Source organism: Corallococcus macrosporus, assembly GCF_017302985.1.
Taxonomy (GTDB): Bacteria; Myxococcota; Myxococcia; order Myxococcales; family Myxococcaceae; genus Corallococcus; species Corallococcus macrosporus_A.
In genome coordinates this window covers 571,555-653,223 of the sequence record NZ_JAFIMU010000009.1, presented here as the reverse complement: position 1 = coordinate 653,223, position 81,669 = coordinate 571,555, and the positions used below count along the sequence as shown (strand labels likewise).

Sequence of the window (81,669 nt, the reverse complement as noted above, 5' to 3'; positions counted from 1 at the left end):
TGCGGCGGCGTGTGCGGCCCGAAGACGTTCAGCGACTGATCGTACATATACGCGAGCAGCTCCGCGGCCCCCGCCTCCAGCTTCGCGCCCTTGGGCCCCTTCACCGTCACGCGGAAGGTCTCCTTCGCGCCGGGCCGCAGCGTGTCGCGGAACGTGGCGAACTCCAGGCTGAGCTCCTTGTCGTCGAAGGGCACGGACACCGTCTGCTGGACGGTCAGCGACTGCCAGTCGCGCACCAGCGAGAGCACCACCGTGAAGCCGCCGCGCAGGGACTCCGTCACCGGGAGCTCCACCACCGCGCGCCCCTGCCCCGCCTTCAGCTGGCGGTGCTCGATGCGCTGGCGTCCCTGGTACACGTCCATCACCAGCGGCTGTCCCTCGAAGCCGGACGCCACCAGCAGCCGCGCCACCTCGCCCACGCGCACGGAGGCGCGCTCCGCCTCCAACACCACCGGCAACCCCGCCGGAGCCCTGCCCCCCGCCACCAGGAAGTCCCGCTGCGCGGTGGCCTTCTGGCCGAACGCGTCCGTCGTCTCGTAGCGCAGGCGGTACGCCCCCGCGCGCAGCGCCGGCAGCTTCACGGAGGCGACGCCGTCCGCGCCATGCGTCACCGTGGCCTGCGCCACCTCCGCGCCGTCGTCCCAGCGCTGCAGCGTCGAGTCCACGTCGAAGCTCGACTCCCAGCGCGGCTTGAGCGCGTCACCCGGCGAGGGGGACAGCTCCTTGCGCTCCTGCGCTTCCGCGTCCAGGGGCCTGGGCTTTTCGACCGGCACCTCCGACGGCATCAGCGGGACGCCCGGCGCCTTCAAGGCGATGAGCCGCCAGCGGCCCGGGCCGGCCTGCGGCGCACCATCCAGGTTGGAGCGGATGAGCCGCACCTCCGACGGAAGGTCCTCGCGCACGAAGCCCGCGTCGGCCTCCACGCGGCCCTCCACCGCCACGAAGCCCAGGCGGAACGCACGGCTCGCGGAGCGCGTCTCGCCGCCCTCGTCCGTCAGGTCCGCCTCCACGCGGTAGCGCCACGACATGCCCTGCGCCTTCGCGAGCCGCTCGTCCGCCTCCGGGGTGAACGCCACCGTGAAGCCGCCGTCCTCGCCCACCGTGGCGGTGCCGGAGGCCACCAGGTCCGTGGTGGCGGGGATGCGCTCCCAGAACCACCAGCGCGGCAGCACCGGCTCGCGCGACACGCGCCACTTCACCGCGCCGCGCGTCACCGGCAGGCCGAAGTAGTAGCGAGCCTCGCCCTTGAACGTCGCGCGCCGGTTGAGCCGCAGCGCCTCCGGCGCGTCCTTCAGCGTGACCTCGAAGGTGGGCCGCTTGTACTCCTCCACGCGCACGCCCGCGTAGCCGTTGGGGCTGGTCCGCACGGTCCACTGGCCCAGGGGCCGGCCGGAGGGGATGTCGAACTCACCGGCCACCGACCCGAACGTGTTGGTGCGCACCTCACGCTTCGCCACCTCCTGGCCGTTGGAGTCGACGAGCGACACCGTCACGGGCGTCTCCGGAAGGACGCGGTACCGCTTGGACATCTCCTCCGCGCGGTAGGCCACCACCTTCCAGAGCAGCTTCTGCTGCGGGCGATAGACGGCGCGGTCCGTGTAGATGAGCGTCTGCGCCTGCGGAGACGACTCGTACAGCGGCGCCAGGTACACCGAGCCCGGGAACACCATCGCGCCCTTCCCCTGCCCCACCACCAGCGACATCGTCTCGTAGCGGTTGGCCTCCGTGCCCTCCAGCATCAGGTCGCCGTTGGCGGTGGTGCGGCGGCTGACGACGCTGAACTTGCGCGTGCGGTAGTCCGGCGTCACCAGCCGCACCTCCACGTTCGCGGCGCCCGCCCCCGTGGCCCCGTCCACCACGCGGACTTCCGCCTGGTTCGGATTGGCCTTGTGCACCGTCACCGCCCAGGGCGACACGGACATCGGCAGCGAGAGGAGCTTGCTCTTCTTCTTCGCGAAGTCCTCGCGCGTGGACAGGACGAGGATGTACGTGCCCGGCTTGAGCGCGGGCGGAGTCACATAGGTCTGGTGCCGCCGGAAGTCGGACGTGGGCGCCAGCTCCGCGCTCCACGCGGCGTCGGGCTTGCGCGACGCCACCAGGCGCAGCGCCTCGTTGTCGGAGGCGAACAGCGACAGGTCCACGTTGGGCTTCGCGAGCCGCGCCTCCACGTCCATCGCGAACGCGCGGAAGTACAGCCTGCCCACGTTGCGGTGCTGCACGGAGATGGAGCGCTTGCCCGGCCCGTCCACCTGCATCACCGAGGCGTACACCTCCGGCGCCTCCAGGGCGGCCACCAGCGCCGCGCACTGCAGGCCGCCCACCGACTTCGGCCACGCCTCCGCGCCCGCCTTCGCCAGCGCGTGCGCCGTGATGCCGCGCCCCGCGCCCTGCTCCAGCTCCGCCAACTGGTGCTGCCCCTTGGACCACCACGGCACGTCCCGGAAGCCCTTCAGGTGCGCGGCCAGGTGCTCCCGGATGCGCCGCTGATCCGCCGCGTCGGTGAACGACGCCTTCAGCACCTCGTAGCGCCGCAGCCGCGCCTCCAGCGCCGCCTCACGCCGGCCCGCCGCCAGGTGCCAGGCCTCCAGGTCCCCCAGCACCGCCGCCACCTTCGTCAGCGGATGCGCGGACGGGTCCTTCAGCTCCACCTTCGGCGTGCCCTCCAGGAGCGCGCCCAGGTCCAGCCGGTACACGCCCTGCTCCTGCTCCGGGCGCCACAGGTCCGTGGCCTCCAGCGACTGCACCCACAGGTACGTCACCGCGTCGCGGACCGTGGAGCGGATGCCCTCCGGGTACGTGTTGGGGGTGACGTACTCGGACAGCACCTTCACGGGCTCCGTGCCGAACTTCTGGCGCAGCTCCCAGACAGCCGCGTACTCGCGTTGGATCTCCGCCGACAGCTGATCCTTCGTCCACGCCTTCAGGTCCACCGGCCCGGAGGACACCACCTGCTCGCGCTGGCCAATCTCATAGCTGTACTGCCGCACGTAGTTCGCGAGCACGGCCGCGTAGAACAGATGGAGCGTCGCCTGCTGGCGCAGCCCCTCCGGCCAGGGCTGCTCCTTCAGGAAGCGCACCGTCGTCTCGTAGCCGTGCAGCCGCGTGCGCAGCTGCACCGTGCGGATGAGCGCGCGCGTCCACTCGTCCGCGTCTCCCTGGGCCTTCGCCGCGGCCAGCCGGGCCTCGGCCCCCTGCGCGGCGGACTCCACCTTCTCCTCCTGGACGAGCGCGTCGATGGCCTTCCACGTCGGAGGCGGCGCCTTCGCGGGGGCCGCCACGGACACAGCGGACACGAGGAGACACAACAGGCACGACACGACGGCGGAGGCACGCGGGCGCGGAGGAGAAGACATAGGGGCGGCACTCTAGACGCCGCCCGCGTCCCTGGCGTTCCCTTCGCTGTTTCAGGTCGCCGCGGGGGCCGGGGCCCGGCGGCGCAGCCCCACCACGTAGACCTCCATGCTGGCGCCGCGCGTGGCCTCCGGCCGGACGATCTTCACTTCCTCGAAGTACTTGCGCACCTCGTCACGGAAGGCCTCGAAGTCGCCGCCCATGAAGACCTTGGCCACGAACGTGCCCCCGGGCCTGCCGCGCGTGGCGGCCACCTCCAGCGCCTTGCCCGCGAGCCGCAGGCTGCGCGCCTCGTCCGTGCCCTTGATGCCGGACGTCTTGGGCGCCATGTCGGAGATGACCGCGTCGTAGGGGCCGTCGTACATCGCGGCCAGCTTCGCGTCGAAGTCGTCCGCGAGCACGTCCAGCACCGCCGTCGTCACCCACTTCTGGGAGAACGGCCGGATGGCGACGATGTCCACGCCGATGACGCGCCCGTGCATCCCCACCGCGTCCGCCAGAATCTGGAGGAAGCCGCCCGGCGCCGCGCCCAGGTCCAGCACCGCCGCGCCCTTCTTCACGGACGAAGGAAAGCGCTTGAGGATCTCGTCGACCTTGAAGGCCGAGCGCGCCCGCAATCCCTCTTGCTTGGCTTTCTGGAAATAGTGGTCTTTAGGACGGTAGGGCTTGCCCATGTCAGAAGCCGTCCCTAGCATCCGCTACTGTCTTCGGAAAGCCGGAGCAGTCGCGGCCTGTTCATTGACCGCGCCATCGGATATCCGGAGGGTTGGTGGCATGGGCACCCGGAGCGTGACAGCAGCCTTGTGCATCTCCCTGTTCTTCGCGGGCGGGGCTGCGTTCTGCTACGCGCGTGCGGAGGCCCTCCAGGCGGAAGGCCGCTGGCTGATGGCCCGGGGCAGCGCCCAGGCCACCGACTTCGCCCAGAAGCTGGACGGCACCTCCGTGGACGCCCAGTTGAAGACCTTCAAGGAACGCCGCGGCGTGATGGAGCAGGCCCACCGCTGGCAGCGCGGGATGCTGCTGGGCATCATGGCCGCCGTCCTGTCCGCCCTGTCCGCCTACGTCCTCTTCCTGCTCAAGCGGCTGGACGACCAGCTCCTGGACGCCACCGGCGAGCTGCGCCGGCCCCAGGAAGCCTCCTCCCTGCCCGCCCCGGCGTTCGCGCCCAGCGTCCAGCGCTAGGAGTCTGGCAGGATGCGCCCCGTTGTTGTCTGACGGGGAGGACCGCCATGCCCGGCTGCGCGCACTGCGGACGCAAGCTCGACATCATCGCGAATCAAGTCGGCCGGCGCGACACGTGCCCCGGCTGCGAGGAGGACCTGCGCTCGTGCCGCAACTGCCGGCACTTCGACGAGTCCGTGGCCAAGGCCTGCAAGGAGCCCTTCGCGGAGGTGCCCCGCGACAAGGACGAGGCCAACTTCTGCGAGCTCTTCCAGTTGGGCGAAGGCGGCCTGCACCAGAAGGACTCCCGCGACGCGATGCTCAGCGCCGCGGAGGCCCTCTTCGGCAGGAAGTAGCTAGAAGCCGTACAGCTTGGAGATGATCTCCTTCATCACCTCGGAGGTGCCGCCGCCGATGGTGATGAGCCGCACGTCGCGCCACATGCGCGCGATGGGCGTCTCCTCGATGTAGCCCATGCCGCCGAAGAACTGCTGGCAGTCGTAGGCCACGCGCTGGGCCAGGTCTCCGGCGAAGAGCTTCGCCATGGAGATCTCCTTCACCGGGTTCTCCTTCCGGTCGTAGAGGTCCACCGCGTAGTAGTTGAGCCGCCGCGCCGCCTCCACCGCCGTCAGGTGCTCCACGAACTTGTGGCGCCACACCTGGAACTTGATCAGCGGCCGGCCGAAGGCCTCGCGCTCGTTGCCGTACTGGAGCGCGTCCTCCAGCATCCGGTCCATGCCGCCCACCGTGGTGATGGCGCCCACCAGGCGCTCACCCTGGAAGTTGGTCATGATGTGGTAGAAGCCCTGGTTCTCCTCGCCCAGCACGTAGCGCGCGGGGATGCGGCAGTCCTCGAAGTAGAGGATGGCCGTGTCCGAGGACAGGTTGCCCACCTTGTCCAGCTTCTTGGAGACGCCAAACCCCTTCACGTCCGTGGGGAACGTCACCAGCGAGATGCCGCCGTAGCCCTCCTCACCCGTGCGCACCGCCAGCGTGATGAAGTCCGCGCGCGTGCCGTTGGTGATCCACATCTTGGAGCCGTTGATGACGTAGTCGTCACCGTCGCGGCGCGCCGTCGTCTTGATGCTCGCCACGTCCGAGCCGCAGCCCGGCTCGCTCACGCCCAGCGCCGCGATGCGCTCGCCCTTGAGCGCGGGCTCCAGGAACTCGCGCTTCTGCTCGTCCGTACCGATTTCGTTGATGATGGGCGTGGCCATCTGGCTCTGCACCAGGAGCGCCATGTTCACGCCCGCGTTGCGGCTGCGCGACAGCTCCTCCGCGAACGCCGTCACGTACCAGTAGTCCAGGCCGCTGCCGCCGTACTTCGGGTCGTGGTTGATGCCCAGGAAGCCCAGCTCGCCGCACTTCTTGAACAGCTCCCGGGGGAAGATGCCCGCCCGGTCCCAGTCCAGACCATGGGGCGCCATCTCCTTCTCCACGAAGGCGCGGACCGACCTGCGAAACGCCTCGTGCTCCTCGGTGAACGGGTTGAGCATCGCGAGTCCTTGGGGGTTGTCCCGGTGCGGGTTGATTCGCGAGTCAATAGCAGGCGCCCGCCGTCAGCCACAAGCAACGCCCTCCGTCCCAGCCCCGCGCCGAGCCTGCCTCCCTGGTGACGCAGCGCGCCGGTAACGGTGTTGTGAAGAAGTCTGAAGCCCCGGGGGGCAGGCAGCCAAGCCCGCAGGATGACTGGTGAGTGGATAGTCCGCACTCCGGAGTATCCTCTTGACAGATAATCGAGTGTCGGTAATTTCTAGCCCACAAAGAATTAGCCGGAGCAGGTGCCAGGGCGGGTGTCCCGCCGGCGAACCGGCAGGAGTTCGGACGCGTGAATCAGCGAATCTTGGCTGCCGTGGTGGCCGTGGCGGTGTCGACGGCGGGGTGCTCGAAGGCGGGCGCGGAGAAGGCGCAGCTTCCGGCTCAGCAGGAAGGCTCCACCGCACTGGGCGTGAAGGCCATCACCCCGGCCACGGAGCTGGAGCAGAACGTGACGCGCGTCACCGGCCAGGTGCGCTCCAAGCAGGAGGCCGTCCTGGGTCCCCAGGCGACCGGCACGCTCGCGAAGGTGAACGTCCGGGTGGGCGACAAGGTGAAGAAGGGCGACGTGCTGGCGCAGTTGGACACGTCCAACGTGAGCATCGCGGTGGATCAGGCGAAGGCGGCCAAGGACATGGCGGAGGCCGCCCTGCAGCTGGCCTCCAGCAACCTGGAGCGCATGCGCAAGGTGGCCGAGTCCGGCGGCGTCGCGGCGAACACCCTGGAGCAGGCGGAGATCGGCCAGAAGCAGGCGGCGGCCCAGGCGGCCCAGGCCGGCGCGGCGTACCGGCTGGCGGTGGAGAACCTGAGGGACCACTCCATCGTGGCGCCCTTCAACGGCATCATCACCGCGCGCAACAAGAACGTGGGTGACTCCGTGGCGATGACGCCCTCCACCCCGGTCTTCGGCATCGTGGACACGGACGGGCTGGAGATCCGGATGCTGGTGCCGGAGTCCGTCATCGACAACGTGACGCCGGGCACCGTGACGCCGGGCACCGTGAACCCCAGCGGCATGCGCTTCGAGGCGAAGGTGGCCAACGTGGGCGCCGTCATCGACGCGCAGAGCCGCACCGTGGAGGTGCTGGCGGACGTGACGGGCAAGACGGAGCACCCGCTGCGCCCCGGCGCGCTGGTGGAGATGGACTTCTCCAAGGCGGCGGGTGACGCGGGCAACGGCCTGTTCCTGCCGGCGCAGGCCGTCAGCAGCAAGGGCCAGGACGGCTTCGTGTGGGTGGTGCAGGACGGCACCGTGCGCAAGCGCGACGTGCGCGTGCAGCGCGTGCTGCCCGGCTACGTGAAGGTGCTGCAGGGCCTGACGGCGGAAGAGCGCGTGCTCGCCGACGCCTCGCTGAACGTCAAGGAAGGGACCGCCGTGCGCGTCGCGCAGTAGCGGTCCTCCCTCCCCTCTTCTTTCCTGGGTATCTGAATGCTCAAGACCTTCATTTCACGGCCCATCTTCACCGCCATGCTGATGCTGGCGGTGGTGGTGTTCGGCCTGTTCGCCTATCCGAAGATCGGCGTGGACCAGTTCCCCGACGTCGACTTCCCCGTCGTCACCGTGACGACCGTCCTCCCGGGCGCGGACCCGGAGTCCATGGAGAAGAACGTCTCCGACCCGCTGGAGGAGGCGCTCAACACGCTCAACGGCGTGGACACGCTCAAGTCCATCAACCTGGAGAGCGTTTCGCAGATCGTCGTGCAGTTCAAGCTGTCCACCAAGGTGGACATCGCGGCGCAGGACGTGCGCGACCGCGTCCAGGCCACGCTCTCCAAGCTGCCGGATGAGGTGGAGACGCCCGTCGTCGAGAAGTTCGACATCGGCGCCGCCCCCATCATCACGCTGGCGCTCGCGGGCGCCCTGCCCGTGGAGGAGCTGACGCGCGTCGCGGACGACATCGTGAAGCCGGCGCTCCAGCGCAACCCGGGCGTGGGCAGCATCGACATCGTCGGTGGCCGTGAGCGGGAGATCCAGCTGGTGGTGGATCCGAACCGCCTGCGCGGCTTCGGTCTGGCCATCAGCGACGTCAGCCAGGCGCTCAAGGCCCAGAGCCTGGACGTCCCCGGCGGCCGCAGCATGGACAGCGGCCGTGAGCGCGTGGTGCGCCTGACCTCCGAAGCCAAGAGCGTGGAGGACATCCGCAACATCATCATCACCAGCTCTGGCGGCGCGCCGGTGCGCGTGCGCGACATCGCGGAGGTGGTGGACGGTCCCGCCGAGCAGCGCTCCGGCGCGAAGAGCGGCGAGCGCAGCGCGGTGGCGCTGGTGGTGCGCAAGCAGTCCGGCTCCAACACGGTGCAGGTGGCGGACCTGGTGCAGGAGTCGCTGGCGGAGATCAACAAGACGCTGCCCGCCGGCGTGCAGGTGGAGACGGTCACGGACAACGCGCGGTTCATCCGCTCGTCCATCCACGCGGTGCAGGAGGACCTCATCCTGGGCGGCGTGCTCGCGGTCCTCATCGTGCTCGTGTTCCTGCGCAACCTGCGCTCCACCATCGTGGCGGCCATCGCGCTGCCGGTGTCCGTGGTCGGTACGTTCGCGGTGATGGCGGCGCTGGGCTTCACGTTCAACATGATCACGATGCTCGCGCTGACCCTGTCCATCGGTCTGCTCATCGACGACGCCATCGTGGTCATCGAGAACATCGTGCGTCACATGGAAGAGGGCGCCACGCCCATGCAGGCCGCGCTGGAGGGCGCCGGACAGATTGCCCTCGCGGTGCTCGCGGTGACGCTGGCCATCGTGGCGGTGTTCATCCCGGTGGCCTTCATGGACGGCATGATCGGCAAGTTCTTCTACCAGTTCGGCGTCACGGTGGCGGTGGCCACGCTCATCTCCTACGTGGTGTCCATGACGCTCACGCCCATGCTGTCCTCGCGCCTGCTGCGTGAGCACGGGCACCCGACGGGCATCTCCGCCAAGGTGGAGAAGGTGCTGGTGGGCATGGAGTCGGGCTACCGGAAGATCCTGGGCAGCATCCTGCGTCACCGCCTCATCACGATGATCGTCGCCGTGGGCGTGCTCTTCCTCACCTTCGGCATGATGCGGTTCCTCAAGTTCACGTTCATCCCCGAGCAGGACAACGGCAACATCAAGCTCACGGTGGAGCTGCCCATCGGGTCCACCATCCAGGAGACCCAGGCGCAGCTGGACACCTTCGCGACCCAGGTCCAGGCGCTGCCGGGCATCGCGTCCACGTTCACCACGGCGGGCGGTGGCGTGCAGGAGGAGGTCCACAAGGGCGAGGTGCTCATCAACCTGAAGCCGGTGCACGACCGCGCCTTCAAGCAGAGCGAGCTGAAGGCGTACCTGCGCCAGACCATCAAGGCGCCCCCGGGTGTCGTGGTGGCCGTGCAGGACGTGGCCGCGGTGTCCGGCGGTGGCGCGCGTTCGCAGCAGGTGCAGTTCAACCTGCGCGGTGACAACTGGAAGGAGCTCACGGAGTCCGCGGAGAAGATGCGCCAGGCGATGCTCAAGAACCCGGGCCTCACCGACGTGGACATGACGTACCGCTCCGGCAAGCCGCAGTACGACGTGCAGGTGGACCGCGACCGCGCGGCCACGCTGGGCGTGCCGGCCGCGTCCCTGGGCCAGACGCTGCGCGCCTACCTGGGCCGGGACAAGGTGCTGGACTACCGCGAGGGCGGTGAGACGTACGAGGTGAAGCTGCGCCTGCCGCCGGAGACGCTGGCCTCCGCGGACGCGCTCGGCCAGCTGGCCGTGCGCGCGCCGTCCGGGCAGTTGGTGGAGCTGCGCAACCTGGGCCGCATCGTCCCCGCGGAAGGCCCGGTGCAGATCGACCGTCAGGCCCAGCGGCGGCAGATCACCATGCTGGCGAACCTCAAGGAGGGCTACGCGCTCTCCGACGCCATCACCTACATGCAGGGCTACGCTTCCACGGAGCTGCCCAAGAGCGTCGTGGGCGAGCTGGAAGGCAACGCGAAGGAGCTGGGCAAGTCGGTGGCCGCCTTCGGCACGGCGCTGCTCCTGGGCATCATCCTCATCTACATGATCCTCGCGGCGCAGTTCGAAAGCCTCATCCACCCGTTCACGATCATGCTGTCGCTGCCCTTCGCCTTCATCGGGGCCATTGGCGGCCTGCTCATCACCGGCCAGTACATGTCCATGTTCGCCCTCATCGGCGTCATCATGCTCATGGGTCTGGTGGTGAAGAACGGCATCCTCCTGGTGGACTTCACGCTGCAGGTCCGTGAGAAGGGCCGCACGGCGCACGAGGCGCTCCTCGAGGCCGCCCCGGTCCGCCTGCGCCCCATCCTCATGACGACCATCGCGATGATCGCCGGCATGATCCCGGTGGCCATCGCGAAGGGCGACGGCGCGGAGACGCGCGCGCCCATGGCCATCACCATCATCGGCGGCCTCATCACCTCCACGTTCCTCACGCTGGGCGTGGTGCCGGTGGTGTACTCGCTGATGGATCAGCTGGCCGCGCGCTTCAAGCGCAACAAGGGCAGCGACGCGGGCTTCGCGGGTGGCTCTGGCACGGCGCACGGTCCGGGCAACGAGGACCGCGAGCGGGAAGCCGCCGCGGCCGCCGCGGCGCGGGTGGAGACGGCCTGATGCGCCGCCCCACCTCCATCACGCCCCCCTCGGAGCCCGACACCCGCTCCGAGGGGAAGGATGAGGCCGCCGAAACCAAGGCCGCGATGGAGCGCCTTCTCCAGGAGGGGGACCAGTCCACCCCGGACTCACGCCGCTTCATGGGGCTCATCCGGGAGCTGGCCCACTTCCGCTCCCTGAGGGACCCGCTGGCGAGCCTCTGCGACGACATGCGGCTGACCCCCACCCAGGTGCACGCGCTTGGGTGGCTGGGCATGGACGGGCCCATCCAGGTCGGGGTGCTGGCACAGCGCATCGGCATCACCAAGAAGACCATCACCGGCGTGGTGGATCGCCTGGAGGACATGGGCATGGTGGAGCGCGGGCGGGACGCGGAGGACCGCCGCGCCGTCACCGCGAAGCTCACCGACCGGGGCTGTGAGATCTACAAGGTCATCCAGCTGATGACGGACGCCGGCATCCGCCGCCTGATGGGCCTCTTGCCGGAGGACGACCGCGAGGCGCTCTTCGGCATCATCGAGCGGATGCTCGCCCGAATGAAGGCCGGCGCCCCGCCGCGCTGAAGAGGGCACGGCAGGTGCGTGGAGGGGCGCGGGCTGCGACACTGCCCGCGCCCATGCTCCCCTCCTTCGTGGCCCTGCTCGGGCTTGGCCTGAGCGCCGCTCCCCCACCCTCCCCCGCCGCTCCTTCCGCGTCCGCGGTGCTCCACGCGCAGTGCCGCACGCACGCGGCGGATCCGTCCCATCCCTGGGCGCTCGCGCACGGCATGGACCTGGACGGGAAGGCCTTCCGCGCACGGGACGGCCGCCCGGCCTCGGACGCCATCGTCATGGGCTTCCTGCACCGCGACGTGCCCGACGCGGGGGCCACTCCGGCCCGCTACTTCTTCGACGCCTTCACCCCGGACGGCATACCCGTGGAGCCGCACCCGGCGCTCCAGGTGAAGACCTTCGTGCTCGCGGGATATCCGCTCTCGCACACGTTCCGCACGGCGTGGGGCAAGGTGACGCTGCGCGAGTTGGTGGCGTCGCTCCAGCGTGACTTCCGTCCCACGCTCGCCACCTCACCGGACGGGGCGTGGGCGCTGGACGCGCTGTCGCACGTGCTGGAGCCCGGGGGCTCGTTCGTCAACGGCGCGGGAGAGACGGTGCGCATCGACGCGGTGATGGACGCCGCGCTCGCCACGCTGGAGTCCGCGAACGCGGAGCTGACCCGGGGCATGAAGGCGGGCCTTCCGCAGGTGCCCAAGAACAAGCAGGGCATCTACGCGCACCCGTGTGGCGGGCTCCATTTCTTCCAGGCCGTCGCGGGCTGGGCGCGCTTCCCCGCCGTGCGCAAGGCGTGGGGCTCGCGGCTGGACGCGCAGGTGGACGTGCTGGCGTACCGGCTGGGTTCGGAGGCGCGGCAGTACGAGGCCGCGCTCACCGCCGCGCCCGCGTACCGCGTCCCCGTGCTGGTGCAGATGGTGAAGTTCCATGGCCACTTCCTGGAGGCGCTGGGGCGCTACCGGGATGAGACGGGCTGGAAGCCCACGCCCGCGCAGGCCCGCGCGGTGGAAGCGGCGAAGGCCGCGCTGGAGAGCGCCACGCTCCGGCTGGAGGCCACGGGCGCCTTCCGCGACACGGAAGGCCTGGCCAGGACGCAGCCCCAGCTCGCCCTGGACCTGGTGGGCGATGCGTGCCACGCGGCGCGCGGCTGGGACCTGTGGGCCCCCGCCGCGAAGCCCCGGTGAGCAACAGTCGTCAGGGCCCGTCCTGACGCTGGCCGCCGGGCCGCAGGCGCTGGAGCCCCGCGGAGAGCGCGGCCTTGCCGGACGCCATCCACCGGCGGCCCCGCTGCCGCGCGACCATCACCGACCCCAGCACCAGCCGCTGGGCGCGCATCTGGAGCAGGTCCGCGCGCAGCTCCATGGGCGTCACGGTGCGGATGCGGCCCTGCTCGTAGGCCTCCGTGATGGCGCGGCGCTGGAGCTTGCCGCTGCTCGTCTTCTGGAGCTGGCCGTAGCGGATGAAGAGGACGTCCTGTGGCGCCAGCGTCACGCCCACCGTCTCCAGCACGGACTGGCAGACCTGCTTGCGGCTGTCCTCCAGGCGCTCCAGCGCGGACGGGTGGTTCACCTCCGCCAGCACGACGAGGCGGCCCTTCACCTGGATGACGGCGGTGCGGCCCGGGCGGATGAAGGTCAGCCGCTCCACGGCCTGCTCGAAGTCCGCGGAGAAGAAGCTCTGGCCGTTGACCTTGATGCGGTCGTTGATGCGCCCGGTGATGAAAAGCTCGCCGCCCTGCTGGAAGCCCAGGTCACCCGTGGCGTAGAAGCCCTCCGCGCCACGCAGGGGCCGGTCGTCCAGGTAGTACGACGGCGCCAGGCTGCCGCCGCGCAGCTCGATTTCGCCCATCTCGCCCTCGCCGCACACGCGGCCGTCCTCGGCGCGCAGCCGCACCTCGAACTCCGTCAGCGGCTGGCCCACGGAGATGGCGGGCTGACCGTTGGGCGCGGTGATGACGCGCACGGTGCGGCCCGGCGGCACGCTCGCGACCAAGAGCACCGTCTCCGCCATGCCGTAGCAGGGCATGAACACGTCGCGCCGCAGGCCGCACGGCGCGAGGATCTCCAGGAACTGCTCCAGGTTGGGGATGTTGATGGGCTCGCTGCCCAGGTAGATGCTGCGCACGCGCGACAGGTCCAACCGCTTGAGGTCGTCCGCGTCCGCCGACTTGAGCGACTTGAGCGCGTAGTCGATGGCGAAGTTGGGGATGACGGAGCCCATCACCTTCTCGGTGGAGATGAGCTCCAGCCAGCCCATCGGATCCATCAGGAAGGCGGCGGGCTGGGACAGCAGCAGGTCGTTGCCCACCGCGATGCAGGTGAGCAGCCCGCCGATGAGCCCCATGTCGTGGTACAGCGGCAGCCAGCTCGTCACCCGGTCCTCGGACGTGCGGCCGTCGTGACGGGTGATCATCCGCAGGTTCGCGGCCAGGTTCTCCTGGGTGATGGGCACGCCCTTGGGGAACGACGTGGACCCCGACGAGAACTGCACGAACGCCAGCTCCCCGGGCGCCACCTCGCGCAGCTTCACGCCCGTGCGCTTCGCACCCTCGGGCGGCAGCGACAGCCGCTCCAGGGGCAGCTCCAGTCCGGCCAGGCTCGGCGCGTCCAGCACCAGCGAGGCGCCGTAGCGCTCTCGGATGCGCGCGAGGAAGTCCCGGTAGGGCCCCTTCGGCGTGCTCAGGATGTACGGCTTCACGGACAGGGGCACCGCGCCCAGCTCCATCAGCCCCAGGAACGCGAAGATGACGGACGCGGAGGTCTCGAAGGGCAGCACCACGCGAGTGCCCGGCGTGATGCCCTTGGAGCGGAAGTGCTCCGCCGCGCCGGCCACCCGGGACGCGAACTCCCGGTAGGGCACGAACTCCGGCGGCCCGACGAAGTCCTCGTAGAGAAACAGGCCGCGGCGCGGATCCGCCGACTCCAGCCGCTGGATGATGTCGAGCATGCTGTCCTCCCCTCCTCGTGGTTCTTCAGTGCGCGGGCGCCACCTGGCGCATCCACGCGAGCACCCGGGGCAGCACCTCCGCGCGGGCGCGCTCTCCGCGCACCACGTCGAAGTGGCCCGCCTCCCAGCTCAGCCCCTGCGCGCGCCCCAGGACGGCCAATTCCTTCCGGGCGCTGCCCAGGTGGGCCACCAGCTTCTGCGCGCGCGGGGGCGACGCATGGAACACGTCCGCCGCGCCCACCCCCGCGAACACCGGCAGGGTCACCTGGCCCAGCGCGCTCCAGTAGTCCGTCGCGCCGTCCGCGCTGCGGAACGCGCCCGTGGGCGCCCAGTCCGTGAACTGCCGCATCACGCCCGCGGGTTCGTCCCAGGGCCCCTGCTTCAGCGCCTTCGCGGGGAAGCGGCCCAGCATGCCCGCCACGGCGGAGGAGAAGCCCAGCTGGAAGCGCTTCTTGAACCCGCCGTCGGTGTAGTCGTTCACCGCCGAGGACAGCGTGCACACGCCCGCCAGTGACGCCTGGAGCGAGGGGTCCACGCCCAGCGCCGCCAGCGCCGCGTAGCCCGCCATGCTGTGGGCCAGGAGGAACAGCGGCCCGGGGTGGCGCGCGCGCACGGCCCGCACCAGGTCCGGGAGGTCGTGGCGCACGTACGTGTCGAAGCTCCAGTCATACGCGCGCTTCGCGGGCCAGCGGCTCTTGCCGTGGCCGCGCAGGGATGCGACGTAGGCCACGCAGCCCTCGTCCACGAAGTAGCGCGCGGGCCCGTCCCCATGCCCTCCCAGGAAGAAGCGGCCGTCGGAGAACAGGCCCGGGACGAAGAGGACGCCGGGCGCGGACGCGGGCGTCGCGGACGTGCGCGCCTCCACGACGTGCAGCGCGTGCTCCTGGGACGTGGGGACCCAGAACTCCTGCGAGACGAACTCCGGCTTCGCGTTCGTGCTCACGGGCGCGGCTCCTGCGCGGTGGTGGCCACGGGCGGGCGCGCGGCGTCCAGGAACTGCTGCAGCGACGCGAGCGACCGCTCCCGCGCGTCCAGGAAGGCCACGCTCACCAGGGCCTCCACCGCCAGCGGCCCGTCCGCCGCCAGGAACACGCGCTGCCGGAAGCGGGCGCGGTAGTTGAGGCCGTCCGGCTCCAGCTCGTCCGCGGCGGGCGACTCCAGCTCCGTGTGCACCACCACGTCCCCCGGGGGAATCTCCCGGCGGTAGTCCACCTCCACGCGAGACACCACGGCCACCACCGGCCCTCCGCGCGTCAGCCCCTGCCGCTCCAGCCAGGCCCAGCGGCCGGCCTCCAGGTACTCCAGCGTGGTGGCGTTGTTCACGTGCCCCAGGATGTCCAGGTCGTTGGGACGCACGCGCAGCGTGAGGGAGGACTCTTCGAAGTGCACGGGGGGATGTCCTTCTGGCTGCCGGGGGAGGACAGCGACTTCAGGGGGACGGAGCGCGCGTCACGAGGACCACGGTCGAGACGAACCCTCCGCTATGCGACAGCGATACAGCGACCTGCAGGCCCTCGCGCGCCAGGTGCGCCGCGAGCGTGCCGTGGAACCGGAAGCGCGGCGCGTGCCGCGCGTCGTGGATCAGCTCCGCGTCCGTCCAGAACCAGCCTTCGACGGCGGGCAGCGCCTTGAAGAGCGCCTCCTTCGCGCTGAAGCCCGCCGCCAGGCTCTCCAGCGGGTTCGCCGCGCGCTCGAAGTGGGCGAGCTCCGCGGCGGTGAAGAACACGTCCGGCTCCCGCAGGGCCTGGACGGCCTCCAGCTCCGTGATGGCCTGGAGGTCGTGGCCCAGGCCCATCAGCACCCGACGAGGTCCATCCAGGTGTCCTCCACCTCCTCGCGCGACGTCACCGTGATGCCGGTGATGCGCTTGAGGGCGTGGAAGATGAGCTGCTCCTTCTTGCGCAGCGCTTCCGGCGCGTAGAAGCCCTCGCGGTGCTCCAGCTGATCCCACCAGTTGACGTGGGTGTCGCGGGATTCCACCCGCTCGCGCTTGCTGCCGTGCACCTCGCCGCCGTCGCGCAGGAACAGGTGCGCCACCGCGAAGGCCTCCTTCGCCTTGTACGCGCCGCTGTCCACCAGCGCCTTCGCGAAGGCGATGAAGTAGTTCATGTGCTGCACCTCGTCCGCGGCCACCTGCTTGAACAGCGCGCGCAGGCCCGGGTCCTGGACCATCTGCGAGCACTGGCCGTAGTCCACCGCCGCCACCACCTCGGAGATGGACAGCAGCGTGAGCGTGCGCAGCATGTCGTCGTCGGGGAACACCTTGCGGAACTCGATGAAGGTGGCGTCCGTGATGGGCTCCAGCTTCAGCACCGTGGACAGGCGGTTGAACGCCGTCTCGTGGTGCGCCTCCTCCTCGTTCCAGTAGCGGCTCCACGTGCCACACGCCTGCATGATGGCGGCGACCGTGGGGTCCTTCTCCTGCCACCGGCGGCACTCCAGGTCCGCCAGCCGCTCCAGCCGGTCCGCGCCCGGCTTCGTCGTCAGCTCCGCGCGCCCCGCGTTCCACACCAGGTGCCGGTCGGCCTCACCCACGTGCGTGAAGTCCACCGCGGAGAGCATCTCCACCACGCTCCAGCGCCGCGACTCGTGCAGCCGCTGCTGCTCCCAGGTGATGTCCACCAGCGACAGGCCGCGCTGCGTGAGGGCTTCGTACAGCTCCGCCATGATGGCCGGACGTCCTTCGGACGACGTGACGCTGGGGGAGGAGGTGACGGTCGCTGCTTCGTGCTCGAGGCTTCGCGCCAGGACACTCATGCCGACTTCTTCTCCGGGTTCGTGACTTCGCCCATGAAGACCGCCAGGACCTTTGACACAGGTGTATCCAAAGACAGTGCGGGCAAGCGCACCCGCAGTCCAAAATCCTTGCGCAGCCCGTTGGACGTGCGGGCAAAGGCTTCCATCAAGTCCACGCTGTTGGTCATGCGCTCGGAGCGCGTGATCAGCCCCGAGAGGGTCAGGTCCTCGGAGAACAGCTCAGCCTCCGTGAGACCCACGTTTTCAGCGAACTTCCGGCGGATGTAGGACTCGAGCTCCTGCGCGTCGGGCACGGGGGACCTTCCTTCCCAGGGCTTGAAAGTCGATTTCCCAGTCAGAAATCAGGAAAGATCTAACTGTGGCTCCGGAGCTGTCAATCAGCAACGGGTCACTTTGGATCCGCGTGCGAACCCGCCTTCGCAGGTCCGTTTCACGCGGGATTCATGCAATCAGGCGCGAGATTTCCTCAGCCGTGAAACCCGCGGCCTCCAGGATGACGCGCGAGTGCTGTCCGAGCGTGGGCGGTGGACGCAGCGCGACGTCGCCCATGCGCAGCGGCGTGAGCAGGTGCGTGACGCGGATGCCACGCTGCGCGTCGTCCGTTTCCACGAAGAGTCCGCGCGCGCGCAGCTGCGGATCCGCCAGCACCTCGTCGCCCTCCGCCACCGGCTCCACGCAGAACTCCGCGCCGGAGAGCTGCTCGCGCCAGTGCGCCAGGGGCTGGGACGCGAAGATGCGGGTGAGCTCCGCCTTCACGCGAGCGCCGTCCTCCCCTCCCGAGTACGCGTCATCCAGCAGCTCCGGGCGGCCCAGCTTCGCGCACAGCGCGCCAAAGAACTTGGGCTCCAGCGCGCCCACCGCGAGCCAGCGATCGTCCGAGGTGCGGTAGAGGCCGTAGCTGGGATAGCCGCCGTTGAGCGCCTCGCTGCCGCGCGCAAGCGGCGTCCCTTCCGCGCCCATGAACAGGCGCGAGGCCAGGTGCAGGTGGAGGAACGCCAGCGCGCCGTCCGTCATGGACACGTCCACGAAGCGGCCCACGCCGGTGCGCTCGCGCTCGTGCAGCGCGGCCAGGATGCCCACCAGCGCGAAGAGGCTCCCGCCGCCAATGTCCGCCATCTGCACGCCCGGGAACGCGGGCGCGCCACCGGCCTCGCCGCCGTAGCCCAGCAGGCCCGCGCGGGCCACGTAGTTGAGGTCGTGCCCCGCCTTGAGCCGGTCCGGTCCCGTCTGGCCGTAGCCGGAGATGGCGCAGTAGATGAGCCGCGGGTTCTTCTGGCGCAGCACCGCTTCGCCCACGCCCAGCTTGTCCATCACGCCGGGGCGGAAGCTCTCCACCAGCACGTCGTAGTGGGGCACGAGCCGCAGCAGCGCGTCGCGGCCTTCCGGGGACTTGAGGTTCAGCGCGAGCGAGCGCTTGTTGCGGTGCAGCCCGTAGTAGAGCGCGCCCTCGCCGTCGCGGTGCGGCGGCATGTGGCGGGTGGCGTCCCCCACGTCCGGGTCCTCCACGGTGTCGACGGTGGCGCCCAGGTCCGCCAGCACCAGCGTCGCGTACGGGCCGGGCAACAGGCGCGACAGGTCCAGCACCCGCAGGCCCGCGAGGGGGGAAGACGGCTCAGCCATGGGAGGGGGGCTCCAGGGGGAGGTGGAGACATGCAGACGGCGCGTCCCCAGCAGGGTGACGCGCCGTCGGTACGACACGCTACGAAAGAGGCTTCAGCCCAGCAGCTTCGCCAGCTTCATGGCGAGGCCCATGTCCATCGGCTTGAACTTGAGCTTGCCCTGCATGGCGGCCATCTGCGCGTTCAGCTTGCCCTCGCGGATCTTCACGAAGTCGTCGTTGCTGACGGTGACCGTCATCTTCGACGCGCCGTTGAGACCCTCGGACACCCAGCCGTCGGGCTTGGTGGTGTCCAGCGTCCACTTGCCGCCACCGTCGCCGGAGACGTCGAAGTGGATGATGGCGTTGATCTCCTTCGCCAGCTCCGGCTTCGACTGCAGCTTCGCGGGAATCTGCGTCTCGATGATGTCCTTCGCGGTCGCCATGACTCGCTCCTTGTGATCAGGTTGATTGGTGAATCAAGCCTGCGCGGACCGTAATGTCGGCCCCCCGTGGGGTCAAGCACGGCCCGTCGCGGTGTGCTCAGACGCGGGAGGTGTCCACCGGGGGGCTGAGCGACTGTCGCACCATCGACAGCAGGTCGTTCAGCTCGAAGGGCTTGGCCAGGTGTCCCATGGCGCCAATGTCCTTCGCCTTGCTGCCGACGTTGCGGTCCGCGCTGAGGACGATGATGGGGATGGCCGCGAAGGCCGGCTTCTGGCGCATGCGCTGGGCGAACTCCCAGCCGTCCATCACCGGCATCATCAGGTCCAGCAGGATGAGGTGGGGAGGGTCCGGCTCCAGGCGCTCCAGGGCCTCCTTGCCGTTGCGGGCCCGGCGGATCTCGAAGCCCTCGGCTTCGAGGATCTCCGAGAGGGCCTCCAGGATGTCGGGATCATCGTCCACGACCAGGACCACGGGTGCGCCAGTGTGCTGTGGGTTGAGCGAGGTCAGAGGTGTCTCCTCGATACCGCTACCAAGGGGCGATCATCCACCATCAGCGGCCCTCCTGGCGCAAGAAATTAAGGGCGTTCCGCGCGGAGCGGGAGCCCGTTGCAAAACCGACAGTCACTGCCCACCCTTCCGGTGATTCGAGGCACGGACAGGGGAGGTCCGCGTGACGTGGATGGGGGAGACACCGGGGGGCAACGAGGCAGCGCCAGGGCTCGCGCTGCTGCCCCGCCAGGGAACGCCACGCCTGCTCGGTCCCCTGCTCCTGGATTACCTGGGGCTGGAGGCCCTGCCGCCCTCGCCCGGCGTGGCGGGCGTCGACGGGCTGATGGCCGCCGCGGGCTTCCGCCGGCGCGCGGGCGAGCGGAACCTGTGGGAGCGCGAGGAGCGCACCCTGCTGGTGGGCGAGGAGCCCCTGGAGGACGGCGGGCGGCTGGTGTGGGCGCTGCCGGTGCCCTGGGGCGCGGGCCAGGCGGCGTCCCAGACGTCGGGGGCGGCCCTGTCCATGACCGGGGAGCGCGTGGCGGACCGCGTGCGCTACCTGTCGCTCGCGTCGCATGACCTGCGCGGGTCGCTGGCCAACATCCGCTCGTACGCGGCGCTGCTGCTCAACGGGCGCATCCCGCTGGAGCCCAAGGCGCAGCGCGGCCTGGAGACCATCCTGCGCAACGCGGACCGGGCGCTCTCCTTCGCCCAGGACTTCTTCGACTCCAGCCGCGCGGAGCTGGGCGCGCTCGCGTGTGAGCGCGAGCGACAGCCGCTGCTCCCCATCCTGGACGCCGCGGTGGAGCGCACGCGGGCCGCCGCCTCCGCCGCCAGCGTGGGGCTGGTGCTGGACGAGCTGCCGGAGCTGCCCGACGTGGAGGTGGACGCGGGCCGCATCCAGCACGCGGTGGAGGCCTTCGTGCACCACCTGCTGGGCCGCGCGCAGGCGGGCGAGTCGCTCCACGTGCGCGCCGCGCGCATGGGGCATCAGGTGCGGGTGGAGGTGCGCCGCGACGGCGCCGCCGTTCCGGAAGAGGACATCACCGCCGTCTTCCAGTGCGAGGAGCGCGCCTTCCGAGAGCGCAAGCTGGAGGATCCGCTGCGCGTCTTCCTGGCCCGGCAGGAGGTGGAGGCCCACGGCGGCCAGGTGGGCGCCCAGGCGGACGTGGGGGGCACCACCCTCTTCCTCACCCTGCCGGTGTCCTTGTCGGCCTCAGAAGAACTCGTGCATCCAGCGGGCTGGCAGGCGTGAGTCCAGGACGCGGGAGTTGCTAGCGCGACCCACCTCCCACCGGTATGCTCCCCCGCGCATTTCGCGAGGAGCGAAGCCATGGGTTTGAAGCTTCCTGAGATTCTTCTGATTTTCGCGGCGCTGCTGCTGCTGTTCGGCGGCTCGCGGTTGCCGCAGCTCGGCTCGTCCCTGGGCAGCGCGCTCCGCAACTTCAAGCGCGGCTTCTCCAGCGACGAGGAGAAGGACGACGCCAGCGACAAGAAGACTGGCACGCTGTCCGCGTCCACCACCGTGGACAAGGACGTCGCCGCGAAGTCGCCCAGCCACAACGCCTGATTCCGTCCGGGTGGGCCCGGGAAGGCCCCGCCCCTGACGGAAGGACATCGCTGCCGCCGTTCACCCGTGACGCCCGTACCGTGGACCGCTCCAGAAGCGGCGACGGACGGGCGTCGGGCGTTTGAGGCGGCCGTGTGCCCCCCGCGACCTTCCGGTCACGGGGAGCCGCAGCGTGGGGGACGTCAGTCCCCGCCGCCCTTGCCGCTCGCGTACATGCCGTCGATGAGCTTCATGTACTTCTGGCTGGCGACCTTGCGCTTCACCTTGAGGGTGGGCGTGAGCTCGCCGGACTCCTGGGTGAAGTCCGCCTTCATGACCTCGAACTTCTTGATGGTGGAGTACGGAGGAATCTCCGCGTTCACCTTCTTGAAGATCTCGGCGATGGCCTCGCGGATCTCCGGCCGCTGGGAGTTCTGCTCGTAGCTGCCCACCGCGACGCCCTTGTCCTCCAGCAGCTTGCGCGCCGGCTCCTCCGACACCGTCACCAGCGCGACGAGGTACGGCTGCTTGTCGCCGTACACCATGGCCTGGCTGATGAGCGGGAAGGTCTTGAGCGTGTTCTCGATGTTCTGCGGCGCCACGTTCTTGCCGCCCGCGGTGACGATGATGTCCTTCTTGCGGTCGGTGATGCGCAGGTAGTTGTCGGAGTCCACCTCGCCGATGTCACCGGTGTGGAACCAGCCGTCCGGATCCAGCACCTCGCGGGTGGCCTCCTCGTTCTTGTAGTAGCCCTTCATCACGCAGGGGCCACGCACGAGGATTTCGCCGTCCGCGGCGATCTTGATCTCCGTGCCCGGCACCGGCGGGCCCACGGTACCGATCTTGATCTTCTCCACCCGGTTGGCGTTGCACGGGGCGCTCGTCTCCGTGAGGCCGTAGCCCTCCAGCACCTTGAGGTCGAGCAGGTCGAAGAAGTAGGCGATCTTCCGCGACAGCGGCGCGCCGCCGGAGATGAAGATGCGCATGTTGCCGCCCAGCTTCTCGTCCAGGGTCTTGCGCACCTTGGAGAAGACGAGCTTCTTCGCCAGGGAGAACTGGAGCGAGCTGTACTCGCGGCCCTGGCCCTTGGCCTCGGCGTACTCGTCGAACAGGCCGAAGGCCCACTTGAAGAGCTTGCCCTTCATGCCCGGGGCGGCGGAGCCGTTGGCGACGACGTTGTTGTAGACCTTCTCGAACACGCGCGGCACGGACGGCAGCACCGTGGGGCGCGTCTCCGCCAGGTTCGCCAGCAGCTTGTCCACCGACTCCGCGATGATGAGCCGGAAGCCCATGGACAGCCACGCGGCCTTCACCACCTGGGCGAACACGTGCGCCAGGGGGAGGAACAGCATGACGGAGTCCTCGGGCTTCATCATGCCCATGGCCTGGGTGGCCTTCGCTTCATAGGCCCAGTTGCCGTGGGTGAGGATGACGCCCTTGGGCGCGCCGGTGGTGCCGGACGTGTAGATGAGCAGGTTGGTGTCGTCCGACTTCACCTGCCCCACGCGCTCCGCGAACGCGGCCTCGGTGGCCTGCGGGTGGCCCTTGCCGGAGGCCACCATGTCCGCGAGCGTCATCTCCTTGTCGCCGGAGACGGGACCCTCGAAGACGACGATCTTCTGGAGCGCCGGGATGTCCTTGAGCTTGGAGCGGACGCGCGACAGGCGCCCGGCCTGCTTGGCGTCCTTCTCGTCGGAGTCGACGAGCAGCAGCTTCGTCTCCGAGTGGTTCAGGATGTAGTGACACTCATCCGGCGTGTTGGAGCCATAGATGGGCACCGTGATGGCCTGGGCCGCGCTGATGGCCAGGTCCGCGATGATCCACTGCAGGCTGGTGTTGGCGAAGATGGCCACCCGGTCCCCGGGCTGGACACCCTGGGCGATGAGGCCCGCCGCCTGCGCCTTCACGTCCTCCAGCACCTGCGCGTACGTGACGTCCTGCCAGCGCCCGTCCTTCTTGTGGGTCACGCCCACCTTGGAGGCGTTCTGGGCCCGCTGAACGAGCAACTGGACGAGGTTCTGCTCCTGCGTCCCGCTCGCCGCGGGAGCCGTCGTGACCTGACTCTCTGCCCTCACTTGAGCTCCTCCTGGATGTCGGCATCCACCTTCTTGGCCCACTGCTGCACGCGCTGCCCCTCCGCGGGGTTGTACGCGGTGCTTCCCTGCTTGACCTTCTGAATGGCGGCGTTCGCTTCCTTGGCCTTGCCGTCCTTCAACAGCGTTTCGGCCAGGTAGTAGTGCGCACGCAGCGACTGCGGAAACTTGGCGATGGCCTTCTGGTAGTACTCTGCGGACTTGCCCAGGTCGCGCTTCGGCCAGGGCAGCTCGTAGAAGTAACGCCCCTTCACCAGCCAGGGACCGCCGTACTCGTACGTGGGGTCGAGCTTCAGCGCGGTGTCCAGGCGCTCGTTGAACTTGCCCTCCAGGCCGTCACCCAGCGCCTTCATGATGCCCACGGCCTGGGAGTAGGAACCGATGCCGCAGGCGGCGAAGTAGTAGCCCTCCACGCGCGCGGGCTGGAGCTTCGAGGCCTTGTCCCCGGCCTCCCACGTCTGCTTGCCCAGGACCATCTTGAGCTTCTTCTCCGTGGCGCCGTCCGCCTGCCACTGGAGGACGCGAGCCTTGCGCCACGCCAGGTCGAAGTCGTCCGGCGTGGCCTTCAGCGCGTCCGACAGTTGCGTCTCCAACGCCTTCACGGACTCCGCGTCTCCGCGCTTGGCGTACAACGCGTCGAGTTGGTCGAGCAGCGCGGGATCCGCGGCGTGTGCCGGGACGGCCCAAAGCACCCAAAGGGCAAGCAATTTCAAGCGCATCGAAATGCCTTAGCACGCACGCTTGCCCACCATCAACCCAACGCACTAGACGCGGCGCGGCAAAAAAGAAGACGGGGTCGGCAAGGTGCGAACACCCCGCCAGACCCCGTCACCGGTGCAACAGTTCCTGTCCTGACGCTTCAGGCCGCGTCGGCCGCGGCGGTGTGCTCCTCGTTCTCGTTGAACGCGATGAGGTAGCGCTCCAGGAAGTTCTTCGTCTTCAGCTCCACCTGGCGCACGCGCTCGCGCGACACGCCCCAGCGCTGGCCCAGCTCCTCCAGCGTCAGCGGCTTGTCCTGCGTGAGGCGCTCCTGGAGGATGTCCCAGCCCAGGTCGCCAATGCGCTTGCGCACCTTCTGCAGGGCCTCCTGGATTTCGGTGTCCTGCTCGCGGGAGAGGAACGTCTCCTGCGGGGAGGGACCGCCGTCCTCGATGCGGTCGAGGAAGGTCGTCTCACCCTCCTCGTCGATGGTGGCGTCCAGCGAGAAGTCCACCATGCTGCCGCGCTCCGCCTCGCCGCCGCGCACCTGGCTGCGGTTGTCCTTCAGGTAGCGGGTGATGTAGGCGCGGATCCACCACACGGCATAGGTGGCGAAGCGCACGTTCTTCTTCGGGTCGAAGTGCTCGATGGCCTTCATGAGGCCGACGTTGCCTTCCTGGATGAGGTCGTCCAGGCGGGCCCCGCGGTTGGCGAACTTCTTCGCCACGGCGACCACGAAAGCGAGGTTGGAGCTGGCGAGCGTCTGTCGGGCGCTCTCGTCACCCTTGCGGGCCTGGCGGGCCAGCTCGTACTCCTGTTCACGCGTGAGCTGCTGGTGGCCGCCCAGGTGACGCAGGTAATGCGAAAGGCCCTCTGCCGCGTACTTCGTCGAGTTGGCCATGATTTCCCGTCCTTCCGTTCGTAACTGCCGGACGCGATGAATCCCCCGACGAACCGCGTCCACCTGTCACTAGGACGCGCAACGACGGAAAGGGTTTCTCATTCCTTCCAAGAAGGGCATTTCGCCCGCTTACCCTTGTCAAAAGCCCGTCACGCAGTCGCACTTCCGGGCCTTTGGGAGCGCGCGACGCGGCGGGTGGGACAGCACCTACGTTTCCGGCCACGAAGCTTTCAACGCTTGGGCGCGGGGAAGATTTTCTCGGGGTTGAGCAGGCCTGATGGATCAAAAAAGGCCTTCAGGCGGCGCTGCAGCTCCAGCAGCGCGGGAGCCTGCTCCAGCGCCAGATATTCCCGCTTCGCGTGTCCCACGCCGTGTTCGCCGGTGATGGTGCCGCCCAGCTCCACGGTGAGCACGAGCATGCGGCGCAGCGCCTCATCGACGAGGGGGCGCTGGGCGGGGCCGTCGTAGAGGATGTTGGCGTGCAGGTTGCCGTCTCCCGCGTGGCCATACGTGGCCACGGTGAGCCCCAGCTCCGCGCCCATCTTCTTCAGCCGCTCGATGATTTCGGGAATTTTCGAGCGGGGCACCACGATGTCCTCGGAAATCTTGGCCGGCTTGAGCGCGCGCAGGGCCGGGGAAATCACGCGCCGCGCGGCCCACAGCTTCTCGCGCTGGGACTCGTCCTGGGCCACCAGGGTCTGGGTGGCCCCGTGCTCGTCACAGATGGCCCCCAACAGTTGGAGCTCCGCGAGGACGCCTTCGGGAGTGTTGCCGTCGACCTCGGCGATGAGGGCCGCGCCCGCGCCCGGGGGGAACTGGAAGCTGCCCCGGTTCACGATGGCCTGGACGGCGACCTCGTCGATGAGCTCCAGGCAGCGCGGCAGGATGCCGGCGGCGAGCACCGCGGAGACGCCCCGCGCCGCATCCAACACGGAGGGGAACACCACCAGCGCGGTCATCACCTGGCGAGGCAAGGGAATGAGCTGCACCGTGATTTCGGTGGCCACGCCGAGCGTGCCCTCGGAGCCGACGAACAGGCCCACCAGGTCGTAGCCGGCCACGCCCTTGATGGTGCGCCGGCCCACGCGCAGCACCTCGCCATCCGGCATCACCCACTCCAGGCCGATGACGTAGTCGCGCGTGACGCCGTACTTCAGGGCGCGCGGGCCGCCGGCGTTCTCCGCCACGTTGCCGCCCAGCGTGCAGAACTCCCAGGAGTTCGGATCCGGTGGATAGAAGAGGCCCTGGGCCTCCACCGCCTTCATCAGGTCGCCCGTCACCACGCCGGGCTCCACCACCGCGGTGAGGTCCTCCCTGCAGATGGAGCGGATCCGGTTCATGCGCTCCAGGCTGACGGCCATGCCCCCCTTCAAGGGCAGCGAGCCGCCGCTCTTGCCGCTGCGCGCGCCGCAGGGGGTGAAGGGCACGCCGTGCGCCTGGCACGCCTTGAAGATGGCGGACACCTGCGCGGTGGTCTCCGGCAGGAGGACGGCGTCGGGCCGGTAGACGCCGCTGTCGGACTCGTCGCGCGCGTAGGTGTCGAGCGTGTCCGCGTCGCGCTTCACCTGGCCTTCGGATAGCACGCCCGCCAGGGCCTCCAGCACCTCCGCCACGCGCTCGGGCGCCACCCGCTCGAAGCGTTGGGCGGCGGGGTTCATCTGCCGGCCCCCGTGCGTGCGCCCAGGCGGGCCCACAGCTCGCGGCGCAGGGGGCCGTCCTTGCGCAGGCGTCCTTCATAGGCCTCCGCGTGGGTGACGGCGTCGCGCTGGTGGTCGGCCCTCAGCCGCAGACACGCCTGCTCCGCCTCCAGGATGCAGGCCGTCGCGGGGCTGTCGAGCACGCGGGCAAGCGAACGCGCCACCTGCCGGGCCAGGTCCTCCTGGAGGATGAGCCGGTGCGCGAAGGAGTCCACCAGCGCGCCGATGCGCCCGAAGCCCACCACGCGCGAACCCGGCACGTAGGCCACGTGCGCCCGGCCGGTGAAGGGCAACAGGTGGTGCGGGCACATGGAGTGGAAGCGCAGGTCCGTCACCACCACCAGCTCCCCGGAGGAGTCCGCGGGCGCGGGGTAGGTCTTCCCGAGCACCTCCTCCGGCGTGCGGCCGTAGCCGTCGAGGAAGCCGTTGGCCCACACGTCGGCCACGCGCGTCGGCGTGTCCACCAGGTTCACGTCCTGGAGGTCGAGCCCCGCGGCGGTGAGGAAGTCGCGGACCGCCCGGGCCATGCCAGCGGGATCGGGGCGCGCGACGCGAGGGGCCGGGGCCTTGGCGGCGGGGGCGCGGCGGCGGGGGCGGGAGGGAGGCACGGCGGCGAAACTCCTGGCGCGGGAGGCGTGACGGTGGGACCCGCCCAACCTAACCGATGCGGCCAGGAGGGACGTCCGGAATGAAAACAACGTTCCTTTGTCGTCCTGTTTCGACGTGCGCCGGCGTTGAATCGCCGCACTGCTCCATCGTCCGTGCCAGGGAGCCCCGGGAGACGGATGCATCCTGCCTGCCTTGACACTCCCGGGGGCCGACAGTAAGCCAGCCGGGACCCTCTGATGCTCTCGCGCGCCCACACCCTTGCCCGCCTCACCGCGATGCTGCTCGTCGCGCTCTGGGGTGCCCAGCCGCTGGGTCTGGCGCTGCACGTGGAGCAGCACGCGCACCGGTTCTGTCCGCAGCACCAGACTTTTGAAGAGGACGCGCGGCGCGCGAACCCGGCGCTGTCCCGCTTCACCGAGCGCGCCCCCGTCATCGCTTCCGTCCCGCCCGCGGTGGCGGACGCCACGAGCCTCAACCACGAGACGTGCCCGCTGCTCACGGCCGCCCCGCAGGTGGAGGCGCTCCAGGGCGCGGACGTCGCCGCCGCTTCCGCGTGCGTGGAGGGCCAGCACCCGGCCACCGCGCCGCCCCGCTCGTTCGCGCCGCTCGCCGTCCTCGACATCGCGCCCAAGGCCTCGCCTCCGACGCACGCGTAGTGCCCGCGTGTCGTGTCCGTGAAGCAGGTCATCAGGTCGACGGTCGTCGTGGGGCGTGCATGCGCATGCTCCCCGGTGGACCGGTTCCGAGGAGCAACATCCCGTGTCATCCCTTCCGCGCAGGAATCCCCGCGCCCTCGCCGTCGTGCTCGCCGCGCAGCTGTCCGCGACCGCCGCCTGGGCCCAGCAGCCATCGCCCCCCTCCACCGCGTCACCTCCTCCCGCTGAATCCCCTGCCCCGGCCCAGGACGCGCCCGCCGGCGACGCTCCTCCCGGGGACGCGCCCGGGCTGACCCCGGAGGAGATGGCGGAGCTCCAGAAGGCGCTGGACGCGGACGCGAGCGAGAAGGCGCGTCCGTCCGGTGACACGTCCCCGGCGTCGCCCACCGCGACGAACGACTCCGGCGTGACGCCGCTCAAGCTGCCCAACGCCATCTCCGGTGGCACCAACTTCCTCAACCTGAGCTTCATCCTGGACATGGCCCTGGCGGCCTTCTCCAACAAGGAGCCCCTGCAGGGCGGCGCGCACGACCCGACGCAGAACGGCTTCAACCTCCAGCAACTGGAGCTGTCCATCGGCTCCGTGGTGGACCCGTACTTCCGCTTCGACAGCAACATCGTCTTCAGCCAGTTCGGCGTCGAAATCGAGGAGGCATACGTCACCACGCTGGACCTGCCGGCGAACCTCCAGGTGCGCGCGGGCCAGTTCCTCACCCGCTTCGGCCGGCTCAACTCCACGCACCCGCACGCATGGGACTTCGTGGACCAGCCCTTCGTCATGAGCCGCTACTTCGGCGCGGAGGGCAACCGCGGCCTGGGCGTGGAGGGCTCCTGGCTCACGCCGCTGCCCTGGTACGTGGAGGTCGTGGGCAGCGCCACCGACGCGAAGGGCGAGGCCACCGCGCGCAGCTTCTTCGGTGCGTCCAACGAGCGCGTGCTGTCACCGCTGGACTTCCAGCTCACCGGCGCGCTGAAGCAGTTCTTCGCGCTGTCCGACGACCTGTCGCTCTTGTGGGGCCTGTCCGCCGCCACGGGCCCCAACGCCACGGGCTACCGCAACCACACGAGCATCTACGGCACGGACGTGTATTTGAAGTTCCGGCCCATCACGACGCAGAGCTCCCAGCAGCTGGTGCTCCAGGCGGAGGTGCTCTACCGCCGCCGGCAGGCGCCGGAGGACGTGCTGTCGGACTGGGGTGGCTACGCGCAGACGGTGTGGCGCTTCTCCAACCGCTGGGCCACGGGCGTGCGCTACGAGTTCGGCACGGCCGCGAAGACGCAGGAGGGCCGCGTCGCGAATGATCCGCTGGACCCCGAGTGGATCTCCGACCGGCAGCGCATCAGCGCGTCGCTGACGTACTGGCCCACGGAGTTCTCCCGCCTGCGCCTGCAGGCCGCCACGGACCGCGTGGGCTGGCGCGAGTCGCCGGACTACTCGGCCTTCCTCGCCCTTGAAGTCGTGACTGGCGCCCACGGTGCCCATGCGTTCTGACCTCATCTTCCGGAGCCCTTCCATGCGTTCCCTTCGCCTGTTCGCGGCCCTGTGCGCCGCCGTCGTCAGCCTCACCGCCGTTCCCGCTCGCGCGGACCTGAAGGTCGTCACCACCCTCCCGGACCTGGCCGCGCTGGCCAAGGCCGTGGGCGGGGACAAGGTGGACGTCACCGCGCTCGCGCTGCCCACGCAGGATCCGCACTTCGTGGACGCCAAGCCCAGCCTGACGCTGGCCATCAACCGCGCGGACCTGCTCATCGTGGCGGGCCTGGACCTGGAGATCGGCTGGTTGCCCACGCTGCAGACCGGCGCGCGCAACAACCGCATCCTCACGGGCAACACGGGCTACCTGGACGCGTCGCGGTTCGTGAACCTGCTGGAGGTGCCCACCACGCAGGTGGACCGCAGCCAGGGCGACGTGCACCCCGGCGGCAACCCGCACTACCTCTATGATCCGCGGCAGGCGCTGCGGGTGGCGGGCGCCATCGAAGAGCGCATGTCGCAGCTGGATGCGAAGAACGCCGCCACCTACAAGGCCAACCTCGCGAAGTTCACCCAGGAGCTGAAGGCAGCCCAGGTGGGCTGGGAGAAGCGGCTCGCGGGCCTCAAGGGCGTGCCCGTCATCGCGTTCCACCGCACGACGGCGTACCTGCAGGACTGGCTGGGCTTCAAGACGCTCGCGTACCTGGAGCCCAAGCCGGGCATCCCGCCGAACGCGGCCCACGTGGCGCAGGTCGTGGTGCTGTCCCGGACGAACAAGGTGAAGCTGGTCCTCAAGGAGGACTACTACGCGGACAACAACGCGCAGTTCGTCGCGTCGAAGATCCCCGCCCCGCTCGTCACGCTGCCCGGAGGCACGGACTTCCGCTCGGGCCAGACGTACGTGCAGCGCATGGACCTGATGGTGGGCCGGCTGGAGCAGGGCCTCGCCGGGAAGGGGCAATGACGCCATGAAGCGCTTTCCTTCCAGGGTGTGGATGCTCCCGGTGGCACTGCTGTCCGGGTGCGCGTTCGACGCGGGCGAGGGCTTCGCCGTGCTGGAGCCCTCCGTCGAGGCCGCGTACACGCCGGTGTCCGGCCGCAACGCGGGCGACGGCTACCAGGCGCTCGCCTCCGACTTCCAGCTGCGCATGGACACCGGCGCGGTGAGCCTGGGCAGCATCGACCTGCTGGCCTCCTCCGGTGGGGGCGGCGGCGGCACGACGTTCGACCCCTCCTCGCCGCCGCCGGGCTACTCGCTGTGCCACAACGGGCACTGCCACCGCGATGACGGGGCGCTCGTGGACTACGAGGACATCCAGGCGGAGCTGGGCGGCGGTGGCGGCAGCACCACCGTCACGGTGGCCAACCTCCCCGTGGACGCGGAGCTGGACCTGCTCGCTCCCGCCGCGCGCGACGTCACCTGCGAGCCCGCGTGCGAGCTGGGCAGGACGGCGCTGTCCCGCGGTCGCTGGTCCGTCACCGGTTTGCGCATGACGGGCAGCGTGCGGGACGGCCGCGTCCCCGCGCGCTTCGCGGGCGCCCTGCCCTTCCGCTTCACCGCGACGGCGACGGGCGCGGAGGCCACGCCGGTGGCGGTGCTCAACAGCGACCTGGACGTGCCGTCCGACCGCGAGAACGCGCCGCGCGTGACGCTGGACCTGAAGCTGGAGCTGACGCCGGCCCTCTTCGACGCGGTGGACTGGTCCGCCGCCACCGTGGGCGCCGACGGCGTGGTGGACCTGGACGCGCCCGCGAACGCGGCGGTGCGCGCCGCGCTCCTGGAGCAGGTGGCCGCATTGAGTCCGACCGCGGAGGTGAGCCGTGGCTCACGGTGATCATGAGACGGAGCTGGACCGGGGGCACCGCGCCTCGGTGCCCGTGGAGCCGGGCGAACCGCTGCTCAAGTGCGAGCAACTGGTCATCGGCTATGGCGGCAAGGACATCCTTCCGCCCATGGACCTGGTGGTGCGCCGCCGCCAGTTCGTGGCGGTGGTGGGCCGCAACGGCTCCGGCAAGAGCACCTGGTTCAAGACGCTGCTGGGGCTGATTCCTCCGGTGTCCGGCCGCATCACGCTGGCCGAGCCGAACATCCGCAGCGCGTACGTGCCGCAGATGTCCTCCATCGACTCGCTCCTGCCGGTGCACGCGCGGGAGCTGACCGGCTGGGGACGGCTGTCGGGGTGGAACTTCCTGCGCCCCTTCCCCAGCAAGACGGACCGGCAGAAGGTGGAGGCGGCGCTCGACACGGCGGGCGCGCGCGGCATCGCGAAGCGGCCCTTCCGCGACCTGTCCGGCGGCGAGAAGCAGCGCGCGTTGCTGGCGCGGGTCATCGCCACCGAGGCGGACGTGGTGCTGCTGGACGAGCCCACCGCCGCGATGGATGCCGTGGCGGAGAAGCAGACGATGCTGCGGCTGTGCGCGCTCGCGCACGACCGGGGCCTGGGCGTGGTGGTGGTGAGCCACGACATGTCCGTCGCCGCCGAGCACGCCGACGTCATCCTCTTCGTGGACCGCGAGCACCGCTGCTTCGTCATGGGCGATGCGCGCACCGTGTTCTGCCACCCCGCCTTCCGCCGCCAGTACGGCGACGACTACTGCCACAGCGCGCCCCAGGGACCCCACCGTGGAAACAACCCTGCTTGAGCCCTCGAAGTGGGAACAGTTCCAGGCGGGCTGGGAGCTGTTCCGCGACCCCATCCTCTGCGCGCTCATCGCCGGGTGCGTGCTGGGCTTCCTCAGCGTCTACGTCGTGCTCCGGCGCATGGTGTTCGTCAGCGCGGCGGTGACGAACACCGCGGGCCTGGGCGTGGCGCTGGCCTTCTTCGCGGAGATCCACCTGGGCGTGCACGTGGATCCGCTGGTGGGCGCGGTGGTGCTGTCGGTGGCGGCCACGCTGCTGCTGATGGTGGAGCCCGCCCGGCTGCGGCTGTCCCGGGAGAGCCTGCTGGGGTGCGCGTTCGCCTTCGCGGGCGGCGCGGCCATCCTCGTGGGTGACCGCATCGCGCAGGAGGCGCACGACATCCAGGGCATCCTCTTCGGCACCGCGGTGCTGGTGACGCCGGATCAGCTCCTGGCGGTGGAGGTGGCGGGCGGCGTGCTGATGGTGCTGCACCTGTGGTGGTACCGGGGCATCACCTTCGTGAGCTTCGACCGCATCGGCGCCACCGTGCAGGGGCTGCCCGTGCAGCTCCTGGACACGGTGCTGATGGTGTCCATCGGCGTCATGGTGGGCGTGTGCGCGCGGGCCCTGGGCGCCCTGCCCGTCTTCGCGTTCTCCACGCTGTCGGCCATCGCCGCGCTGGTGCTGGACCTGCGGCTGCCGTGGACGTTCTTCACGGCGACCGTGCTGGGAGGCATCGCGGGCGCGGGCGGCTACCTGGTCGCGTACTTCTACGACTTTCCGGTGGGCGGTTCGCAGACCGTCCTGTCCGGGATGCTGGTGCTGCTGATGATGCTCGTGCGCCTGGTGCAGGTGCCCTTCAAGCGAAGGGTGTGAGCACCCGCTTCCGCCGTCGTCCCTCTTTTTCAGCGGACGGCGGCGGACACCTTCTTGAACTCGGGCGTGCCGGCGCGGCCCAGCATGTCGAACAGGGCCGACTCCACGGTGAGGATGCGGGCGCCCGCGTCGCGGCACAGCTCCAGGCCCACGCGGCGGTCCTCCTCCGCGCGGGACAGCACGGCGTCCGCGAGGAGGCACGGCTCGCGGCCGCTGTCCGCCAGGTCGCGCGCCGTCTGGAAGACGCAGATGTGCGTCTCCATGCCGGTGATGAGCACCTGCTTGCGGTCCCCCAGCACGGCGAGCACGTCCGGCGTGGCGGCGGAGAACTCGATCTTCTCCAGCGGCTTGAACTCCCCCAGGCGCAGCTTGAGCAGCGAGTGCGTGCGGCCCAGCCCCTGCGGGTACTGCTCCGTGACGATGACGGGCAGGCCCAGGGCCCGCGCGCCTTCGACGGCGGCGCCGGTGCGCGCGAGCATGCGGTCCAGGGCGTCGCGGTCCATCGCGGCGCACAGGCGCTCCTGGATGTCGACGACGAGCAGCGCGGCCTGCTCGGGCTTCAGGCGGAATGACGGCATGGGCGGCTCCTTGGAGGATGGCCCCTAGTGACACGAACGCCGCGCCTCCCGTCAAGCGCGGCGGCGTGGGCGCTCAGCGGCCGTGAACGGTCCAGGTGGGTTCCGTACCCTTGGGCCCGCCCCGAGGTGGGGGCGCGGTGTCCACCGGAGCGTCGGGCACCCGCCGGAGCGCGGCGCGGCCCCGGCCTGCCCGATGGGCCGAGAAGCCTCGCGCGCGTTGCAGGCCCGGCAGGTGCGGATCCGCGTCGCGCCACAGGTCCAGCACCACGGCGAAGTCATGAGCCGCCTCGGACATGCACTCGCAGGCGACGTGGGCCTCCGCCACCAGCAGCATGCAGTGGCCGCAGCCAGGCCGCTCCCCTGCCCGCTCCAGCGCCAGCTCCAGGGCCTTCTCCTCGCGGCCGGAGCGCAGGCGCACGCGGGCCAGCGTCTCACGGGGCGGACGGCAGAAGAGCGCCGGGCCCACCGGACGCAGCCGTCGCTCCAGGCGCAGCGCTCGCGTGAGCGTGGCCTCCGCGCGGCCGGAGTCTCCCCGGCGCGCATCCAGAGTGCCTCGCAGCTCCTGCGCGGCGACCTCCACCGTGCGCGCCACGTCGCGGGGGCACAGGGCACGGCCTTCGGAACGCGGCGCCTCCGACAGGGTGAGCACCAGCGCGTCCAGCGTTCCACACGCGCGCTCCACGTCGCCGAGCCGCCCTGTCTCCAGCGCGCAGACGCCTCGCGCGTACAGGCGCACGCCATCGCGCAGTCCGGCCTCCGCGACCGTGGCGCTGTCGCCCAGCTCCATGGGGACCTCCGCCGCCGCGCGGCTGAAGCCGAAGCGCAGGTGCGCGGCGACGAGCGTGGTGGCGGCGAAGAGCACCGCCTGCGGCTGTCCTCCCGAGGCCTCCACGCGCTGACGCAGCTTGCGCGCCCAGGCCTGTGCGCCCCGGTACTGCCCCACCTCCACGCAGGCCTCGCTGAGCAGGCGCAAGGCGGCGTCCGCGCTCGGCGCCACCTCCAGCGGCAGTGACTCCCGCGCGACGTACGCGTCGTCCGCCGTCACCGCGGTCTCCAGGATGCGGTTCGCCTCCGCCGCCCGGCCCATGCGCAGGAGCAGCCGTCCGGCGGCGAGCAGCGCGGGGCTGCCAGCGGGCACGAGCAAGGGAAGCCGCTCCGCGCTCTCCAGCGCCGTCTCCGGCCGGGAACTGGGCAGCCACGCCTGCACCCAGGCCACGTGCACGCCCGCGTGATTCGGGTGCGTGCGCAACAGGTCGCGCAGCAGCATCTGCGCGTACGGCTGCCCCTGCCCGGGACGCCCGTCGGATTCGTAGCCGTCCAGCAGGAAGCCCGCGAGCAGCAGGCGCGGCTCGGGCTCCTGCGGGAAGCGGTCGATGAGGCTCTCCATCTCCCGCACGAAGGCATGCCTGCCGTTGGCGGGGCCCTTGTCCGCGAGGAGGCTGGCCGCGACGACCAGCCGCTGCTCCAGGTCCGTGGCCCCTTCGGCCAGCGTCAGCGCCTTGCGGATGGCCTCCGCGCGGTCCGCGGTGAAGCGCTGCCCCACGCCCCGGGCGAGCGCGAGCCCCCACCACGCCATGGCGAGCGATGGGTCCTGACGCGCGGCCTCCGCGAAGGCGCGCCGGGCCTCCAGCGCCCAGCCCAGGTGCAAGAGGCGCAGGCCCTGATCAAAGTACGCCTGGGCCAGGGGCACCCGCGTCGACACGGGCAGGTGGGCCTCTCCCAGCCCGTCTCGCAGCGGCGGCGTGGGAAGGGCTTCATCCGGCAGGTCCTCCCACGCGAGGTGGGCATGGACGGACGGTGCATCGGCTCGGAACAGACGTGCCAGCATGATGTCCTCCTCACGCTCCGTGCATCGGAGCGACATGGTGTTGCACCGAGGCGTCGGTCGCGCGCACGCGCACGGCCAGCCGCCTCCAGGCGGTGGACAGCTCTTCCGCGGGGATGGGGGACGCCTTGCGCCGCGCCGCCAGGCACTCGCGCCGCCAGGCCAGGCCCACGTCGCGGGCCACCCACGCCTCGTACTCCGCCAGCCAGTCCGCCAGCAGCGCGAGCCCCGCCCGCGCCGCCCTGCGCTCCGGCCCCGTGGCCGCGTCCCGCCGGACGCCCACGTCCTCCACGCGGAAGGCCTTGCCGCGCGCGCCCTCCACCCACCGGGGCACGAAGCCGTCACGCGGCACGAAGATGGCGCCGCCGCACGCCTCGCACAGCGCGCCGAAGCCCCACAGCGTGAGGCGCCCCCCGTCCTGAAGCCTCCCCTGGTACGCGCTCTGCCCCTCCACACCCGGCGGACGCGCCTCGCGCACCAGGCCGTGCCGGAGCAGCACGTTGCCGTCCGGGCAACGCACGTCCTGGCCCAGGCACCACATGGCCACGTCGAACAGACGGTCGCCGTCGCGGCGCACGTCGCAGGGAAGCAGGGAACCCGAACCACCCGAAGAGACCTTGGACATGGGGCGCCTCGGGCCTCGCTAGGAAGCGGCCTTCTTCACGGTGGGACCCACGCGCGCGGGCACGTCGCCGAAGAGCGCCTTCGCGTCCACGGCGCTGCCGCCGCCCTTGCTGATCACCGCGTTGACGGCGCGCACCAGCTTGGCGCGCACGCGCGGAGACAGCGGCTTGTCCTCGCGCGCGGCGTTGAGCTGCTGCTCGCTCAGGCCCCGGCCGCTGCGCGGCTTGCCCAGGCCCACCTCCGCGTACGGCTTCTGCTGCTGCTCCTTGTCACGGCGGCGCGTGGAGCGCTTGCGCTTGAGGACGCGGTCCTCCGCCGTGTGCGCTTCGAGCTGCTGGGAGCGGCGCAGCAACGCCGCGGGGGAGATCTTCTGACTGTCGAGGAACTGCTGGAAGGCACCCATGAGCGGGCTCCTGTGAAAGGGGGGAAGAGAAAGGGGTGGCTACTCGTGGTCGTGGTCGTGCTCGCCGGACTCCTCGATGACGAGCGACACGGAGGAGAGGGTCGACGGGCCGAAGGTCAGCGTGTGCGTGCCCACGGTGAGCGGCACGACGTAGCGGCCCTGGATGTCCGTGCAGAGCGTGGAGCTGGTGGCGCTCTCCTCGAACTCCACCGTCGCGCCGCTGCCGTTGGTGACCTTCACCGGCACCGGGGCGCTGGCGTAGAGGACGTAGTCGGTGGCCTCGGAGACGGCGAAGGACACCGCGCCGCCCTTTCCGCCAGCCACGTCCACCAGCGCGATGTCGTAGCGCTTGTGGTCGTTGCTCACGGCCGGGCCCGCGCCGCTGACGGCGGCGGTGACGTTGACGGCGGGGCCTTCCTGCAGGTGCTCGCAGCCCTCCTCGTCGACGTGGGCCTCCTCTTCGTCGTCGCCACCGCAGCCGGCGGCGAGGAGGGCGGTGGACAGCAGCAGGGCGGACAGAAGCTTCTTCTTCATGACGGTGACTCCAGGGACACGAGGGATGGACTGCGGGAACTCCAGCCACCCGGCCCCCACGCGCACCGCTCCCGGAATGGGAGGGACCGCGAAGGGACAGGCAGGACTGGAAGGAGGGACCGCGGCACGAAGCGCGCGCCTGTGCATGGCCCGGAGCGTTCCGTGCGCGTGCGGCGGATCCGTTCAGTTCAGCGAACGGGAACGCGCACGCCCCGGACTCCGGTGGCCACGACGCATCCCATGTCCAGGACGCACCTGGGGCTCAAGGGACGGCGGGCTTCGACGGCGGAGATCAGACGCGTGGCGGCGACAACTTGGGCGCGAGCCTCAACAGCGCGACGGGGGCCGCGTGGAAGCGGAACACCGCCAGCGCCGGGCTGGAGCGCGTGGAGACCGCGGCCACGACGGGCGCGGACTCGGCCGGAGGCGGGGCCTCGCGGCGCAAGAAGGCGTGGTGGCAGTGGGCCTCCGCGCCGTGGGGCGTGGCCTTCGATGCCGGCGCCTTCGCGACGCGCGCATCGTCGAAGGAGAGCGCCTCCTCCAACGGCCCGTCGTGCGAGGCCTCGCTCACGTGCATCACGTCCCCGTGCTCCAGGCACGTGGTGTGCTGCACGAGCGCGAAGTGGAGCACGCTGCCCACATACACCAGCACGCACACGAGCACCCACGGCAGCGCCAGCAGGCGCGGCAGGGGGTGACGGATGCTGAGCTGGGGTCGGAGGCGGCTCACGTCCACTCGGTCTCGAAAAGCAACTGAGTTGTTTTAAGCGACCTGACCGCCCCGGTGCAAGCCGGGAACGGAGCGGACCCGGGCCGGAGGGCGAGTGGGCGGGCCTCCGGGAACAGCGGCCGGGGTCGCGGGTTGTGGACCCACGAGCCCCTGGGGTCGTAGGTTCCGCGCGTGCACGAGCTCATGGATGTCCTGCGCAGGCAGGCACACTATTTCGGACCGGAGCTGGCGAAGACCGCCTATCAGCGCGGCCTCGCGGTGACGAAGCCGGATGGCAGCACCCAGCCCATCCCCATCACCGCCACGCCCGTCATCCTGGACGCGGAGGAGATCAAACGCCGCGCGCTGCTGTCCGCGAAGCTGGCCTCCGCAACGATGAAGATGGCGCGCGCCATGCTGGGCGGCCCGGACGCCGAGGTCCTGCTGGGCGCGCTGTCGCCGCTGGAGCGCCGCCTGGCGCAAGCCACCTGGGAGGCGAGCCGCAAGCTCGTCACCACGCGCGTGGACTACTTCGTGTCCGGAAGTCAGCCCTGGGCGCTGGAGGTCAACGCCACCATCCCGGCCATGCAGGGGTATTCGGACATCGCGGCGCGCACCTTCATCGAAGTGGTGGCGCGGCACGTGCGCTACCCGGAGAAGGCGCTCGCGTCGCTGCTCACCCTCAACGGCAACAACGCGCTGGCGCTCTACCGCGCGCTGCTGGACGGCTACGCGGCCGAGCGCGACGGGAAGATGCCGGACACGGTGGCGCTCTTGTGCCGCAAGAACGACGCGCAGGTGACGGAGCTGCGCTGGCTGTGCGAGCGCTTCCGCGAGTTCGGCGCGGACGCGGACATCGTGCACCCGGAGGACGTGTCCGGAGACGACGCGTTCACGGTGAACGGCAAGAAGTACGACCTGGTCTACCGCCACCTCTTCGTGCGCCGGCTGGAGCAGAACCCCGCGCCCTGGGTGGAGGACTTCCTGGGCGTCGTTCCCGGCAAGAAGGCCGTGTTCCTCAACCCGCCCGCCTCCCAGGTGGAGGTGAAGACGACGTTCGCGCTGCTGTCGCAGGCGGTGACGGACGCGGCGCTCGCCGAACGCGCGGGCCTCACGCCCGAGGAGCTGGAGGCGGTGCGCGCGGCGGTGCCGTGGACGCGTCCCTTCCGCCACGGGCCCGGCGTGGGCCCCGACGGCGCGATGGTGGACGACATCGTGGCGCGTGTGGCCCAGGAGCCCGCGCGCTTCGTGCTCAAGCGCGCGTGGGACTACGGCGGCAAGGCCGTCTTCCTGGGCCGCTCCGTGGGCACCGTACCCTATGAGGAGCGCGTGAAGGGCGCCTACGGTGAATCCCAGACGTGGGCCCAGTTGTGCGAGCGCGCCGCCACGGACATCCAGGGCGGCGGCTTCGTGGTGCAGGAGGTGGTGGACACGCAGCCGGAGGACCACCTGCTCTGCGGCCAGAACAGCGTGCTGCCGACCTCGTTCTTCGTCGACTACTCGGCATATGCCTCCGTGGGGCTCGCGAAGCAGCCCGCGTGGGGCGGGGTATGCCGTGGGTCCATGTCGGAGATCGTCAACATCGTGGGCGGAGGGGGCGTGCTGCCGCTCATCACCACAGAAGTTGCTTCAAAGCTTTTGCTGGCGTGGAAGGCCCTTTAAGGCGTCCTCCAAGGGTCCTCGTTAGACAGTGGCCGGGGCAAAGCGGTACCCGGCCCGAAAGGAAACGGAACACATGGCGTGGGAATCATCAGGTGGTTGGCAGGGCGGGCAGGCAGCCGGGGTGGACGACGTCCTGGTGCAGGAGTCGCAGCGCGCGTTCATGTCGCGCGTGCATGGCTGGATGTTCGCGGGTCTGGCGCTCACCGGCGTGATGGCGATGGTGACGCTGGCCAATGAGACGCTGCTGCGCATGGCGGTGCAGAACCGCATGATGCTGTTCCTGGTGCAGCTGGGCGTGGTGTTCGGCCTGTCCATCCTGGCGCCCAGGCTGTCCGGCCCGGTGGCCGCGGTCATGTTCGCGGGCTACGCGGCGCTCACCGGCGTGACGCTGTCGGTCATCTTCCTTATCTACACGGCCAGCTCCATTGGCCAGGTGTTCTTCATCACCGCCGCGACCTACGGCGCGATGGCCGTCTACGGCACCGTCACGAAGAAGGACCTGAGCAGCTGGGGCACGTTCCTCTTCATGGGGCTCATCGGCATCCTCATCGCCGGCGTGGTGAACCTCTTCATCCAGAGCAGCGCCGTGTCGTTCGTGATGGCCTGCGCGGGCGTGCTCGTGTTCGCGGGCCTCACCGCGTACGACGTCCAGAAGCTGCGCGAGTTCCACGCGGGCGCGGGCTTCAAGAGCCTGACCGCGGTGAGCATCGTGGGCGCGCTCACGCTCTACCTGGACTTCATCAACCTGTTCCTGTCGCTGCTGCGGCTGCTGGGCAACCGCCGCGACTAGTTCCAGGCGTTAGGCTTCAACGCTGTACCCCGAGGGCGGGGCGCGAGGCGGGCAACCGCCTTCAGCGCTCCGCCTTCTTGTTGAAGGGCATCAGCAGGCGCTCCACGGGGCGGCCCTGCACCAGGTGCTCCTCCACGATGGTGGGCACGTCCTCCACCTTCACGCCGCCGTACCAGGTGCCTTCCGGGTAGACGACCACGGAGACGCCAAACGCGCACGTGTCCACGCAGCCGGCCGCGTTGGCGCGCATGCTGCGCTTGAGCCCGCGCTTGTCGAGCTCCTCCTTGAAGGCGGCCCGCACCTCCTCCCCTCCCTTGGTGGCGCAGCACCCCTTGGGGTGTCCGTCCGGGCGGCGGTTGGTGCAGACGAAGACGTGGCGTTCGAAGGGAGGCGGCATGGTTCGCCTCCTAACGCGGGCGAGCGTCGAAATCGATGCCGCCGTTCAGCAGGCGACCGTCCAGGCCCGCCCCAACCGGCCCGTTTGTCGCGTAGGCCCGGGAGCGCTCCTACGCTCGGCACACGGACTGACAGCAAACATCCGCGAGTGATCACAAGCGGTTGGAGCGCCCTCCTCCCAACGTCCGCCGATTTCGCATGGTCATGACGATACATTGCCAGCCAGGGCTGCCATTGCCACCGGGCGAAGGGTTATTAGATCAGCCTTGGGTGGAGATCAGAGCGTCTCGAAATGTCCACCAAATGAAGTGTGTAAGCAGGGCTCTGACACTAGATATGGGGGCGCAGGTGATGTTGACGGGCCCCACCAGCGATCATATGGATCCGCCCGCCCGGCGGGTGGGCAGTCAGGCCCGGGCCCGGATTCCAGTGGTGTGTCCGCTGGCTTCTGCCCGTCCCGGACCATCCCAACGCTGCCGTCCCTGTGCCTGGAAGTGATCAACGGATCCCTTGGGATCTCGCGGCGTTGGCTATTTTGCAAATTTTGCATCAGCACTCTCAGTGAATCTGGAGGTGGGCGTCATGGAGAAGGAACTGAGTGGAAAGCCGGTGGTGGGGGGCAGGGAGCCGCGGCGAGGAGGCCGTGCGAAGGGCAAGGCGGCGACGGCCTCCACGGGGCTGACCGTGGAGCGCTTCTTCACGACGCCCGGCGTGGATCCGGCGGACGAGCTGGCGTGGGAGTACCGCAGCGCGTCCATCAAGGGCGAGGACGGCAAGGTCGTCTTCGACCAGAAGGACATCGAGGTCCCCAAGTCCTGGTCGATGCTGGCGACGAACGTCGTGGCGTCGAAGTACTTCCGGGGCACGCCCGGCACGCCGGAGCGTGAGACGAGCGTACGCAAGCTGGTGGCGCGCGTGGTGGACACCCTCACCCGCTGGGGTGAGGAGGGGCACTACTTCGCGTCGGCGGTGGACCGCGAGGCGTTCCACGCGGAGCTGACGCACCTGCTGCTGCGCCAGAAGGCGGCGTTCAACTCTCCCGTCTGGTTCAACGTGGGCGTGGAGGAGCACCCGCAGTGCTCGGCGTGCTTCATCAACAGCGTGGACGACAACATGGAGTCCATCCTGGGGCTGGCGCGCACGGAGGGCATGCTCTTCAAGTACGGCAGCGGCACGGGCTCCAACCTGTCCAGCATCCGCGGCAGCAAGGAGCTGCTGGCGGGCGGCGGCACCGCGTCCGGCCCGGTGTCGTTCATGCGCGGCTTCGACGCGTTCGCGGGCGTCATCAAGAGCGGCGGCAAGACGCGGCGCGCGGCGAAGATGGTCATCCTCAACGCCGACCATCCGGACGTCCTCGAGTTCATCCGCTGCAAGTCGAACGAGGAGAAGAAGGCCTGGGCGCTGATTGAGGCGGGCTACGACCCGTCCTTCAACGGCGAGGCCTACGGGTCGGTGTTCTTCCAGAACTCCAACAACTCCGTGCGCGTCACCGACGACTTCATGAAGGCGGTGGTGAACGACGGCCCCTGGCAGACGCGCGCGGTGCGCGATGGCCAGGTGATGGAGACGTACAAGGCCCGCGAGCTGTTCCGCGAGATCGCCGAGGCGGCGCACCTGTGCGGCGACCCGGGCCTCCAGTACGACACCACGGTGAACGCGTGGCACACGTGCTCCGGCACGGCGCGCATCAACGCGTCCAACCCCTGCTCCGAGTACATGTTCCTGGATGACTCGGCCTGCAACCTGGCGTCGCTGAACCTGATGCACTTCCGCACGCTGGAGGGTGGCTTCGACGTGGCCGCCTTCAAGCACGCGGTGTCGGTGGTGCTGCTGGCGCAGGAGATCATCGTCGGCTTCAGCCGCTACCCCACCGAGCGCATTGCGAAGAACAGCCACGACTACCGCCCGCTGGGCCTGGGCTACGCGAACCTGGGCGCGCTGCTGATGGCGTCCGGCCTGCCGTACGACTCCCCCGCCGGCCGCAACCTGGCGGGCGCCATCACGTCGCTCATGTGCGGCGAGGCGTACGCCACGAGCGCGCGCATCGCGGAGAAGCAGGGCGCGTTCGCGGGCTACGGCAACAACGCGGAGCCCATGCTCGGCGTCATCCGCAAGCACCGCAAGGCGGCGTACCAGTTGCCGGCGGACGGCGTGAGCGCGGAGCTGCACCAGGCGCAGAAGGAGGCCTGGGACGACGCGCTCGCCAAGGGCATGGAGCACGGCTACCGCAACAGCCAGGTGACGGTGCTGGCGCCCACGGGGACCATCGGCTTCATGATGGACTGCGACACCACGGGCATCGAGCCGGACATCGCGCTCATCAAGTACAAGAAGCTGGTGGGCGGCGGCATGCTGAAGATCGTCAACCAGACGGTCCCGCTGGCGCTGGAGAAGCTGGGCTACCCGCAGACGCAGGCGCAGGACATCATCGCGTACCTGGACAAGCACGACACCATCGAGGGCGCTCCGCACCTGAAGCCGGAGCACCTGCCGGTGTTCGACTGCGCGTTCAAGCCGTCCAAGGGCCAGCGCAGCATCCACTGGATGGGCCACATCGAGATGATGGCCGCGGCGCAGCCGTTCCTCTCGGGCGCCATCTCCAAGACGGTGAACCTGCCCAATGACGCCACGGTGGAGGACATCGAGAAGGCGTACATCGAGGCGTGGCGCAGCGGCCTGAAGGCGGTCGCCGTCTACCGTGACGGCTGCAAGCGCACGCAGCCGCTCAACACGTCGCAGGACAAGGCCCCGGAGGCGAAGCGCGCGGTGGCCGAGCCCACCCCGGCGGTGATGCCCGAGCCCAAGGCGCTGCGCCGCCGGCTGCCGGACGAGCGGCAGTCCATCACGCACAAGTTCTCCATCGGTGGCCACGAGGGCTACCTGACGGTGGGCATGTACGAGGACGGCAAGCCGGGTGAGCTCTTCGTCGTCATGGCGAAGGAGGGCTCGGTGGTGAGCGGCCTGATGGACAGCTTCGCCACCAGCGTGTCGCTGGCGCTCCAGTACGGCGTGCCGCTCCAGGTGCTGGCGGACAAGTTCTGCCACACCCGCTACGAGCCGAGCGGCTTCACGGGCAACCCGGCCATCCCCATCGCCAAGTCCATCACGGACTACATCTTCCGGTGGCTGTCGCTGAAGTTCCTGCCCACGGAGCCCTGCGCGGACGACGCGGAGGTGACGCCGGTGGAGGAGGCCCGTCCGGAGCCGGTGACGCAGGCGGCGGTGCCAGCCCAGGCGACGCTGCAGCTGTCCGCGATGAACTCGCGCAGCACGTACCTGAACCAGGCGGACGCCCCGCCGTGCCACCAGTGCGGCGCCATCACCGTGCGCAGCGGCGCCTGCTACAAGTGCGCGAACTGCGGCACGACCAGCGGCTGCAGCTGAAGCCCGCCTCGGTCGTGACGTGAAGTGAAGAAGGGCTCCGGCGCGCTCAAGCTCCGGGGCCCTTCGTGTTTCAGGGGAAGCGGTGCAGGCGCGTGCAGATCTCCACCGCGCGGTCCGCGATGCGGCCCAGCTCCTCCAGCATGGCGACGTCCAGGGGCGCGGGGCCGTGCTCGGCGACGAAGAAGGCCACGGGCTGCCCGCGCGAGTGGAGCGGGAAGACGAGCAGGTGGTGCTCGGACTCGCCGCACAGCGCGGAGAAGATGGCCTCGTCCTGCGGGCCCTGGGGGGCGCTGAAGACGCTGGGGCTGGGGCCGTTCAGCGCGGAGGTGAAGAGGGACGGCGTGTCCAGGTCCACCTTGAGCGCGGAGACCTCCGGGCGGTCGCTGCCCGGGCCCCAGGCGCGGCCCACGCGCGCGAGGCCGAAGCTGTCACCCAGCAGGAAGGCCCGGCGGAAGCGGCCCGCGCTGTAGGCCAGCAGCACCTTGCCGACCATGCCCTGCGAGTCCGCGGTGTCGAGCGCGGAGAGGACCTGCTCGGCGGTGACGGCGGGGCCGTCCACGGGTGTGTCCGTGGACGCGCTGGCGGCGGCGAGCAGGGCCTGCGCGGGGTCGATGTTCGCGACGGCCTGCGGCTGCCACGGCTGCTGCATGAACTCCCACGCGGAGGCCAGGGCCACGCCGTCCTCGGAGGCCGCGGGCGCGGCGGCGGGAACGTCCAGGTCCACGACGCGGTCGGCCCAGGTGGTCTCCGGGCTGTGGCCCACGGGGCCCTCCCCTTCCCCGCCCTGCCAGCCCACGAACTCCCACGTGGAGGCGAGCTGCATGGGCTCTTCCGTGGAGGTGGGCAGGTCGTCGAGGGAGATGGGCGTCCGGTCGCGGACCGGGGCCGGGGGCGGGACCACGAGGCGAGGCTTCGGCGGGGCCGCGGGCTCTTCCGCGTCCGTGGGGGCCGCGTGGGCAGCCGGCTTGGACGCGGGCTCGGCGCTGGAGACGACGGCGACCTCGAACTCGGGAGGGATTTCGGGCCGGCGCTCCTCGGTGGGCGCGGGGATGGGGGCCTCCTCCGGGGGCGCGACAGGAGCCACGGCGTCGACCTTCGGCGCGGCGGCGACCTGCCAGGACTCGGCGGTTTCAGGGGGCGTGGAGGAAGGCTTGGGCGAGTCCCCCGCGAGGCTGAACTCGAGCGCGTCCGCTTCGGCGTCCGGCGCGGCAATGACAGACGCGGCGGGCACTTCCACGGGCTCCGGACGCTCCGCTTCGATGGAGACGGACGGGCTCTCCGGCTTCGCGGCTTCGACCACGGCGGGTGCTTCCGGGAGGTCCTCGAACTCCATCGCCTCCAGGAGGCCATCGGCCTTCGGAGCATCCGCGACGGCCGGGGTGGAGACAGGCTCCGGCGGAGGTGCGGCCTTCGATTCAGCCGAGGGGGCTTCAGGAGCGGCCAGGACCGGCTCCGCCTCGGGGATAGAGACGGCTTCGTGCGGCTCGGTGGACAGCACGTCCAGGTCTTCGGTGGCTTCGACTGCCTTCGGCTCGGCGGACATGACGTCCACGTCTTCGAGAACGTCCGAGGCTTCCTTGGGATGTTCCGCCACAACGGCATCCACGTCTTCGAGGATGTCGTCGTCGGAGAGATCATCTCCAGTCAGGACCGCCGAGGGCTCGGGGGCCTTCTCGGCAGCGGCAGTGACAGGCGCGGAGTCGAACGACTCAGGGCTCAGGCTGACGTCGGCGTCTTCGACGAACTCTCCATCCAGCACCAGGTCGGACAGCGATGCCGTCTGGGTGGGCGGAACGGTTGCAGCCTCCGCCTTCGCGGAAGGGGCGTCCGAGAATGCATCCGCCCACGTTCCTCCGAGGTCAGGCCCGGCTGCACTGGCGGCCGGGACCGCGATGGTCTTGGTAACCCCTGACGGGCGTCGAGCCACGGGGGCTGCGCCTGAAGACAGGTCAACAGCAGGCGACTCGTCCCTGGCAATTCCTACCGGGGACGTCTTCTCGGAGGCGTTCGCCAGGCCCGTGATGGGTTCGGATGAATCCAGGGCGTCTGGAGTAAGCGCCGCCGGAGTATCCGTCTGCGAGGCATTCGCCGTTCCGACCGAGTCTCTCGAAGGAGCGGTGGTCCCGAGGCCAGACGGCCCTTGGGCAGACACGGGCGGCGGGCTTCCGGCGGGGACATTCGCGGCCGGGTTGCCTGAAGGAGGCGCGGCAATGGGCCCCGCGGCGCCCGGACGCGGCGGCGAAACGGAGGCAGGTGGAATCACTGCCCCCACGGAGCCAGCGGCCACCGAGGGCACGGCTCCAGACGGAGGCCCCTGGCGAGGAGGAGCACCCGGCGGAGGCGGCTGACCGCCCACGACCCCAGGCCTGCCATGCGCGGCATTCGGAGGTACGGCGCCCGGTGCACCCGGAGGCCCCATGGGACGCGCGCCCACGGGAGCTCCGACACCAGGGACGCCAGGACCGGTCGGAGGACGCTGTCCCGGGGGCACGGGCCCCGCGCCAGCAGGCCCCATCATCGCGGGTCCAGGCATGCCCGGACCGGGCCGGGGCGGCGCGCCGGGAGGCATGCCGGGCGCTCCGGGCGGAGGTCCTGCCCGGACCATCCCCGGAGGCATCGGCGCACCCGGAGGGCCCACCGGACGCGGCCCCGGTGCACCTGGCGCTCCCGGCGCGGCGGGACGCATGCCCGGAGGCGGCGTCTTCGGCACGGTGGGGATCCCCGTCGCTGAAGGCCGCGTCCCCGGAGGCACCGGTCCACCCCGTCCGATCATCCCAGGAGGCTGTGCTCCCGGAGGCCCCGGAGGAGGCACCGCGCGCGCAGGCGCTCCGGCTCCCGGAGGAGGCCCACCCGCGACTGCGCCCGTCGGCGCAATCCCATGCGGAGGCACGCCCGGAGCAGCGCCCATCGGCGCAGCCACACCCGGAACCCCAGCGCCCGGCGGAGCCACCCCCGGAACCCCGGGCGCACCAATCCCAGACGGAGGCACCCCGCCCTGCCGGGCCACCATGCCCGGGGGCTGCGGCGCCGCGGACAACCGGGGCGGCCCGGCCGGCGGACTCCCATTGGGCCGAGCCATCTCCACGACAGGCGGTGCTCGCACCGGCTCGCCCATCACGATGTCCGGCAGTTCCTCGCCGACGATGGCCGCTTCGGCCAGGTCCGCGTCGGCGTCCTGATCCTCCGACTCATCGCTGAGGAACTGTCCCGGCGCGAGCCCGCCGAACATCCCCGCCACCTCGGGCTCCGCGCGCACGGGCGCGGGCGGAGGCGGGACGGCCGGCGGCGGCACGACCACCGGCGCCGCGGAGAACGACGCCACCGACGGCATCGACACCGAGCGGCGCGCGGGCACCGGAATGGCCGCCTTCAACGGACGCGTCGGCCGGTCGATGCCGTAGCGCAGGTTCTGATAGTGGAACAGCCGCAGCTCCGGCACCACGTACGGCACGATGCGCATGCCGGTGATGAACCCGAGCGCATCCGTGGTCTGCAGGTCCAGCGGGTTGGCCATCGCGACCTTCAGCCGCCGGCCCTCCACCGCGAGCGGGAACGCCTGGTGCTTCTCCGCCTGATCCGCCGTGAGCAGCTTCAGCGTCGCGTCCGTGACGGCGTCGAAGTCCGCCTCCATCGCGACGGGCAGCCGGGACAGCTCGCCCAGCACCATGCCCACCGTCTCGATGTCGAGGAACCCCAGCTCCACGAGCCGGGAGCCCAGCCGGCCCCCGTGCACGAGCTGCGCGCTCATGCCCTGGTCGAGCTGCGCCTGCGTCAGGAGGCCCTTGCGGACCAGCGTCAATCCCAGCTTGTCGGCCATGTCGGCCCGCAGTCTAGACGGCTTCGCGGCGCCATTGAGAGGGTGCGCGCGAATACGACCTGCGCGCCCGTCGTGCCCGCCTGCCTGTTACTCCGTGTACAGCTCCGCGGAGATGTGGGCGTAGCCGTAGTAGCCGCCCGCCACCAGCAACTTGCCCGTGGGCAGCAGGGTCGCCGTGTGGCCCTCACGCTCGATGAGCATGCGGCTCGTGGTCGTCCAGGTGCCCAGCGCCGGGTCGAAAATCTCCGCGGTGTTCGTGTGGTAGGAGCCGTTCGTGATGTAGGCGAACCCACCGACGACGAGTACCCGGCCCGAAGGCAGCACCGTCGCGGTGTGGTCCACGCGGCCATAGGCCAGGTTCCCCGCGCTACTCCACACGCCCGTGGCGGGGGTGTACAGCTCCGCCGTCCGCGTCCAGCTCGTGCTCGACGGAGAGCCGTATCCGCTCGTGACGAGCACACGGCCGTCCGGGAGCGTCGTCTGCGTGTGGTAGCGGCGGCTCACGGCCATGGAGCCCGTGGGCTTCCAGGTGCCCGTGGCGGGGGTGTACAGCTCCGCCGTCGCGACCTGGCCTCCCTGGGCCCCCTCGCCGCCCGTCACCAGCACCTGCCCCGAGGGCAGCAACGACGCGGCCGCGAAGTAGCGCGGCACGGTGAGGTTTCCGGTGGGAGTCCACTGGTGGGTGGCGGGGTCGAAAAGCTCGGCGCTGGCGAGCTTCGTCCGGGTGCCGCCCTGCCACTGCTCGCCGCCCAGCACCAGCACCTGGCCCGTGCCCAGGAGGACGGCGTGATGGTAGTCGCGCGCGGTGAACATGCCGCCAGCGGAGGTCCAGATGCCCGACTTCGGGTCGTACAGCTCGGCGGAGGCATACGAGTTGGTGTTGGTGTTGAGGTGCCCACCCGTCACGAGCACGCGGCCATCCGGCAGCAGCGTCGCGGTGTGGTTGCGGCGGGGCACGGCCATGCTGCCGGTGGACTGCCACGTGCCCGTGACCGGGTCATAGAGTTCCGCCAAGGCGAGCGCGTCCCGAGCGGACGTGTCCGTGTTGTATCCCCCCACCACGAGCACCCGGCCGTCCTGGAGCAGCGTCGCGGTGTGCATCAGCCGCGCGGTCCCCATGTGCTCCGTGCTGCGCCAGCCCATGACGGCGCACTCCGGCAAGCCCGTGACGATGAACTGCCTGGACGAAGACAGGCCATGGCCGTTCCTCACCGTGACGCGGATGACGGGCGTCTGGCCCCATTCGAGGCAGCTCGGGGCCGTCCAGAGGACCTCACTGGAGGTGACATCGTTCGTGGGCTTGCCGAGCTTGCCGGTGCCCGCCGTCCACTCGTACGTCACCGGGCCGTACTGCGCTTCACGCAGCGTCACGCGAAACGGGATCGTGGGCATCACGGGCACGGAGTTGGCGGCGGGCGAGGTGCTGACGATCTCCGGGGGGAAGCGCACGGGGCGAGGGGCGCCCACGCACAGGCGCAGGGTGCCCTTGCCCACCCCTCCCCGTCCGTCGCTGACGGTGACGGTGATGGGGCAGCGTCCGCAGGAGGTCTCGGACGGGATGATCTCGTCGTCGGGGGTGAAGGTCGCGGTGGCGGACGCGACGTTCGTCCATGCCCCCGGGCAGCCGGCGGTCCACTGGTAGGTGAGCGCGTCCCCGTCCGACTCCGTGACGGAGGCCGTCAGCTGCGTGGGCTCGCTCACGTTCACCTGGTAGCGCGTGGCGGTGAGGCCCGTCACCTGGGGCCAGGTGTTGAAGGTCGCGGTGAGGACGGCGCTCCCCTGGCCGGACGACACCGTGAGCGTGAAGGAGATGGACGCCGAGGCGCCGTGCGAGTCCGTCACCGTCAGCATGAATTCGACGGGGCCCTCGGTCCCGGGCGCCGTCCAGGACGTCGCGGTGCCCGTCGGCGAGGTGAAGGTGCCGGCCTGGGCGCTCCAGGAATACGTGAGCGTGTCGCCAGGGTCGGTGACGTTGGCCGTGATGTAGACGCTGCCGCCCGGCGCCACGGTGCTGACCGAGGCGACGACGGAGTTGATGCTCGGCACCGCGTTGTCGAAGGGCGGCGGCGTCTCCACCGGCTGGAGGGTCAACGCCACGGCGGCCAGCTGTCCCCCGGTGATGGTGACGTCCTGGGCCTGGCCCTCGAAGCGCTTCACGCCGGACGCGTCGAACGCCTGCGCGGTGAAGAGGCGCTGGGCGCCTGCGGGAATCGCGCTGAGCGTGCCGCCCCAGTTTCCGTCCCCGCCCTTCGTCAGCGCGCCGGAGAGAACGGCCATGTCCGGCGCCGTCACGGTGACGCTCACCTGGGTGATGGCGTCCGCGCCCACCGCGCCCTGCACCAGCGCCACCAGTTGCGCGCTGCCCGTGGAGGGCTCCGAGCCGCAGCCCGCGAGCACCGCCCAGAGTCCCACCAGCAGAAAGAGCCCCCGCCTCTTCCAGATGTCTTGCATGGCGCGGACGCTAACCGAGCAGGCGTCCGCGGACCAACGACCCGGGGTTCAGTACGCGTTCTTCGACAGGAAGCCACCCAGCGCGGTGCGCAGGAGGATCTTCAGGTCCATCAGCAGCGACCAGTTCTCGATGTAGTACAGGTCGTACTCGATGCGCTTCTGGATGGACGTCTGGCCGCGCAGGCCGTTGATCTGCGCCCAGCCGGTGATGCCCGCCTTCACCTTGTGGCGCAGGTGGTAGCGCGGAATCTGGCGCTTGAACTCCTCGATGAAGACGGGCCGCTCCGGACGCGGGCCCACGAGGCTCATGTCGCCCCGGAGCACGTTGAAGAACTGCGGCAGCTCATCCAGCGAGTACTTGCGCAGGAACGTCCCCACCGGCGTGCGGCGCGCATCCACCGCGCTCGCCATGGTGGCGCCCTGCGCTTCGGCGTCCACGCGCATGGTGCGGAACTTGAGGATGGAGAAGGTCCGCCCGTCCATGCCCATCCGCTCCTGGCGGTAGAGGATGGGGCCCTTGCTCGTGACACGGACCAGCAGCGCCGTGAGCACCATCGTCGGCGCGCTGACCGCGATGGCCACCAGCGAGAACAGGATGTCGAACGCGCGCTTGGCCACGCGGCTCCAGCCATCCATGGGGTCGCCCTGGAGGCTGATGATGGGCAGGCCACCGAACTCCTCCAGGCCGCCGTACAGGGTGATGTACTGGTACAGGTCCGGCACCACCTTGACGTCCACGGTGCGCAGCGCCAGCTGCTCCATCAGCGGCTTCACCCGCGCCTGGTCCTCCAGCGGCACGGCGATGATGACCTGATCCACCGGATGGGCATCCAGGTAGGCCTCGACCTCGCCCACGTGGCCCACCACGCGCACGCCGCCCACCCACTGGCCGACCTTCTCCTCCTTCAGCGCCAGCACGCCCGTCACGCGGAAGCCCAGCTCGCGGTGGCTCTCCACCGTCTCGATGGTGCGCAGCCCCAGCTCCTCCTCGCCGATGACGAGGATGGACTTGAGGTTGTAGCCGCGCCGGCGCACCTCGCTGAGCACGTGCCGGAAGGCCATGCGCGACAGCGCGATGAGCGTGAAGGCGTAGACGACGAAGATGGCCAGCGTGAGGCGCGAGTAGCGCTCGCGGATGAAGTACGTCAGCGCCACCAGGACGAGCGTCGCGGTGATGGTGGCCTTGAAGAGCTCGAACAGCTCCCCCATGTGCGAGCGCGAGCGGTTGGTCGCGTACAGCCGCGCCCGCTGGAACGTCACCGGGAAGATGATGAGCACCATCACCAGCGAGACGAAGGTCTCGCCCATGGGCGGGATGCCCTCGGTGACGGGGAACACGCCGCTGAAGCGGGTGAAGTACGCGAGCACGAACGCCACCGCGAGCATCCCCGCGTCGGCGGCGACCTTGATGGACGTATAGAAGCGCTGCAGGCGACCAAACACCGCGGTGACTCCTGTCGGGGGACGAGGACCGTTCGTCGGATGCAAGACACGCACCCTCAGCCCCGGACGCGCTCAGGCGCCCGGACCCCTCCCCCGGCGCGGCGTCCTAGCACGGGTTTTCCCGTGAATCCAACCGGTTGGACCGCAGGGCAGCCGACACACTCCGACATGCCGGGCAGGCAGGCCTCGGGAAAGTGGGGACGGGGCGGACAGCGCTGTCACACCGCTGGGGAGGGCCTGGACACGCTCAAGAGGGCGTCCACCTCCGCCTGGATGGCCTGCTGGAAGCGGGCGCGGCTGAAGCGCTCGGCCTGGGCGCGGGCGTCCTCGGGGCGGAAGGAGCGCTCCCAGGCGTCGAACTGGCGCACGGCGGCGGCGAGCGACGCGGGGGTCTGCTCCTGGAAGAAGAGGCCCGTCTTCGGGGTGACGGTCTCCAGGGCGCCGCCCTTGCCGAAGGCGATGACGGGGCGGCCGGTGGCCTGGGCCTCCAGCGGGGTGATGCCGAAGTCCTCCTCGGGGGTGAAGAGAAGCGCGCGGGCGTCGCGGTAGAGGGCGGGGAGCGCGCTGTCGGGGACGTTGCCGAGGAAGCGGATGTGGGGCGGAAGAGGACCGGACGTGAGGCGCGAGGCCTCCTGTCCCGTGCCCACGACCCAGAGCGGGGTGTCCAGGCCACGGAAGGCCTCCAGGGCGACGTCCAGGCGCTTGTACGGAGCGAAGGCGCCGAGCCACAGGAAGTAGCCGCCCTGCCCTCCCCCTTCGAGCGGCACCTGCGTGAAGCGCTCGAGCTCCACGGGGGGCGGGACGACGGAGGCCTCGCGGTCCCAGAAGCGGCGGATCTTCCCTGCGATGTGCCGCGAGTTGGCGACGATGCGGCTCACGCGCTGGGTGGAGGTGCGGTCCCAGTGCTGGAGGTAGGGGCGCACGGCGAGGGCGGCGGCGCGCACGGGGAGGCGCGTGCGGCCGGGGCCGAAGTACTCGTCGAACAGGTCCCACATGTACCGCATGGGCGCGTGGACGTAGCTCAGGTGGGGCACGCCGGGAGGCGCGTGGATGCCCTTGGCGACGCAGTGGCTGGAGGACAGGACCAGGTCGTAGTCGCCGGTGATGCGCAGGGCTTCGATGGCGCGAGGGAACAGCGGCAGGAAGTGCCGGTAGCGCGAGTGGATGCCGGGGATGTGCTGGAGGAACGACGTGGTGATGCGCCGGTTCTCGATGCGCGCGGGCTGGCTGCCCGGCTGGTGGATGAGGGTGTAGAGGTCCGCGCTGGGGAACAGTTCGCAGAGGGCGTCGAGGACGCGCTCTCCGCCGCGGTGGGTGACGAGCCAGTCGTGGACGAGGGCGACCTTCACGGGAGGGCCTTCTAGCACTGGATGCGCGGCGGTGCGGGTGGAAGGCCGCGTGTGGTAGGCCAGGGAGCGTGCCTTCTGTCCTCCTCGACCTGAGAATGGTGCGCGGTCAGCTCCACGGCATCGCGAGGTACGCGCTGGAGCTGGCGCGCCGTCTGCCCGCCCTGGCCCCGGACCTGGAGTTCTCCGCGCTGGTGCCAGCGAAGGGCCTGCCAGACGACCTGGGCGAGCTGACGCCGAAGATCCCGCTGCACCGTTCCAGGGCCGGCTACCTGTCTCCGACCGAGCAGCCCCTGCTGGCGTACGAGCTGACGAAGCTGAAGCCGGACCTGTTCCACGCGACGTCGTTCTCGTTGCCCCTGTTCTGGCCGGGCAAGCTGGTGGCGACGTTGCACGACGCGAACCACCTGGCGCTGGCGGATCAGTACACGCCGGTACAGGCGATTTATTACAAGGCCGTGGTGGGTCCACGGGCCAGGTTGGCGTCCGCGTTGATCACGGTGTCTGACTTCTCCCGGGAGGAACTGGGGAAGTACCTGAAGATGTCGCCGTACCGGTTCCAGGTGATCCACAACGGTGTGGATTCACGGTTTGAACCGCCTACGGCACGCGAAGCGCAGGCGTTCCGCGAGCGGCATGAGTTGCCGGAGCGGTACATCGCAGTGGTCGGCAATGCCAAGCCCTTCAAGAACCTGGCGATGCTGGCGAAGTTCGCGGAGGACCTGCCGGTGCCGCTGGTGCTGCTCGCGGGCAAGGGAGCCGTGGCGCACGAAGTGGGCTTGCACGAGAACGTCATCGACCTTGAGCAGCTGCCCGAATCCGAGATGCCATTGTTCTACGGAGCCGCCACGGCGCTGCTCCTGCCATCGAAGTACGAGGGCTTTGGATTGCCCGCTCTGGAAGCCATGGCGTCCGGGTGTCCCGTCATCGCCGCGGATGCGACGGCTCTTCCGGAAGTCGTGGGCGATGCGGCGCTGCGAGTCCCGCCCGACGACTTCAAATCCTGGCATGAAACAACGCTGCGGATGCTCAGGGACGAAAACCTGCGCCGGAGCTTGATTGAGCTGGGCAGGGAACGGGCGGCCCGCTTCACCTGGGATCGATGTGCGCAGCAGACCCTCGGCGTCTTCAGGCGAGCCCTGCAGGGAAGGCCATGACTCTTCGTCGTAAAGGCACGCGGCGTATCGTCGTCGGGACCACGCCCTACCGCTGGACCGTGGCTCCGAACGATGAGCCCGGGCTCGCCATCGTCGTGGAGTATGAATCAGGACAGGGTCAGCGCATGGTGACCTGGGTGGAGCACGGAACGGTCATCTCTCCGGGGCTCGTCAAGGAGGCCATCAACCACGCCCTCGAAGCAGGCTGGCACCCCGAGCAACCCGGGGTCGAGCGGGTCTTCCGGCGCGAATGAAACACTCCATGACCAGCCCCGCGAAGTCTCGCGTCCGTGGCCTGATGACCTGCGTGCTGCTCCTGGTTGCTGCGAACGCGAGCGCCCAGGTCCCCCTCCCCGCCCTCCAGTCCGCGACGCCGAAGGCCGTGTCGCTCACCGTGAGCGGCGGCGTGTCCCTGGGGACGTATGAAGCAGGGCTCCTGTATTACTCGGGGACGTCCTCGCAGGGAGAGCGCGCGGTGGATCTGCGGCTCGTGACTGGCGCCTCCGCGGGGAGCCTCAACGCGCTGCTGGCGGTCATGGCCACCTGTGGCGTGGATGCTCCCACGCCGGGCCAATCGCTGTTCTGGGACATCTGGGTTCCCATCGGGTTCAACGACCTGTTCGTGCCGTCCTCGACGCAGCCGCTCGGCGTCTTCTCCCGTGAGGCGCTGGAACGCCGCGCCTCGCACATTGAACAGGCTTGGAACCGGGGTCTGGAGTCATCCTGCGACGTGGTGCTCGGGGTCTCGACGACGCGCCTCTCGCCTCGCGCCCTCAAGGCTGCGAGTGGCCGGCTCGACCTGCCGCGACTCGAGGAGAAGTTCGCCATTCGCATCCAGGGACGCGGGCCGGGACGTCCTCCTCGCGCGACCAACTACACGACCCGCGAGGGCCGCAGGCTGGAGTTGATGCTGGAGACCGACGAGCAGGGGGAGATCCCCTTCGCGCATCTGCGCGAGCTGCTCCTCGCGTCCATGTCCTTCCCCATCGCGTTCCCGCCTCAGCCCCTGCGCACCTGCGCGCCGACTGCCTCCGCGAAGCCTGGGGTGTGCCTGCCTGCGGATTCGCGGCGCGAGCTCTTCATCGACGGCGGCGTCTTCGACAACACCCCGCTCCGTCTGGCCGTGGGCCTCGCCCGCGATGGTCTGAGAGAAACAGCGGACGGCAAGCTGGAGTGGCGTCCGGTACCACAGCCCGACGTGCGCACGACGCCCCCGGGCATCGCGTTCGCATTCATCGACCCGGACGCCACCGAGTATCCGGTTGCGCCCCCTGCCCAGGCGGAGGCCGGTCCCACCTCCCTGCCCGCCACGCTCGCGGAGCTCCTGGCCACCTTCGTGGACACCGCGCGTTCGAAGGAACTGGCCATGCTCCTGGAGGAGGAGCCGGAGATCGCCAAGCGCCTCACCCTGCCGCGCCGCCACTTCCCCGCGGCCGGTGCACCGCTGTTCGCGTTCCTGGGTTTCTTCGAGAGAGACTTCCGTATCTTTGATTTCTACCTGGGCATGTATGACGCCCGGCGGATGATGGATGACGCGTTCCGGGAGGGCCGGACGCCGCAGGAAACGCCACGCGCCACGGCGATGGATGGTCTTGGAGGATGGCAGCCCTTCGCCTGTATGAGCGCCGTCTATGACGCCCTGCCTAGCGCGGAGCAGGTGTGTCAGGGCGAAGCACTGGCGGACTTCCGGGCGCTGTTGCAGATGTCGCTGGACCAGCTCTACGACGCCTGTAGCAAGCCAGAGGTGACAGCCCCCGCCGGTGCCTGGCGCAACACGCACTGTGATCGCGGCCTCGCGGGACAACCTCCGCCCAGGGTCCCCGGTCTTCAGCCCGGCGAATGGCCAAAATGGAAGCAGGGCGAAAACGAATCCGAGCTGGCGTACTCGATGCGACTACTCGGGGCCTATGGCTTCAGCTTCCGCGACCTCGGCGTGCCGAAAGGCCGGGGGGATCTCGCGGTCCTGCGGATCCGACATGCTCTCGGAGCCGCCGCCCTTCGCCTGGCGGAGGCACAGCCCCCTTCCGACAAGCCCACGGTCCGCTTCGCCAGCAAGCTCGCGGTGGACAGCATCAGCTATGAGCCCCAGCGCCTGTCGCTGCACGTCACCATGGGACCGACGGAGAGCGAGGTAGGCCTGAGCGTCGGGGCTTCGGCGCTGCCACTGTCATCCGGGCTCCGGTTCGCAGGAGCGGTCGGTTTCCGGGGCCTCGAGGACGTCCTCTCCTCCGGCAGCAGCAGCGACCCCTTCGGCGTGGTGCTCTCGGGCGGACTGGAGTTCCAGCCACGCTCGGAGCAGACCTTTCTCTCCCAGAGCCGGCTCGCGCTTCGCGCCGGCTGGTTGTTCAGCGCGAACGACGACTACGGCACGAACCTCTGCACGGACGGAGGTGCCAGCCACGTGACCGCGTGCTCACGGCCCGTGGTCCAGGCGCTCGTGGGCATCACCTTCCTGGAGTTCCTCCGCGCCCAGGTCGTCGGGGAATGGTTCCCCGGAAGCAGCTCCCGGAAGACGCTCTGGTCCGTGGCCCCGGGCATCGGCCTGGAGCTTGGACTCTAACGGCGCCCCCTGCGATCCGTGACGCAGGGTGAAAGTCACGTACCGTCATGCTCTCTCTTCGCTCCATCGCGCTCTCTTGCGTCGTCGTGCTTGGCTTCTTCGCGGCGTGCAATGACGATTCCCCGTCCCCTGGCGGGACACCCGATGCCTCCGTGCCGGATGGGTCGGTTCCAGATGCATCCGTTCCAGAGATGTGCACGGACGCGGGTACCACACAGTGTGGCGACACCTGCGTGAACACCGACACCGATCCGGCGCACTGCGGAGTATGCGGCGAGGCCTGCACGGCCATCGAGGACTGTCAGAGCGGCCTCTGCGTCGCGGTCTGTCGGATCGGCGCTGAGACGTTCACTGCCGGGGCAGTGAACGCGGCGAATGCCTGCGAGGTCTGCGCGCCCGTGACATCCGCGACAACATGGACCCTGCTCGCGGAAGGGACGGCGTGCGGCTCGGGACAGATCTGCTCGGCTGGCGCGTGCAGCCCGAAGTGCTTCATCAACGGCACGGTCTACGCCGAAGGAACTCCGAACCCCGCGAATGCCTGCGAAGTCTGTACGCCCGCGACGTCAACGTCGACGTGGTCGCCGCGTGAGAGCATTCCGCTGCTGGTCGGCGGCACTGACCTCGCCGCGCAGGGCTGGACTCTGATCGAGCAGGCGCCGAGTTCACTCACGTACGGTGAGGACTACGTCCGCCTCGCGACGTCGACGACCAGCGGCGGCCGAACGAGCGGGCAGTTGCTCATCACGCGGGCGAACGCGTTCGACGCAACGAAGCCGTTCAAGCTTCGCGTGACGATGCAGATCGAGTCGGCGAACACCCACAATCAGCTCGACAGCGGCGCTGCCATCCTGGGCAGCTTTACCCCGCCATTCGGCAACTCCACGGATCGTTCGCAGATGATCTACCTGGACAGTGCGGCGATTGGCTGGGCGGATGACACGCAGTCCGCAGCATTCTCCGTGACCGATGGCGCGTACCATGTCTACGAGTTCGCGGTTAATGTCGACAAGGTGGCGACGGTGAGTGTCGACGGTGTCGCGAAGCTCACGCGGAATAACTTCGCGGCGACCGGGAACATTGCCATCGGCGGCCAGACCAACGACCCGAACGTCGACGGAGCCATGCGAATCAAGTCGGTCGAGAAGCTCTGTCAGTGAACCCTTCCACGGTCCCCATTCATGGGTATGGGGACCGTGTCAGATGTGGGCCCTGACGGGAGCCGACGGCCTCACATTCGCCTTGACGTATTCGTGAACCAGCGACCGGATTTCGGGTAGGCACAGGCGACGCGAGCCCGTCGATGGCGCTGTTGTGCACGCCCGTGCCTGGTGGCTAGCCTTCGCGGACCTCCAGGAGGTTCTCGGATGTCTGAGCTGTTCGTCGGACGTGTCGTGGCCGATGAGCTACGCGGGCCGACCCCGCGCGAGTTCGTCGACCTTCTCGTCGCCAAGGAGCTTTTCGATGACCTTGTCGATGTCATCGAAGAAGGCCTCGAGCCGAAGAAGGCAAACGAGCTGCTGCGGTCCGCCAAGGGACGCGCTGATCTTTTCGAGCGCGCGTGCGAATCGTACGGCGCCTTGTTCGAAGAAGATCTCCGCGAAGCGATTCAGACACTTCGCGGTCCTCGCCTCGATCAATGCCTCGACGTGAACCTCTTCAACCTCCGTGAGGCCTGGAAGATCGGGACCTTGCTGCTGCCGCCGGAGGAAGCTCCCCTCTCCCGGTACCTGCGCGTTGAGCTGGTGGCTGTACATCCCCAGGCAACGCTGCCCAGCGGGCGGAAATTCGGCCCCGAGTCGTTCGGGCGGCATCTTCTCCAGAACATCGAAAGCGTCGCTTTCGAGGAGCAGCGCATCACCACCCGGCTGGAGCGGTTCGGTGCGGGGGCCGCGATCGAGCCGTCGAAGTTCGGGGACGAGGCGCAGGAAGAGGCGCACAGCATTGTCTTTCTGGCGACGATTCCGGAACGGAAGGAGGGCGTTCCGGCCGGCCCGTTCTGGAAGAAAGCGCTCAAGGGCTACGACCTCGAGTCTGCTCCAGATGACTCCTACGGTTACAAGGCCTACCACGCGGAGCTCGCGCTGTTCTTTCACCCCTCATGGCTCGAGAAGCCGAAGCGCGGGGCGTTCGACTCGACCGCCTTCGAGGATCCGCTTTGAATCTGGGAACGGGAACAGTGTCAGGTGTGGGCCATGACCGGGAACCGGTGGGCCTTTTGTGAGGGACGGAAGTTCCGCACGAAGAGGTCCGCCTCCGTGTCCTCACCGGCGACCATTGCATCCGGCCAGTAGCGCTCCGGGGTGAAGCCGAAGCGGATGGAGCGGATGGGCTGGTCAATCAACCGGGGGATCCAGGCCCGCAGGTCGAAGGGCTCACGGGCGAAGACGTCGTCCAGGTACAGCGTCTCGCCCTCCACTCCCGCGAAGACCCAGGCTTCTGTCCCCAGCTGGCGCAGCGGCCTCGCGAAGCCATTGGCCACGGGCCAGCTCGCCACTGTCGCGTAGCCCCGTGCTCCGAAGCGCTCCGTGGAGGGCAACCCCTCGTTGGAGAGCGCGGCGAGTCCAGCGCGCACGGCCGCGTCCTCCAGATTGAGCGTGGGCGCGGGCAGGCCTTCAGGCACGGCATCGTACGTGGCGGCGAACAGGGTCTGCAGTTGCGGCTGAAACCCGAAGCGCGGGTAGAACTGGCGCACCTTGGGGTTGGCGAAGAGCAGCACGGGCGCATCCCCGCACGCATCCAGCGCGGCGTTCATGACCACGCGTGCCAGTCCTCGCCCTCGATGCGATGGCAGACACCCCACGGCCCCGAGCTGGTAGGCCGTTACCTCGCGCCCTTCCAACAGCAGGCGCATGCGCATCACGGAGGCATTGGCCACCACGCGTCCGGACTCGAGCAAGGAGAACGCGCGGTAGTCCTCGTTCCACTCGCCCCACGAGCGCCAGCGGCGGAAGTCCGCACGGCGGAACACCTGGGGCACGTAGTCACAGAACAACGCTTGTGACTTCTGATCCAAGGCCCCGATTTCGGTGACCACCGTGGGTTCCATGACACGCCTCCAGTGCGTGGCTCACCAGCCGTTGTAATGCCTCATCCATTCGCCGTACGCGCTGACGTTCGACGCGCACGGCCCCTGCCCCGTCGTGTTGTACGGCGGCGGCGCGGTGAGCGTCCCAGCGTTGCCCTTTGGCGGCGCGAAGTAGACCGTGGAGGACGTGAGCTGAGTGCAGTTCTCCGTCCCCGGGCCGTACCACTCCACCCAGTTGATGATGGAGCCGCTCAGCCAATTGCGGCCCCACGGCACACGGATCCGGCCAACGACAGTCTCCGTCTGGGTGCTGTCATTGATGATGACCCCCAGCCACCACTCGCCTTCCGCGTCCGCCCCGTTCTGCCAGACGCGGACGCGATAGTACTGCCCGGCCACCCAGTTGAAGGGCACCAGGGTCTGGTACCCCACCCCTTCGTGCGAGAACGGCTGGCAGATGGCGCCGGCCACGTTCGAGCACGTCGCGCCATTGGCGCCCCAGATGGAGAACACGGCGCGCTTCCCGTTGGGGTCCGTCTGGATGCCGATGTACCCCGCGTCGCCTCCCGTCTTGAAGGCGAACTGCGCGGCATAGAAGTACCAGGGGGCGACGTGGGTCGCGTCCGCGGCCGGGTCGTTCGATGGGAAGATGGTCAGGTCGAAGTTGTAGAGACCCTGCGCCGGCACGTTCTGCACGTCCCAGTAGGAATAGGTCTGGTTGACCTTCACCAAGGACTGCGAGGTGGTCGCCAGCGTGTCCGTCTCGGATGGCGTGGACCGGGGCTCAGTCCCTCCGCAGGCAAGGAGGGAACCCAGACAGAAGGGAGTCAGCACTTGGAGGATTCGGGTCATGGCGCCGCTCTCTGTCCATTTCACCCACGCCCGTCAAGGCATTACTTACAGGCTACACCGACTTTACCTGTTCTCGACTGTCATCGAAGTGACTGCACAGCCCCAGGCCCCAGATGAGCATGAAGGACAGGTGCACGCTGGGATGGAACGGGAGGTAGTGCACCAGAGCCAGGACGTGGAAGCCCACGAAGGACAGCAGGGCTCCCGTGGCTGGAATCGAGCCGGCCCGGTGCCTTCGCACCAGCGCCCTGGCCAGCAGCCCGTGCATCGTGGCCAGCAACAGCAGGCCCACGAGCCCTGTCTCCGCCCAGGCCGTGAGCCAGAGGTTGTGCGAGTCCGTGGCCAGCAGGTCCGTGATGCCTGTCTCCGCCTGCGTCGCCAGGGCCGCGGGTTTGTGATTGCCGAAGCCCACTCCCACCCAGGTGTGCTCGCGCACCAGGCGCCAGCCCACGGACATGGCCAGCGAGCGCTCTCCGCTGCCGAAGAGGTTGTCCACCGCCTTGCCGAACCGCTCCCGCCACGCGGGCGTCAGCAGGACCGCGATCACCAGCGCCACCGCCACCCCGAGCCCTGCCCTCCTCGCCGTCCCTCGCATCAACAACAGCAGTGCCAGCACGCACACGCCCAGCGCCGCGCCCAATGCCGCTCGCGCGAACGCGGCGTAGATGGACACGAGCAGCCCCAGCACCATCACTCCCGCCAGCACCCGCCGCCGCGTCACCTTCGAGCGGCCTATCACCGCCAGCGCGGGGCCCAGCACCGCAATCGCTCCGTGCGCGAACCTCAGCCGGTGGAAGAAGAAGCCGCCCGCCGCGTACCTCGGGTTCTCCTCCGTGCCGAAGTTCTCGTGCAGGCGCGCCAGGTTCAGCTTCGTGAACTTCGGCGGCTCCCAGGGCCATGGGACCCGGTGCTGGAAGAAGCCCAGGGCCGCCGCTGCCAGCCAGCCTCCCGCGATGAGGCCTCCCAGCATCAGCCAGGGCACCCCCAGCGTGCCGATGCATGCGACCGCCGCTCCCGCCACCGTGTCCAGCGCCTGGCCGTATCTCGCGCCCCGGGGCCACTTCGTCGCGGCTCCCGTCATCAGCGCCACCGCTGGGGAGAGGAGCTGCCAGACACACAGGGCGACGCTCGCCAGCACGAACGCCCTGACGTCCTTCTCCAGCTTCAGCCGCTTCGTCACCGCCAGCGCCAGGGCCAGCGCCGTGGCCAGGATGGCTCCGGCCTGGAGCACCGCCTCCGCCAGCACCAGCCCCACCGCGTAGAGCCCCAACACCGCGGCGACCGCCGTCCTCCAGCGCCCTGACTCGACCGTCTTGGTATCCGTGACCATGCCGTGCGCCTCGAACCCGTGAGGCCGCTGGACCCTATCCCACCTCGCTTGCTCCCGCGCTTGCGGACTGGGCCTGGAATCCACGGCGATGGCGCCCATCGCGACATTTCACGCGCTTGACGTTGGCGGTCCGGACGGGCAGGCGTTACCCAGGGTCCTTTCCCGGGTCCTCCTTCCGACATGCGCACCACCCATCGACCGTTCACCACCCTGGCTCTCGCGCTGTCCCTCTTCGTGGCCGCGCTGGAGATGACCGTCGTCTCCACCGCCATGCCCACGGTGGTCAGCGACCTGGGCGGCATCCAGCACTACGCGTGGGTCTTCACCGCGTACATGCTGTCGTCCACCATCACCGTGCCCATCTACGGGAAGCTCGCCGACCTCTACGGCCGCAAGCCCGTCATCCTCTTTGGCTCCACCCTGTTCCTGGCGGCCTCCGTCGCGTGCGGCCTCTCCACGTCGATGAACATGCTCATCGCCTTCCGCGTGCTCCAGGGCCTGGGCGCCGGGGCCATGCAGCCCATCGCCATCACCATCATCGGGGACATCTACACGCTGGAGCAGCGCGGGAAGGTCCAGGGCGCGTTCAGCGCCGTGTGGGGCATCGCCGGCCTCGCGGGCCCGCTCACCGGTGGCCTCATCGTGAAGTACCTCACGTGGCACTGGATCTTCTTCATCAACATCCCCATCGGCATCGCGTCCATGGTGCTGCTCGTCGCGTTCTTCCACGAGCAGGTCCAGCGCAAGGCCCGGGCCCGGCTCGACTACGCGGGCGCGGCGCTGCTGTCCGCGGGCGTCGTGGCGCTGCTGTTCGGGGTGCAGGGCTCCGGACGGTCGCTGCTCGGTCTTCCCATCGCCGCCGTGCTGCTCACCGCGTTCGTGTTCGTGGAGCTTCGCGCCGCCGAGCCCATCATCCCGATGAGCATCTTCAAGATTCCCACCATCGCCATCTCGAACCTGGCCGGCGCCCTTTTCTCCGCCGCCCAGTTCGGCGCGACCACCTACGTGCCCCTGTACGTGCAGGGCGTGCTCGGCGGTTCGGCCACCATGGCGGGCGGGATGATCACCCCGATGATCGTCGGCTGGCCGCTGGCGAGCCTCATCGGCGGCAGGCTCATGGTCCGCACCGGCTTCCGGCCGCTCATCGTCGGCGGCCTGGGCCTGGCCGCGATTGGCACCGCGCTGATGGCGCTCCTGCTCAAGCCCGGGGCGTCCATGATCGTTCCGCAGATCGCCATGGGGTTGTTTGGCATTGGCCTGGGCTTCGCCGCCATGGCGACCATGGTGGCCGTGCAGACCACCGTGGGCTGGGAGCTTCGCGGCGTGGCCACGGCCAGCAGCATGTTCTTCCGCACCATCGGCGGGTCGCTGGGCGTGGGCGTCATGGGCGGCGTGCTGGTGTCGCAGCTCATGAAGGACCCGAACGTCCCCGTGAGCGCCGCCGCGGAGCTGCTCGGCCCCGAGCACGGACGCGGGCTGGCTCCCGCCATCCTTGAATCGCTCGGCGGTGCGCTGAACACGGGGCTGTCCATCAACTTCTGGATCATGTGCTCGGCGATGATTGCCGCGTTCGCCGCTGGACTGTTCTTCCCCAAGGTGAAGCGCGTCACGACGCCGGTGAACATGGGCGACGTTCCCGCCTCCCACTGAGCCCTGGGGTGCGTGCAGGCTTCGCGGACCATGGCCCGGTCCGCGAAGTCACCCGCCTCCAGGAAGACGCCCTCGTCGCTCGATGGGCTCACCTTTCATCCGGTGGACACGTCCCGGTGGAAGGACTTCGAGCGCTTCTTCGAAACACCCGGCGCCCCCAAGTACTGCTGGTGCATGGCCTGGCGGACACACGGCACGGAGGCCCGTGACTTCAGCAGCGCGGACCGCAAGGCCGCCATGCGGTCCCGTGTGAAGGACGGCGTCCCCGTAGGCATCCTGGGCTACCTGGACGGCGAGCCCGTGGCGTGGTGCTCCATCGCGCCCCGCCCCACGTACCGCAACAACCTGGGTGGCCCCACCGTGGACGGAGAGAAGCCGGAGCGGGTCTGGTCGCTGGCGTGCTTCTTCGTGCCTCGCGCGCTTCGCGGCCAGGGCATGACGCCGCGCCTCATCACCGCCGCCGTCGCGCATGCCCGGAAGCACGGGGCCACTGTCGTGGAGGCGTACCCCGTGGACGCGGAGTCTCCCAGCTACCGCTTCATGGGCTTCGTCCCGGTCTTCACCTCCGCGGGCTTCGAGGAGGTCGGACGCGCGGGCTCCCGGCGCCATGTCATGCGTCTGTCATTGCGCTAGCGAATCACATTGCACTGCACGTGCGGGCTGGAGTCCCATCCTCCCGGGAGTGGTACGACCTTCGGCTCGGGAGATGAAAGATGGCGGGTCCGCTGAGTGATGAGGAACTGGCGAAGATCGACGCCTACTGGCGCGCGGCGAACTACCTGTCCGTCGGGCAGATCTACCTCAAGGACAACCCGCTCCTGGAGCGGCCCCTCACGCGCGAGGACATCAAGCCGCGCCTGCTGGGGCACTTCGGCACCACGCCCGGCCTCAACTTCATCTACGTTCACCTGAACCGCATCATCCGGAACCACCGGGCCAACATGATGTATCTCATTGGCCCCGGCCACGGCGCGCCCGGCATCATCGCCAACACGTTCCTCGAAGGCTCCTACACGGAGCTGTATCCCAACATCGAGCGCAACCGCGACGGCATGAAGCGCCTGTTCCGCCAGTTCTCGTGGCCCTATGGCGTCCCCAGCCACGACGCGCCGGAGGTCCCCGGCTCCATCAGCGAGGGCGGCGAGCTGGGCTATTCCCTGCTCCACGCGTACGGCGCCGTGCTGGACAACCCGGACCTCATCGTCCCGTGCGTCGTCGGCGACGGCGAGGCGGAGACGGGCGCGCTCGCCGCGAGCTGGCACTCCAACAAGTTCATCAACCCCATCACCGACGGCGCCGTGCTGCCCATCCTGCACCTCAACGGGTACAAGATCGCCAACCCCACGGTGCTCGCGCGCATCGACGCGGATGAACTGGAAGCCCTCTTCAGGGGCTACGGGTACACGCCCTACGTCCTGGAGGGCGACGACCCGAAGGACATGCACCAGCGGATGGCGGAGGTGCTGGACACCCTCTACGCCGAGATCACCCGCATCCAGCGCCACGCCCGCGAGAAGAAGGACCCCACCCGTCCGCGCTGGCCCATGCTCGTGCTGCGTACGCCCAAGGGGTGGACGGGCCCGAAGGTGGTGGACGGCAAGCCGGTGGAGGGCACGTGGCGCGCGCACCAGGTCCCGCTGGAGGAGGTGCGCGACAACCCTGAGCACCTGAAGATTCTGGAGGCGTGGCTCCACAGCTATCGCCCCCGCGAGCTGTTCGACGCGAATGGCACCTTCCGTGAGGAGCTGGCGGACATCGCGCCCAAGGGCCGGCTGCGCATGGGCGTCAACGTGCACTCGAACGGCGGCCAGTTGCTGGTGCCGCTCGTGCTGCCGGGCTTCCGCGACTACGCCATCGACCCGGGCGTGCCCGGCTCCAAGCAGGTCAGCGCCACCAAGGTCCTGGGCGGCTACCTGCGGGACGTGATGCGCCACAACCTGGCGACGAAGAACTTCCGCATGTTCGCCCCGGACGAGAACGCGTCCAACCGGCTCCAGGATGTCTACGCCGTCAGCGGCAAGAGCTGGGACGCGAAGCAGGAGCCCACGGACGAGAACCTCTCCGTCGACGGGCGCGTGATGGAGGTCCTGAGCGAGCACCTCTGCCAGGGCTGGCTGGAGGGCTACCTGCTCACGGGACGCCACGGCTTCTTCTCCTGCTACGAGGCGTTCATCCACATCATCGATTCGATGTTCAACCAGCACGCCAAGTGGATCAAAAGCGCCAAGGAGCTGCCGTGGCGCAAGCCCATCGCGTCGCTGAACTACCTGCTCAGCTCGCACGTGTGGCGGCAGGACCACAACGGGTTCTCCCACCAGGACCCGGGCTTCATCGACCACGTGGCCAACAAGAAGGCCGACACGGTGCGCATCTACCTGCCGCCCGACGCGAACACGCTGCTGTCGGTGGCGGACCACTGCCTGCGCTCGAAGAACTACGTGAACCTCATCATCGCGGGGAAGCAGCTCTCGCCGGTGTGGCTGGACATGGAGAGCGCCGTGCGCCACTGCTCGGCGGGCATTGGCACGTGGGACTGGGCCGGCAATGACGACGGCGACCCGGACGTGGTGATGGCTTGCGCGGGCGACGTGCCCACCATGGAGACGCTGGCCGCGGTGACGCTGCTGCGCACGTGGGCACCCGAGCTCAAGGTGCGCGTGGTCAACGTGGTGGATGTCTTCACGCTCGCGCCCGTGCACGTCCATCCGCACGGGCTCAACGAGGAGGACTTCAACCGCCTGTTCACCACGGACAAGCCCGTGGTGTTCGCGTTCCACGGTTACCCGACGCTGGTGCACAAGCTCACGTACAACCGGGCGAACCACGCCAACATCCACGTGCACGGGTTCAAGGAGGAGGGCACCACGACGACGCCGTTTGACATGACGGTGCTCAACGACATGGACCGCTTCACCCTGGCGCTGGATGCCATCCGGCACTCGAAGGCCGCGCGGCACCGCCTGGACGACGCGGAGCAGCGCTTCTCCGAGGTGCGCCAGCGGCACAAGCTCTACGTGTCGGAGCACGGCGAGGACATGCCCGAGGTGGCGGACTGGAAGTGGAGCGCGCGATGAGCGATTCGAGCGCGGTGCTGGTCATCAACAGCGGCTCCTCGTCGCTGAAGTTCGGCCTCTACGTCGAGCAGGACGGACAGGAGGCGGTGCGGTTCAAGGGCAGCGCGAGCCACATCGGCGCGGAGCAGGGCCGGCTCGTCGTAAAGGACGACGCTGGCAAGCAACTGCGCGCGGTGGACGTGCGGCATCCATCGCAGGAGGACGCCCTCCGCGAGGCCGTGCGTCACCTGAAGGAGCTGGGCGCGGAGCAGCCCCGGGCCATCGGGCACCGGGTGGTGCATGGCGGCCCCCACCTGCGCCAGCACCAGGCGTTGACGCCGGAGGTGATGAAGACGCTGGAGGCAGCGACGCACTTCGCGCCGCTGCACATTCCCGCCGCGCTCCGGCTCATCCAGGCCGCGGAGCGGCAGTGCCCGGGCGTGCCGCAGTTCGTCTGCTTCGACACGGCCTTCCACGCGACGCTGCCCGAGGTGGCTTCGACGTTCGCCCTGCCCCGCTCCGTGAGGGACCAGGGCGTGCAGCGGTATGGCTTTCATGGCTTGTCGTATGAGTCCATCGTCGCGAGGCTCGCGCCCCAGGTGCCCGCCCGCACCGTGGTGGCGCACCTGGGCAATGGCGCGAGCCTCGTGGCGCTCGAACACGGGCGCTCGGTCGATACATCCATGGGCTTCACGCCCACGGGGGGCATTCCCAGCGGCACCCGCACCGGCGACCTGGACCCAGGCGTGTTGCTGTTCCTGATGCGCATGGGGGGGCTGGACGCGGATGCGCTGGAGACGCTGGTGAACAAGGACTCCGGGCTCCGGGGCCTGTCGGAGGGGACCAGCGACATGCAGGTCCTCACGCGCGACGAGGAGGCGGGCAGCGCGGCGGCGGCGCTGGCGGTGGACGTCTTCACGCGCGGCATCGCGAAGACGGTGGGGGCCTACGCGGCGGTGCTCGGCGGACTGGACCTGCTCGTGTTCACGGGCGGCATCGGGGAGAACAGCGCGCGCGTGCGCCGGGGCGTCTGCGCGACGTTGGGCCACCTGGGCATCCGGCTGGATACCCGGCTGAACGAGTCCGGCACGGACGTCATCACGACCGATGCGTCATCGTGTCCGGTGCGCGTGCTGCCGAGCGATGAGGAACTTCAGCTCGCCCGCCACACGCGCCGGCTGCTTCGCGGGTGAAGGCCCCTATGCCTGGCGCGTGACGCTTCGGCGCGGCAGGTGCAATAGGCCCTCGCGGCGCAGCCAGAGGGCCGCCGCCACCAGGGTCAGCAGCGTCGTGGGCATCCAGGCCGCCACGGCGGGTGCCAGGCGCTCGGTGAGCACCAGCGTTCGGGACACCACCATCAGGCCCCACATCGCCACGGCGATGAGCAGCCCCTCCACCACCGCCGCCGTCAGGTGTCCCCTGCGGTTCGTGCGCAGCGCCAGGCCCACCGCGAGCAGCGCCGCCGGCAGTCCCGCCAGCGGGTACGCGAAGCGGTTGTGCCACGCGAGCTGGAAGGCCTTCGTCGCCAGGCCCACTTCTTCTCTCGCGACGATCTGCTCGCCCAGCTCTCCCAGGCGCATCTGCTCCGGACGGCCCGGACGGATGCGGAACGTCGTCGCGCCCACGCCCAGCTCGTACTCCGCGGTGGGCCGCTGCGTCACCGACGTGCGCCCGTCCTCCGTGAACGTGCGCTCCACCACGTCCGTCAGCTCCCAGCGCGTGCCCTCCAGCGAGCGCATCCGCCCCGCGTCCACGCGGCGGCGCAGCTTGAACTCCGGCGTCAGCGTGAAGATGGAGACGTTCTCGAAGCCCTCCTGCGCGTTGCCGCCTCGCAGGAAGAAGATGGCGTCGCCCCTCCGGAACCACTGCTTCGGCGTGTAATACATCCGCCAGTCGCCCCAGCGGTTGAAGCGCTGCGTGGTGATTTCATCCACGCGCCGCCCTGCCCTCGCTGCCACCGTCTCGTCGAAGGCCACCAGCCCCACGCACGCCACCAGCGCGCACAGGCCCACCGGCAGGTACAGCGCCGCCGGCCCGAAGGTGAGCGCCCGCAGCGCCGTCACCTCGCCCTTCTTGCGCAGCGCGGACACCGTCGTGCCCGCCGCCAACAGCAGCGCCGCCGGCCCCAGCTGCTGCACCGTCACCAGCGCCTTGTAGCCGTAGAGCTTGAGCACATCGAGCACCCAGCCCTCGCCCCCGTAGGCCTTCGCGCGGTCCACGAAGTCCACCACCAGGAACACCGCCACCACGCCCGCCAGGATGCCCAGCGTGTAGCGCACGTACGCGCGCACCACGTACCCGAAGAGGGTGCCCTTCATCGCACCGTCCCCGAGCGCGTCACCCGGTACAGCGCGAACGCCCCCACCGCCATGAAGAGCACGTTCGCCAGCTGCCCGGCGAGCAGCACCGGCATCTGCCCCTTCTGGCCCATCTGCTCGAAGGCGCGGCTCAGGAGGTAGTAGAGGACGTAGCCACCCAGCGTCAGCAGGTAGCCCCACGCGCGGCCCGCCTGCCTGCGTCCAATGGCCAGCGGCGTGCCCAGCAGCGCGAACGCCACCGGCGCCACCGCGTTGCCCAGCCGGCTGTGCAGCGCCATCAGGAAGGGGCGCGGATCCTCCCGCCGCTCCTCCGCGTCCTTCGCCGCGTCAATCAACTCCACCGGCGTCAGCTCCTCCTTCGGCGAGCGGAACCGGTTGCGCCGCGACAGCGACCCGCCCAGCCCCACGTTGATCTCCGCCTTGTCGAAGGCGACGACGCTGGCGTCCACCGAGGAGCGGTTGGCGCGGTGCACCTCGCCCTCCTTCAGCTCGATGCGCAGCGCCTCGCCCCGCTCGGACGTGCCCACGCTGCCCTTGTGCGCCAGCACCAGCAGCGGCGAGCTGGGGTCGCGGTCGTCGTGCAGGAGCACGTTCGTCCACCCGCCGCCCTTGGGCGCCACCTTCTGCGCGTACAGCGTGAGGTCGCTCAGGTCCTCATAGAAGACGCCGGACTTCACGTCGCCCGCGACGTTCTTCTGGATGACCTCGCCCACCAGCTCCTTCACGCCCGTGAGGCCCCACGGCTCCACCGTGGACGTAAGCAGCACCATGAACGCGCTCAGCGCGACGCCCACGCCCAGCGGCGCCGCCAGCAACTGGAGCGGGCTGATGCCCAGGGCCTGCAGCGACGTGAGCTCCCGGTCCTCGCCCAGCCGCCCCAGCCCGAGCAGGATGGCCAGCAGGAACGCGATGGGCAGCGCCATCACCAGGAAGTGCGGCGCCAGGTACGCGATGAGCCGCCCCAGGTCGCTCAGCGTCACCGCCGAGCCCAGGAGCACGTCCGTGCCGCGCAGGAACTGCATCACGAACAGCAGCAGGAACATGAACGCCACCCAGACCCCCAGGGGGACGAGCAGTTCCTTGAGCAGGTAGCGCGCCAGCAGCTTCACGGCCGCGCCCGCAGCCCCCGCGCGCCAATGTCACGGCGGAAGTGCTTGCCCTCGAAGCGCACGGCGTCCGCCGCCACCAGGGCCCGCTCGCGCGCCGTGGCCAGGCTGTCGCCCCGCGCGCACACCGTCAGCACCCGGCCGCCCGCCGTCACCAGCGCGCCGTCCTGCTTGGCCACGCCCGCCAGGAACACCGGCGCGTTGGACGGGACGGCGTCCAGCCCTTCGATGCGCGCGCCCTTCTTCGGCGCCTCCGGATAGCCCTCCGCCGCCAGCACCACGCCCACCGACGCGCCCGGGAACTGCTTCAGCGGCCGGGGCTCCAGCGCACCGCGCGCGCACGCGTCCAGCAGCGGCAGCAGGTCCTCGTCCACCTGCATCATCAGGACCTGCGTCTCCGGGTCCCCGAAGCGCGCGTTGAACTCCAGCACCTTCGGGCCCGACGCGGTGAGCATCAGCCCCGCGTACAGCACGCCTCGCAGAGGTGTGCCGCGCTTCTTCAGCACGGCCAGCGTCGGCGCGATGACCTGCTCGCCCACCTGCGTGAGCTGCTCCGGCGTGAGGAACGGCGCCGGGCAGTACGCGCCCATGCCGCCGGTGTTGGGGCCCGTGTCGCCCTCGCCCACGCGCTTGTGGTCCTGGGACACCGGCAGCAGCACGTAGCGCTCGCCGTCGCACAGGGCCATGAGCGAGACCTCCTCGCCCTCCAGCAGCTCCTCCAGCACCATCCGCTGGCCCGCCTGCCCCATCTGGGCCACGGCGCGCACCGCTTCGCGCGCGGCGTTCGCGTCCGGCGCGACGATGACGCCCTTGCCCGCGGCCAGGCCGTCCGCCTTCACCACGATGCGGCCCTGCGCGACGGCGTACTTCTCCGCCTCCGCCGCGTCGGTGAAGACGCGGAAGGCCGCGGTGGGCACGCCCGCCTCGTCCATCACTTCCTTGGCGAAGGCCTTGGAGCCCTCGATGCGCGCGGCCGCCGCGACGGGGCCGAAACAGGGGATGTCCACCTGCGCCAGCGCGTCCGCGACGCCCGCGACGAGCGGCGCCTCCGGGCCCACCACCACCAGGTCCACGCGCTCGCGGCGCGCCAGCGACACCACCGCCTCCGGCGAGTCCGCCTGCAGGGGCACGTTGGTGCCCCACCGCGCCGTGCCCGGGTTGCCCGGGCCAATCAGGAGCCGCGAGAGACGGGGACTCTGGGCCAGCTTCCACGCGAGCGCGTGCTCGCGCCCGCCCGACCCCAGCAACAGGACCTTCACGTCAACCTCGCTCGTCGAGTTTGAAGAGCAGCTTCTTCGCCGGGAAGTAGGACGGGTCCAACCCCACCACCTTCTCCAGCACCGCGCGCGCTTCCTGCGGCTTCGACGCCACCTGCAGCTCCGCCAGCTTCGTCTGCGCGGACAGCATCTTCGGCGCCACGTCCAACGCGGACTGCAGCGTGCGCATCGCCACCGCCACGTCCCGGGACTCCGCCTGCGCGAGCCCCAGTGACAGGCGCGCCACCGGCAGGCCGCGCTCCAGGCCCACCGCGCGCTCCGCGAACCCGCGCGCCTGCGGCGACTTCGCGTCCAGCGCGATGAGCGCCCGGTACGCCTGCGCGCCGCCGCTGTTCGCGTTCACGTCCACCACGGATTGCAGCAGCCGGTCCGCGGTCTGCCGGTCTCCCTGGTGGAAGCGGACCAGGGCCTCGTACAGCAGGGGCTGCACGTCCTCCGGCCGGTCGCCCAGGGCCTTCACCACGTTCTCCACGCCCAGCAGCGTCTCGCCGGGCCGCAGCCAGAAGCGCGACAGCGCGGGGCGGGGCGCCAGCCGCAGCGGGTCCCACTCGCGCGCCTCCAGCACCGGATAGAACAGGCGGAAGGCCTCGTCGCGCTTCTTCGCGCTCGCCGCCGCCACGCCCTCCAGGAGCTTCGCGTCCATGCGGCGGTCGTCCAGCCGCACCGCCTGCTGGAAGCGCTCCTGGGCTCCGGCCGCGTCGCCCTCCAGCAGGTGCATCCGCCCTTCCAGCACCTTCTCCAGCGCGGCGTCCTCCAGCCGGCCCTGGAAGCCCTTCAGGTGCTCGCGGGCCATGGGCACGTCCTTCTGCGCCAGCGCCACCAGGAACCACTGCAGGTGGGCCTCCGGCATCGTCGGCACCACCTTCAGCGCCGCCGTCGCCGCCTCCACCGCGCCCGCGTTGTTGCCCGCCGTGCGCTGCGCCGCGGCCAGGTGGCTCCAGATTTCAGAGGCGTCGCGCGGACCGTAGCGGGCCGCGCTCTTCGTCAGGTCCTTCAGCGCGCGCACCGCGTCGCGCGCGTTACCCTCCGCCTGGTAGCGCAGCACCGCCAGCGCCAGGGAGGCGCGCACGTCACCGGCCTTCGCCTTCAGCCGGTCCTCGTACAGCTTGCGCGCGCGGTCCGTCTCGCCGACCTCCACGTAGATGCGGGCGGCGGCCTCCAGGCTGTTCCAGTCCTGCGGATCCAACTGCATCCGGCGGGAGAGCTGCTTCAGCGCCAGCCCGTACTGCCCGGCCTGCTCGTGGGCGAGCGCGCTGTAGTAGTCCACGCGCTTGAGGTTCGGCGCCAGCTTCCGCGCGGCGTCGAACTCCTGGTTCGCCAGCTCGCGCGACGTGGCCACCTGCGAGCGCCCCAGCACCAGGTGCGCCTCCGCCTTGTGGGCGTCGCTGGCCTCCGGCTGCGCCAGCACCGCCGTGGCCAGCTGCGCCGCCTGCTCCAGGTTGCCCGGCTGACGCGAGCGCGCGAGCAACAGGTTCGCGTGCGCGACGAGCAGCGCGGGCGTCTTCCCGGAGGTGCCCTCCGCGGCCTGGATGAGCTCGCGCGCCTCCTGGAAGGAGTTGTCGTCCATGCCCGGACCGCGTCCGAGCGCCAGCGCCTGCACGTACCCGGCGATGGCGTCCGTGCCGCGGGGGTCGAGCAGCAGCGCCTGCTGGAAGGACTCCTCCGCTTCCGTGTACGCGACGCGCTGGTCCAGCTCGAGCTGCTTCTGGCCCGCGGCCAGGTGCTCCGCGCTGGTGCCCTCCAGCTCCAGGAACTGGAGCTTCCACCGGCCCACCGCGGCCAGCACCTCCGGAGGCACCGGGGCCGGAGCGGCGGGCTGCGCGTCGCGGGCCGCCTGCTCCTGCTGGGGCTTGTACACGAGGAAGTAGCCCGCCGCGCCGCCGCCCCCAAGGAGCGCCAGCACCAGCAGGCCCACGACCACGGAGCGGCTGCCCCCACCGCTCCCGCCACGCTGGGCGCTGCGGACCGGAGCGGCCGTGATGTGCGAGGTGCGCGCGGGCTTCACCGAGCTCACGCGCGAGTCCGGCGACAGCGCCGTGGCCCCCGCGGACCGGGGCTCGCCGCCGGACAGGTCGTCCCCGGACGAGGCCGCGGCGGGGTCCAGGCTGCTCATCATCGGCAGCTCCAGGTCCCCGCTCGAGGGCGGAGGCGCCGTCACCTGCGGCGCCACCACCACGCTGGACTCCCGGGCGGCGGCGGGGACCCGCTGCTTGCAGTCCTCGCAGATGCCCAGGGCCTGGTCGAAGGCGTCCGTCAGGGCCTTGCCGCAGGAGCGGCAACTCGTGTTCGTCTCCGGCTTCGCGGCGGGCGCGGCGGCCTGGGCCGGAGCGCGGGCGGACATGCGGCCCAGCGACACGGCCCCGGTGGGCGCGGAGGAGGCGCGGGCGGGCGCGGGCGGGGCGGCCCCTTCCGGCTCCAGCCCCCCGGGCGCCGGCCCGAGGAAGTCGAGCAGCGGGTCGTCCGGAAGCTTCGGCGAGGACGGCGCCGCCACGCCGGGCGCGTCAGGCACCGGCGGGCCGGGCTTCGCGGCGGCCCCCGCCCTGGCGGAGGACGCGGGCGCGGCCGGGCCCAGGTTGGCGAACGGGTCCGAGGGAAGGCTCGCGGGGGCACGCGACGCGGGCGGGCCCAGGTCCGCGAACGGGTCCACGCTCCCCGGCGGCCCCAGCTCCGGCATCTCACCGAAGTCCCCGAAGAGGTCCGACGCCGGTGCCTGCTTCGGTGCGGCCTCCGGAGCTCTCGCCGCGGCGGGCACGTTCCGGGGCGCCGCCTGCGCTGGAGCGGAGGCCGGATTGCTCCGGGGCTCCCTCGCGACGGGAGGCGCCGGTGCGGCGGCGGGCGGCTTCGGCTCGGCGGCGGGAGGCGCGGCCCCTTCAGGGGGAGCCGTCACGGACGCAGCCGAGGCCTCCCGCTTCACGAGCTGGAGGTGACGGCAGCGGGGACACTGCGCGCGGACGCCCTTGGTCGTGATCAACCGGTCGTCGATCGCGTAGGCCGCCGCGCATTTCTGGCAGACGATGCGCATGAAGTTAGTGGCGGAAGTGTCGCACTCCCGTCACCACCATGGCCATCCCATGTTCATCCGCCGCGGCGATGACCTCCGGATCCCGGACGGAACCGCCCGGCTGGATGACCGCCGTCGCTCCTGCCCGGGCCGCCTCGTCCAGGCCGTCCCGGAACGGGAAGAAGGCGTCCGAGGCCACGGCGCTGCCCTTGAGGGCCTCGCCACCCCGCGTCATCGCGATGCGCACGGAGTCCACCCGGTTCGTCTGCCCGCCACCCTGCGCCAGGAGCTGGGACGGCGCCGCGAAGACGATGGCGTTGCTCTTCACGTGCTTGCACACCTTCCAGGCGAAGCGCAGGGCCCGCTCCTCCTCCGGCGTGGGGGCGCGCTTGGACACCACCTTCCACTCCAGGGGCGGCTCCACCGCGTCGCGGTCCATCAGCAGCATGCCCCCGGACACGCTGCGCGCGTCCACCTGGGGCCGGGGCTTCGCCGTGGGGGACGCCAGCGCGGGGCCCGCCTCCAGCAGGCGCAGGTTCTTCTTGCCCGCCAGCACCTGGAGCGCCGCGGCCGAGTACGACGGCGCGATGACCGCCTCCAGGAACGTCTCCGCCATGGCCTTCGCCACGGCCTCGTCCACCTCGCGGTTGAAGGCGACGATGCCGCCGAAGGCGCTCACCTCGTCCACCGCGCGCGCGGTGCGGTAGGCCTTCTCCAGCACGTCGTCCACCGCCACGCCGCACGGGGTGTTGTGCTTGATGACCACCGCGCAGGGCTTCTCCGGGAACTCGAGGACGAGCCCCAGGGCCGCGTCCAGGTCCAGGATGTTGTTGTACGAGAGCTCCTTGCCCTGGAGCACCTTGGCGAAGGCGACGGACGGCTCCTTCGGCGCGGCGTATTCCTTGTAGAAGGCGCCGCGCTGGTGCGGGTTCTCCCCGTAGCGCAGCCCCTGCACCTTCTGGAACGCGAGCGACAGCTCCTGCGGGAAGGGCTCCTGCGCCTCGCCGGAGAGCCATCCGGAGATGGACGCGTCGTAGGCCGCCGTGTGCGCGAACGCCTTGCGCATCAGCCGGCGCCGCGTCTCCAGGCCCACGCCCTTCTGGCCTTCAATCTCCGCGAGCACCGGCGCGTAGTCGTCCGGGTCCACCACGATGGCCACGTGCTTGAAGTTCTTCGCGGACGCGCGGACCATCGCCGGCCCGCCGATGTCGATGTTCTCGATGACGTCGTCCTCGCCCGCGCCGGACGCCACCGTCTGGCGGAACGGGTAGAGGTTCACCACCACCAGCGAGATGGGCTCGATGTGGTTGGCCGCCATCTCCGCCTTGTCGCTGGCCAGGTCGGGCCGGCCGAGGATGCCGCCGTGGATGCGGGGGTGGAGCGTCTTCACGCGGCCGCCGAGGATTTCGGGGCTCTGCGTGTGCTCGGACACCTGGGTGGCGGGGATGCCGGCGGCCTTCAGGGCCTCCAGGGTGCCGCCGGTGGAGAGCAGCCGGTAGCCCAGCCGCACAAGGCCCTGGGCAAAGGGAACCAGACCGCGCTTGTCGGAAACGCTCAGGAGAGCCAGCACGTGTGCGCCTCGCAATGGGTGGGGGTGGCGCGGGTCCTAGCAACCACCCCCTGGGGTGTCAACGCAACACGTCACCCCAGGCCCGGCGAGAAACAGTGCCCTGCCCTCAAGGCTTGCGAGCGGACACGGGAGGCTCGGCCTCCGTGGCCTCGCGCAGCTTCATGAGGCCGCGCGTCTCCACCTGGCGGATGCGCTCGCGGGTGAGGTTCATGATCTCCCCCACCTCCTCCAGCGTGATGCCGCCCTTCTCCGCCACGTCCAGGGCGCAGGTGTGCTCCAGCTCGGTGATTTCCTTGTCCGGGAAGTTGAGCTTGATGGAGCCCGTCTCCGGGTTCACGTCCAGGTAGAGGTTGTGCTTGCAGGACACGAAGAGGCACGGGCGCGGGCCGTTGATGCAGTCGGCGCGGGTGCGCGGCCGCTGCTCGTCCACGAGCTTGAGCGTCTCCGCCTCCTCCGGGTCCAGCTGGCCGGCGAGCCTGCGCCGGCGCAGGTCGCGCGCCATCTCCTTGCGCGACATGGTCTTGGAGCGCCGGCGTTCCGCGGGCTGCTCCTCCTCATTCCCCCCCTCGCCCTCCTGCAGCTGCTTCACTTCCGACATTTTTCGTCCTCCAGATGTGTGGAGTCTACCCGGTTCAACAGGACCCTGGGGGGCATCCTATTGTGGCCGGAGCGTTTCGTCTTCGCGCGCCGTGACGGCGCTGCCCAAGCGGGCGACATCCCGGACCAGATCCTGCGCCCGTTGCCTGAGCGTTGCCAACTGGGCTTCGAGTGACCTCCTGCGTTCTCCTCCCAGGGGCCGTCCTCCCAACTCCTCCTGGAACCCGTCCAGCACCTCCGACAGGTCCCTCTGGAGCTGGTCGATGTGGTTGCGGTGGAACACGAAGGAGCGGCGGATGTCCTCCAGGGTGTGTCCTTCGGCCATCATCTTCTTGATGACGTTGATGCGCCGCACCGCCTCCACCGGATAGAGCCCCAGGCTGCCCTGGTGCTTCCCCTTGCGGCCCACGCGGCGGCTGCGGGGAAGCAGCCCGGCCTGGACGTACTTCCGGAACGTCGCCTCCGAGAGCCTCACGCCCCGGGGCCGGAAGATTTCCAGGATCGCGTTCGCGGGCAGGCCTCCCGCGTTCTCGCGCTCGATGCGCTCAAGTTCGTCGGGCGCGAGCAGGTCCATCGATTCCATTGAATAGAGGCTACTGAATGGATGCCATAGGTGCCAGATTCGCGCGTCGGTCGTCAAGGAGGACGAGCAGGCGTGCGGGCGCACGTCGTCCGGCCGACGCTTGAGCGCCAGCTCGCAGGGGTTTCAGGGGGTGGGAGGGGGACGGCGGGACTTCAGCGGCGGGACGCGCGGAACTCCTGCGTCACGGAGCCGTTGGCCGGGACGATGACGGTGTACGTCTTCGAGCCCGACGGGTGCTGGAAGGTCAGGGTGTAGGTGCCGGCCGGCACCTTGTAGGTCGCGCGCCCCTGCACGTCCCCGAGCCGCTTCGAGTTCAGGATGACGGTGGCGTACGGATTGGCCTTCACCTGGAGCGAGCCCATGGCCTGCGCGGCTTCCTCAGCCGGTTTCTCGGCGGGAGCGGCGGCCGGTCCGGTGGAGGGAGGCGGGGCCAGGGCGGCTTCACGGCGCTGCCCTTCGAGCTCCGCGTCGACGGCCTCGGCGGCCGGGGGCACCGTGGCGGTGGTTTGGGGGGCAGGCGGGCTCCCCTGCCCCACGTCCCGGGCGCCGGTCTGGGAACGGGCCACGGCGAGGACGCCCACGACACCCGCGAGCCCCACCGCGGCGGCTCCGGCCCACAGGGCGCGCTTGCGGCCCGGCGCGACGGGAGGCCCGGGTTCGGTGGCGGAGACGGTGTCGACCTCGCGGTCGCTGACGGGGGCGAGGTCTGGGGACGAGATGCGGCGCGCGGAGACGGTCCCGGCCTTGGAGTCCTCGCGGTTCGTGAATGCAGCTCCGTGCGGCGCGAGCGGGGCGTCCCGTCCCAGCGACTGCAGCGGCATCTGCGGCGTGGACTGCGGGGGACGTCCGTTCGCGGCGTCGCCAGCGCGGTCATCCTGCGACAGCACCAGCGTCGTCCCGTGGCGGTCCTCGTCCGGCGAAGCGCTCCGCTTCGCTCCCGAGGCGTGTTCGCGCGACGGCATCACGGCCGTGGGCTCACGGGGCGGTGGCTCGGCTCCGGCGCCCGCCATCCCCAGCGCGCCGTCCTCCAGCGCCGTCCGCTCCGGGAGCGCGGGCAGCGCCTGGTTGCTGGCCGCGACGGGGAACAGCCTCCGGACGAACGCGCCCACGTCGGTGTCGTCGACGGAGCGGGCGTGGTTCAGCACGCACTGGGCCAGCGCGCGCTCCAGCTCCCCCGCCGTCTGGAAGCGCCTGGACAGGTCGCGCTCCAGCGCTCGGCAGATGGCGGCGTCCAGATCCGGCGGCACGTCCGGGTTGAGCCGCGCGGGCGGCACGATGGTGCTCTCCTGCACCGCGCGCAGGACGGCGATCTCCGAGTCGCCCTGGAACAGCCGCCCGCCCGTGAGCAGCTCCCACAGCACCACGCCCAGCGCGAAGACGTCGGTGCGCACGTCCACGCTCTCGCCCCGGGCCTGCTCGGGCGACATGTACGCGAACTTGCCCTTGAGCACGCCGGGGTTGGTGAGCTTGTTGCCCGCCTTCGCGATGCCGAAGTCGGTGAGCTTCACCGCGCCGTCGTAGGACACGAGCACGTTGTGCGGCGTGACGTCCCGGTGCACCAGGTTGAGCAGCTCGCCGTTGACGCGCAGGCGGTGGGCGTAGTGCAGGCCGCGCGCGACCTCCGCGCCGATGTGCGCCACCAGCACGGGCGGCATCGGCGTCATCGCCTCCTTGCTCCGCTTGCGCAGCTCCCACAGCGAGCAGCCGCGCACGTACTCCATCGCCAGGTAGTAGGAGTCCTCGTGCTTGTCGAAGTCGAAGATCTGCACCACGTTGGCGTGGTTGAGCCGCGAGGCCAGCCGCGCCTCCGCGATGAACATCTGCACGAAGTCCGGGTCGCTCGCGAGGAACGCCCGCACGCGCTTGATGACGACTTCCTTCTCGAAGCCCTCCGGCCCGCGCGCGGTGCACAGGAAGATCTCCGCCATGCCCCCTTCGGCGAGCTTGCGGCGCACGACGTACTTGCCGACGTGGGTTCCTGCCTCGAGCGTCACGGAAGGGTCCAAGGCCGCGCCTACTCGAACTTGACCGTCACCACGTTGAGGTCGATGGGACGCACCTCGATGCGGCGGCTGACGGTGCGCTTCAGTTCGGGGTTGGTGAACCGGCAGTCGTACGAACCCACGTGCAGCGCCACCGGCTGGAATGGCGTCTCACCCAGCTTGCGTCCGTTGCACGCCACCTCCGCCCACGGCGTCACCACGAAGCTCACCGAAGCGGTCCGCTCCGAGGCACGGCCGGACTCGCGCACCTCCGCGGCGGGCACCACCGAGGCCGCGCTGGCCACGGGCGCCTTCACCACCGGCGCGGGAGCCTGGGCGGCAGGGGTTTCCCGGGCCTGCTTCGCCTCGGGGGTGGCGGGGTCCGGCGTGCGGGGAGCGGCCACGCCGGAGGGGTCGACTCCGGGCGCCGGGGCCGTCGCGGGCGGCTCCGTCGCGGGCTTGCCGGACGCGGGCATGGGCACGAGCTTCAACGGCCCCACGTCGAGCCGACCGGACGGCGGGATGACGATCTGCGTGCGCAGCTCGCGGTAGCCTTCCTTCACCAGCACGACCCAGTAGCGGCCGGGCTTCACCGTCGGCAGCGTCAGCGGCGTGCGCTCGGGGAGCACGCGGTCCTCGAACACGACGCGCGCGCCAGCGGGCTCGGATTCCACGTGCACGCCGCTCGCGCCGGGGCCCAGGCTCCAGACGATGCCGACACCCACCAGGACCGCGACGAGCACGATGGCGCCATACAGAAGCGCGCGGCGCTTCGGCGGCTCCACCGCGGACTGCTCGGTGAGCGTGCCGGTGCGAGCCGGCGGCACGGGCGCGCGGGAGACGGAGCGCGGCGCGGTGGACGCGGTCATCTCCTCGATGGTCGCGTGGGGCGCGGGCACCGGGGAGCGGTGGCCGCGATGCTCGCCAGACGGGGCGGGCATGCCCGAGCGGGGGACGGGGATCTCCGAGCGCGGCACGGCGCGCATGTCCTGCGTGGGGCCGTCGTCCACGTCGGCGCGCAAGACGGCGCGCATGTCCAGGGTCGAGTCGTCCTCGTCCTCCCGGGCCTGCGCCGCCAGGAAGCGCTGATCCAACGTGGGCGCGTCCTCCTCCACCTGGAACCCGCCGGAGAGCTTCCCCTGCGTGTCCACCATCGCGAGCGTGGGCGCGTCCTCTTCGACCTGGAACCCGCCGGAGAGCTTTCCCTCCGTATCCATCATCGCGAGCGTGGGGCCGTCTTCCTCCGTCACCGTCGGGAGGGAGGGCTCCTCCAGCCGCACCGGCCGCATCGTCCGTGACGGAGGAGACTCCAGCGCCCGCCGCGCACCCATCGTCCCCCGGGGCTCCGGCCGACCGTCAACGTTGCGAATCTCGGAGCGGGGCTCCGGCCGGCCATCGACGTTGCGAATCTCGGAGCGGGGCTCCGGCCGGCCATCGACGTTGCGGATTTCAGAGCGAGGCTCGTGGCGGCCTTCGACGTTCCGAATCTCGGAGCGGGGCTCCGGCCGACTCTCGACGCTGCGTGCATCACCGTGCCGGCCGTCCGCGTGCGCATCCGGGGCACGGCCATCACCGCGAGCGGCACCGCGTCCATCCAGCCGTGCATCCGCGCGGGGCTCGGGGCCTCGCCCCTCCGCGCGCGGTTCCACGTTGCGGCCCTCCGGACCCCGAGGCTCCGAGCGCCCGCTCTCCCCTTCCGCGTCGTCGCGGCGGGCCTCCACCTTCACGCTGGGACGGTTCGCCCGGCCCGGGCGCAGCGTCGTGGTGGGCTCGTTCTCCGTGCGCCCCGGCGGCGTCGCGGGCCGCATCACCGAACGGCGCGGCGCGGGCGACGGCGGAGACACACCCGCCTCCTCGTCCGTCACCTGCACCTCGCCGGAGCGCGCCTCCTCCGACAGCCGGTCCGCGTACAGCTCCCGCATGTACGCGGCCAGGTCCGCCGTCGTGCCGCACGGCTGCGGCTGCGAAGCCAGCCACCCCTCCAGCGCCCGCTGCAGCTCCTGCGCGTGCTGGTAGCGCGCGTCCGGCTCCTTCGCGAGCGCCTTGAGCACGATGGCGTCCAGCTCCACCGGCACCCGGGGCGCCACCACCGACGGCACCGGCACGTGGCACTCCGCCACGGCCGACAGCGTCAGCATGTCGCTGGGACGCTTGAACAGCCGTCCCCCCGTCAGAAGCTCATGCAGCACCACGCCCAGCGCGAACACGTCCGAGCGCCGGTCCACGCGCTGCCCGGAGGCCTGCTCCGGCGACATGTACGAATACTTGCCCTTGAGCACCCCGGAGCGCGTCACCGTGGCCTGGTCCGCCGCCTTGGCGATGCCGAAGTCCACCACCTTCACGCCACCGTCGAACGTCACCAGGATGTTCTGCGGCGACACGTCCCGGTGCACGATGTCCAGCGGGCGCCCCGTCGCATCCGTCTTCTTGTGCGCGTAGTCCAGCCCCGCGCACGCCTCCAGGAGGATGCGGCACACCAGCGGCACCGGCAGCGGACGCCCCGCCGTCTCCGAGCGCTTCCAGAGCCGGCGCGCGTCCACGCCATGGATGTACTCCATGGCGATGAAGAACGTGTCCCCCTCCGCCCCCAGGTCGTAGATCTGCACCACGTTGGGGTGCGCCAGCCGGGCCGCGATCTTCGCCTCGTCCAGGAACATCCGGACGAACTCGTCGTTCTCCGACAGGTGCGGGAGGATCCGCTTCAACACCAGCAGCTTGTCCGGAGCATCCGAACCCGGCCGGCGTGCGAGGTAGATCTGCGCCATGCCGCCCGTGGCGAGGCGCTTCAGGAGCTGGTAGCTGCCGTAGGTTTCGATGGACACGGCCGGACGCGTGGAGGCGGACCCCAAGCGTAAGCGGCCGGGCCAGGGGAATCAAACATCGAATCCCCTTGGGTTTTTCCCGGTTCCACCCGCCGTGCGCCCTAGCGGCGGACGGCGCGGACCTCGCGGGTCTCCCGCATCAGCGCTTCCAGCTCATCCAGGTGCCGCTTGAGCACCGGCATCAGCACCGGCGCCGCGTCCACCCGGTCGAACAGGTCCAGCACCCGGTCCACCTT

General features: G+C 70.2%; 67 protein-coding genes (1 of these 67 only partly in view). 26 read left to right on the top strand and 41 right to left on the bottom strand.

Going from position 1 to position 81,669, the window contains the following annotated elements:
* Together JYK02_RS30735 and JYK02_RS30730 are read right to left on the bottom strand one after the other, a co-directional pair.
* The coding region (locus JYK02_RS30735; RefSeq protein WP_242589339.1) for an MG2 domain-containing protein at positions 1–3,353 on the bottom strand (3,353 nt) is incomplete at its 3' end.
* 51 nt (positions 3,354–3,404) lie between these two features.
* Positions 3,405–4,046, bottom strand: a complete 642-nt coding sequence (locus JYK02_RS30730; protein ID WP_207056302.1) for an SAM-dependent methyltransferase — start codon at positions 4,044–4,046, stop codon at positions 3,405–3,407.
* A 79-nt stretch (positions 4,047–4,125) separates the two neighbouring features.
* Between JYK02_RS30730 and JYK02_RS30725 the strand changes: the two genes are divergently transcribed.
* Positions 4,126–4,533 carry a hypothetical protein gene (locus JYK02_RS30725; protein ID WP_207056301.1) on the top strand — a complete coding sequence of 136 codons (408 nt, stop codon included), beginning with the start codon at positions 4,126–4,128 and terminating at the stop codon, positions 4,531–4,533.
* A gap of 47 nt (positions 4,534–4,580) precedes the next feature.
* Positions 4,581–4,868: a hypothetical protein gene (locus tag JYK02_RS30720; RefSeq protein WP_120528900.1), complete on the top strand. Its 288-nt coding sequence runs from the start codon at positions 4,581–4,583 to the stop codon at positions 4,866–4,868.
* On the opposite strand, the gene JYK02_RS30715 is transcribed toward JYK02_RS30720, so the two are convergent.
* Positions 4,869–6,008 (bottom strand): acyl-CoA dehydrogenase family protein, encoded by a 1,140-nt coding sequence (locus JYK02_RS30715; RefSeq protein WP_207056299.1) that lies wholly within the window; start codon positions 6,006–6,008, stop codon positions 4,869–4,871.
* A 332-nt stretch (positions 6,009–6,340) separates the two neighbouring features.
* Between JYK02_RS30715 and JYK02_RS30710 the strand changes: the two genes are divergently transcribed.
* The 4 genes from JYK02_RS30710 to JYK02_RS30695 are packed head-to-tail and all read left to right on the top strand — an operon-like array spanning position 6,341 to position 12,362.
* The gene (locus JYK02_RS30710) at positions 6,341–7,441 is read left to right on the top strand and encodes an efflux RND transporter periplasmic adaptor subunit (RefSeq protein WP_207056297.1); all 1,101 of its coding nucleotides are present in this window, start codon (positions 6,341–6,343) and stop codon (positions 7,439–7,441) included.
* Between the two features lie 36 nt (positions 7,442–7,477).
* Positions 7,478–10,630, top strand: coding sequence for an efflux RND transporter permease subunit (locus tag JYK02_RS30705; RefSeq protein ID WP_207056296.1), 3,153 nt, complete (start codon positions 7,478–7,480; stop codon positions 10,628–10,630).
* The gene (locus tag JYK02_RS30700) at positions 10,630–11,193 is read left to right on the top strand and encodes a MarR family winged helix-turn-helix transcriptional regulator (RefSeq protein ID WP_207056295.1); all 564 of its coding nucleotides are present in this window, start codon (positions 10,630–10,632) and stop codon (positions 11,191–11,193) included. Before JYK02_RS30705 ends, JYK02_RS30700 begins: the two co-directional genes overlap by 1 nt.
* A gap of 53 nt (positions 11,194–11,246) precedes the next feature.
* On the top strand, positions 11,247–12,362 hold the full coding sequence (locus JYK02_RS30695; RefSeq protein WP_242589338.1) for a hypothetical protein: 1,116 nt from the start codon (positions 11,247–11,249) through the stop codon (positions 12,360–12,362).
* Between the two features lie 10 nt (positions 12,363–12,372).
* Here the strand turns inward: JYK02_RS30695 and JYK02_RS30690 are convergent, their stop codons facing one another.
* From JYK02_RS30690 to JYK02_RS30650, 9 genes are all read right to left on the bottom strand, one after another.
* Entirely contained in the window at positions 12,373–14,124 is a 1,752-nt protein-coding gene (locus JYK02_RS30690; RefSeq protein WP_207056294.1) for an AMP-binding protein, read from the bottom strand.
* 25 nt (positions 14,125–14,149) lie between these two features.
* The gene (locus JYK02_RS30685) at positions 14,150–15,067 is read right to left on the bottom strand and encodes an alpha/beta fold hydrolase (protein WP_207056293.1); all 918 of its coding nucleotides are present in this window, start codon (positions 15,065–15,067) and stop codon (positions 14,150–14,152) included.
* Complete coding sequence (locus JYK02_RS30680) at positions 15,064–15,513, bottom strand: thioesterase family protein (RefSeq protein ID WP_207056292.1); 450 nt, start codon at positions 15,511–15,513, stop codon at positions 15,064–15,066. The genes JYK02_RS30685 and JYK02_RS30680 overlap by 4 nt, the downstream gene beginning before the upstream one ends.
* A gap of 40 nt (positions 15,514–15,553) precedes the next feature.
* Positions 15,554–15,919 (bottom strand): holo-ACP synthase, encoded by a 366-nt coding sequence (locus JYK02_RS30675; protein WP_242589403.1) that lies wholly within the window; start codon positions 15,917–15,919, stop codon positions 15,554–15,556.
* Positions 15,919–16,881, bottom strand: a complete 963-nt coding sequence (locus tag JYK02_RS30670; protein ID WP_207056290.1) for a ferritin-like domain-containing protein — start codon at positions 16,879–16,881, stop codon at positions 15,919–15,921. Before JYK02_RS30670 ends, JYK02_RS30675 begins: the two co-directional genes overlap by 1 nt.
* Positions 16,878–17,174 carry a hypothetical protein gene (locus JYK02_RS30665; protein ID WP_207056288.1) on the bottom strand — a complete coding sequence of 99 codons (297 nt, stop codon included), beginning with the start codon at positions 17,172–17,174 and terminating at the stop codon, positions 16,878–16,880. Before JYK02_RS30665 ends, JYK02_RS30670 begins: the two co-directional genes overlap by 4 nt.
* A gap of 148 nt (positions 17,175–17,322) precedes the next feature.
* On the bottom strand, positions 17,323–18,501 hold the full coding sequence (locus tag JYK02_RS30660; protein ID WP_207056286.1) for a CaiB/BaiF CoA transferase family protein: 1,179 nt from the start codon (positions 18,499–18,501) through the stop codon (positions 17,323–17,325).
* A gap of 93 nt (positions 18,502–18,594) precedes the next feature.
* On the bottom strand, positions 18,595–18,924 hold the full coding sequence (locus JYK02_RS30655) for an SCP2 sterol-binding domain-containing protein (protein WP_207056284.1): 330 nt from the start codon (positions 18,922–18,924) through the stop codon (positions 18,595–18,597).
* Positions 18,925–19,021: 97 nt separating this feature from the next.
* Positions 19,022–19,396 (bottom strand): response regulator, encoded by a 375-nt coding sequence (locus tag JYK02_RS30650; protein ID WP_207056283.1) that lies wholly within the window; start codon positions 19,394–19,396, stop codon positions 19,022–19,024.
* 208 nt (positions 19,397–19,604) lie between these two features.
* On the opposite strand from JYK02_RS30650, the gene JYK02_RS30645 reads away from it, so the two are divergent.
* Both JYK02_RS30645 and JYK02_RS30640 read left to right on the top strand, forming a co-directional pair.
* Positions 19,605–20,666, top strand: a complete 1,062-nt coding sequence (locus JYK02_RS30645) for a sensor histidine kinase (protein WP_207056367.1) — start codon at positions 19,605–19,607, stop codon at positions 20,664–20,666.
* 78 nt (positions 20,667–20,744) lie between these two features.
* Positions 20,745–20,981 carry a twin-arginine translocase TatA/TatE family subunit gene (locus tag JYK02_RS30640; RefSeq protein WP_207056282.1) on the top strand — a complete coding sequence of 79 codons (237 nt, stop codon included), beginning with the start codon at positions 20,745–20,747 and terminating at the stop codon, positions 20,979–20,981.
* 182 nt (positions 20,982–21,163) lie between these two features.
* Here JYK02_RS30640 and JYK02_RS30635 read toward each other — a convergent pair whose 3' ends face one another.
* The 5 genes from JYK02_RS30635 to folE form a co-directional block, all read right to left on the bottom strand.
* Positions 21,164–23,035 carry an AMP-binding protein gene (locus JYK02_RS30635; RefSeq protein ID WP_207056281.1) on the bottom strand — a complete coding sequence of 624 codons (1,872 nt, stop codon included), beginning with the start codon at positions 23,033–23,035 and terminating at the stop codon, positions 21,164–21,166.
* Positions 23,032–23,745: a tetratricopeptide repeat protein gene (locus tag JYK02_RS30630; protein ID WP_347402624.1), complete on the bottom strand. Its 714-nt coding sequence runs from the start codon at positions 23,743–23,745 to the stop codon at positions 23,032–23,034. The genes JYK02_RS30635 and JYK02_RS30630 overlap by 4 nt, the downstream gene beginning before the upstream one ends.
* 167 nt (positions 23,746–23,912) lie before the next feature.
* A complete protein-coding gene (locus tag JYK02_RS30625; protein WP_207056279.1) occupies positions 23,913–24,653 on the bottom strand; it encodes a sigma-70 family RNA polymerase sigma factor in 741 nt (246 codons plus the stop codon).
* Positions 24,654–24,883: 230 nt separating this feature from the next.
* On the bottom strand, positions 24,884–26,311 hold the full coding sequence (locus JYK02_RS30620) for an FAD-binding oxidoreductase (RefSeq protein WP_207056278.1): 1,428 nt from the start codon (positions 26,309–26,311) through the stop codon (positions 24,884–24,886).
* Positions 26,308–26,958 carry a GTP cyclohydrolase I gene (gene folE / locus JYK02_RS30615; RefSeq protein ID WP_347402623.1) on the bottom strand — a complete coding sequence of 217 codons (651 nt, stop codon included), beginning with the start codon at positions 26,956–26,958 and terminating at the stop codon, positions 26,308–26,310. Before folE ends, JYK02_RS30620 begins: the two co-directional genes overlap by 4 nt.
* A gap of 237 nt (positions 26,959–27,195) precedes the next feature.
* Between folE and JYK02_RS30610 the strand changes: the two genes are divergently transcribed.
* From JYK02_RS30610 to JYK02_RS30585, 6 genes are all read left to right on the top strand, one after another.
* Complete coding sequence (locus JYK02_RS30610) at positions 27,196–27,615, top strand: hypothetical protein (RefSeq protein WP_207056277.1); 420 nt, start codon at positions 27,196–27,198, stop codon at positions 27,613–27,615.
* Positions 27,616–27,718: 103 nt separating this feature from the next.
* Entirely contained in the window at positions 27,719–29,107 is a 1,389-nt protein-coding gene (locus tag JYK02_RS30605; protein WP_207056276.1) for a zinc-regulated TonB-dependent outer membrane receptor, read from the top strand.
* Between the two features lie 22 nt (positions 29,108–29,129).
* Positions 29,130–30,053, top strand: a complete 924-nt coding sequence (locus JYK02_RS30600; protein WP_207056274.1) for a metal ABC transporter substrate-binding protein — start codon at positions 29,130–29,132, stop codon at positions 30,051–30,053.
* A 4-nt stretch (positions 30,054–30,057) separates the two neighbouring features.
* Entirely contained in the window at positions 30,058–30,924 is an 867-nt protein-coding gene (locus JYK02_RS30595; protein WP_207056271.1) for a hypothetical protein, read from the top strand.
* 43 nt (positions 30,925–30,967) lie between these two features.
* Entirely contained in the window at positions 30,968–31,732 is a 765-nt protein-coding gene (locus JYK02_RS30590) for an ATP-binding cassette domain-containing protein (protein WP_207056364.1), read from the top strand.
* Complete coding sequence (locus tag JYK02_RS30585; protein ID WP_207056269.1) at positions 31,713–32,585, top strand: metal ABC transporter permease; 873 nt, start codon at positions 31,713–31,715, stop codon at positions 32,583–32,585. Before JYK02_RS30590 ends, JYK02_RS30585 begins: the two co-directional genes overlap by 20 nt.
* Before the next feature lie 29 nt (positions 32,586–32,614).
* Here JYK02_RS30585 and JYK02_RS30580 read toward each other — a convergent pair whose 3' ends face one another.
* From JYK02_RS30580 to JYK02_RS30555, 6 genes are all read right to left on the bottom strand, one after another.
* The gene (locus tag JYK02_RS30580; protein ID WP_207056267.1) at positions 32,615–33,163 is read right to left on the bottom strand and encodes an isochorismatase family protein; all 549 of its coding nucleotides are present in this window, start codon (positions 33,161–33,163) and stop codon (positions 32,615–32,617) included.
* A 73-nt stretch (positions 33,164–33,236) separates the two neighbouring features.
* Positions 33,237–34,991, bottom strand: a complete 1,755-nt coding sequence (locus JYK02_RS30575; protein WP_207056265.1) for a hypothetical protein — start codon at positions 34,989–34,991, stop codon at positions 33,237–33,239.
* A 10-nt stretch (positions 34,992–35,001) separates the two neighbouring features.
* Complete coding sequence (locus JYK02_RS30570) at positions 35,002–35,613, bottom strand: hypothetical protein (protein WP_207056264.1); 612 nt, start codon at positions 35,611–35,613, stop codon at positions 35,002–35,004.
* A gap of 18 nt (positions 35,614–35,631) precedes the next feature.
* The gene (locus JYK02_RS30565) at positions 35,632–36,015 is read right to left on the bottom strand and encodes a hypothetical protein (RefSeq protein ID WP_207056262.1); all 384 of its coding nucleotides are present in this window, start codon (positions 36,013–36,015) and stop codon (positions 35,632–35,634) included.
* A 39-nt stretch (positions 36,016–36,054) separates the two neighbouring features.
* Positions 36,055–36,549: a hypothetical protein gene (locus JYK02_RS30560; RefSeq protein WP_207056261.1), complete on the bottom strand. Its 495-nt coding sequence runs from the start codon at positions 36,547–36,549 to the stop codon at positions 36,055–36,057.
* 292 nt (positions 36,550–36,841) lie between these two features.
* A complete protein-coding gene (locus tag JYK02_RS30555; protein WP_347402622.1) occupies positions 36,842–37,279 on the bottom strand; it encodes a hypothetical protein in 438 nt (145 codons plus the stop codon).
* A gap of 183 nt (positions 37,280–37,462) precedes the next feature.
* On the opposite strand from JYK02_RS30555, the gene JYK02_RS30550 reads away from it, so the two are divergent.
* The gene (locus JYK02_RS30550; protein ID WP_242589396.1) at positions 37,463–38,920 is read left to right on the top strand and encodes a hypothetical protein; all 1,458 of its coding nucleotides are present in this window, start codon (positions 37,463–37,465) and stop codon (positions 38,918–38,920) included.
* 73 nt (positions 38,921–38,993) lie between these two features.
* Positions 38,994–39,710, top strand: a complete 717-nt coding sequence (locus tag JYK02_RS30545; protein WP_207056259.1) for a Bax inhibitor-1/YccA family protein — start codon at positions 38,994–38,996, stop codon at positions 39,708–39,710.
* A gap of 61 nt (positions 39,711–39,771) precedes the next feature.
* Here JYK02_RS30545 and JYK02_RS30540 read toward each other — a convergent pair whose 3' ends face one another.
* Complete coding sequence (locus JYK02_RS30540) at positions 39,772–40,107, bottom strand: (2Fe-2S) ferredoxin domain-containing protein (RefSeq protein ID WP_120530529.1); 336 nt, start codon at positions 40,105–40,107, stop codon at positions 39,772–39,774.
* A 581-nt stretch (positions 40,108–40,688) separates the two neighbouring features.
* On the opposite strand from JYK02_RS30540, the gene JYK02_RS30535 reads away from it, so the two are divergent.
* The gene (locus JYK02_RS30535) at positions 40,689–43,490 is read left to right on the top strand and encodes a vitamin B12-dependent ribonucleotide reductase (protein WP_207056258.1); all 2,802 of its coding nucleotides are present in this window, start codon (positions 40,689–40,691) and stop codon (positions 43,488–43,490) included.
* A 70-nt stretch (positions 43,491–43,560) separates the two neighbouring features.
* On the opposite strand, the gene JYK02_RS30530 is transcribed toward JYK02_RS30535, so the two are convergent.
* From JYK02_RS30530 to JYK02_RS30515, 4 genes are all read right to left on the bottom strand, one after another.
* Entirely contained in the window at positions 43,561–47,307 is a 3,747-nt protein-coding gene (locus JYK02_RS30530) for a hypothetical protein (protein ID WP_207056257.1), read from the bottom strand.
* Between the two features lie 87 nt (positions 47,308–47,394).
* Positions 47,395–49,758, bottom strand: a complete 2,364-nt coding sequence (locus JYK02_RS30525; protein ID WP_207056256.1) for a Kelch repeat-containing protein — start codon at positions 49,756–49,758, stop codon at positions 47,395–47,397.
* Between the two features lie 48 nt (positions 49,759–49,806).
* A complete protein-coding gene (locus JYK02_RS30520) occupies positions 49,807–51,201 on the bottom strand; it encodes an undecaprenyl-phosphate glucose phosphotransferase (protein ID WP_207056255.1) in 1,395 nt (464 codons plus the stop codon).
* Between the two features lie 218 nt (positions 51,202–51,419).
* A complete protein-coding gene (locus tag JYK02_RS30515; RefSeq protein WP_207056248.1) occupies positions 51,420–52,550 on the bottom strand; it encodes a glycosyltransferase in 1,131 nt (376 codons plus the stop codon).
* Between the two features lie 95 nt (positions 52,551–52,645).
* Here JYK02_RS30515 and JYK02_RS30510 point away from each other — a divergent pair, with 95 nt between their 5' ends.
* From JYK02_RS30510 to JYK02_RS30490, 5 genes are all read left to right on the top strand, one after another.
* Positions 52,646–53,704, top strand: a complete 1,059-nt coding sequence (locus tag JYK02_RS30510; protein WP_242589394.1) for a glycosyltransferase family 4 protein — start codon at positions 52,646–52,648, stop codon at positions 53,702–53,704.
* Positions 53,701–53,958 carry a hypothetical protein gene (locus tag JYK02_RS30505; protein ID WP_207056246.1) on the top strand — a complete coding sequence of 86 codons (258 nt, stop codon included), beginning with the start codon at positions 53,701–53,703 and terminating at the stop codon, positions 53,956–53,958. The genes JYK02_RS30510 and JYK02_RS30505 overlap by 4 nt, the downstream gene beginning before the upstream one ends.
* 8 nt (positions 53,959–53,966) lie before the next feature.
* Positions 53,967–56,264 carry a patatin-like phospholipase family protein gene (locus tag JYK02_RS30500; protein WP_207056245.1) on the top strand — a complete coding sequence of 766 codons (2,298 nt, stop codon included), beginning with the start codon at positions 53,967–53,969 and terminating at the stop codon, positions 56,262–56,264.
* Between the two features lie 233 nt (positions 56,265–56,497).
* A complete protein-coding gene (locus JYK02_RS30495; protein WP_347402621.1) occupies positions 56,498–57,424 on the top strand; it encodes a hypothetical protein in 927 nt (308 codons plus the stop codon).
* A gap of 207 nt (positions 57,425–57,631) precedes the next feature.
* Positions 57,632–58,426, top strand: a complete 795-nt coding sequence (locus JYK02_RS30490) for a hypothetical protein (protein WP_207056242.1) — start codon at positions 57,632–57,634, stop codon at positions 58,424–58,426.
* A 20-nt stretch (positions 58,427–58,446) separates the two neighbouring features.
* On the opposite strand, the gene JYK02_RS30485 is transcribed toward JYK02_RS30490, so the two are convergent.
* From JYK02_RS30485 to JYK02_RS30475, 3 genes are all read right to left on the bottom strand, one after another.
* Positions 58,447–59,313, bottom strand: a complete 867-nt coding sequence (locus JYK02_RS30485; protein WP_207056240.1) for a GNAT family N-acetyltransferase — start codon at positions 59,311–59,313, stop codon at positions 58,447–58,449.
* A gap of 21 nt (positions 59,314–59,334) precedes the next feature.
* On the bottom strand, positions 59,335–60,021 hold the full coding sequence (locus tag JYK02_RS30480; RefSeq protein ID WP_347402625.1) for a DUF3472 domain-containing protein: 687 nt from the start codon (positions 60,019–60,021) through the stop codon (positions 59,335–59,337).
* Positions 60,022–60,196: 175 nt separating this feature from the next.
* Positions 60,197–61,474 carry an O-antigen ligase family protein gene (locus tag JYK02_RS30475; protein ID WP_207056238.1) on the bottom strand — a complete coding sequence of 426 codons (1,278 nt, stop codon included), beginning with the start codon at positions 61,472–61,474 and terminating at the stop codon, positions 60,197–60,199.
* A gap of 180 nt (positions 61,475–61,654) precedes the next feature.
* On the opposite strand from JYK02_RS30475, the gene JYK02_RS30470 reads away from it, so the two are divergent.
* The 4 genes from JYK02_RS30470 to JYK02_RS30455 all read left to right on the top strand — a co-directional run bounded on the left by JYK02_RS30470 (position 61,655) and on the right by JYK02_RS30455 (position 67,370).
* Complete coding sequence (locus JYK02_RS30470) at positions 61,655–63,124, top strand: MDR family MFS transporter (protein WP_207056237.1); 1,470 nt, start codon at positions 61,655–61,657, stop codon at positions 63,122–63,124.
* 30 nt (positions 63,125–63,154) lie between these two features.
* Positions 63,155–63,757, top strand: coding sequence for a GNAT family N-acetyltransferase (locus tag JYK02_RS30465; RefSeq protein WP_207056236.1), 603 nt, complete (start codon positions 63,155–63,157; stop codon positions 63,755–63,757).
* 80 nt (positions 63,758–63,837) lie between these two features.
* Complete coding sequence (locus JYK02_RS30460) at positions 63,838–66,198, top strand: phosphoketolase family protein (protein WP_207056235.1); 2,361 nt, start codon at positions 63,838–63,840, stop codon at positions 66,196–66,198.
* Complete coding sequence (locus tag JYK02_RS30455; RefSeq protein ID WP_207056234.1) at positions 66,195–67,370, top strand: acetate/propionate family kinase; 1,176 nt, start codon at positions 66,195–66,197, stop codon at positions 67,368–67,370. Before JYK02_RS30460 ends, JYK02_RS30455 begins: the two co-directional genes overlap by 4 nt.
* 6 nt (positions 67,371–67,376) lie before the next feature.
* Here JYK02_RS30455 and JYK02_RS30450 read toward each other — a convergent pair whose 3' ends face one another.
* From JYK02_RS30450 to JYK02_RS30405, 10 genes are all read right to left on the bottom strand, one after another.
* Entirely contained in the window at positions 67,377–68,495 is a 1,119-nt protein-coding gene (locus JYK02_RS30450) for an LptF/LptG family permease (protein ID WP_207056233.1), read from the bottom strand.
* Complete coding sequence (locus JYK02_RS30445) at positions 68,492–69,604, bottom strand: LptF/LptG family permease (protein WP_207056232.1); 1,113 nt, start codon at positions 69,602–69,604, stop codon at positions 68,492–68,494. The genes JYK02_RS30450 and JYK02_RS30445 overlap by 4 nt, the downstream gene beginning before the upstream one ends.
* Positions 69,601–70,860 (bottom strand): phosphoribosylamine--glycine ligase, encoded by a 1,260-nt coding sequence (gene purD, locus JYK02_RS30440; protein WP_207056231.1) that lies wholly within the window; start codon positions 70,858–70,860, stop codon positions 69,601–69,603. The genes JYK02_RS30445 and purD overlap by 4 nt, the downstream gene beginning before the upstream one ends.
* A gap of 1 nt (position 70,861) precedes the next feature.
* Entirely contained in the window at positions 70,862–73,900 is a 3,039-nt protein-coding gene (locus JYK02_RS30435) for a zinc-ribbon domain-containing protein (protein ID WP_207056230.1), read from the bottom strand.
* 4 nt (positions 73,901–73,904) lie between these two features.
* Positions 73,905–75,449, bottom strand: a complete 1,545-nt coding sequence (gene purH, locus JYK02_RS30430) for a bifunctional phosphoribosylaminoimidazolecarboxamide formyltransferase/IMP cyclohydrolase (protein ID WP_207056229.1) — start codon at positions 75,447–75,449, stop codon at positions 73,905–73,907.
* A 106-nt stretch (positions 75,450–75,555) separates the two neighbouring features.
* Positions 75,556–76,047 carry a sigma factor-like helix-turn-helix DNA-binding protein gene (locus tag JYK02_RS30425; protein ID WP_014397952.1) on the bottom strand — a complete coding sequence of 164 codons (492 nt, stop codon included), beginning with the start codon at positions 76,045–76,047 and terminating at the stop codon, positions 75,556–75,558.
* A 57-nt stretch (positions 76,048–76,104) separates the two neighbouring features.
* The gene (locus JYK02_RS30420) at positions 76,105–76,629 is read right to left on the bottom strand and encodes a MerR family transcriptional regulator (protein WP_120525521.1); all 525 of its coding nucleotides are present in this window, start codon (positions 76,627–76,629) and stop codon (positions 76,105–76,107) included.
* Positions 76,630–76,781: 152 nt separating this feature from the next.
* Positions 76,782–78,635 carry a serine/threonine protein kinase gene (locus JYK02_RS30415; RefSeq protein ID WP_242589337.1) on the bottom strand — a complete coding sequence of 618 codons (1,854 nt, stop codon included), beginning with the start codon at positions 78,633–78,635 and terminating at the stop codon, positions 76,782–76,784.
* A gap of 8 nt (positions 78,636–78,643) precedes the next feature.
* On the bottom strand, positions 78,644–81,433 hold the full coding sequence (locus JYK02_RS30410; RefSeq protein WP_207056228.1) for a protein kinase domain-containing protein: 2,790 nt from the start codon (positions 81,431–81,433) through the stop codon (positions 78,644–78,646).
* Between the two features lie 101 nt (positions 81,434–81,534).
* Positions 81,535–81,669 carry the 3' end of a hypothetical protein gene (locus JYK02_RS30405; RefSeq protein ID WP_207056227.1) on the bottom strand. 174 nt of this gene lie beyond the right edge of the window, so 135 of the gene's 309 nt are visible here — the last part of the coding sequence; the start codon falls outside the window, past its right edge; the stop codon is at positions 81,535–81,537.

Coding starts and splice junctions, on each gene's coding strand:
- JYK02_RS30730 (WP_207056302.1), bottom strand. CDS start 4,046: ATGCTAGGGACGGCTTCTGACATGGGCAAGCCCTACCGTCCTAAAGAC.
- JYK02_RS30725 (WP_207056301.1), top strand. CDS start 4,126: ATGGGCACCCGGAGCGTGACAGCAGCCTTGTGCATCTCCCTGTTCTTC.
- JYK02_RS30720 (WP_120528900.1), top strand. CDS start 4,581: ATGCCCGGCTGCGCGCACTGCGGACGCAAGCTCGACATCATCGCGAAT.
- JYK02_RS30715 (WP_207056299.1), bottom strand. CDS start 6,008: ATGCTCAACCCGTTCACCGAGGAGCACGAGGCGTTTCGCAGGTCGGTC.
- JYK02_RS30705 (WP_207056296.1), top strand. CDS start 7,478: ATGCTCAAGACCTTCATTTCACGGCCCATCTTCACCGCCATGCTGATG.
- JYK02_RS30700 (WP_207056295.1), top strand. CDS start 10,630: ATGCGCCGCCCCACCTCCATCACGCCCCCCTCGGAGCCCGACACCCGC.
- JYK02_RS30695 (WP_242589338.1), top strand. CDS start 11,247: ATGCTCCCCTCCTTCGTGGCCCTGCTCGGGCTTGGCCTGAGCGCCGCT.
- JYK02_RS30690 (WP_207056294.1), bottom strand. CDS start 14,124: ATGCTCGACATCATCCAGCGGCTGGAGTCGGCGGATCCGCGCCGCGGC.
- JYK02_RS30675 (WP_242589403.1), bottom strand. CDS start 15,919: ATGGGCCTGGGCCACGACCTCCAGGCCATCACGGAGCTGGAGGCCGTC.
- JYK02_RS30670 (WP_207056290.1), bottom strand. CDS start 16,881: ATGAGTGTCCTGGCGCGAAGCCTCGAGCACGAAGCAGCGACCGTCACC.
- JYK02_RS30660 (WP_207056286.1), bottom strand. CDS start 18,501: ATGGCTGAGCCGTCTTCCCCCCTCGCGGGCCTGCGGGTGCTGGACCTG.
- JYK02_RS30655 (WP_207056284.1), bottom strand. CDS start 18,924: ATGGCGACCGCGAAGGACATCATCGAGACGCAGATTCCCGCGAAGCTG.
- JYK02_RS30645 (WP_207056367.1), top strand. CDS start 19,605: ATGGGGGAGACACCGGGGGGCAACGAGGCAGCGCCAGGGCTCGCGCTG.
- JYK02_RS30640 (WP_207056282.1), top strand. CDS start 20,745: ATGGGTTTGAAGCTTCCTGAGATTCTTCTGATTTTCGCGGCGCTGCTG.
- JYK02_RS30625 (WP_207056279.1), bottom strand. CDS start 24,653: ATGGCCAACTCGACGAAGTACGCGGCAGAGGGCCTTTCGCATTACCTG.
- JYK02_RS30620 (WP_207056278.1), bottom strand. CDS start 26,311: ATGAACCCCGCCGCCCAACGCTTCGAGCGGGTGGCGCCCGAGCGCGTG.
- JYK02_RS30610 (WP_207056277.1), top strand. CDS start 27,196: ATGCTCTCGCGCGCCCACACCCTTGCCCGCCTCACCGCGATGCTGCTC.
- JYK02_RS30600 (WP_207056274.1), top strand. CDS start 29,130: ATGCGTTCCCTTCGCCTGTTCGCGGCCCTGTGCGCCGCCGTCGTCAGC.
- JYK02_RS30595 (WP_207056271.1), top strand. CDS start 30,058: ATGAAGCGCTTTCCTTCCAGGGTGTGGATGCTCCCGGTGGCACTGCTG.
- JYK02_RS30580 (WP_207056267.1), bottom strand. CDS start 33,163: ATGCCGTCATTCCGCCTGAAGCCCGAGCAGGCCGCGCTGCTCGTCGTC.
- JYK02_RS30575 (WP_207056265.1), bottom strand. CDS start 34,991: ATGCTGGCACGTCTGTTCCGAGCCGATGCACCGTCCGTCCATGCCCAC.
- JYK02_RS30570 (WP_207056264.1), bottom strand. CDS start 35,613: ATGTCCAAGGTCTCTTCGGGTGGTTCGGGTTCCCTGCTTCCCTGCGAC.
- JYK02_RS30565 (WP_207056262.1), bottom strand. CDS start 36,015: ATGGGTGCCTTCCAGCAGTTCCTCGACAGTCAGAAGATCTCCCCCGCG.
- JYK02_RS30560 (WP_207056261.1), bottom strand. CDS start 36,549: ATGAAGAAGAAGCTTCTGTCCGCCCTGCTGCTGTCCACCGCCCTCCTC.
- JYK02_RS30550 (WP_242589396.1), top strand. CDS start 37,463: ATGGATGTCCTGCGCAGGCAGGCACACTATTTCGGACCGGAGCTGGCG.
- JYK02_RS30545 (WP_207056259.1), top strand. CDS start 38,994: ATGGCGTGGGAATCATCAGGTGGTTGGCAGGGCGGGCAGGCAGCCGGG.
- JYK02_RS30540 (WP_120530529.1), bottom strand. CDS start 40,107: ATGCCGCCTCCCTTCGAACGCCACGTCTTCGTCTGCACCAACCGCCGC.
- JYK02_RS30535 (WP_207056258.1), top strand. CDS start 40,689: ATGGAGAAGGAACTGAGTGGAAAGCCGGTGGTGGGGGGCAGGGAGCCG.
- JYK02_RS30530 (WP_207056257.1), bottom strand. CDS start 47,307: ATGGCCGACAAGCTGGGATTGACGCTGGTCCGCAAGGGCCTCCTGACG.
- JYK02_RS30525 (WP_207056256.1), bottom strand. CDS start 49,758: ATGCAAGACATCTGGAAGAGGCGGGGGCTCTTTCTGCTGGTGGGACTC.
- JYK02_RS30510 (WP_242589394.1), top strand. CDS start 52,646: ATGGTGCGCGGTCAGCTCCACGGCATCGCGAGGTACGCGCTGGAGCTG.
- JYK02_RS30505 (WP_207056246.1), top strand. CDS start 53,701: ATGACTCTTCGTCGTAAAGGCACGCGGCGTATCGTCGTCGGGACCACG.
- JYK02_RS30500 (WP_207056245.1), top strand. CDS start 53,967: ATGACCAGCCCCGCGAAGTCTCGCGTCCGTGGCCTGATGACCTGCGTG.
- JYK02_RS30490 (WP_207056242.1), top strand. CDS start 57,632: ATGTCTGAGCTGTTCGTCGGACGTGTCGTGGCCGATGAGCTACGCGGG.
- JYK02_RS30485 (WP_207056240.1), bottom strand. CDS start 59,313: ATGGAACCCACGGTGGTCACCGAAATCGGGGCCTTGGATCAGAAGTCA.
- JYK02_RS30475 (WP_207056238.1), bottom strand. CDS start 61,474: ATGGTCACGGATACCAAGACGGTCGAGTCAGGGCGCTGGAGGACGGCG.
- JYK02_RS30470 (WP_207056237.1), top strand. CDS start 61,655: ATGCGCACCACCCATCGACCGTTCACCACCCTGGCTCTCGCGCTGTCC.
- JYK02_RS30465 (WP_207056236.1), top strand. CDS start 63,155: ATGGCCCGGTCCGCGAAGTCACCCGCCTCCAGGAAGACGCCCTCGTCG.
- JYK02_RS30460 (WP_207056235.1), top strand. CDS start 63,838: ATGGCGGGTCCGCTGAGTGATGAGGAACTGGCGAAGATCGACGCCTAC.
- JYK02_RS30455 (WP_207056234.1), top strand. CDS start 66,195: ATGAGCGATTCGAGCGCGGTGCTGGTCATCAACAGCGGCTCCTCGTCG.
- JYK02_RS30450 (WP_207056233.1), bottom strand. CDS start 68,495: ATGAAGGGCACCCTCTTCGGGTACGTGGTGCGCGCGTACGTGCGCTAC.
- JYK02_RS30435 (WP_207056230.1), bottom strand. CDS start 73,900: ATGCGCATCGTCTGCCAGAAATGCGCGGCGGCCTACGCGATCGACGAC.
- JYK02_RS30425 (WP_014397952.1), bottom strand. CDS start 76,047: ATGTCGGAAGTGAAGCAGCTGCAGGAGGGCGAGGGGGGGAATGAGGAG.
- JYK02_RS30420 (WP_120525521.1), bottom strand. CDS start 76,629: ATGGAATCGATGGACCTGCTCGCGCCCGACGAACTTGAGCGCATCGAG.